The 107,097-nt window shown below is 40.2% G+C and carries 108 protein-coding genes, 1 tRNA gene and 1 other RNA gene; 64 read left to right on the top strand and 46 right to left on the bottom strand.

Annotated elements, in window-relative coordinates; all coding sequences use genetic code 11:
- Nucleotides 1-48 precede the first annotated feature (48 nt).
- Nucleotides 49-124 (top strand) — tRNA-Gly (locus CWB65_RS08890).
- Nucleotides 125-346: 222 nt separating this feature from the next.
- Here the strand turns inward: CWB65_RS08890 and CWB65_RS08885 are convergent.
- From CWB65_RS08885 to CWB65_RS08875, 3 genes are all read right to left on the bottom strand, one after another.
- Nucleotides 347-775: a secondary thiamine-phosphate synthase enzyme YjbQ gene (locus CWB65_RS08885; protein WP_008130265.1), complete on the bottom strand. Its 429-nt coding sequence runs from the start codon at nucleotides 773-775 to the stop codon at nucleotides 347-349.
- On the bottom strand, nucleotides 772-1,239 hold the full coding sequence (locus CWB65_RS08880; RefSeq protein ID WP_006792077.1) for a chemotaxis protein CheX: 468 nt from the start codon (nucleotides 1,237-1,239) through the stop codon (nucleotides 772-774). Before CWB65_RS08880 ends, CWB65_RS08885 begins: the two co-directional genes overlap by 4 nt.
- Nucleotides 1,240-1,312: 73 nt before the next feature.
- A complete protein-coding gene (locus CWB65_RS08875) occupies nucleotides 1,313-1,750 on the bottom strand; it encodes a transcriptional repressor (RefSeq protein WP_033019044.1) in 438 nt (145 codons plus the stop codon).
- Nucleotides 1,751-1,844: 94 nt separating this feature from the next.
- On the opposite strand from CWB65_RS08875, the gene CWB65_RS08870 reads away from it, so the two are divergent.
- The 8 genes from CWB65_RS08870 (at nucleotide 1,845) to CWB65_RS08835 (ending at nucleotide 7,365) form a co-directional block, all read left to right on the top strand.
- Entirely contained in the window at nucleotides 1,845-2,465 is a 621-nt protein-coding gene (locus CWB65_RS08870) for a MarC family protein (protein ID WP_006792079.1), read from the top strand.
- A gap of 93 nt (nucleotides 2,466-2,558) precedes the next feature.
- A complete protein-coding gene (gene dusA / locus CWB65_RS08865) occupies nucleotides 2,559-3,533 on the top strand; it encodes a tRNA dihydrouridine(20/20a) synthase DusA (protein WP_008130270.1) in 975 nt (324 codons plus the stop codon).
- A 241-nt stretch (nucleotides 3,534-3,774) separates the two neighbouring features.
- Nucleotides 3,775-4,455, top strand: coding sequence for a PspA/IM30 family protein (locus CWB65_RS08860; RefSeq protein WP_008130271.1), 681 nt, complete (start codon nucleotides 3,775-3,777; stop codon nucleotides 4,453-4,455).
- 8 nt (nucleotides 4,456-4,463) lie between these two features.
- Complete coding sequence (locus CWB65_RS08855) at nucleotides 4,464-4,679, top strand: PspC domain-containing protein (protein WP_008130273.1); 216 nt, start codon at nucleotides 4,464-4,466, stop codon at nucleotides 4,677-4,679.
- Between the two features lies 1 nt (nucleotide 4,680).
- Nucleotides 4,681-5,007, top strand: coding sequence for a hypothetical protein (locus CWB65_RS08850; protein ID WP_008130274.1), 327 nt, complete (start codon nucleotides 4,681-4,683; stop codon nucleotides 5,005-5,007).
- Nucleotides 5,008-5,086: 79 nt separating this feature from the next.
- On the top strand, nucleotides 5,087-5,596 hold the full coding sequence (locus tag CWB65_RS08845) for a copper chaperone PCu(A)C (protein ID WP_082014408.1): 510 nt from the start codon (nucleotides 5,087-5,089) through the stop codon (nucleotides 5,594-5,596).
- Nucleotides 5,597-5,604: 8 nt separating this feature from the next.
- Nucleotides 5,605-6,591: a DUF2333 family protein gene (locus CWB65_RS08840; RefSeq protein WP_006792086.1), complete on the top strand. Its 987-nt coding sequence runs from the start codon at nucleotides 5,605-5,607 to the stop codon at nucleotides 6,589-6,591.
- A gap of 3 nt (nucleotides 6,592-6,594) precedes the next feature.
- A complete protein-coding gene (locus CWB65_RS08835) occupies nucleotides 6,595-7,365 on the top strand; it encodes a TIGR04219 family outer membrane beta-barrel protein (protein ID WP_008130280.1) in 771 nt (256 codons plus the stop codon).
- A 33-nt stretch (nucleotides 7,366-7,398) separates the two neighbouring features.
- On the opposite strand, the gene CWB65_RS08830 is transcribed toward CWB65_RS08835, so the two are convergent.
- Together CWB65_RS08830 and CWB65_RS08825 are read right to left on the bottom strand one after the other, a co-directional pair.
- Nucleotides 7,399-8,286, bottom strand: a complete 888-nt coding sequence (locus CWB65_RS08830; RefSeq protein ID WP_138740427.1) for a TIGR03899 family protein — start codon at nucleotides 8,284-8,286, stop codon at nucleotides 7,399-7,401.
- Nucleotides 8,255-8,836: an SRPBCC family protein gene (locus CWB65_RS08825; RefSeq protein WP_039036365.1), complete on the bottom strand. Its 582-nt coding sequence runs from the start codon at nucleotides 8,834-8,836 to the stop codon at nucleotides 8,255-8,257. The genes CWB65_RS08830 and CWB65_RS08825 overlap by 32 nt, the downstream gene beginning before the upstream one ends.
- Nucleotides 8,837-8,988: 152 nt before the next feature.
- Here CWB65_RS08825 and CWB65_RS08820 point away from each other — a divergent pair, with 152 nt between their 5' ends.
- Together CWB65_RS08820 and CWB65_RS08815 are read left to right on the top strand one after the other, a co-directional pair.
- Entirely contained in the window at nucleotides 8,989-11,184 is a 2,196-nt protein-coding gene (locus tag CWB65_RS08820) for a bifunctional diguanylate cyclase/phosphodiesterase (protein WP_058428334.1), read from the top strand.
- 107 nt (nucleotides 11,185-11,291) lie between these two features.
- Nucleotides 11,292-13,478, top strand: a complete 2,187-nt coding sequence (locus CWB65_RS08815) for a YgiQ family radical SAM protein (protein WP_039036367.1) — start codon at nucleotides 11,292-11,294, stop codon at nucleotides 13,476-13,478.
- Between the two features lie 69 nt (nucleotides 13,479-13,547).
- On the opposite strand, the gene mgtE is transcribed toward CWB65_RS08815, so the two are convergent.
- The 12 genes from mgtE to CWB65_RS08755 all read right to left on the bottom strand — a co-directional run bounded on the left by mgtE (nucleotide 13,548) and on the right by CWB65_RS08755 (nucleotide 22,830).
- The gene (gene mgtE, locus CWB65_RS08810; protein WP_006792092.1) at nucleotides 13,548-14,906 is read right to left on the bottom strand and encodes a magnesium transporter; all 1,359 of its coding nucleotides are present in this window, start codon (nucleotides 14,904-14,906) and stop codon (nucleotides 13,548-13,550) included.
- A gap of 108 nt (nucleotides 14,907-15,014) precedes the next feature.
- Nucleotides 15,015-15,287, bottom strand: coding sequence for an HPr family phosphocarrier protein (locus tag CWB65_RS08805; protein WP_006792093.1), 273 nt, complete (start codon nucleotides 15,285-15,287; stop codon nucleotides 15,015-15,017).
- Nucleotides 15,288-15,330: 43 nt separating this feature from the next.
- Nucleotides 15,331-16,176, bottom strand: a complete 846-nt coding sequence (gene rapZ, locus CWB65_RS08800; RefSeq protein ID WP_006792094.1) for an RNase adapter RapZ — start codon at nucleotides 16,174-16,176, stop codon at nucleotides 15,331-15,333.
- Nucleotides 16,177-16,195: 19 nt separating this feature from the next.
- Nucleotides 16,196-16,648 (bottom strand): PTS IIA-like nitrogen regulatory protein PtsN, encoded by a 453-nt coding sequence (gene ptsN / locus CWB65_RS08795; protein ID WP_006792095.1) that lies wholly within the window; start codon nucleotides 16,646-16,648, stop codon nucleotides 16,196-16,198.
- Between the two features lie 4 nt (nucleotides 16,649-16,652).
- Nucleotides 16,653-16,940, bottom strand: coding sequence for a ribosome hibernation promoting factor (gene hpf, locus CWB65_RS08790; RefSeq protein ID WP_006792096.1), 288 nt, complete (start codon nucleotides 16,938-16,940; stop codon nucleotides 16,653-16,655).
- A gap of 26 nt (nucleotides 16,941-16,966) precedes the next feature.
- Complete coding sequence (locus CWB65_RS08785) at nucleotides 16,967-18,466, bottom strand: RNA polymerase factor sigma-54 (RefSeq protein WP_006792097.1); 1,500 nt, start codon at nucleotides 18,464-18,466, stop codon at nucleotides 16,967-16,969.
- A gap of 69 nt (nucleotides 18,467-18,535) precedes the next feature.
- The gene (gene lptB / locus CWB65_RS08780) at nucleotides 18,536-19,261 is read right to left on the bottom strand and encodes an LPS export ABC transporter ATP-binding protein (protein ID WP_006792098.1); all 726 of its coding nucleotides are present in this window, start codon (nucleotides 19,259-19,261) and stop codon (nucleotides 18,536-18,538) included.
- Nucleotides 19,258-19,794: a lipopolysaccharide transport periplasmic protein LptA gene (gene lptA / locus CWB65_RS08775; RefSeq protein WP_008130303.1), complete on the bottom strand. Its 537-nt coding sequence runs from the start codon at nucleotides 19,792-19,794 to the stop codon at nucleotides 19,258-19,260. Before lptA ends, lptB begins: the two co-directional genes overlap by 4 nt.
- On the bottom strand, nucleotides 19,784-20,338 hold the full coding sequence (lptC, locus tag CWB65_RS08770) for an LPS export ABC transporter periplasmic protein LptC (RefSeq protein WP_008130304.1): 555 nt from the start codon (nucleotides 20,336-20,338) through the stop codon (nucleotides 19,784-19,786). The genes lptA and lptC overlap by 11 nt, the downstream gene beginning before the upstream one ends.
- On the bottom strand, nucleotides 20,335-20,886 hold the full coding sequence (gene kdsC / locus CWB65_RS08765; RefSeq protein ID WP_008130305.1) for a 3-deoxy-manno-octulosonate-8-phosphatase KdsC: 552 nt from the start codon (nucleotides 20,884-20,886) through the stop codon (nucleotides 20,335-20,337). Before kdsC ends, lptC begins: the two co-directional genes overlap by 4 nt.
- The gene (locus CWB65_RS08760) at nucleotides 20,887-21,858 is read right to left on the bottom strand and encodes a KpsF/GutQ family sugar-phosphate isomerase (RefSeq protein WP_006792102.1); all 972 of its coding nucleotides are present in this window, start codon (nucleotides 21,856-21,858) and stop codon (nucleotides 20,887-20,889) included.
- Nucleotides 21,859-21,861: 3 nt separating this feature from the next.
- Entirely contained in the window at nucleotides 21,862-22,830 is a 969-nt protein-coding gene (locus CWB65_RS08755; protein ID WP_033019047.1) for a calcium/sodium antiporter, read from the bottom strand.
- Between the two features lie 381 nt (nucleotides 22,831-23,211).
- Here CWB65_RS08755 and CWB65_RS08750 point away from each other — a divergent pair, with 381 nt between their 5' ends.
- Genes CWB65_RS08750 through murA form a run of 7 tightly spaced genes read left to right on the top strand, consistent with a single transcriptional unit; the run spans nucleotide 23,212 to nucleotide 27,877 of the window.
- Complete coding sequence (locus CWB65_RS08750; RefSeq protein ID WP_074210176.1) at nucleotides 23,212-24,027, top strand: ATP-binding cassette domain-containing protein; 816 nt, start codon at nucleotides 23,212-23,214, stop codon at nucleotides 24,025-24,027.
- Nucleotides 24,027-24,806, top strand: a complete 780-nt coding sequence (gene mlaE / locus CWB65_RS08745) for a lipid asymmetry maintenance ABC transporter permease subunit MlaE (RefSeq protein ID WP_006792105.1) — start codon at nucleotides 24,027-24,029, stop codon at nucleotides 24,804-24,806. Before CWB65_RS08750 ends, mlaE begins: the two co-directional genes overlap by 1 nt.
- Before the next feature lie 14 nt (nucleotides 24,807-24,820).
- On the top strand, nucleotides 24,821-25,369 hold the full coding sequence (gene mlaD / locus CWB65_RS08740) for an outer membrane lipid asymmetry maintenance protein MlaD (protein WP_008130311.1): 549 nt from the start codon (nucleotides 24,821-24,823) through the stop codon (nucleotides 25,367-25,369).
- A 5-nt stretch (nucleotides 25,370-25,374) separates the two neighbouring features.
- Nucleotides 25,375-26,055 carry an MlaC/ttg2D family ABC transporter substrate-binding protein gene (locus CWB65_RS08735; protein WP_008130312.1) on the top strand — a complete coding sequence of 227 codons (681 nt, stop codon included), beginning with the start codon at nucleotides 25,375-25,377 and terminating at the stop codon, nucleotides 26,053-26,055.
- A complete protein-coding gene (locus tag CWB65_RS08730) occupies nucleotides 26,048-26,341 on the top strand; it encodes an STAS domain-containing protein (protein WP_006792108.1) in 294 nt (97 codons plus the stop codon). Before CWB65_RS08735 ends, CWB65_RS08730 begins: the two co-directional genes overlap by 8 nt.
- 5 nt (nucleotides 26,342-26,346) lie before the next feature.
- Nucleotides 26,347-26,604, top strand: a complete 258-nt coding sequence (locus tag CWB65_RS08725; RefSeq protein ID WP_006792109.1) for a BolA family protein — start codon at nucleotides 26,347-26,349, stop codon at nucleotides 26,602-26,604.
- Nucleotides 26,605-26,617: 13 nt separating this feature from the next.
- Complete coding sequence (gene murA, locus CWB65_RS08720; protein ID WP_008130314.1) at nucleotides 26,618-27,877, top strand: UDP-N-acetylglucosamine 1-carboxyvinyltransferase; 1,260 nt, start codon at nucleotides 26,618-26,620, stop codon at nucleotides 27,875-27,877.
- A 45-nt stretch (nucleotides 27,878-27,922) separates the two neighbouring features.
- Here murA and CWB65_RS08715 read toward each other — a convergent pair whose 3' ends face one another.
- The 3 genes from CWB65_RS08715 to CWB65_RS08705 form a co-directional block, all read right to left on the bottom strand.
- The gene (locus CWB65_RS08715) at nucleotides 27,923-29,005 is read right to left on the bottom strand and encodes a trypsin-like peptidase domain-containing protein (RefSeq protein ID WP_010555666.1); all 1,083 of its coding nucleotides are present in this window, start codon (nucleotides 29,003-29,005) and stop codon (nucleotides 27,923-27,925) included.
- A 101-nt stretch (nucleotides 29,006-29,106) separates the two neighbouring features.
- Nucleotides 29,107-30,459: a Do family serine endopeptidase gene (locus tag CWB65_RS08710; protein ID WP_008130320.1), complete on the bottom strand. Its 1,353-nt coding sequence runs from the start codon at nucleotides 30,457-30,459 to the stop codon at nucleotides 29,107-29,109.
- A gap of 132 nt (nucleotides 30,460-30,591) precedes the next feature.
- Complete coding sequence (locus CWB65_RS08705) at nucleotides 30,592-31,035, bottom strand: Z-ring associated ZapG family protein (RefSeq protein ID WP_008130322.1); 444 nt, start codon at nucleotides 31,033-31,035, stop codon at nucleotides 30,592-30,594.
- A 132-nt stretch (nucleotides 31,036-31,167) separates the two neighbouring features.
- On the opposite strand from CWB65_RS08705, the gene zapE reads away from it, so the two are divergent.
- The 8 genes from zapE to CWB65_RS08665 all read left to right on the top strand — a co-directional run bounded on the left by zapE (nucleotide 31,168) and on the right by CWB65_RS08665 (nucleotide 37,670).
- Nucleotides 31,168-32,256, top strand: coding sequence for a cell division protein ZapE (gene zapE, locus CWB65_RS08700; RefSeq protein WP_008130324.1), 1,089 nt, complete (start codon nucleotides 31,168-31,170; stop codon nucleotides 32,254-32,256).
- A 270-nt stretch (nucleotides 32,257-32,526) separates the two neighbouring features.
- Nucleotides 32,527-32,955, top strand: coding sequence for a 50S ribosomal protein L13 (gene rplM, locus CWB65_RS08695; protein ID WP_002957960.1), 429 nt, complete (start codon nucleotides 32,527-32,529; stop codon nucleotides 32,953-32,955).
- Nucleotides 32,956-32,963: 8 nt separating this feature from the next.
- A complete protein-coding gene (gene rpsI, locus CWB65_RS08690) occupies nucleotides 32,964-33,356 on the top strand; it encodes a 30S ribosomal protein S9 (protein ID WP_086007041.1) in 393 nt (130 codons plus the stop codon).
- 578 nt (nucleotides 33,357-33,934) lie between these two features.
- On the top strand, nucleotides 33,935-34,525 hold the full coding sequence (gene petA, locus CWB65_RS08685) for a ubiquinol-cytochrome c reductase iron-sulfur subunit (protein WP_006792117.1): 591 nt from the start codon (nucleotides 33,935-33,937) through the stop codon (nucleotides 34,523-34,525).
- Nucleotides 34,525-35,790: a cytochrome b gene (locus tag CWB65_RS08680; RefSeq protein WP_006792118.1), complete on the top strand. Its 1,266-nt coding sequence runs from the start codon at nucleotides 34,525-34,527 to the stop codon at nucleotides 35,788-35,790. Before petA ends, CWB65_RS08680 begins: the two co-directional genes overlap by 1 nt.
- Nucleotides 35,787-36,530, top strand: a complete 744-nt coding sequence (locus CWB65_RS08675) for a cytochrome c1 (protein ID WP_006792119.1) — start codon at nucleotides 35,787-35,789, stop codon at nucleotides 36,528-36,530. The genes CWB65_RS08680 and CWB65_RS08675 overlap by 4 nt, the downstream gene beginning before the upstream one ends.
- Nucleotides 36,531-36,609: 79 nt before the next feature.
- Nucleotides 36,610-37,236: a stringent starvation protein SspA gene (gene sspA / locus CWB65_RS08670; RefSeq protein WP_006792120.1), complete on the top strand. Its 627-nt coding sequence runs from the start codon at nucleotides 36,610-36,612 to the stop codon at nucleotides 37,234-37,236.
- Nucleotides 37,236-37,670 (top strand): ClpXP protease specificity-enhancing factor, encoded by a 435-nt coding sequence (locus tag CWB65_RS08665; RefSeq protein WP_138740426.1) that lies wholly within the window; start codon nucleotides 37,236-37,238, stop codon nucleotides 37,668-37,670. Before sspA ends, CWB65_RS08665 begins: the two co-directional genes overlap by 1 nt.
- A 61-nt stretch (nucleotides 37,671-37,731) precedes the next feature.
- On the opposite strand, the gene dolP is transcribed toward CWB65_RS08665, so the two are convergent.
- Genes dolP through CWB65_RS08645 form a run of 4 tightly spaced genes read right to left on the bottom strand, consistent with a single transcriptional unit; the run spans nucleotide 37,732 to nucleotide 41,171 of the window.
- Nucleotides 37,732-38,301 (bottom strand): division/outer membrane stress-associated lipid-binding lipoprotein, encoded by a 570-nt coding sequence (dolP, locus tag CWB65_RS08660; protein WP_008130334.1) that lies wholly within the window; start codon nucleotides 38,299-38,301, stop codon nucleotides 37,732-37,734.
- A complete protein-coding gene (locus tag CWB65_RS08655) occupies nucleotides 38,294-38,887 on the bottom strand; it encodes an SIS domain-containing protein (RefSeq protein ID WP_006792123.1) in 594 nt (197 codons plus the stop codon). The genes dolP and CWB65_RS08655 overlap by 8 nt, the downstream gene beginning before the upstream one ends.
- A gap of 25 nt (nucleotides 38,888-38,912) precedes the next feature.
- On the bottom strand, nucleotides 38,913-39,284 hold the full coding sequence (locus CWB65_RS08650) for a YraN family protein (protein ID WP_006792124.1): 372 nt from the start codon (nucleotides 39,282-39,284) through the stop codon (nucleotides 38,913-38,915).
- A 9-nt stretch (nucleotides 39,285-39,293) separates the two neighbouring features.
- Nucleotides 39,294-41,171 carry a penicillin-binding protein activator gene (locus CWB65_RS08645; protein WP_138740425.1) on the bottom strand — a complete coding sequence of 626 codons (1,878 nt, stop codon included), beginning with the start codon at nucleotides 41,169-41,171 and terminating at the stop codon, nucleotides 39,294-39,296.
- 61 nt (nucleotides 41,172-41,232) lie between these two features.
- On the opposite strand from CWB65_RS08645, the gene rsmI reads away from it, so the two are divergent.
- Both rsmI and rnpB read left to right on the top strand, forming a co-directional pair.
- On the top strand, nucleotides 41,233-42,090 hold the full coding sequence (gene rsmI / locus CWB65_RS08640) for a 16S rRNA (cytidine(1402)-2'-O)-methyltransferase (RefSeq protein WP_039036376.1): 858 nt from the start codon (nucleotides 41,233-41,235) through the stop codon (nucleotides 42,088-42,090).
- 41 nt (nucleotides 42,091-42,131) lie between these two features.
- An RNA gene (rnpB, locus tag CWB65_RS08635) (RNase P RNA component class A) lies at nucleotides 42,132-42,495 on the top strand.
- Nucleotides 42,496-42,553: 58 nt separating this feature from the next.
- Here rnpB and CWB65_RS08630 read toward each other — a convergent pair.
- Complete coding sequence (locus CWB65_RS08630) at nucleotides 42,554-43,570, bottom strand: mechanosensitive ion channel family protein (RefSeq protein ID WP_502704840.1); 1,017 nt, start codon at nucleotides 43,568-43,570, stop codon at nucleotides 42,554-42,556.
- A 176-nt stretch (nucleotides 43,571-43,746) separates the two neighbouring features.
- On the opposite strand from CWB65_RS08630, the gene CWB65_RS08625 reads away from it, so the two are divergent.
- Nucleotides 43,747-44,700 (top strand): YihY/virulence factor BrkB family protein, encoded by a 954-nt coding sequence (locus CWB65_RS08625; protein ID WP_039036377.1) that lies wholly within the window; start codon nucleotides 43,747-43,749, stop codon nucleotides 44,698-44,700.
- Nucleotides 44,701-44,707: 7 nt separating this feature from the next.
- Here the strand turns inward: CWB65_RS08625 and CWB65_RS08620 are convergent, their stop codons facing one another.
- A complete protein-coding gene (locus tag CWB65_RS08620) occupies nucleotides 44,708-45,592 on the bottom strand; it encodes a LysR family transcriptional regulator (protein WP_058429143.1) in 885 nt (294 codons plus the stop codon).
- A 129-nt stretch (nucleotides 45,593-45,721) separates the two neighbouring features.
- The gene (locus CWB65_RS08615) at nucleotides 45,722-48,733 is read right to left on the bottom strand and encodes a bifunctional diguanylate cyclase/phosphodiesterase (RefSeq protein ID WP_138740423.1); all 3,012 of its coding nucleotides are present in this window, start codon (nucleotides 48,731-48,733) and stop codon (nucleotides 45,722-45,724) included.
- 275 nt (nucleotides 48,734-49,008) lie between these two features.
- On the opposite strand from CWB65_RS08615, the gene CWB65_RS08610 reads away from it, so the two are divergent.
- The gene (locus tag CWB65_RS08610) at nucleotides 49,009-49,854 is read left to right on the top strand and encodes a pirin family protein (protein ID WP_008126783.1); all 846 of its coding nucleotides are present in this window, start codon (nucleotides 49,009-49,011) and stop codon (nucleotides 49,852-49,854) included.
- Between the two features lie 17 nt (nucleotides 49,855-49,871).
- Nucleotides 49,872-50,843: a glutathione S-transferase family protein gene (locus tag CWB65_RS08605; RefSeq protein ID WP_138740422.1), complete on the top strand. Its 972-nt coding sequence runs from the start codon at nucleotides 49,872-49,874 to the stop codon at nucleotides 50,841-50,843.
- An 8-nt stretch (nucleotides 50,844-50,851) separates the two neighbouring features.
- Here CWB65_RS08605 and CWB65_RS08600 read toward each other — a convergent pair whose 3' ends face one another.
- The 3 genes from CWB65_RS08600 to CWB65_RS08590 are packed head-to-tail and all read right to left on the bottom strand — an operon-like array spanning nucleotide 50,852 to nucleotide 51,896.
- Nucleotides 50,852-51,094, bottom strand: a complete 243-nt coding sequence (locus CWB65_RS08600; RefSeq protein ID WP_138740421.1) for a hypothetical protein — start codon at nucleotides 51,092-51,094, stop codon at nucleotides 50,852-50,854.
- Between the two features lies 1 nt (nucleotide 51,095).
- Complete coding sequence (locus CWB65_RS08595) at nucleotides 51,096-51,551, bottom strand: threonine/serine exporter family protein (RefSeq protein ID WP_138740420.1); 456 nt, start codon at nucleotides 51,549-51,551, stop codon at nucleotides 51,096-51,098.
- 6 nt (nucleotides 51,552-51,557) lie between these two features.
- A complete protein-coding gene (locus CWB65_RS08590; protein WP_138740419.1) occupies nucleotides 51,558-51,896 on the bottom strand; it encodes a DUF883 domain-containing protein in 339 nt (112 codons plus the stop codon).
- A 498-nt stretch (nucleotides 51,897-52,394) separates the two neighbouring features.
- On the opposite strand from CWB65_RS08590, the gene mraZ reads away from it, so the two are divergent.
- From mraZ to lpxC, 16 genes are all read left to right on the top strand, one after another.
- Nucleotides 52,395-52,853, top strand: coding sequence for a division/cell wall cluster transcriptional repressor MraZ (gene mraZ / locus CWB65_RS08585; RefSeq protein ID WP_006792136.1), 459 nt, complete (start codon nucleotides 52,395-52,397; stop codon nucleotides 52,851-52,853).
- 28 nt (nucleotides 52,854-52,881) lie between these two features.
- Nucleotides 52,882-53,820: a 16S rRNA (cytosine(1402)-N(4))-methyltransferase RsmH gene (rsmH, locus tag CWB65_RS08580; protein ID WP_138740418.1), complete on the top strand. Its 939-nt coding sequence runs from the start codon at nucleotides 52,882-52,884 to the stop codon at nucleotides 53,818-53,820.
- Nucleotides 53,817-54,146 (top strand): cell division protein FtsL, encoded by a 330-nt coding sequence (gene ftsL, locus CWB65_RS08575; RefSeq protein WP_006792138.1) that lies wholly within the window; start codon nucleotides 53,817-53,819, stop codon nucleotides 54,144-54,146. The genes rsmH and ftsL overlap by 4 nt, the downstream gene beginning before the upstream one ends.
- Nucleotides 54,143-55,960, top strand: a complete 1,818-nt coding sequence (locus tag CWB65_RS08570; protein WP_008126791.1) for a peptidoglycan glycosyltransferase FtsI — start codon at nucleotides 54,143-54,145, stop codon at nucleotides 55,958-55,960. Before ftsL ends, CWB65_RS08570 begins: the two co-directional genes overlap by 4 nt.
- Nucleotides 55,953-57,431: a UDP-N-acetylmuramoyl-L-alanyl-D-glutamate--2,6-diaminopimelate ligase gene (gene murE, locus CWB65_RS08565; RefSeq protein WP_008126792.1), complete on the top strand. Its 1,479-nt coding sequence runs from the start codon at nucleotides 55,953-55,955 to the stop codon at nucleotides 57,429-57,431. Before CWB65_RS08570 ends, murE begins: the two co-directional genes overlap by 8 nt.
- Entirely contained in the window at nucleotides 57,428-58,810 is a 1,383-nt protein-coding gene (locus tag CWB65_RS08560; protein WP_138740417.1) for a UDP-N-acetylmuramoyl-tripeptide--D-alanyl-D-alanine ligase, read from the top strand. Before murE ends, CWB65_RS08560 begins: the two co-directional genes overlap by 4 nt.
- Entirely contained in the window at nucleotides 58,810-59,892 is a 1,083-nt protein-coding gene (gene mraY / locus CWB65_RS08555; RefSeq protein WP_006792142.1) for a phospho-N-acetylmuramoyl-pentapeptide-transferase, read from the top strand. Before CWB65_RS08560 ends, mraY begins: the two co-directional genes overlap by 1 nt.
- Nucleotides 59,893-61,227 (top strand): UDP-N-acetylmuramoyl-L-alanine--D-glutamate ligase, encoded by a 1,335-nt coding sequence (murD, locus tag CWB65_RS08550; RefSeq protein WP_138740416.1) that lies wholly within the window; start codon nucleotides 59,893-59,895, stop codon nucleotides 61,225-61,227.
- Entirely contained in the window at nucleotides 61,224-62,399 is a 1,176-nt protein-coding gene (gene ftsW, locus CWB65_RS08545; RefSeq protein ID WP_138740415.1) for a cell division protein FtsW, read from the top strand. The genes murD and ftsW overlap by 4 nt, the downstream gene beginning before the upstream one ends.
- Complete coding sequence (murG, locus tag CWB65_RS08540) at nucleotides 62,396-63,472, top strand: undecaprenyldiphospho-muramoylpentapeptide beta-N-acetylglucosaminyltransferase (RefSeq protein WP_138740414.1); 1,077 nt, start codon at nucleotides 62,396-62,398, stop codon at nucleotides 63,470-63,472. Before ftsW ends, murG begins: the two co-directional genes overlap by 4 nt.
- Nucleotides 63,473-64,924, top strand: a complete 1,452-nt coding sequence (gene murC / locus CWB65_RS08535) for a UDP-N-acetylmuramate--L-alanine ligase (RefSeq protein WP_138740413.1) — start codon at nucleotides 63,473-63,475, stop codon at nucleotides 64,922-64,924.
- Nucleotides 64,921-65,841 carry a D-alanine--D-alanine ligase gene (locus CWB65_RS08530; RefSeq protein WP_010555686.1) on the top strand — a complete coding sequence of 307 codons (921 nt, stop codon included), beginning with the start codon at nucleotides 64,921-64,923 and terminating at the stop codon, nucleotides 65,839-65,841. The genes murC and CWB65_RS08530 overlap by 4 nt, the downstream gene beginning before the upstream one ends.
- A gap of 1 nt (nucleotide 65,842) precedes the next feature.
- Nucleotides 65,843-66,622, top strand: coding sequence for a cell division protein FtsQ/DivIB (locus tag CWB65_RS08525; RefSeq protein WP_006792148.1), 780 nt, complete (start codon nucleotides 65,843-65,845; stop codon nucleotides 66,620-66,622).
- Nucleotides 66,619-67,851, top strand: coding sequence for a cell division protein FtsA (gene ftsA, locus CWB65_RS08520; protein WP_010555687.1), 1,233 nt, complete (start codon nucleotides 66,619-66,621; stop codon nucleotides 67,849-67,851). The genes CWB65_RS08525 and ftsA overlap by 4 nt, the downstream gene beginning before the upstream one ends.
- A 21-nt stretch (nucleotides 67,852-67,872) precedes the next feature.
- On the top strand, nucleotides 67,873-69,117 hold the full coding sequence (gene ftsZ / locus CWB65_RS08515) for a cell division protein FtsZ (protein WP_138740412.1): 1,245 nt from the start codon (nucleotides 67,873-67,875) through the stop codon (nucleotides 69,115-69,117).
- A gap of 103 nt (nucleotides 69,118-69,220) precedes the next feature.
- Entirely contained in the window at nucleotides 69,221-70,132 is a 912-nt protein-coding gene (gene lpxC / locus CWB65_RS08510; RefSeq protein ID WP_008126813.1) for a UDP-3-O-acyl-N-acetylglucosamine deacetylase, read from the top strand.
- A 106-nt stretch (nucleotides 70,133-70,238) separates the two neighbouring features.
- Here lpxC and yjjG read toward each other — a convergent pair whose 3' ends face one another.
- The 3 genes from yjjG to CWB65_RS08495 all read right to left on the bottom strand — a co-directional run bounded on the left by yjjG (nucleotide 70,239) and on the right by CWB65_RS08495 (nucleotide 72,443).
- Complete coding sequence (gene yjjG, locus CWB65_RS08505) at nucleotides 70,239-70,913, bottom strand: pyrimidine 5'-nucleotidase (protein WP_138740411.1); 675 nt, start codon at nucleotides 70,911-70,913, stop codon at nucleotides 70,239-70,241.
- Between the two features lie 15 nt (nucleotides 70,914-70,928).
- Entirely contained in the window at nucleotides 70,929-71,468 is a 540-nt protein-coding gene (gene yjjX / locus CWB65_RS08500; RefSeq protein ID WP_138740410.1) for an inosine/xanthosine triphosphatase, read from the bottom strand.
- Nucleotides 71,469-71,543: 75 nt separating this feature from the next.
- The gene (locus tag CWB65_RS08495; RefSeq protein ID WP_138740409.1) at nucleotides 71,544-72,443 is read right to left on the bottom strand and encodes a phosphoribulokinase; all 900 of its coding nucleotides are present in this window, start codon (nucleotides 72,441-72,443) and stop codon (nucleotides 71,544-71,546) included.
- Nucleotides 72,444-72,600: 157 nt separating this feature from the next.
- On the opposite strand from CWB65_RS08495, the gene CWB65_RS08490 reads away from it, so the two are divergent.
- Nucleotides 72,601-73,476, top strand: coding sequence for a TolB-like translocation protein (locus CWB65_RS08490; protein ID WP_138740408.1), 876 nt, complete (start codon nucleotides 72,601-72,603; stop codon nucleotides 73,474-73,476).
- A 61-nt stretch (nucleotides 73,477-73,537) separates the two neighbouring features.
- Complete coding sequence (locus CWB65_RS08485) at nucleotides 73,538-73,903, top strand: hypothetical protein (protein ID WP_006794078.1); 366 nt, start codon at nucleotides 73,538-73,540, stop codon at nucleotides 73,901-73,903.
- 118 nt (nucleotides 73,904-74,021) lie between these two features.
- Here CWB65_RS08485 and CWB65_RS08480 read toward each other — a convergent pair whose 3' ends face one another.
- From CWB65_RS08480 to CWB65_RS08455, 6 genes are all read right to left on the bottom strand, one after another.
- Nucleotides 74,022-76,595, bottom strand: coding sequence for a M1 family metallopeptidase (locus tag CWB65_RS08480; RefSeq protein ID WP_058433123.1), 2,574 nt, complete (start codon nucleotides 76,593-76,595; stop codon nucleotides 74,022-74,024).
- Between the two features lie 123 nt (nucleotides 76,596-76,718).
- Nucleotides 76,719-77,399 carry a site-specific integrase gene (locus CWB65_RS08475; RefSeq protein WP_033019772.1) on the bottom strand — a complete coding sequence of 227 codons (681 nt, stop codon included), beginning with the start codon at nucleotides 77,397-77,399 and terminating at the stop codon, nucleotides 76,719-76,721.
- Between the two features lie 97 nt (nucleotides 77,400-77,496).
- Nucleotides 77,497-77,847, bottom strand: coding sequence for a DUF2750 domain-containing protein (locus tag CWB65_RS08470; RefSeq protein ID WP_006794081.1), 351 nt, complete (start codon nucleotides 77,845-77,847; stop codon nucleotides 77,497-77,499).
- 17 nt (nucleotides 77,848-77,864) lie between these two features.
- Complete coding sequence (locus CWB65_RS08465) at nucleotides 77,865-78,443, bottom strand: glutathione S-transferase family protein (RefSeq protein ID WP_138740407.1); 579 nt, start codon at nucleotides 78,441-78,443, stop codon at nucleotides 77,865-77,867.
- 64 nt (nucleotides 78,444-78,507) lie between these two features.
- The gene (locus tag CWB65_RS08460; protein ID WP_006794083.1) at nucleotides 78,508-78,789 is read right to left on the bottom strand and encodes a peptidylprolyl isomerase; all 282 of its coding nucleotides are present in this window, start codon (nucleotides 78,787-78,789) and stop codon (nucleotides 78,508-78,510) included.
- Nucleotides 78,790-78,873: 84 nt separating this feature from the next.
- A complete protein-coding gene (locus tag CWB65_RS08455; protein ID WP_006794084.1) occupies nucleotides 78,874-79,449 on the bottom strand; it encodes a glutathione peroxidase in 576 nt (191 codons plus the stop codon).
- Between the two features lie 81 nt (nucleotides 79,450-79,530).
- On the opposite strand from CWB65_RS08455, the gene CWB65_RS08450 reads away from it, so the two are divergent.
- From CWB65_RS08450 to CWB65_RS08440, 3 genes are all read left to right on the top strand, one after another.
- Nucleotides 79,531-80,019, top strand: a complete 489-nt coding sequence (locus CWB65_RS08450; protein ID WP_033024928.1) for a GNAT family N-acetyltransferase — start codon at nucleotides 79,531-79,533, stop codon at nucleotides 80,017-80,019.
- A 118-nt stretch (nucleotides 80,020-80,137) separates the two neighbouring features.
- A complete protein-coding gene (locus CWB65_RS08445) occupies nucleotides 80,138-82,111 on the top strand; it encodes an ATP-binding protein (protein WP_010555694.1) in 1,974 nt (657 codons plus the stop codon).
- 70 nt (nucleotides 82,112-82,181) lie between these two features.
- Nucleotides 82,182-83,315, top strand: a complete 1,134-nt coding sequence (locus CWB65_RS08440) for a response regulator (RefSeq protein ID WP_138740406.1) — start codon at nucleotides 82,182-82,184, stop codon at nucleotides 83,313-83,315.
- Nucleotides 83,316-83,439: 124 nt separating this feature from the next.
- Here CWB65_RS08440 and queG read toward each other — a convergent pair whose 3' ends face one another.
- The 4 genes from queG to CWB65_RS08420 all read right to left on the bottom strand — a co-directional run bounded on the left by queG (nucleotide 83,440) and on the right by CWB65_RS08420 (nucleotide 87,525).
- Complete coding sequence (gene queG / locus CWB65_RS08435) at nucleotides 83,440-84,570, bottom strand: tRNA epoxyqueuosine(34) reductase QueG (RefSeq protein ID WP_138740405.1); 1,131 nt, start codon at nucleotides 84,568-84,570, stop codon at nucleotides 83,440-83,442.
- Between the two features lie 111 nt (nucleotides 84,571-84,681).
- Nucleotides 84,682-85,899, bottom strand: a complete 1,218-nt coding sequence (locus CWB65_RS08430) for a methyl-accepting chemotaxis protein (RefSeq protein ID WP_138740404.1) — start codon at nucleotides 85,897-85,899, stop codon at nucleotides 84,682-84,684.
- Nucleotides 85,900-85,957: 58 nt separating this feature from the next.
- Nucleotides 85,958-86,662, bottom strand: coding sequence for a glycerophosphodiester phosphodiesterase (locus CWB65_RS08425; RefSeq protein WP_138740403.1), 705 nt, complete (start codon nucleotides 86,660-86,662; stop codon nucleotides 85,958-85,960).
- Nucleotides 86,659-87,525: a DMT family transporter gene (locus CWB65_RS08420; protein ID WP_138740402.1), complete on the bottom strand. Its 867-nt coding sequence runs from the start codon at nucleotides 87,523-87,525 to the stop codon at nucleotides 86,659-86,661. Before CWB65_RS08420 ends, CWB65_RS08425 begins: the two co-directional genes overlap by 4 nt.
- Nucleotides 87,526-87,682: 157 nt before the next feature.
- On the opposite strand from CWB65_RS08420, the gene CWB65_RS19865 reads away from it, so the two are divergent.
- From CWB65_RS19865 to rlmB, 6 genes are all read left to right on the top strand, one after another.
- On the top strand, nucleotides 87,683-87,853 hold the full coding sequence (locus CWB65_RS19865; RefSeq protein WP_006794092.1) for a hypothetical protein: 171 nt from the start codon (nucleotides 87,683-87,685) through the stop codon (nucleotides 87,851-87,853).
- Nucleotides 87,850-88,953: a sensor histidine kinase gene (locus tag CWB65_RS08415; RefSeq protein ID WP_138740401.1), complete on the top strand. Its 1,104-nt coding sequence runs from the start codon at nucleotides 87,850-87,852 to the stop codon at nucleotides 88,951-88,953. Before CWB65_RS19865 ends, CWB65_RS08415 begins: the two co-directional genes overlap by 4 nt.
- Complete coding sequence (locus CWB65_RS08410; RefSeq protein WP_058428366.1) at nucleotides 88,950-89,564, top strand: response regulator transcription factor; 615 nt, start codon at nucleotides 88,950-88,952, stop codon at nucleotides 89,562-89,564. Before CWB65_RS08415 ends, CWB65_RS08410 begins: the two co-directional genes overlap by 4 nt.
- A 114-nt stretch (nucleotides 89,565-89,678) precedes the next feature.
- Nucleotides 89,679-90,416 (top strand): enoyl-CoA hydratase/isomerase family protein, encoded by a 738-nt coding sequence (locus CWB65_RS08405; RefSeq protein WP_039036399.1) that lies wholly within the window; start codon nucleotides 89,679-89,681, stop codon nucleotides 90,414-90,416.
- 199 nt (nucleotides 90,417-90,615) lie between these two features.
- Nucleotides 90,616-93,057 carry a ribonuclease R gene (rnr, locus tag CWB65_RS08400; RefSeq protein WP_138740400.1) on the top strand — a complete coding sequence of 814 codons (2,442 nt, stop codon included), beginning with the start codon at nucleotides 90,616-90,618 and terminating at the stop codon, nucleotides 93,055-93,057.
- Between the two features lie 5 nt (nucleotides 93,058-93,062).
- Nucleotides 93,063-93,806 carry a 23S rRNA (guanosine(2251)-2'-O)-methyltransferase RlmB gene (rlmB, locus tag CWB65_RS08395; RefSeq protein ID WP_006794097.1) on the top strand — a complete coding sequence of 248 codons (744 nt, stop codon included), beginning with the start codon at nucleotides 93,063-93,065 and terminating at the stop codon, nucleotides 93,804-93,806.
- A 131-nt stretch (nucleotides 93,807-93,937) separates the two neighbouring features.
- On the opposite strand, the gene CWB65_RS08390 is transcribed toward rlmB, so the two are convergent.
- Nucleotides 93,938-96,094 carry a TonB-dependent receptor family protein gene (locus CWB65_RS08390; RefSeq protein ID WP_008127664.1) on the bottom strand — a complete coding sequence of 719 codons (2,157 nt, stop codon included), beginning with the start codon at nucleotides 96,092-96,094 and terminating at the stop codon, nucleotides 93,938-93,940.
- Between the two features lie 197 nt (nucleotides 96,095-96,291).
- Nucleotides 96,292-97,137 (bottom strand): LysR family transcriptional regulator, encoded by an 846-nt coding sequence (locus CWB65_RS08385; protein ID WP_008127667.1) that lies wholly within the window; start codon nucleotides 97,135-97,137, stop codon nucleotides 96,292-96,294.
- A gap of 126 nt (nucleotides 97,138-97,263) precedes the next feature.
- On the opposite strand from CWB65_RS08385, the gene CWB65_RS08380 reads away from it, so the two are divergent.
- From CWB65_RS08380 to CWB65_RS08355, 6 genes are all read left to right on the top strand, one after another.
- Nucleotides 97,264-97,863 (top strand): hypothetical protein, encoded by a 600-nt coding sequence (locus CWB65_RS08380; protein WP_006794100.1) that lies wholly within the window; start codon nucleotides 97,264-97,266, stop codon nucleotides 97,861-97,863.
- Nucleotides 97,864-97,956: 93 nt separating this feature from the next.
- A complete protein-coding gene (gene gcvT, locus CWB65_RS08375; RefSeq protein WP_006794101.1) occupies nucleotides 97,957-99,039 on the top strand; it encodes a glycine cleavage system aminomethyltransferase GcvT in 1,083 nt (360 codons plus the stop codon).
- 205 nt (nucleotides 99,040-99,244) lie between these two features.
- The gene (gene gcvH / locus CWB65_RS08370) at nucleotides 99,245-99,634 is read left to right on the top strand and encodes a glycine cleavage system protein GcvH (RefSeq protein ID WP_008127672.1); all 390 of its coding nucleotides are present in this window, start codon (nucleotides 99,245-99,247) and stop codon (nucleotides 99,632-99,634) included.
- A 155-nt stretch (nucleotides 99,635-99,789) separates the two neighbouring features.
- Entirely contained in the window at nucleotides 99,790-102,681 is a 2,892-nt protein-coding gene (gene gcvP, locus CWB65_RS08365) for an aminomethyl-transferring glycine dehydrogenase (RefSeq protein WP_008127674.1), read from the top strand.
- Nucleotides 102,682-103,564: 883 nt separating this feature from the next.
- A complete protein-coding gene (locus CWB65_RS08360) occupies nucleotides 103,565-104,275 on the top strand; it encodes a hypothetical protein (RefSeq protein ID WP_138740399.1) in 711 nt (236 codons plus the stop codon).
- Nucleotides 104,269-106,545 (top strand): DEAD/DEAH box helicase, encoded by a 2,277-nt coding sequence (locus CWB65_RS08355; RefSeq protein ID WP_138740398.1) that lies wholly within the window; start codon nucleotides 104,269-104,271, stop codon nucleotides 106,543-106,545. The genes CWB65_RS08360 and CWB65_RS08355 overlap by 7 nt, the downstream gene beginning before the upstream one ends.
- A gap of 139 nt (nucleotides 106,546-106,684) precedes the next feature.
- On the opposite strand, the gene CWB65_RS20170 is transcribed toward CWB65_RS08355, so the two are convergent.
- Nucleotides 106,685-106,816: a hypothetical protein gene (locus CWB65_RS20170; protein ID WP_283240435.1), complete on the bottom strand. Its 132-nt coding sequence runs from the start codon at nucleotides 106,814-106,816 to the stop codon at nucleotides 106,685-106,687.
- Nucleotides 106,817-107,097: the final 281 nt, after the last annotated feature.

Genomic DNA, 107,097 nt, shown 5'->3' with positions numbered 1-107,097 from the left:
TGGGTGTCGTTTTTGTTCTGATGTTATTTGTCGTTATCATTTAGAAATGCGGTACTAGCTCAGTTGGTAGAGCGCGACCTTGCCAAGGTCGAGGTCACGAGTTCGAGCCTCGTGTACCGCTCCAATATTTTTATCCCTTCAAAATATCTACATTAAAAAGCATAATTCAAACCGTTATTACCTAATTTTTCCTATTTATAATATTCAGCATTCAGGCTTTGATTATTTGACGTTATCACTTTTGCGCAGAGCCAGCTTTTCATTAATAAAGCGATATTTTATCCTGAGGTCGTATAGTTGAAGCAAGAGGGGGATACTTTTTGACTGAGAAGTTTTGAAATTTCAGTTAAAGCAGTTCACCTTGAATAGTTGCTATAATGCGCCTTGCGCCACCAACATCTCGGTGCTCTCCTAAATAAATACCCTGCCAAGTTCCTAAAGCTAAGTATCCATTTGAAATTGGAATACTTAACTCACAACCAAGTGTGCTGGTTTTTATGTGGGCAGGCATATCGTCGTCGCCTTCATAATCATGACGATAATAGGGCTGTCGCTCAGGTACAAATTTATTGAAGTGACTTTCCATATCCATACGCACAGTAGGATCGGCATTTTCGTTAATCGTTAGACTTGCTGATGTGTGTTGAATAAATAAATGCAGTAAGCCTACTTTGTAGTGGGTAATTTCGGGGAGTTGGTTTAAAACGTCATCATCAATTAAGTGAAAACCCCGAGAACGAGGTTTCAGTGAAATTGTTTTTTGTTGCCAACTCATAGTGTATCGAAACTAACTTCTATATTGGCTGTGCCAGCGTCGCTACTAAATGGCATTATGATTTTTTTGCCTTGGCTTTTATGTGTTATTGTATGGCCCGCACCTGAAACAACAATAGGTGTAGCCATATCAAAATCAAACCCTTTTTCGCCTAACAGGTTTTTTGCACCACCGGTTACCATATTAGTGATTTCACCCACCATGTCTGTGACTTCTTCATTAATAGTGTCTGGGCGCTCGCCAAGCATACGTTCCATAATTGTAAGAGCTAGACTTTCGTCAAATGTGATTGAGAACGACCCACGCGTTTGCGGGCCAACCATACCAATTAAACCAGATACATCGCCACAGGCGACTTCATCAGTTTTAATGCGCGGTTTACCAGGTTTCAACTGTGTTTGTGCCATGGTGCTTAACACGTTGATTAATGATGATAAAAAAGGATTGATAAACTCTACATTCATACTGAATACTCTTAAATTTGTGCTATTGAATGGCTACAACTTACTAGTATAGCCATAAAGAATTATTTTGTTTTTATAAAGCTCTGCAAGACTCACATTTACCATGAGCTTCAATTGTTTGCCCTGATACTACAAACCCACTTTCTGCCGCTAAGTTGTTTAGCTCATGAGAGATAACGGTAGAGTGAAGTTCTTTAACATATCCGCAGTTATCGCAAATTAGCAATTGTACAGGATGAATATGATCAAAATGATGACACAACATAAATGCGTTGGTGCTTTCAATTTTATGAATAAATCCTAGTTCGGCTAAAAAGTCTAATGCACGATAAATAGTGGCTGGCTTGGCACCAGACTCAGTAATTTTGAGTTGTTCTAGTAGATCATAGGCACCTACACCACCTTGTGCACTGGCTAATAAGCGAAATACTTTTTCACGGATAGGCGTAAAACGAGCGCCACGGTTGTCACATACTTGCTTAGCTTTACTAACTAGTGATTCTATATTCATCATTCTCTTATCCTTACGCTACCATGATATACTAACATACTGTGTTGTAGTTGCAGTGTTTTTATTAGGCGCTTTTTATTTAGGAAACCCCGAAATGAACGAATTATTAGCCATTTTTATCTTCTTTTTTGCGGTGATAGACCCAATAGGAACTGTACCTGTATTTATTGCAGTGACCCGAGGAGAAGATGATAAATTTAAGCGCAAAGTCATCTTTAAGGCCGTTGGGGTATCGGCTGTTGTGCTGCTATTTTTTGTTGTAGCTGGTGAGCTTTTATTAAATGCGATTGAAATTCCATTGTCGGCTTTTCAGATAGCGGGCGGCATAGTACTACTGCTTTTTGCACTGTCGATGATTTTTGGTGAAAGCAAACCCGAAACAGAAATAAAAAGCGTACGTGACAGCACTGAAACAGCCATCTTTCCATTGGCTATTCCTTCAATCGCGAGCCCAGGCGCTATGTTAGGTGCTGTGCTTATGACACGTAATGAAGAGTTTACTTGGATTGAGCAACTAATGACGTCCTCGATGATGCTTGCTGTTTTGGCTTTGGTACTCATATTACTTTTACTTGCAACACATGTGCATAAAGTTATTGGCGATAGTGGCGCGAGTATTATAAGTAGAATAATGGGACTTATTTTAAGCTCTGTTGCAGTAACTAATATTTTAAATGGTATAGCGCATTACTTTGGTTTGCAGGTATATAGCTAATATTGCTGCTAGTCGGGGTTTTGTGTAAAATGCGCCTCCTTTAAACGCCTTGCTTTTATACCCACTTGGGTTTTACATTTGGATGAATATATTTTGGATAAACCAACTTTAAACAGACGCTTTTCTGTCGCCCCAATGCTTGATTGGACTGACCGTCATTGTCGTACTTTTCATCGTAAAATGACAAAGCACACAGTGCTATACACAGAAATGATCACCACGGGCGCTATTTTGTTTGGCCGAGGCGACTACTTGCATTTTAACCAGCATGAGGGACCTGTTGCATTGCAATTGGGTGGTTCTGATCCTGAGGCATTGGCAAAATGTGCGAAGCTTGCCGGGGAGCGTGGTTATGATGAAATTAATCTAAATGTAGGCTGCCCGTCAGATCGGGTTCAAAATGGTCGCTTTGGTGCGTGTTTAATGGCCGAACCCGAATTGGTTGCTCAGTGCGTTGCCGCAATGAAAAATGAAGTTAGTATTCCGGTGACTGTTAAAACGCGCATTGGTATAGACGAGCAAGATTCGTATGAGTTTTTATGTGCGTTAATTGAAGCAAGTTATAAAGTAGGCTGTGATGACTTTATTATCCATGCGCGCAAAGCATGGCTAAATGGTCTAAGCCCTAAAGAAAACCGTGAAGTCCCGCCACTTGATTACCCGCGTGTATATCAACTTAAGAAAGATTATCCGCAACTCGATTTAAGTATTAATGGCGGCGTGAAAACGATTGAGCAAAGCCTTGAGCATCTTCAATACATTGACGGGGTTATGGTTGGGCGCGAGGCCTACAGTAATCCGTTTATGCTTAACGAGGTTGATGAAAAAATTTACGGCGATACAGCTAACACGCAAACCCGTCATGATGTTGTACGCTCAATGTATGATTATATTGAAGAAGAAATGCGATTAGGCGCTAATTTTTGGCATGTTGCACGTCATATGCTAGGTATTTTTCAGGGACAACCTGGTGCGCGTGGCTTTAGACGTCACCTTTCAGAGAATGGCCATGGTAAGCAGGCTGATTTATCTGTAATGGATAAAGCACTTAGCTTTGTCCCCGAGTAATTTTTTTCAAACGTAACATATAAAGCCACTTATACAGTGGCTTTTTTTGATCCTAAAAATTAGTCAAAAACATAATTTATTGGCCAATTATACTTAGCGCTATTCAGTGTGTGGTCATTTTAATCTTATCTTTTTTATTTCAACTCTTTGATAATAAGATTCTTTTATTAATATAAAGTGACTTGGCATAACTCTTGGAATCTACTTGTTGTAATCAATTAAAAATCAACAGGAGAATACAATGGGAATAGTTAATCGCGTAAACGATGTTATTCAATCAAATATAGTGGCAATGCTTGATAAAGCTGAAGATCCTCAAAAGCTTGTTAACTTAATGCTTAACGATATGCAGGATGCATTAAACGAATGCCGAAGCACAGCCGCTGCGCTTTTATGTGAAGAAAAAGCAATTAACCGCCAACTTTATACTAAAAAAGCAGAGCTTGCGACATGGCAATCTAAAGCTGAGTTAGCAATTGAAAAAGGTCGCGATGACCTTGCAAAGTCAGCACTCATTTCTAAACAAGCTGTAAGCGAAAGCATTGAAAAGAAGCAAGCTCAACGTGAGACTTTACAAGAGTCTTTATTAAAAACCAGATCTGACTGTGAACGCCTTCAACAAAAAATAGCAGAGGCAAAAACAAAGCAAGCTCAACTAGCGCAGCGCCATGATGTAGTCGTTGCCAGGTCGCATATAAATACTCAGTTAAATAGCGATAAAGTAGCTCATGCACTCTCTCGTTTTGAGCAAATAGAGCAACGTGTTGAGGGAATTGAAGCACAAGTCGAGGCGTATGAGTTAACTGATAAGGCTAATTCGACGGCAACTCAAATCGAGTCACTTGTTAAAAACGAAAAAATTGAAACAGAGCTGGCTAGTTTAAAAGCACGCTTAAATGTTAGTTCTAAACAAAGCGCCTAGGGGGAATTATGAGTCGATTTAATCATCAGCGTGGTTGGTTTAAAGACACGCTAAATAAAAAGATATCTGGCGTATGTAGTGGCTTAGCTTACCGATTAGATTTTCCGGTGTGGGCAACACGTTTGGTTACTATTTTACTGTTTTTAAGTTTTCCGTTTGTAGTTGCGCTTAGTTATTTTATTGCGCATTGCTGTTTAGAAGAAAAGCATATTAAGGAATTTTAAAATGAAAGCTATAGCTGTTTGTATACTCATTTATTTGGTGTTTTTTACTAACTCATTCTCATTTTTAAACTTTGACACGTGGCAGTTTCCATTGTGGATTGCAGATATGAGCTGGGTTGGTGTTGAATTAGTGAGTGTACTTATAGCCATTGTAGCCGTTGCCGCAATTGCTGCGTTAGTGACTTTAGGTTTGATTGGTGCAGCAGCAGTGGCTGTTATTGGTACTGTTTTGGCTTTGCTATTTGGCTCAGTGATGATTGCATGGCCATTATTATTTATTGCCGTATTGTGCTGGTTAGTGGCTGATAACAAAAAAGTGGTTTCTTAATCCTTAATTTAACTCACTATTCCCCGTTAACTATGTTAAATTTAACGTGTGATATTACGTTTTTACAAGGATTAAAATGATGACAAAATTGTGTTTATCTTTTGTGTCTGCATTGGCTTTTAGTTTTTTTTCGTCATCTTTGGCTGCGCACTCTGGCCATAACCATTCAGCCGATACCGCACAACTTGAAGTAAGTAACGCGCAAGTTAGAGAGTTCTTACCTGGCGGTAAGGCAAGTGCCGCCTACTTAACTATTTCCAATCATAGTGGTACAAATGCAATATTAACAAAGGCCAGTATTGACGGACTAGCACGTGTTGAAATACATGAGCATGCACATGTTGATGGTATGATGAAAATGCAAAAGGTCGAATCGGTCATTGTGAAAGCGCATGAAAGTGTCGATTTTCAGCCTGGAGGCTATCATTTAATGGTATTTGAGCCACAAGAGCCTTTAAAAGCAGGGCAAGAACGCAAACTAACGCTATATTTTAGTGATGGTAATCGTTTATTTACAAATATTGAAGTGGTTACGCTAGAGTCGCAAATAAATAAAGCTAAGTCGTCAGCACAACATTCTCATCATTAGGAGTTTACATGTCGCAACACAAAGGAAAAATAGCAGGCATTATAGCTATACTGCTTATTATATTTTACGCCATTGCCGTTTACTGGAGTACTGAGCCTTCACGTTTTGATGTGGTTGAAAGTGCAAAAGAGCAAGCGCAACTTCGAAATGAAACAATGGTGACGGGTTACATTACTACATCAACACTTATCACTGTTGCAAATACGCTGCTTGATAAGCCGGGCGGGTATTTATCAAACGACGTTATACCACCTAGCATTATTATGGATGATATGCCTGCTTGGGAATATGGCGCACTTGAAATGGTTCGTGATTTATCACTTTCTATGAGAAAAGATTTTAGCCGCTCTCAATCGCAATCAACTGAACACGAAGCGCTTAAAAAAGCACAACCTCAATTTAATATAAGTTCTGAAGCTTGGGCGTGGCCAAGTGCTGAGGGCGAGTACCAAAAAGGGATTGATTACTTAATTGTTTACCGTACGCAAATGGCTCATCAGCATGAGCGCGATAGTCAGTTTTATGCCCGGGCTGATAACTTACGTAGTTGGTTAAAAGAAGCTGAAAAACGTTTAGGCAGTCTAAGTCAGCGTTTAAGTGCAAGTGTTGGACAAGATAAAGTTAACACTGACTTAGCTGGTAATTCTTCAAATAAGCAAGCAACGCTTGCTCCATTGCAGCAGCAGGTAAGAACACCATGGCTTGATATAGATGATGTGTTTTATGAGTCTCGTGGTGCAACGTGGGCGTTACTGCATTTTTTACAAGCTGTAGAGTATGACTTTAACGATGTACTTGAAAAGAAAAACGCACGCGTTAGCTTACAGCAAATCATTCGTGAACTTGAGGCCACGCAAGAAACTGTATGGAGCCCACTAATTTTAAACGGAAATGGTTTTGGCTATGTTGCTAATCATTCTCTTGTTATGGCAAATTATATTTCTAGAGCCAACGCGGCTTTAATCGAACTTAGCGAACTATTAGCGCAAGGATAAAAAATGAAAAAGTATTGTTTAGCAGCTGCCTTATCTATGGCATGTTTAGCACCTGCAGCTCAGGCTGATACCCTATTAGGTTTATATGTAGGTGTTGATGGTTGGCAGTCGGATAATGAAGGTCAGCTTTCTTACAAAGCAAATGCACCTCAAGATTTTAACTTTGAAGATGAAACATACATAAGCTATTACGCCGCGCTTGAGCATCCGGTGCCATTAGTACCTAATCTTAAATTAAAGTATACAGAACTTGAGCTAAATGGTTCTACTGTACTAAATGATACGTTTAGCTTTAATGGTTCAGACTACGTAGTGGGTACAACCGTTAATTCTGTAAGCGATTTAACGCATGTAGATTACATTTTGTATTACGAAATATTTGATAATGACCTGATTTCTATTGATTTAGGTCTAAACGCAAAGCAGTTTGACGGTGACATCATTGTTAATGGTACAACGCAAGATGGCGGCGCAAATTTTACTGAAACGGTTGAGTTTTCTGGTTTTGTGCCACTTGCATACGCGCGTGCAGAAGCAGGCTTACCACTTACAGGTTTAAGTGTGTTTTTTGAAGGCAGCCTTTTGGCAATTGACGATAGTAAAGTGCAAGATTATCAAGTAGGTGTTGCTTGGGAACTTGTAGATAACTTAGCTGTAGATATTGCTGTTAAAGCAGGTTACCGATCAATGGTATTAGAGCTTGACGATATTGATGATATTACTACTGATATTGACGCATCGGGTCCGTTTGCAGGTATTCAGGTTCATTTTTAATTAGTGCCTTCTAATTAAACAAAGCGTGGCGTCCTATTTTGTAGTATGCCACGCTAAATCAAACTCTCCCTCTAGTGCCGTGTTTACCAGCTGCTTATATACTTTATTTACAGGAAATCGTATGAGTTTAGATAGTTCATCGCCGGTTTGTGTGAATTTGTAATAGCTTAACACCAAATCACTATTTTTTGCTTTAAGCGTCACCTTTTGAGATAAAAACGACAAAGTGAGTTCTTGGCCAGCTTTAAGCACCGCAGATTCGATTTCTTTTCTGTAAAGCAAATTCAAATCCATTAAAGTTAAAATATCAGGAAAGCCTATTCCTGTTTTACCTAAATTTAATGACACTTTATTTCCCTTACGAAGTAGGTCAAATAAAGACGGTTTTTTATAAAAGCCAAGTAAAATAAAGTGGCTATCGTCTTTTTCATTATAACCTGACAAAGACACGCATTTTTGCAAAGAGTCGGCTTCGCGCTGAGTCATGTGTTTTAGTGTTTGTAAGCTTTTAATTGAAAAAGTCCCCGGGCTTAATGTTTCACCGGTTAAAATTTTTGCCCACAATGCTTGCATAGAGCTATTTGAGGTGTCCTCACATAAAGCAATAAAGTGTTCAACCCAATCTGCATCAGGGTGTTTATTGCTAGCTACATCGGGGCAAAACTCCATTGCTTTGGTTAAGATAGCTTCTATATTTTGTTGGCGCTTAATAGCCAGTAAATCGTGTCTTTGCTTTGCGCGAGTCAGCAAAGGGTGTTCGCTATTTATATGGTACTGCGGTTTTACTTGCCCTTTTGTATTGTAACTTTGTTCTGATGATGGCGAAGTGTCGTTGTTGGGCACCTTAGTCACAGGGTAGCCAAGTAACGATTCTATTATATTAGCTAGATTAATCCGTGCTTGTGCTGTTTTTACTGTCATGGCTATTTGCTACGCTTTGTATATCGCTTAATTGTGCTACGGTTTTTAAATTATTTAACCCAAGCTCTAGAGTGTTATTTAAAATATACTCATATACGAGTGCCATATAGCCTGAAATGAGAAGAGTCGTTGATTGTCCCTCAATATAACAGGTCACGATATTGGCATTTGCCTGCGGTGAAAATGTGAGTGTGCCTTCAATAATGTGTTCATTATTTAGCAATATGTTGAACGACATTTCATCATCACTTAGGGAGGTTATAGTCATTTCACCATATCCCCATTTTCCTATCCATGATTGATGAGCGCCTACACCAGCACCAGGTTCATTAACAATAAACTCAATGGTGGGGTCTACTTGCTGCCAAGGTGACCATGTGTGCCATTGGTTAAAGTCGGCAACAAGTGTTTTTATTGTACTGGTATTGGCATTAATTTCTACGTGTTTACTTACACGATAATCTTGTGGCAGCAGTAATCCGACTACGACTATTATAAGTAGTAAAACTAATACATATTTGAACAGTACTTTTAATAATTTAATAACCATACCTTTGGTAGTTTTTTTAACTATATATGTAACAACTTTTTGTTAATCGACTATAGTATGAATTAGATCATAAGCCAAAAACTAAATTTATAGCTTTTTAAACATTACGTTAGAATATTTAAGCATTAAGCAGTACCAGAAAAAGGGTAAATATGTCGTCTGAACAAAATGATTTTCTATTTTTAGACCCACAGCAAGACGACGAAATAGTTGTTGAGCCATCTCGATATTGGGATATTTTAATTGTAGACGACGACGAAGAAATTCATACGGTTACAAAGCTCGCATTATCTGGACTAGAGTATGGTGGTGCTAGGCTTAGGTTTCATCACGCATATTCTGGCGCTGAGGCCAAAAATATACTTACTCAGCCCAATGATATATCTGTTATTTTTTTAGACGTTATTATGGAAACTGACGATGCCGGCTTTCAGGTGGTTAAACATGTCAGAGACACTCTTAATAACAAACGCGTTCGCATTATTTTACGTACGGGCCAAGCCGCTAATATCCCCGAAGAAAAAGTTATTCGTGAATACGATATAAACGATTACAAAACTAAAACAGAGCTGACACGCTCAAAACTTGTGACAACGCTTATTGCTGCTATTCGTTCTTACGAACAGATATGCCTACTTGAGTATCAAGCGCAAGCGATGAATACTATTTTATCTGCCTCTAAATACATTTTGGGGCAAACAGATGTAAAAGTATTGTGCAATAAAGCACTTGAATTTATGGGGGTTATTTTAGGTTGTAAATCTAACGGATTAATTTGTACCAAGCTTGATGGTGAAAATTTTATTCAGGTTCTGGGCGGGTGTGAAAAGTACGAAGAATATTTTGGTGAAAAATTAGTTAATGTTAACCAAACTGCGTTATCTCAGGTTGAGGCCTGTTTTGGACAACTCACTCATCAATATACAGATAACAGCATCACCTTTATTTTAAAAAGTAAGCACCGCAAAGCTGCTTTATATATTGAGAGTGGTGGAGCACCGACAGATATTCAACTGCAGTTTGCTGAAATATTTTTAACTAATATTAGTATTGCGCTCGATAATATACGGTTGTTTGTAAAGCTAAGAGATGCAGCTTATAAAGACCTACTCACTGGTATTTCAAATAGAACTGATTTTATTGAGCGCATAGATGATTTTCAAAACGTCAGTGAAAACAAATATGTGTTTGTTTTGTTAGACGTTATTAACTTCTCAGATATAAATGATGGCTTAGGGCAAGATGTAGGTAATAAGCTACTTATTGCTATTGTTGAGCGTTTGAGAGCAATTGTCCCCACAGCTCAATTACTCTCTCGTGTAGGTGCTGATGTATTTGGTTTTTTAATCCCAAAAAGTGAATTTGTTTTAACTGATTTTAATGAAAAGTTAAGTCCGTCGTTTTCTGCTGCGGAACATGTGTTACCCATCGATTTTAGAATTGGCTTATGCCAACAGCAAGACTTTCAAGGCTCTGGTTTAGAAACATTAAAAGTGGCTTATATTGCTTTAAATCATGCTAAAAAAATAAAGCACAAGGAAGGTGTTTATTACAGTATTGATATGCAAGAAAAAATGGAGTGGCGATTAGGTTTAATTAGACAGCTGCGCCATGATTTTGCCAGAGGGAAGCTCGAAGTATGGTACCAACCGCAGTTATCGTTTGATGATTTGTCATTAATTGGTTGCGAAGCTCTTTTACGCTGGCCGTTGGAAAATGGCACCTACATTTCACCCGCAGTGTTCATACCTTTAGCTGAAGACGCTGGACTCATCGTTGATATAGGGCAGTGGGTGTTAGAGCAAGCGTGCCAACAGCAAAAGCGATTAGAAAATGAAGGAACTGAAATATGTATTGCTGTTAACGTGTCGGTTCCGCAATTTAAAGTTAAAGGGTATGCGCAAACAGTAAAAAATACCTTACTAAAATACGGTGTGGACCCAAAAAACATTGAGCTTGAAGTCACTGAAAGCGTAGTAATGGATGAATTAGACACGGTTATTAACACTCTGAGGGAGCTCAAGGCGTTGGGTATTGAAGTTGCTATTGATGACTTTGGCACAGGGTTTTCTTCATTAAGTTATATACAAAGCCTTCCTATCGATAGACTAAAGATTGATAGGTCGTTTATTAAAGATCTTAATAATGGTGATACCGGTGCCGTTGCTGGATTAGTAATATCGTTAGGTGCAAAGTTAGGTTTAAAAACAATAGCAGAGGGTGTTGAAACGCAGGAACAAGCTAAGTTTTTAAAAGACTTAGGATGCGATGAAGTACAAGGGTTTATGTATGCTAAACCTATGCCTGAAAACAAGTTATTAGAGTTCATTAGTAAACGAAAAACATAGATAGTTATAGGCTTAGTGTTAAAGGTATTTCATACGTTGTAATGTTGTATATATAAACAAGTCTATGATGTATAATTTGCGCCTTTTGTTATTCTACGGTCACATTTATGAGCACACTCAAAGCTAAGCGCGCCTTATTCTCTTACCCCAAGTATTGGGCTGAGTGTTACGGCACTGCACCATTTTTACCTACATCACGCGAAGAGATGGATGCACTTGGCTGGGATAGCTGCGACATAATAATAATTAGTGGTGATGCGTATGTTGACCACCCAAGCTTTGGGATGGCAGTAATCGGACGTGTGCTCGAAGCGCAAGGTTTTAGAGTAGGTATTATTGCTCAGCCCAAATGGGATACAAAAGACGCATTTATGGAGCTTGGCAGGCCAAACCTATTTTTTGGTGTAACTGCTGGTAACATGGACTCAATGATTAACCGTTACACAGCTGAAAAGCGTATGCGCCACGATGATGCTTATACACCAGACAACGTAGGTGGTAAACGCCCGGATCGAGCGGTGATGATTTACTCTCAGAAGTGTCGTGAAGCATACAAAGGTATTCCTATTGTTATTGGCGGTATTGAGGCCAGCCTTCGCAGGATAGCCCATTATGATTATTGGCAAGAAAAAGTGCGCCGTAGCATTTTGTTTGACTCAAAAGCCGATATATTGATTTACGGAAATGCTGAGCGCCCATTAGTAGAAGTTGCCCACCGTATTGCCGGTGGTGAAACGATGGATACGATTCAAGACATTCGTGGTACCGCTGTGATTCGTAAAGAACCTTTGCCGGGCTGGCGGGGGAGTGATTCAACAGCTATTGATAAAATAGGTAAAATAGACCCCATTCCAAACCCTTACGGAGCCGATGATGTTGGCTGTAGCAAGTCTGAGTTTAAACAAGCAGGTATTGATTTAAAAGCAGAAGCTGCAAAGCCTATTACCGTGCAGCCAGCGCGTCCTAAGCCATGGGAAAAAACGTATGTTAAACTTCCAGCGTACGAGCAAGTAAGTGTTAACAAACCTTTATACGCGCATGCCTCAAGGATATTACACCAAGAAACTAACCCTGGTTGTGCAAGAGCTTTGTTCCAGCGTCATGGCGATCGCTCTATTTGGGTGAATCCACCGGCTTATCCTTTAGAAACACATGAAATGGATGCGGTATTTGGATTACCTTATCAACGAATTCCTCATCCACGTTATGGCGACGCTAAAATACCTGCTTACGACATGATAAAAACGTCGGTGAATATTATGCGTGGCTGTTTTGGTGGGTGTTCATTCTGTTCGATTACAGAGCACGAAGGGCGTATTATTCAAAGCCGATCGCAAGAGTCCATTATTGAAGAAATTGAACAGATCAGAGATAAAGTGCCCGGTTTTACTGGCGTTATTTCCGATTTAGGTGGGCCAACGGCCAACATGTACAAATTACGTTGTACAAGCAAAAAAGCAGAAAGTACCTGCCGACGCTTATCGTGCGTATACCCTGATATTTGTAAGCATATGGACACGGATCACACGCCTACAATCGACTTATACAAAAAAGCACGTGATGTAAAAGGCATTAAAAAAGTTCTTATCGCTTCGGGCGTTCGCTATGACCTTGCTGTACGCGATCCTCGCTATGTTAAAGAGCTGGTGACACATCATGTGGGCGGGTATCTAAAAATAGCGCCAGAGCATACTGAAGACGGTCCATTATCAAAAATGATGAAGCCAGGCATGGGTGCTTACGATCAATTTAAAGAATTATTTGATAAGTACTCGAAAGAAGCGGGTAAAAAGCAGTATTTAATTCCGTATTTTATTTCTGCGCACCCAGGAACTAAAGACGAAGATATGGTAAACATGGCTTTATGGCTTAAGTCTAACGACTTTAAGTTGGATCAAGTGCAAAACTTTTATCCATCCCCAATGGCCAATGCGACCACTATTTACCATACAGAGATGAACTCACTGCGTAATATCAAGAATAATAGTGAAGTAGTGCCAGTGCCAAAAGGAGCACGCCAGCGCAGATTACACAAAGCTATTTTGCGCTACCATGATGCATCGGGCTGGCCAATGATACGTGAAGCACTTCGCAAAATGGGTAAAGCCAACTTAATTGGCAAAGGGCCAAACTGTTTAGTGCCAGAAGAAGGCCGCGATGAAAAAGCGGGTAAAACCGTTAATAAAGGCCGTAAAGGGGCTCGCCCAGCGCTTACACGTCATACGGGATTTAGCCAATTTAAAAAGGCTAATACAAAACCTAAAGTGGGTGGAAATAGGCACAAAGCCAGATAGTTATTACCGAGACAATAAAAACGCGCAGCTATAAATTAACTGCGCGTTTTTTTATAACAGCTTTTAAATTTATATTAACAGCCAAGTGGCGGTGCCTAAAAAGGCAAAAATACCCACAATATCTGTCACTGTTGTTAGCACTACACTGCCTGCAAGTGCAGGGTCTATATTCATTTTTTTAAGTAAAATTGGAATACTTGCACCAGCAACCCCAGCCACAACTAAGTTCATAAACATGGCAAAAGCGAGTACGCCGCCGAGCATAAAATCCCACTGCCAAAGTGCAATGACACCCGCTATCAACAATGACCACAAAATGCCATTGAGTGCTCCAATAGCGAGTTCTTTCATCATTAAAAAGCGTTGGTTGGTTTGATTTATATGACCAACAGCTATACCACGAATAACAAGTGTGAGTGATTGACTGCCAGCAACACCGCCCATAGAAGGAACAATGCCATTAAGCACTGCTAATATGGGTAAAATATCGAGTGTGCTTTCAAAAAAACTGGCTACAAAGGCGGCCGCAAGCGCAGTTAATAAGTTAACTCCTAACCATACTGAGCGTTTTTTAGAGCTTTTTAAGACAGGAGCAAAGGTATCTTCTTCATCATCAAGGCCCGCCAAACTCAGTAAACTATGTTCGGCGTCTTCACGAATTACGTCAACAATATCATCGATCGTGACACGACCAAGTAGCTGATCGTTGTCATCAACAACTGGGGCCGAGATCCAATTATGGCGCTCAAACAGTTGTGCGACTTCACTTTCATCCATTGAAATTGGAATTGACTCACATTCTTCATCCATTAAATCGCGAACAATTTTTTCTGGTGGATTAGTTAGCAATGTACTCAGCGATAAAGCACCAATAAAGCAGTTATGTTTATCAACCACATACAGGTCATCAGTGCCTTCAGGTAACTCTCCGCGAAGTCGAATGTAACGTAGTACGACATCAATGGTCACATCTGGGCGAATAGTTACTGTATCGGTGTTCATAAGTGCGCCGGCAGAACGCTCTTGATAAGATAGCGCTTGTGTTGCGCGTTCTCTATCTTGGGTGTCCATGGCGCTAACAACGTCTTGGTAAACGGTGTCAGGCAAACTACGTAATACTTCACCTAGGTCATCGTGACCCATGTCTTCAGTGGCAGCAGCAATGTGCTCAGGCTCCATTTGGGCAATAATACCCAGGCGCACGTCTTCTGATAATTCTTCGAGTACATCACCTTGAACATCAGGATCAACTAACTGCCATAGCAAGCGACGAATTTTGTGTGGAGATGATTCTAATAATAACGCAGTATCACATGGCGCTGTTTTTGCGAGCATGCGCCTAACTTGAACAAACTGACCACTATTAAGTGACTTGGTCACTTGTTTTAGTTGTTGTAGTGGGTAGTCTTGTTCAAAAGCTTCGGGCATTGGCGTCCTTTATTTATACTGTAACTGTTACCTAGTGGGTGGGGGAGTACGACCTAGCAGCCAGTTATTTTGATTATAGTTATTTTATTTAAATGTTAAAAATTAACGTTACTCTTGTTCGTTAAATCGTTGCGAAATAAGTTCTCCAATGGCATTTAAAGCTTGCTCTGCATCAGGCCCTTCACATACCACTTTAACTTCTTTACCTTGGCTACTTTCAAGTAGCATTAGTGCTAATACACTGTCACCAGCAGCTTCTTTATCATCTTGAAATAAGGTGATTGAAGCATCAAATTTTACAGCGAGTTGGGCTAATACAGTCGCGGCTCTGGCATGCAGTCCTAATTTATTTTGTATTAAAAAAGTGTCTTCTATACGCATACATTACTCTATCAAAGCTGAACAGGTTATTAGTTTTGTAAAATTACTTTTCTTGTTCTCTGTGACGTATTTTTACATTGGGATGCGTAACTGCAAAGCTTTCGCCAATTGTTTGCGCTAAATATACAGAGCGATGTTGCCCGCCAGTACAGCCAATCGCAATAGTTAAATAGCTTCTGTTATTTCGCTCTAGGTGTGGTAGCCATGTTTGTACAAAGGTTTGTATTTGCCATGTAAATTTTTGAACTATGCTGTGGCTAGCCAAATAATCTTTTACTGGTTGGTCTAGGCCGTTGAGTGGTTTTAGTTCAGGCTCCCAGTGCGGGTTAGGTAAAAAACGTGCATCAAATACGTAATCTGCCTCTTTAGGAATGCCATGTTTAAAACCAAATGATTCAAATGTAACAATCAGCTGCTTGTCTTTTTTACCTAGTATTTTTTCGCGAATTGATTCAGCAAGTTGATGAACGCTTAGCTCACTGGTATCGATCATGTAATCGGCGCGCGTAATTAGCACATCGAGAAGTTCTTTTTCTTTTTTTATGGCTAAATCAAGCGGAAGTGAATCTATTGATAAAGGGTGTAAGCGCCTAGTTTCAGAAAAGCGCTTAATAAGGGTTTGATCTTCACTGTCTAAGTAGAACAGCGTTGGTTTTGTAAAACCCGGTAAGTATTCGATGATGTGATTAAATTCATCTTGCTCTTTTGGTAAATTTCGCACATCTATACTAACGGCAATTTTATCGTAGTTATCAGAAACGCTTCTTACCAAAGAAGGTAATAAATTTACTGGAATGTTATCTACGCAATAATAACCTAGATCTTCAACAACGCGCAAAGCAACCGACTTACCAGAACCAGAACGGCCACTTATGATAATCAACTCCATTAATCACCCTTTAAATTTGTTACGATTGGTCAACAATAATTTGATACAACTCAGCATCCGATTTAGCACAGCGAAGCTGCTTACAAAATTCTTTATTTTTTAGTTTATCAGCTATCGTTGCTAGCGTCTTTAAATGCTGTTGGTTATCGCCTTCAGGTACGATGAGTGCAACAAAAATATCAACAGGGCGGTTGTCTATAGCATCAAAATTAATCGGTGTTTCACTAACTAACACCAATGCTAAAGGTTCTTGTGCGCCGCTCATTCGGCCATGTGGAATAGCAATACCTCTTCCTATCCCTGTGCTGCCTAGTTTTTCGCGGGTTAATAAAGCGCCCAAAATATCCTGTTGAGATAAATACGGTAATTTATCGTGAGCCAGCTCGCTAATAAACTCTAAAATTCTTTTTTTACTATTAAAAAGGACCGCAGCTTTACTGCAGTCCTGGCATATAAGTGAACTTAATTTCATCATATTAGTGTCGAGCAAGCTTCTCTTTGTGTTTAATTACTTGACGGTCAAGCTTGTCAATCAATGAATCAATAGCTGCATACATATCTTGATGTTCAGTGGATGCGAATAATTCAGCACCACTTACATGAATAGTTGCTTCTGCTTTTTGATTTAATTTTTCTATATCAAGAATGACATGAACATTATTAATATGATCAGAGTGCCTTTCTAGCTTCGCAAATTTGGTATTTATATAGTCTCTTAATGAATCAGTTAGTTCTACATGACGACCAGTTAAATTTAGTTGCATAAGCATTACCCTCTTTGTTTAGCGTCTTAGATCAGGCTCTTTCGCTGATTTGACGGTGGAATAGCCAGAGATTCGCGATATTTTGCGATTGTACGTCTCGCTACTTTAATTCCTTGCTCAGCCAATATATCCGCAATTTTGCTATCACTCAATGGTTTTGCTGAGTTTTCTGCTGCGATTAATTTTTTAATAAGTGCACGTATTGCCGTAGATGAACATTCTCCACCATTTTCGGTACTAACGTGGCTTGAGAAAAAGTATTTAAGCTCAAATATTCCACGCGGTGTGTGCATATACTTTTGCGTAGTTACGCGCGAAATTGTTGATTCGTGCATTTCTACCATTTCGGCAACATCATTTAAAACCATCGGTTTCATGGCTTCTGGCCCGTGTTCAAAAAAGCCCTGTTGTTGTTTAACAATACAGTTAGTTACTTTTAAAAGTGTATCATTTCTACTTTCTAAGCTTTTTATAAACCATTTAGCTTCTTGTAAATGTGAGCGAATAAATTGACTATCGCCGCTTGATTTAACTGTACGCGACATCGCTGCATATTGGCTGTTTACACGAATTTTTGGCATGCTGTCTGGGTTTAACTCTACAATCCAGCGGCCTTTAATTTTTTTAACTGACACATCAGGTATTACATACTCAGACTCTTCTCGTACTATTGTGTCTGCAGGCTTAGGGTTGAGCGTATGAATAAGTGTCATTACTTCTTTAAGCTCATCTTCTTTGAGCTTCGTTTTTTTCATTAATGTACGGTAGTCACGAGCAGCTAACAAATCAATGTGCTCGGTTAAAATCATTTTTGTTTCATCAATAAAAGGCGTGCCTTTATCAAATTGATTTAACTGAATACACAAACACTCTTGTAAGCTACGTGCCGCAATACCCACTGGGTCAAATAGCTGAATGCGCTTTAATACCGCTTCTATTTCGTCAAGTTCAACCTCAACGTCATCGTCGTTATCTTGATTAAAGCTCTCTAAAATCTCTTCGCAACTGAGTGTCAGTATGCCTGAATCATCCACCGCTTCTACAATAGCAATAGCGATGGCTTCATCTGTAGGGCTAAATGGCGTTAATTGTAATTGCCACATTAAGTATTCGTGAAGCGTTTCAGTTGATGCGCCCTGATATATAGACTCATCTTCAGGCATTGGGCCTGAAGATGATGCAGGGGCTGCACTCATATACTCATCCCAGCTAACATCCATTGCCATGTCGTCACTTACGGTATCTTTAGCAAGCGCTTCACCACTGTCTTGTTCATACTCGCTAGGGGCTTCATCGGCAGATACGGTTACTGTAACTTCATCGTTATCTGCTTTTTGCTCATTTTTGCCCGCAAGATCATCGGCATAGTCTTGCTCCTCAACCTCAAGTAATGGGTTGCTGTCGAGCGCTTCTTGTATTTCTTGCTGAAGATCCAATGTGCTTAATTGCAGCAAGCGAATAGCTTGTTGCAACTGAGGTGTCATTGTAAGTTGCTGGCCCATGCGCAGCTGTAGTGATTGCCTCATGTATCTCTAACAATCCTTTTAAGTTGTTATAGTTAATACTAGCAGATGCTTATAAATAAGGCGTAAATGTTACAGCCTAAATTGCTCGCCTAAATATACATCGCGTACAGTTTTATCATTTAATACGTGTTCAGGGGTACCAGAAGCAATCAGTTCCCCATGAGAAACAATGTAGGCTTTTTCGCAAACATCAAGGGTTTCTCTTACATTGTGGTCTGTTATTAATACGCCAATCCCACGGTTTTTCAGGTGTTCAATAATTTTTTTAATATCTAATACTGAGATAGGGTCAACACCGGCAAATGGTTCGTCTAACAAAATAAACTTTGGATCTGCGGCTAAAGCACGTGCAATCTCCACTCGGCGACGTTCTCCGCCCGATAATGCCATGCCTTTGCTGTCGCGAATGTGTTGAATGCTAAATTCATCTAATAGATTATTCAATGTATCTTCTCTGGCTTGTTTAGTGAGCTCCTTTCGAGTTTCTAAAATAGCCATTAAGTTTTGATACACTGTTAATTTTCTAAATATAGACGACTCTTGTGGTAAGTAGCCAATGCCTAATCTAGCACGACTGTGCATAGGTAAAAGCGTAATATCGTTATCATCGATAGATATTTTGCCTTTGTCGCTAGGGACTAAGCCTACAATCATGTAAAAGGTTGTTGTTTTACCTGCGCCGTTTGGCCCAAGCAAGCCTACAATACTGCCAGCTTTAACTTCTAAGCCCACATTTTTTACAACTTCACGGCCTTTGTAGCTTTTGGCTAGTAGCTCTGCTTTTAATGTGCTCATGGTTGGCCTTTGTCATTTTTTTTAGGCTCCACAGGCACTAAGATAGTGTGTACACGGTCAGTTGAGCTTTCATCTTTTTCGGCGCTAATAAGCTGCTGTTCTATATCGTAGGTAATGCTTTTAGCATTCATTTTTTGCCCAGCTTGAGATATCTCTGCATCTCCAATTAATGTTAAAAAACGCGTTGAAACATCGTATCTAACTTCATTAGCGCTGGCGCTCATTATTGTGCCGTCGGCTTGTTTTTCTTCAAAATATGCAGGCGTACCTGTGGCAATTAACAATTGCTTGTTGTCGCCTAGCTCATCGCGCTTGTGAACCTCAAGGCGGTCTGCGGTAATTTTTCTGTCGCCATGAATAATTTCAACATTTTTTTCAAAGATACCTACGTTTTCTTTTAGTTGACCCTCTTGTTTATCCGCACTAATCGAAATTTGATTTGCAGAAATTGGCGCTGTTGTTTCAGCGGCATTAGTACCTAATGCAAGTAAAAATGTTGGAATAATAAAGAGTGTTGATAGTTTATTGGTCATAATAAATAGTTCGCGTATGGTTAATTAATTTTATCACTTCGGTTTTTAAATCGGCTTCTAAGCCTTTACCGGTGATTTTTAAATTGGGCCCTGTAACAATGACAGGCTGCTCTGATTGCATCGTTAGTAATTTTATATCTACCTGAATGTTATCAGCATTAATTTTATCTATCATTGCGTTATCAGTTAAATTACTAGCAACAACGTTACCTTCTAATATTAGTTGTCTGCCTTCGTATAATGTTGCTTCATTAGCGTTAATTCGCCATGTTTGTTTGTCGTTGTATAGCGTAAAAATAGGTTTATCAAAAAAGGTAAACCCTAATTCTTGATATAGCTCCATTCGCGCTGCCGTTACTTTATGGCTGATTTTCCCATTTTCGTCATACGCTGTTTGTTTTAGCTCTATGGCTGTGTAATCGGGCTTTGCAATTATGTCTGCTTCGGTTTGTTGTGGTAAATTTACTTGTGTGAAATAAGGGTACCAAAGCCAAACCATACAGCTGATGAATAAAACGCTTAATATTATGCGCGCTGCATTCATGAACTAGTCCCTTTTGTGGTCAAAGGTTTGTTATTTTCAAGCATTAGCAGGTCGGTTAGTTCTCTCACTGCACCAAAGCCACCTGGCATTTGTGTTGTATAATGTGCTAAACGTTTTATTAGCGGATGTGCGTCATTTACTGCAACAGCAAACCCTACTAACTCCATCACTGGCATGTCTGGGCCATCATCGCCAATGTAGGCAATTTGCTCATCATTTAAATTGAGCTTTGTTTTTAGTTCTTCGTAAGCGAGTAATTTATTTTCTTGGCCTTGGTATATATGTTGTACTGTTAAGCTTGTCATACGCTGTTGTACTATTTTTGAGTGGCGTCCTGTAATTACCGCAACTTCAAAGCCACTATTAATTAGCGCTTTAATGCCAAAGCCATCTTTTGTATTAAATGCTTTGAGCTCTTCGCCTTGGTTACCCAAATAAATGCGACCATCAGAAAACACACCATCAATATCACAAATAAGTAGCTTTACTTTTTTTGCACGTGCTTTTGCGTCTTCACTCAATGGTTGATAGAGCTCTTCAAATTGCATTTATAATACTCCTGCTTTTAGTAAGTCTTGCATATTTAATGCACCAATAGGGTGGTTTTGCTCATTAACGATGATTAAACCATTAATACGCTTTTGCTCCATAATATTAAGTGCTTCAGCGGCCAAAATATCTTGCGTTGCCGTTGTGCAGGACTTGGTCATTACAACATCTATTTGTGTTGTATGTATATCAATTCGTTGTTCTAAAATACGACGTAAATCACCGTCGGTAAAGAGCCCTACAAGTTGTTGCTGAGAATCAACTATGGCTGTCATGCCTAAGCCTTTTGCCGACATTTCTATCAGTGCATCTTTTATAGTTTGAGTAACGTTAATAATAGGTGTGTTTTTACCGCTATGCATGACATCTTTTAGGGTCAGCAGTAAACGTTTACCTAAACTGCCGCCGGGGTGAGATAGCGCAAAGTCATCAGCTGTAAAACCGCGAGCTTCTAACAGTGCAACCGCCATGGCATCGCCCATTGCAAGTGTTGCTGTTGTGCTTGCTGTAGGGGCTAAGCCTAACGAACAGGCTTCTTTTTGTACTTTTATGCAAATATGTACGTTTGCAAGCGTTGCCATTGTTGAGCTAGCGTTGCCTGTCATGGCTATCATTTTTGCGCCGAGGCGTTTCAAAACGGGAATTATATTGAGGACTTCGCTTGTTTCACCAGAATTAGAAATTAGCATAACCACATCATTTTTAGTGATCATACCTAAGTCGCCATGACTTGCCTCACCGGGGTGTACAAAAAATGCAGGGCTGCCAGTACTTGCTAACGTCGCCGCTATTTTATTGCCAATATGACCCGATTTTCCCATGCCTATAACAATAGTTCGGCCTTGGCAGTCGTATATTAACTGACATGCTTGATGAAAATTTTCATCCACATATTGTGCAATATCACTCAATGCTTGGCGCTCTATGTCTAATACACGTAGGCCTTGTTCAATAAAATTTAGCGTTGCCATTACTTACCCTACTTGACTGAAAATATACCCTTGGTAGCCTAAAAAAGCGATTAATAATAAGCCGCCCTCTACTCTATTGATGCGCTGAGCACCTCTAAAGTTCAATGACATGATAATAAGTGCGACCGTGGCACCAATCATAATAAGTATGTCGCGGTTAGCAACAGACGGGTCTATAACAGAAGGGTTAATAATGCCTGCGAAAGGCAGCACGGCAAGAATATTAAAAATATTAGAGCCAACAATATTACCCAGTGCTAAGTCATCTTCATTTTTAAGAACCCCCGCAATTGAAGCTGCAAGCTCTGGCAAGCTAGTACCTATTGCAATAATTGTTAAGCCAATGACTAAATCGCTTAGGCCAAAATATTTTGCAATATCGACCGCTGAATCTATTAAAAAATGTGCACTGACAGGAAGTAAGACCATACCAATAACTAACCAAATTACTGCTTTTTTTGTTGGTACGTCATTGGGTACTTCATCACATGCTTCTGATACAAATGGGTCTGTTTGATTTTTAGCACGTAGCGAAACAATAATCAGCCCGCCAATAAAGACGACAAAACCAATTAATAAGGCAACGCCTTCAGCAAGCGAAAAGTAGTTATCTGAAAAAATATACCAAGTAGCTAGAGATACAATAAGCACTAACGGGATTTCACGTTTTAATGTACTTGAAGAAACGCTAAGAGGCCTAAATAAAGCAGTAATACCTAATACCAGTAAAATATTTGTGATATTTGAGCCAATTGCGTTACCTACCGCTGTGTCTGTTTTTCCAGCCAATGCAGCAGAGGCTGATACCATCATTTCAGGTGCTGATGAGCCCATGGCAACAACAGTTAAACCAACAATTAAGGTTGGTACGCCAAAGTTTTTAGCCAGTGCGGCCGCACCATAAACAAACCTGTCAGCACTCCAAACTAGGGCTGCAAAACCAAGAATCAAAATAACAAACGAGGTAACCATTGTATTAAGCCAGTTATTCAAAATAGGAATGGCGCGAATAGTAACAAATGCCACGATGAAAGTATAAATAAAAGAGTAAGGTCAACTACGTAGACTAATTCATTTTACTAAATTAATTAGTCGGGGCTGTTAGGCTTTCAGTATTAAAGTTTTGCTGATGTATGGGGAATAACTACACCACTAGGTACTAACTTGCCAAAATTCTAAATGGGTTGCTGAAAATTTAACCTTAATAGGTAACAGACCCTAGTTTAAGTGTTGGTTAAGTGAAGATGAGTGAGTCTAAATGTGTGTTTTAAACGTACATTACAAAATCTTACGAATTGTTTTTTCCATATTGGATCAAAAAGATTTAAAATAGGGGCACTAGTGAACATTTTTATGGAGAGCGACTTGTCGCAATCAATAGTAGAAGTCAAGGATGTTAGCTTTTCCAGGGGCGATAGGGTCATATATAAAAATATGAGCTTTAGTGTGCCTAAAGGCAAAATCACTGCGATTATGGGGCCAAGCGGTATTGGTAAAACCACGATGTTGCGTTTAATTGGTGGCCAATTAAAACCTGATTCGGGTGATATTTTATTTGAAGGTGGCAGTATTCCTTCTATGACGCGTTCAGAATTATACGAAGCGCGTACAAAAATGAGCATGCTATTTCAAAGTGGTGCCTTGTTTACCGACATGTCTGTGTTTGACAATATTGCTTTTCCGATTCGTGAGCACACAAAACTAAGTGAAGATCTTATTCGTTTAGTGGTGTTAATGAAGCTGCAGGCTGTGGGTTTACGCGGAGCTAAAGATTTAATGCCCTCAGAGTTATCAGGTGGGATGGCAAGGCGTGCTGCTCTTGCTCGCGCAATAGCGCTCGATCCAGAGCTCATCATGTATGACGAACCGTTTGCTGGCCAAGATCCTATCTCAATGGGCGTGCTTGTAAAGTTAATTAAATCGCTCAATCAAGTATTAGGTTTATCGTCTTTAATTGTGACCCATGATGTAACTGAAGTAATGAGTATTGCCGATCACGTTATTATTATTGCCGATCAGGGCGTGATAGGCTCAGGTACGCCAGATGAAATGCGCAATCATGAATCTGAGCTAGTTCAGCAATTTTTAAAAGGTTTGTCTGATGGTCCTGTGCCATTTCATTTCCCCGCGCAAGCCTATGCAGATGAGTTGCTTGGAGAAAAAGCCTAATGTTGGATTTGTTTCAAAAGTTAGGGCATAAAACTCTGGGTCGCTTTGCTGCCCTTGGTCGCTCAGCTTACATGTTGTTCAGTGCACTCGCGCATGTTCCTAATTTTAAAAAAGGCACTCCGCTGCTTGTTCGCCAGCTTTATATGGTGGGTTCGCAGTCGCTGCTTATAATTATGGTATCGGGCTTGTTTATCGGTATGGTACTCGCATTGCAAGGCTACACCGTATTAGTAGGGTATGGTGCTGAAGATAGCTTAGGGCCACTTGTAGCACTGAGTTTATTACGTGAGCTAGGCCCTGTTGTTACTGCGCTATTATTTGCTGGGCGTGCAGGCAGTGCACTTACCGCAGAAATAGGCCTAATGAAAGCCACCGAACAATTATCATCATTAGAGATGATGGCAATTGATCCACTTAAACGTATTATCGCACCTCGCTTTTGGGCTGGTTTTATTAGCATGCCTTTACTTGCAATTATATTCTCTGCCGTTGCAATTATAGGGGCTCATTTAGTTGGGGTTGATTGGTTAGGTGTAGATACCGGTAGCTTTTGGTCAATTATGCAATCGCAAGTGTCGTTTCAGGCTGATGTACTAAACGGCATAATTAAAAGCTTTGTATTTGCAATAGTGGTTACTTGGATTGCACTTTACAAAGGCTATGACTGTGTTCCAACGTCGGAAGGGATCAGCAAAGCAACTACCGAGACAGTTGTACACTCGTCATTGGCCGTTTTAGGTTTCGACTTTATTTTGACAGCGGTAATGTTTACCAGCTAATTAGGGTATAAATAATGAATTCACGGAAATTAGAAATTTTAGTTGGCTTTTTTGTAGCGCTTGGCATTTTAGCTTTTGCTATGTTAGCGCTTAAAGTAGCGAATGCAGGTATTAGTGGCTCAGGCGAAACCTATTCACTCAATGCAAAGTTTGAAAATATTGGCTCATTAAAAGCACGAGCCCCCATCAAAGTAGGTGGTGTGGTAATTGGTCGCGTTGAGTCAATTTATGTTCATCCAAAAGAGTTTTTACCTGTGGTTGATATGACTATTGATGCGCAATACTTATGTCGTTTTTCAGATACAAGCTCTATATCCATACTTACATCGGGTATTTTAGGCGAGCAATACTTAGGTTTAAATCCTGTTATTGCCTCCAGTTCAGCTGAACAGCGCTGTTTAGGTGAAACAGTAACCAACAATGAACAAGATACAGCAATTGATGATTTATTTGGCGTAGAAAGTAAGGCGTTAGGTAATGGGGATTCAATTATTGATACTAAGTCTGCCATTGTGTTAGAAGAATTAATTGGGCAGTTTTTATTCAACCAAGGTAGTGAGTAATTATTATGTTGAAAAAGTATTTAGCTATTATAACGCTTAGCGCATTGAGCCTAATGCAAACGGTGAGTGCTGCAGAAGTAAAGTTAGACGATCCAAATAAAATGGTGCGCAAGGTTTCAGAGTATACATTTGACCGAATCAAAAAAGATCAACCATTGATTGTTAAAGATCAAGAGTATCTTCGCGTTATCGTTGAAGAAGAGTTGATGCCCTATATTGATTATAAATACGCAGCACTGCGTGTATTAGGAAGTGAAGTATCTAAAGTGCGCGCAATCACAGATGATGCTGAAAAAGCACAAGCAATTAAAGATATTCAGCGCTTTATTGACGTGTTTAGAGAGTATTTAGTTGCTACGTATGCAGGTGTATTTACCCAATATACTAACCAACACGTTGAATTTGGTGCACCGCAACCATTTAAAGGCCAGGATGTGGTTGTAGTAAAAACAAAGATTATCGAAGATGGTAAGCCAGATATCCGCATTGATTTTAAAGTTCGTGAAGATCGTAGTGGTCAGTGGCGTGCATACGACATGATTGCTGAAGGGATAAGCTTGTTAGATGCTAAGCAAAGTGAGCTACAAGGTATTTTGCGTCAGCAAGGTATTGATAAGGTAAGTGACCTTTTAGAGCAAAAAAGTAAGCTTCCAGTTCAATTTAGAGGCAGTAGCTCGAATGACTAAATTGGCGATAAGCCAAATTGATGATCAACAGTTTCGAGCGAGCGGCGAGCTCTCTCGAAATTCAATTGGCGATGAACAACTTCTGAACAAGCAGCTACAAACTAAGCATAAAACCATCTATTTTGACCTAAGTGGGGTGTCAAGGGTTGACACAGCCGGCTTAGCTTGGTTAATTCACTCTTTTGCAGAATTAAAGCAGCAAGGTATTCGCCTTGAATTGCAAAATCCACCTGAGCAATTGCAAAATTTAATGCAATTGGGTCAAGTTACAACCCTATTTGAGTGAGAGTTATGGAAACTAGCCAAGTCGAAACATTATTACGCGAAGAACTTCAATTAGCAGAAGTTCATGTAAAAGCCAATGGAAGCCATTATGAAGTTGTTGCCGTGGGTGAGTGCTTCGACGGTTTAAGCCGAGTTAAAAAGCAACAGCTAGTATATGGTCCACTAATGAATACTATTTCAGACGGTACTATTCATGCAGTTTCTATTCGTGCTTTTACACCGACTGAGTGGAAACGCGAACAAAAATTTATTTTACCGCAATAAATAGGGCCTCCTAATGGATCAATTTGTAATTCAAGGTGGCACTTCACTTGCTGGTGAGGTGACTATTTCTGGTGCTAAAAACGCAGCACTGCCTATTTTATTTGCCTCACTTTTGGCCGACGGTAAAAGTACATTTACCAATGTGCCACGCTTACGCGATATTGTAACTACAGAAGCTTTGCTAAAAACATTAGGTGCAGATGTAAATTGGCAGAGTGATACCCTCGTCATTGATGGTGCAACTGTTGATAAAACGTTGGCCCCATACGATTTAGTAAAGCAAATGCGCGCGTCTGTATTAGCATTAGGGCCTTTAGTTGCTCGCTTTGGTGAGGCACAAGTTTCATTGCCAGGCGGCTGTGCTATTGGTGCTCGCCCTGTTGATATTCATATTCAAGGCATGGAACGTTTAGGTGCGCAAATTAGCGTCGAAAATGGTTACATCAATGCAAAAGTGGATGGTCGCCTTAAAGGCGCTGAGATCTTTATGGAGATGGTCAGTGTAGGCGCAACCGAGAACTTGTTGATGGCAGCAGCGTTGGCCGATGGTAAAACAGTACTTGAAAACGCAGCCCGTGAACCTGAAATTACCGATTTAGCAAATTGCTTGATTGCAATGGGTGCTAAAATTACGGGCGCAGGGACGAGCCGTATTGAAATTGAAGGCGTAGAACGCTTATCCGGTTGTGAACATAAAATTTTACCGGATCGTATTGAAACAGGTACGTTCTTAGTTGCTGCAGCAATGGCTGGCGGTGAAGTATTGTGTAAAAACACAGACTTTCATTCACTTGAACCGGTTATTGAAAAACTGCGCGCGACAAATGCCTTACTTGAAGTGAAAGACGATTCTATTTATCTGGATATGCGTGGTCGTGAGCTTAAAGCGGTGAATGTTAAAACCGCCCCGCATCCAGGGTTCCCAACCGATATGCAAGCTCAGTTTACTGCACTTAATGTAGTGGCTAACGGCAGCGCGACAATTACAGAAACTATTTTTGAGAACCGTTTCATGCATGTGCCTGAGTTACAGCGCATGGGTGCAAACATTCGCTTAGAAGGCAACACAGCAATATGTGGTGAGACTAAAAGTCTTTCTGGCGCTCAAGTTATGGCTACGGATTTACGAGCATCAGCAAGCTTAATCCTTACAGGGATTGTAGCGCAAGGTGAAACAGTTGTTGATCGTATTTATCACGTTGATAGAGGGTATCAGCGTATTGAGGATAAACTCAGCGCGCTAGGCGCTAACATAAAGCGTAAAGCAAGCTAACACGTTTAAATGCTGGTCGGTGTGATTACACCGACCTTTCTTTATTTAGAGTTTGGTTTCAAGCTCAGCCACAGTAACCATTATTTTTTCGATTTTCCCATCTCTATACAATTCAAACTCTATTTCTTTACCTGGTTCAGTATTGCCAATTTTTTCGAGTACCTTTTGTGGATTAGCCACTGAAAGCCCCGCAATTTTTATTACAATATCTTGTTCTTCAATGCCTGCTTGCCACGCAGGCCCTAATGGATCTAAATTTGTAATACGCATGCCGCTCACAGGGGTTAAGTTGTCATTAACCTCTTTGCCTGTACTGTCTACGGCTGTGCCTTCAAACCCTAAGTAACCACGCACTACACGGCCATGACGAATTAGCTTAGCCATTACTTCCTTAGCTAGGGTGTAGGGGACAGCAAAAAAGATGCCTTGAATGTTTAAGTTTTCGCGGGTTTTAAATTGCGCTGAAGTAATACCTACTAAATCACCATTTGAATTAACGAGTGCACCACCGGAATTTCCTACATTAATTGCTGCATCCATTTGCAGTAGGTTATTAAACGGGCTATCGGTGATTTTTTGTTTACCTGTGGCACTAATAATCCCTTGTGTAATGGTTTGCCCTAAGTTGAGTGGGTTGCCAATAGCTAATACAACATCTCCCACGCTAGTCGTATAGTCATCGTTTACGGGTATAACAGGAAGGTGTTCTGCATTTATTTTAAGTAGTGCTAGATCTGTAATTGTATCAAAGCCTATAAGCTGCACATCAAAAAAACGTCGGCCGTCAGTTAAAATCACCATAATGACATCAGCATTATTAACAACATGATAATTAGTAAGTATATAGCCATCTGGCGACATAATAACGCCTGAGCCTAACTCCTGAACGGTGTTTTTTCTTTTGTAGCGGGGCTCCTTTGAAATACTTTCAGAAAAAATAGTAACGACAGACGGGGCTGCGCGCTTTACTGCATCAGAAAAGCTTAAGTGGCTTGCACTCATTGCACTGGGGATAGGAACATTAGGCAGCAGCGCTGCTCTCATATTTGGGCTGAAAAAAACCACTAAAAAAGCAATACTGAGACCTGCAAATAGAGGAGGGAGGACAAATTTAATGAATTTCAGCACAAGTTTCTTATTATTAAAGGAGCAATCCCTTTATGATGGCACAAAAAAAATAACAGCGGCAAGTGCCGCTGTTATTTTTATTACACATATACTGCGATTAATTACTGAATTAGGATAAATATAGACTCACGTCCACGTTTAACGCCTAGTACAATATTACCTTTAGTATTTTCGATGATTTTATTCATATCGCGAATAGTCTCAACACGTTGGCGGTTCACTTGGACTATCATGTCACCTTCTTCTAGGCCTACCCGTGCAGAAGGAGAGCGAGGATCGACAGAGGTAATTTCAATCCCCTTTGCGTTATTTTTCTGAACATTTTCTAATTCAGCCCCTTGAAATGCGGGATGCAGTTCTTCGCCAACCGCTTTAACACCAGATGCACCGTCGAGTGTGACTTTGAGCGTTTTTATTTTTCCATCTCGGTAAATACTGAGCTTTATTTCTCTGCCTTCACCTAATGTAGCAATTTTACTGCGCAGTTCATGGAAGCCGCTTATATCGCTGCCATTAATGCTTACAATAACATCCCCGGCTTTTATGCCTGCTTTACTAGCAGCAGTATCATCCATTACCTGCATTACATAAGCACCTTGTTTAACATCAAGCTGTTGTGCTTTGGCTAAGCCCGCATCAAGTGGACGACCCGATATGCCTAGCGAGCCACGGCGTACTTCACCATGCTCAATAATCTGATCAACCAAGTTTTTCATCATGTTAGAAGGAATAGCAAAACCAATTCCAACGTTACCACCAGATGCACCTAAAATAGCGGTGTTAATGCCAATTAGTTCTCCATTTAAATTCACTAAAGCACCGCCAGAATTACCTTGGTTAATTGCGGCGTCTGTTTGAATGAAATCTTCGTAACCTTCAATGTTTAAACCACTGCGTCCAAGGGCACTAACAATGCCTGAGGTGACGGTGTGGCTTAAGCCAAACGGGTTGCCTATAGCAACTGCAAAATCACCGACTCGTAATTGGTCTGAGTTAGCAAGTTTGATTTCTGTCAGGTCATCAGCGTCTATTTGTAGTAGTGCAATGTCAGACTCTTTATCTGTACCAATTTTAGTAGCTTCAAATTCACGTCCATCTTCGAGTGTAACGATCATTTTTTCAGCATCTTGGATCACGTGATTATTAGTAACCACATAACCTTCATCTGCATCGATAATCACACCTGAACCCAAACCACTAAATTGGCGCTTTTGGCTGCGAGGTTGTTGCTGGCCAAAAAAGAACTCAAGTGGATCGGCGCGGCGGCGAACCTCTTTAGAGCCCGAAACCTGAATACTCACAACACCAGGGGAGATTTGTTCAAGCATAGGTGCAAGAGTCGGTAGCTGTTGCCCATTAACTGCTATTGGTAACTTTGCGTAAGACGCTACCGGGCTCATTAATAAGCTTGTAGATAAAATAGCAGCACTGATAAGTGATAATTTCATTTTCATAGTCAAGGTTTACTCCACTTAGGAAAAACAAAAATTAAAAAAGGCTGCATAAGCAGCCTTTTTTTAGTTTGTTAGTAAGATAAAACAACAAAGCTGTTATATCTAAAGACTATGGGGTCAAAAAAAAGTTCATCAAGATGCTTTAGAGCGGTCCTGTACTTTATTTTCACCAGCAAATAAACCAGACTCACCTGACACAAAGTCTGCCGGTTGCGCCTCTGCTGAAGAGCGATCAGAACGACGCTCTTTTAAAGATGCTTGTAATTGCTCTGTTGTTTCTTTTGAAAAGTAAGGGGCTGCTGGTTCTTTATTTCTATCTTCTAACAGTAATTGATTAGTTTCTTCTACATGACTCAAGAGCTGGTTGTAGTTATCTTTCATTTTATTCACAAGCTTGCTGGTGCTTGCTAAATGGTCAGCTACGTCTTGGCGGTATTGCTCAAGTTCGCTTTGCGCTTGTTCCGCTTGCTCTTTTAACTCATCTTGTTTGAACTGTTTTTTAGTAACAAATGCACCAATAAAAAATGCTATAACCGCAACAATAACGATTAAACCTACCCATATAACTGTGCCCATAAACTACCCCTTTGGGAAAATAACGAAAGAATGCTGATTCATTTATAAATCATATTAAGTGTAATATACCCCGAGTTATGATGCGTGTTAATATGCTTTACAAATTAAACTGCGTTTTGACTGAAAATACATATGACTCCTTGGCAAACATATCAACAAGATTTAAAACGAGATGACTTTGTACACGACGCAGCACAAGAAAATGCTGTGCGCCACTTGCAACGTTTATATGATGACCTCACGCAAACAAAACCAAAATCAACAGGTTTTTTCGCTAATTTATTTGGTAAAAACGAACCAGAACCTATAAAAGGCCTGTATTTTTGGGGCGGAGTTGGACGTGGAAAAACGTATTTAGTTGATACTTTTTACGAGGCTTTGCCAAGTGATCGAAAAATGCGCGTGCATTTTCATCGTTTCATGCACCGTGTGCATGACGAATTAAAAAAACTAAATAACACGGCCAATCCACTGGAAAAAGTAGCGGATATATTTAAATCAGAAACCGACATCATTTGTTTTGATGAATTTTTTGTGCAAGACATAACGGATGCCATGTTACTGGGTGGTTTAATGGAAGCGCTTTTTGCTCGTGGAATTGTTTTAGTCGCTACCTCTAATATTGTACCTGACGATTTATATAGAAATGGCCTACAGCGGGCTCGTTTTATGCCTGCCATTGAACTGGTAAAACTCAATACTGAAATAGTGAATGTAGATTCGGGTATTGACTATCGACTGAGAACCTTAGAACAAGCTGAAATTTTTCACAGCCCGCTTGATGAACAAGCTGATAAAAATCTATTTGAATATTTTGATAAGTTGTCTGCTGAACCGGGTCAACTCGATCACCCTATAGAAATAGAAGGGCGCTTAATAAAAACGCGCAAAGTAGCTCAAAGTGTCGTGCTATTCGAATTTAGTGAATTGTGTGAGACTGCACGTAGCCAAGTTGATTACATGGAAATTAGCCGTTTATATAACACGGTAATTATTTCTAATGTAAAACAGCTTGGCCAAAGTAATGACGATGCAGCAAGGCGCTTTATTGCTCTAGTAGATGAATTTTACGAACGCCACGTGACGCTAATTATTTCAGCAGAAAAACCGATTACCGAACTTTACACCCAAGGTAACTTAAATTTTGAATTTAAACGCTGCATAAGCCGTTTACAAGAAATGCAGTCGTTAGAGTATTTAGCAAGAGAACATTTAGCTTAATAAAAATTAGAATGCCGGTCGTTGCGCGCTTCCAACTCTTATTTGTAAATAGCGATAATTTTCTTGTGGGAAAAACAACCGATCGGTAGCAATGTGATTTAAGTGCTGGTATACTCCCGCGTCTGCCACGTTGCGTTCTATGCCTTCATATAGTTTAGCCACTAATGAGCGGCGCAAAAGTCTAAAACTCGAAGGGGTTATAGCAAACTTAGAGCAGTAGTTAATATTAACTACTTGTGGTTTTAATTGAAAAACATTGGATTTTTATAAATGAAAACGTTTGTTGCTAAACCAGAAACAGTAAAACGTGACTGGTACGTAGTTGACGCTGAAGGTAAAACTTTAGGTCGCATCGCTACTGAAATCGCTCATCGCCTACGCGGTAAGCACAAAGCTGAATACACTCCACACGTAGATACTGGTGATTACATCATCGTTATCAACGCTGAGAAAGTTACTGTAACTGGTAACAAATTCAAAGATAAAGTGTACTACGCTCACTCTGGTTTTCCAGGTGGCCTTAAGTCTACTACTTTTGATAAACTTCAAGCTGCAAAGCCTGAAATGATCATCGAAAAAGCAGTTAAAGGCATGTTGCCACGTGGTCCTTTAGGCCGCGCTATGTACCGTAAACTTAAAGTTTACGCAGGTACTGAGCATAACCATGCTGCACAACAGCCTCAGGTTCTAGACATTTAAGGAGCACTATCATGGCAAATCAATACTACGGTACAGGTCGTCGTAAAAGTTCAAGTGCTCGCGTATTCTTACGCCCAGGCACTGGTAACATCGTAATCAACAAGCGCTCTTTAGAAGAGTACTTTGGTCGCGAAACAGCACGCATGGTTGTTCATCAAGCTCTTGAGCTTGTTGATATGACTGAAAAATTTGACCTTTTCATCACCGTTTCTGGTGGTGGTACAACTGGTCAAGCTGGTGCTATCCGTCACGGTATCACTCGTGCACTTATGGAGTTTGACGAGTCACTACGTCCACAACTTCGTAAAGCAGGTTTCGTTACTCGTGATGCACGTAAAGTTGAACGTAAGAAAGTGGGTCTTAAGAAAGCGCGTAAGCGTCCACAGTTCTCAAAACGTTAATCTATACGTTATCAAGAATTCAAAAACCCAGCTTATGCTGGGTTTTTTGTTATTGGCGATAAATTTCTTCTGATTCATTTGAGCTTTAAAAAATTGTTAGCCTAAGCTGTAATTGCAAATTACTGTTTATGATGATCACACAGTGCAATAACGGCGTATTAATTGAACGAAAGGAAGTAAATAGCCAGATAGGTGCAAAAAAGTTAAATAATTATCGTAATTAGTTTAAATCCATCAGTTAATTGATGGAATTTTTTGCTACAATTGGCGTGGAAGTAAAACGATCAAGTTTTATAACACTATGTGTAGTCTTAAAACTTCCGCTTAGTGGAGTTGATCTTGGTCACTACATCGTTTTTACAGAAGTGATATTATTACTTTTCGGCTCGTGCTCGAACTAGCTTAATCAAACCATTGGTGAAATTAATATTTTTCAAGACCTGAGTTGTTAATAACCTTGTTTTAAACAAGGGTTTTAATTATGATCATTTCTATTTTAAAAATTTCGAATAATTAACCTGCTGTAACTGATGTTCTCAATATAGCAAGTGTTGAGAATCGTAAGTGGAGATAAGTGGATGAGCAATGCGCCTGTAGACAATGGCCGACGTCGCTTTTTAACCATAGCTACCTCTGTTGTTGGTGGTGTTGGTGCGGCTGGGGCTGCTGTTCCTTTTATTGCGTCTTGGAATCCAAGTGAGCGAGCTAAATCTGCGGGTGCGCCTGTAGAAGTAGATATAAGCAAACTTGAGCCAGGACAATTAATACGTGTCGAGTGGCGTGGTAAACCTGTATGGGTTGTATCACGAACCCCAAAAATGCTTGAGCAAATGAAAGAACACGAAGGTCAACTTCGTGATCCGCAATCGCAAGAGCCACAACAATTAGAATCATCAACAAATGACTACCGTTCATTACGTCCAGAGATTTTTGTCGCTGTAGGTATTTGTACGCATTTAGGATGTTCACCTAGCTTTTTACAAGGTGGCTTTGGTGAAAAAGTGGAAGGGACTGATGATGGTTTTTATTGTCCATGTCACGGTTCTAAATTTGATATGGCTGGCCGTGTTTTTCAATCGGTTCCAGCACCATTAAACTTAGAAATTCCACCATATACTTTTCTTGATGAAACCACTATTTTAGTGGGCGAAGAACAAGGGGTGGCCTAATGTTTGGTAAGATTATTGGTTGGATTGACGACAGAATCCCAATGACACGTGTTTGGAACATGCATATTGCACAGTATCCAGCACCTAAAAACTTTAACTTTTGGTACTTCTTTGGCTCATTAGCAATGTTAGTACTAGTTAACCAAATACTGACCGGTATTTGGCTAACAATGAACTACGTACCGTCTGCTGAAGGTGCATTTGCATCAATAGAATATATCATGCGTGATGTAGATTATGGCTGGTTACTGCGCTATCTGCATTCAACCGGTGCATCAGCATTCTTCATTGTTGTATACCTGCATATGTTCCGTGGCATGATCTACGGTTCTTACCAAAAACCACGTGAGTTACTGTGGTTGTTTGGTATGTTTATTTTCTTAGCCCTAATGGCTGAAGCATTCATGGGTTACTTATTACCATGGGGCCAAATGTCGTTCTGGGGTGCACAGGTAATCATTTCATTATTCGGGGCTATTCCTGTTATTGGTGATGACCTTACACTTTGGATCCGTGGTGACTACGTAATTTCTGGTGCAACGCTTAACCGCTTCTTTGCATTACACGTAATTGCACTGCCATTGGTTATTGTTATCTTAGTATTTTTACACATTGTCGCACTACACGAAGTGGGTTCTAATAACCCAGATGGTATTGATAACAAACGTAAAAAAGGCACGGTTCCTGAAGAAGATAAGCCTAAATTTAAGTTCCATGAATACTACACTGATAAAAAAGACATTATTGATGCGATTCCGTTCCACCCTTATTACACAGTAAAAGATATTGTGGGCGTGGTAGGTTTCTTAATCTTGTTCTGCTGGGTTGTGTTCTTTATGCCTGCTATGGGTGGTTTCTTTTTAGAGGCTCCAAACTTTGAAGCGGCAAACCCACTTAAGACACCGGAACATATATTCCCTGTTTGGTACTTCACGCCATTCTACGCAATCTTGCGCGCAATCCCTGATAAATTAATGGGTGTTGCAGCAATGGGTGCGTCAATTGTAGTACTTGCGTTATTACCTTGGATTGACCGTGGTTCAGTTCGCTCTGTTCGTTACCGTTGTGGTTTCCACAAATGGAACATTGCAGGCTTTGTTGTTACTTTTGTTCTTTTAGGTTGGGTTGGTGCTACACCGCAAACTGACTTTAAAACAATTGTTTCGCAAGTTTGTACTGTGACTTACTTTATGTTCTTCGTACTGTTATTTGTTTACAGTAAGAATGAAAAAACTAAGCCATTGCCTGAGAGGTTAACGAAATGATGAAAAAACTAATAATTGGTTTATTCGCTTTATCAGTAAATATGTTACCTGCAATGGCGGCAGGCCCGTCAGTTCCACTAATGGACGCGGGTAACGATATATCTGATCAGCCATCTTTGCAGCGCGGCGCTAAGTTGTTCATGAACTACTGTCTTGGTTGTCACCAAATGCAGTATCAGCGTTATGAACGTACTTTCCGTGATATTGGTATTCCAACGGAAGTTGGCCAAGAGCAGCTTATTTTTGATGGTTCAAAAGTAGGTAGCCATATTAAGAACTCAATGGCTAAAGATGATGCAGCAAAATGGTTTGGTGCGGCTCCGCCGGATTTAACTAATGTTGCACGTGTACGTGGAAGTGACTGGATTTACACGTACTTGAAATCATTTTATAAAGATGAGTCTCGTCCGTTTGGTGTAAATAATACGTTATTTCCATCAGTAGGTATGCCACATGTTCTACAAGAACTTCAGGGTGTTCCTACTCCTATAACTGAAGAAGTAACTGTTGACGGTGTAACAACTGTACATATCACAGGTACTGAAACAGATGGCTCAGGCGAGATGAGTGTAGATGAGTATGACCAAGCTGTTCGTGATTTAACGAATTTCCTAGAGTACGTAGGTGAACCTACTCGACTTGAATCGGAAGCGCTAGGTATTAAGGTAATTGGGTTCTTAGTTATCCTGTTTATCTTGGCATTTATGCTTAAGAAAGAATACTGGAGAGATGTTCATTAATCTTGAACATATTTAAAGGTAATTTTGCAATAGGGGCTTAAGCCCCTATTGCTGTTTTAGTTATTTAATGGAGGTAGGCATGGCCGTAGCTGCCAATAAGCGCCCTGTAATGACCCTTTTCTCTGGGGCTAACTGTATGTATAGCCATCAAGTACGTATTGTACTTGCAGAAAAAGGTGTAAGTGTAGATATTCATTTGGCTGAAAAGGATAATCTGCCAGAAGCACTTCACGAAATTAACCCTTACGGTACAGTGCCAACACTGATTGACCGTGAGCTTGGTTTATATCAGGCAAATATCATCATGGAATACCTTGATGAACGTTTCCCTCATCCTCCACTAATGCCTGTTTACCCGGTAATGCGTGGTCGTAGCCGTTTAATGATGCACCGCATTGATACTGATTGGTACAGCTTAGCTGCTAAAATCAGCAATAACACATCAGATGCAGCACAAGCTCGTAAAGAGTTAACCGAGGCATTACTTGCAGTAGCTCCTATCTTTAGCGAAGCTCCTTACTTTATGAGTGAAGAGTTTAGCTTAGTAGATTGTTACTTAGCACCACTACTATGGCGTTTACCTGAGTTTGGTATTGAGCTTAATGGTGCAGGCTCTAAAGAGATGAAAGAGTACATGATCCGTTTATTCGAACGTGAATCATTCCAAGCCTCTTTAACTGAAGCTGAGCGTGAGATCCGTTTATAATGACGCCTAATCGTCCTTATTTATTACGTGCTTTTTTTGATTGGATAGTCGATAACGAATGTACGCCACATATTGTGGTGGACGCTGGTTTTGCGAATGTGCAAGTGCCTACACAATTTGTGCAAGATGGACAAATAGTGCTTAACATTAGCCCATCAGCAGTAACACAGTTTTCGTTAGACCTAACCCAACTTAGTTTTAACGCGCGTTTTGGCGGTCAGCCAATGCAAGTTTATGTACCTTTAGGTGCTGTGCTTGCAATTTACGCCCGTGAGAATGGCGAAGGTACAGTCTTTACTGCAGACGAGTTTGTAGAGGACGAAGACGAGTTTGATACAGGGCTAGAAAGTGTTGATTCATCTGAGTATATAGATGAAACACTGCCAGAAAAACCTGAAAAGAAAAAAGGCTCACATTTACGTGTTATAAAATAATATGTAGATTACAAAAAAACCGCTTAAAAGCGGTTTTTTTATCGCTGTAATTTAGTGGCTTTTAATTAATATATTCAAATACCTTTACTACTCGCTCAACGCCCGACACATTACGTGCAATATCAACTGCACGATTAGCTTCATCTTGAGACACCAAGCCCATCAAATACACCTCAGCGTTTTCTGTAACCACTTTAATGTTATTGCTACTAATATCTTTAGCTGCTAGTAACTGTGCTTTTACCTTTGAGGTAAGCCACGAATCATGAGTTTGAGTTGTTATACCAATATTTGAACCAATACGAAGTTGGTTATGAATTTTACGAATGCCGGCAATCGCTTCTACGGTTATTTGTGCTTCGTTTTTCATTTCCTGATTAGCAACTTGACCAACAAGCAAAACAATACCATTGACACTTATAGCGTTAACTCGAGCAGACTTTTCTAGGCGTTCAACTTCACTAATAGCAATGCTAGCTTTAATTTCTATATTGTTATCATCGATTTGAGAGCCTATAGTGCGACGATCGTTTGCAGCGGTTACTGCACTGGCAGTGCCGGCTACAACAGCTGCAGCACAGCCTTGTAATAATACAACGGTACCTAAAATAATAAGGGAGCGTTTAAACATAATTTTCATCCTGCGGGAAAAGCGTTAAATCTATAAGTTCACTTAAACAATGTAAGTTAGTTAAATGCGACTCTATAATACGGCTTGGACGTTTAGACGGTGTTCTTATTTCAACATCATTAGGGCCAAGTAAACCTACTAATTCACCGCCATCGTCACCGACCATAACAATGACCTTCATATCGCGTGTAAGTGCAGCTTCAACGGCTGAAATTACCTGCTTTTCATTGCCATTAATTGCTAATACCAATAGTAAGTCACCTTGTTGAGCGAATGCACGGATTTGACGGGCAAATGTATCGTGATCATCACTGTGATTGTTCTGCCCAAGATTTATATTTTCTTGTGACAAAGCAATAGCAGGCAAGCAAGGACGCTCTGTTTCGTAGTGATTGACCAATATACCCGCTATATGTTGCGCAAGCATATGACAGTTAGCTGTCCCGCAACAAATTAACTTATTACCGTTAATAAGGCTTTGTGCAATTGTGAACGCGGCCGATTCAAGCGCACTGGGAAGGACCTCTCCAGCGGCTATTTGAACTTGAATACTTTCTGTGAAAATTTCTTTTATTGTGTCTTGCATAGCCTACCAATTCTTTTTAGTATTTTTAAAATACGTTTTTAAGCCAATTATATGTAGGAGATGATTCTCCGGTTATGGCTACATAGTCAATTCTTAATGCCTGATTTGTTAAGTTTTTAGCTGCTAAGTAATGATGAATACTACGTTTAAGCCGTGCTTGTTTTTGGGCGCTGAGCGCATAATTAGCACCACCTCGAGCATTGTTTTTGCGAAACTTCACTTCTACAAAAACAAGGGTGTTACCCTCTTTCATAATAATATCGAGCTCACCAAAGGGGCAGTAATAATTACGTTCTATAGGTTTTAAACCTTGCGCTACTAGGTATTTTTGCGCTTGTAGTTCGTAGTACTGACCTTTTTCACGACTATTTTGCCACAGCTCTTTAAACCACGACATGCCGCCCCCTTAATTTATCGTTTTTACACCGCTAGCCGACTGCATAAATAAGGGCACAGGGCGTTGTGTTTTTAACTGCACAGACTTAATTTGGCGATTAGTATATTGTGCCCAATCAAGTACGCGTTGTAGGTGCCCATTACTATTAACCGATAACTTACCGCTCAAACCGCTAAATTGATTGCCAGGCATTAAGCTCAACTGCCTAATATCGTTAATAACGAGTACTGCATCGTATGCCATGGCGAATAAGCGCTGGCTAATATCGGCTTGCTCGGGCCAAAGCAAATTATACTGCTCACGTAAGTTATGTTGTGTGATTTGTGAATTAAGCATCCAAGGTAATTCTGTGAAATACAGGCCGTCTAAATCGCCTTTGTCGGTTGAGTCAATTTGCTTACTGTGACTTTTTGAGCTCGCATACAGCGGAATTCGCTCTGAGAATGTACTCACATTTACATCAAGGTAGGGCTTAATTAAGCGTGTTTCTATTGCATCACCTAAAATATAAATTACATCAATATCACTGCGTGAGCGTGTTTCACTTTCAACTTCTTGCTTAAATAAGGCTTTTATTGTTTTTATACGCTCTTTAGATTGATCAACTTCTAATAAGCTACTAATCGTTTTTGGCATGTCTTGATTGTTTTCATAAAAACCAATTTGAGGTTTAGTCTCGCTGTAGCGTTGCCATTGCTGATTAAAAAAATCAACTAAGCGCTGGCCATTCGTATTTTCTGGAGCGAGTAGCATGGGTTTTTGGTATCCCATAGCTAGAAAATGCTCTAAAGCTTGTTCAACTTCGTGCTCTGGGTTTAGGGCAAAATAGTAGTGTTGGAGCGAAATAGTGTCTCCATCGAATGTATTTAAATGCAACGTAGGAATATTGATAAGCGTTTCAGCTGCCGTAAGCTTATCTATGTTCGCTTTAAGTAGTGGCCCAACTACAAAGTCAGGGTTAATTTGGTCAAGTTTTGCTGCAATGTCTGCAGTACTTAAATTTTCATCAATAAAAATAGCTTCATTAATATTTTGTTTATCTAATGCGGCTAAAGCTCCTACTTTTAAAGCATCACCTAGGCGTTCGTTAGGACCTGATTGAGGGAATAACAAAACTAAGCGGTCAATGTTCAAAGGTGCTAATTCAACAAAGTTTTCATCTTGTTTAGGTAACACGGCTCCAGCAGGGTGCCCCACGTAACGGCGTCGCCAATTATTTATTGCTTGATCTAACTCTACACCGCTACCTGCATATACTTGATGGTATAAAGCAAGATTTACCCAGCCTTGTTGAATAACAGAGCCACGGTTAAAACGCTCCAGCGCATAAGAAGAAAGCTGTTTTAGGTTATCCCATAATTGTTGGTCGAGTTGTGGTATATCAATATTATTTTTTGTAGATGTTTCTGATGCTCTAAAAAAATAGGGAGCCGCTTTTTTAGGGAAATTTTGTGAGGCGTAAATACTGGCTGTTAAAAACTGATGCCATGCAAAGTGTTCAGGTTGTATCAGTTGACCATCTAACGATTGTAAAATAATCAAAGACTGGTCATTTTTATTTTGTTGCTTTTGCGCGTATGCAATATAAAGGCGATTTTGAGTTTGATCGACACTCGCTGTTAACTCTAGGTCGCTACCAATTTGCTCTAATAATGGCCAGTTCTTCTCAGAAATAGCAGCATCACGTGCGCTATACAATAATTGTATTTTATCTGCACCTTCGCGATTTACGGCCAATTGATAGATAGATTGAGCATTAGTCGCTTGATTTTTTAGCGCATTAGCACTGCTGCTGAAGTTATCGCTTTTTTTAATTGGTTTTTCGGTTGTGCTACACGCCGATAACCCTGACAATATAATTAATAGACCAACTAGTTTAAGTCGCACAATGATTTCCCAATACGTTAACGCGATTTGCTTATATTACTGACTGACGCAGGAGACCTCAATGTTAAATGAGGAGAATTCACATAAAATTGGCACTCTTTACGTTGTTGCCACCCCAATTGGCAATTATGACGACTTAAGTCAGCGTGCTATCGCGACATTATCGCAGGTTGACTTAATCGCTGCTGAAGACACTCGCCATACAGGTAAGCTCCTTAGCCATTTTGGTATTAAGGCAAAAACATTTGCATTACATGATCACAACGAAAAACAAAAAGCACAGCAAATTATCGATCAGCTTAATCAAGGATTAAATATTGCTTTAGTATCGGATGCAGGCACGCCACTCATTAGTGACCCTGGATATGCGGTTGTAAACTTATGTCGTGAGCAAGGGGCAAGCGTAACCCCAGTACCAGGTGCGTGCGCTGCTATAACCGCGGTGTGTTGTTCAGGGCTGCCTACCGATCGTTTTCAGTTTATTGGCTTTACGCCCGCTAAAAGTAAGGCTCGCCAAGATTTTTTTATCGATGCGGTTAACTCAAGTATTACCAGTATAATGTATGAAAGTACGCACCGTATTATGGCAAGTCTAGACGATTTAGAAACTGCACTTGGCAGTGAACAGCAGGTCGTATTTGCCAAAGAGCTAACTAAAACGTTCGAAACTTTTTTTAATGGCTCAGTGAGTGAGCTAAAGCAGTTTTTAACAGATGATCCCACTAAGCAACGCGGCGAAATAGTTCTCATGCTGCCGGGCAAACCTAAGGTGGTAGACGACATTCCACCAGAGGCTCGTAAAATGTTGGCTCTACTTGAAAAAGAAATGCCAATGAAAAAAGCGTGCGGTGTTGTAGCTGAGTACTTTGGCATGAAAAAAAATGCACTATACAAAACAATTATTGAAGAAAAAGAGTAAATATTACTGCGCTTGGCTTTAGCGTCATGTATACTGCGCGCCGAGTCAGCCAAGATAATCGCTGCCTGTGACGAAAATGATCAGGGGGAGGAAAGTCCGGGCTCCACAGGGCAGAGTGCCAGCTAACGGCTGGGGGGCGTGAGCCCACGACAAGTGCAGCAGAGAGAAGACCGCCAACTTAGGTTGGTAAGGGTGAAAGGGTGCGGTAAGAGCGCACCGGGCCGCTAGTAATAGTCGGTTGCAAGGTAAACTCCACTCGGAGCAAGACCAAATAGGGTTCCTTATGGCGTGGCCCACGTTGGAACCGGGTAGGTTGCTTGAGCCATAGAGCGATTTATGGCCTAGACGAATGATTATCACTTTCTTCGGAAAGGACAAAACCCGGCTTATAGGCTGACTCACTCATTCAATAAAAAGCCCGCAGTTAACGCTGCGGGCTTTTTTGCATCTAAATTTTATTAACTTAAATAATATTCTTTCCTTGTTCAGGATCCCTTGACTGCTCTGCCTGTTCGCGTATTTCGTCAGTATCACTGCTTACATCGTTAAGTGTTTCGGTTTGCTCGTGGGTTTCCGGTGGTTTCTTTTCATTTAAACGCTCTTTTACTGCTGAGCTTGAAAATTCCTTGCCAGAGGCATTTAATAAAATTCGTTCTCTAGCATCATCCGGCATACTTATATTTTGCTCAGTAAATTCATTAACTAGTTCACGCATAAGCTGAGAGCTTACTTTAAGTGGACTATGCTGCTCGCTATTAACCCAAAAATATAAAATAAAGTTTATTGTTGATGAGCCTAAATTTTTTATAAGTACTTGTGCTGGGGGATCGCTTAATACGGCCGTTTGTTTGTTTGCTATATTTAGAGCAAGCGTTTGCGCGCTGCGTATGTCGTTATCGTAACCTATACCTATTTCCACTTTACCGCGCATTTTGGGATTAGCAGTTAAATTTTTGATGGTATTTTTATACACCGTAGCATTAGGAATTTGAATGTGATTACCATCGTAATCAACAAGCGTTGTGGCACGGGCCGTTACTTTTTTTATAACGCCTAAACGTCCATCTACTTCAATTACGTCGTCTATTTTAAACGGGCGTTGCACACTTAAGAGTAAGCTTGCGATAAAGTTCTCAGCAATGTCTCTAAAAGCAAAGCCTAATATTAAGCCTATTAAACCGGTCCCACTCATTATGGCTACCGCAAATTCAGTAAGCCCTGCTAAACGTAAAAACAGATATAGGCCTAATAAAATGACTAAAGTGCTAATTCCGCGCCTTACAACCAGCAAAACTAGCTTACTATCGGTTACTAAATTGATAGGTTTTATGAGCATGCGTGAAAGAGGGCCTGCTGTAAAATAGCTGATAGTGAGTAAGAGTAAACCTAACAACAAGGTGGGTAATATTTGCGCTGTAGCGTGAACTAATTGCATGCTTTGGTCATAAAAAAATTGCCACGAGAACACATTTCCTTCCATTACGGGGTTCAATGAGGGGGTACTGGCAGCTGATGGTACGTCTGATGCTATTGTAGGCATTGGGTTTCTTCCGTGTTTAGTTACTTTTACTTTAACAGCAAGTTTAATACCAAACACTTTTTTTAAGTTGGCAGTTATTTTGCTTCATTAAAGTACTAATTATAGTGAGATTAAGTATGAAAAAGCCAAAAAGAGGTCAACATGCAGAGCAACCAGCACATATTCCCATGAAGGGCTGGTGGGATATTGCTAAGCGTATTTTTGCGCGCATGAGCAAAGACAATTTATCTTTGGTTTCTGCCGGAGTGGCATTTTATGCGTTACTTGCTATTTTCCCAGCTATTGCTGCTTTGGTTTCTATATACGCTTATTTTGCTTCACCTGCAGAGATCAGTGAGCACCTAAGGCAGTTTACAACCTTAATACCAAATAGTTCGCGTGAACTGATTTTATCGCAAATTTCAGAGCTCACGCAAAGCTCTCAGGCGCGGCTAACTTTAGGGGCGTTAGGCACGTTATTACTCACTATTTGGAGTAGCTCTAAGGGAAGCCAAGCATTAATTACAGCCTGCAACATAAGTTATCATGAATATGAAAAACGTTCTTTCTTGAGGGCGCAGTTTGTTCGTTTTATGTTTTCGGTAGGTGCTATTTTAGTCGCTATTTTTGCGCTGTTGATTATAGGTATTTTGCCTATAGTACTAAATTTAGTAGGTCTCAAAGACAGTATTGATTTGTTAATTAAGGTCGTGTCGTGGCCAATACTAGCCCTTACGTTTAACTTTGCATTGGTGCTTTTATACCGTTACGCACCGCATAGAAAAGCGGCTAAATGGCGTTGGATAACGCTCGGCTCTGCTATTGCAACCGTATTTTGGATTATAGCATCTATTGGCTTTTCATTTTATGTATCGCGCTTTTCAAGTTATAACGAAACTTATGGATCCTTGGGTGGGGTGGTCATCATGCTAATGTGGTTATATATAAGCGCGTACATCGTCACCATGGGAGCCGTTATTAACGCAGAAACAGAGCAGCAAACGGCAAAAGACAGCACAATTGGACCAGAGAAAGAGCTAGGTGAACGCGGCGCGTATGTTGCTGATCACCTGGGTATCAAAAACGATTAATCAATCGTTACTCTGCTGCAATTATTGCTGTAAGTTGATCTTTAAATTCTTGTGCTGCAGGGCCTAATCTATCAACATCGTTACACATTAAATATAAGTTAAGAGGACGCGTAATGCCTTGCTCAAGGTTTAGTACCTTGAGTGTATGATCATTAATGAGATGAGTGACTTGATCAAACGGAAGCCACGCGTAACCTAGATTTTGGCTCACCATATCAATTGAATTACGTAAGTGGCTAACGGTCCAGCGCATATCTGCGCCCAACCAACCTTCGTCTTGGTTAGTGTGTGTTGCAGAATCGCGCACTACAATTTGTCGATGTTGTTTTAAATCTCGAAAGCTTAATTGTTCTTCATATTTGTTAAGTGGGTGATTTTTATGCGCTACGGCAATAAACTCAACATCTGTCAATTTGCTACAACTAATGCCATAAATAGGAACTGATGAAATAGCTAAATCAACCACCGCATTGTTAAGTAATTCATTGGCGCCGGTTAGCACGCTTTCGATCAAATCGATTTTTAGTAATGGATAAAGCTCACTTGTTTTAGCAAGTGCTTGATACAAAATGGGCTGAGGGAATACTTCATCAACTGCTATTTTTAATGTACTTTCCACTCCTTCACTTAGTGTATTTGCAACAGATTCTATTTTATTCGCTTCTTCAATTAAAAACTCTGCACGGCGTAATATAAGTTTTCCACTTTCCGTTAAAAACGCTTTACGGCCTTTCACCTCAAGTAGTTTTATTTGCAAAGCGGCTTCGAGTTTTTGCACTGCATGATGAACCGTTGACTGGCTTTTAAATACCGCGGCACTGGCGCCAGCAAAACCACCATGTTCTACCACGGCTTTAAACATCCGCCATTGATCTAATGTGGGTTTTGCCATTTGAAATCCTGTTAGAAATTTATTTGCTTCTTGGACTTGACCGTATAGACGCATTTTTAATTGCATAACAGAAATAGATTAATTTATGTTTTAACCCAGCCCTAACAAAACTTACTAATCTCGGTAAATTTACTTTGAAAGAATCACTTTTTTCTCAGCAATAAGATCCATAAAATCGCTTTTATTTAAAGGCTTGGAAAATAAGTAACCTTGCCCATAATCACAACCAGCCTCAGTTAGTAGCTGGTATTGTAAGGGTGTTTCAATGCCTTCTGCTATTACTTTTAAACCAAGCTGGTGAGCCATTACAATTATTGCTTCACACAACGATAGTTCTTGGCTATCAGCTTGAATATTATCAACAAAGCGTTTATCAATCTTTAAGTAGTCAGTATCCATTTCCTGTAAGTAGGCAAGCGATGAGTAGCCTGTACCAAAATCGTCAAGCGCCAGTTGCATCCCTGATTTCACAATTTGTTTGAGGCGCTTTTGCGTCAGTTCCTCAGGGTTAACCATTAAGCCTTCTGTTATTTCAGCAACAATAGAAGAGGGGGAAATTTTAGCGGCATCAAGCATGGCATACCAATCATCAATACCACTATTAGCAGTAGATAATTGTACAGGGGAGACGTTTACACTTATTTGAAAATCGTCATCAGTAAATTCTTTTATATCGGTGAGTGTTTCTATTGCTTGGGAAAATACAAATTGGCCAATGGCATTAATTTGCCTTGTTTCTTCAGCAAGAGGAATAAACGCAATAGGGCTTATTAACCCTTTTTGTGGATGTTGCCAGCGTATTAAGCCTTCAGCCTTGTGTATATGTAAACCGTTTAGCGACACTATAGGCTGATAAAATAATTCGAACTGGTTATATTCTATTGCACAGCGTAAGTCTTTGAGTAATAACATACGAGCTTGTGCTTGCTCTCTCATATCACGAGAGAAAAATTCAAAGCCATTACGGCCATTATTTTTAGCCTTATACATTGCCTGATCGGCTGCTTTTAATAGCTGCTCGGTGTTTTCACCATCTTCGGGCGCACAGGCTATACCCATGCTGGCACTTATAAATACTTCTTCATTTTCAACATGTAGCGCAGACGATAAGCTTTGTAAAATATTGCTAGCAATTTGGTTTATATGCCGAGTACTTTTAATACGATTAAAAACAATAACAAATTCATCACCACCAATGCGGGCAACAAATTCTGCATTTTTAGCTGAATTAACAATGCGCTGCGACACCACTTTTAATAGGTTGTCTCCATAGTGGTGGCCTAAAGTATCGTTAATATCTTTAAAATGATCAATATCTAAAAGCATCACTACAAAGCTTTCATTATTAGCATTAGAAAACTGTTTATTTAGCCGTATTTTAAGCTCTAATCGATTTGGTAAATCGGTCAAATGATCGAAGTGAGCTTGTCGCCAAATGGTTTTATTTGCTTGTATTTTTTCAGTTAAATCAGTAAAGATAGCTATTCGGCGTGCAGGTTTGTTATTTTCATCGTAAACAGTGTCTATATTTAGCCACTCAGTAAATAGTACCCCATTTTTTTTACGGTTTATAATTTCGCCTTGCCAGCGACCAGTGGCATTTATTGATGCCCAAATTTTTTCATAAAACTCTTTTGAGTGTTCACCTGAAGAAAGTATGCGGGTAGAGTGGCCAATCACTTCGTCTTTAGAATATTGTGTTGTTTCACAAAAGGCAGGGTTTACATCAAAAATAATACCGTTGGCATCTGTAATTGCCATGCTTTCGCTACTGTTACCATAAACAAGAGACGCTAAGTGAAGCGAGTCTTCATTTACTTTGCGTTGGCTGATATCACGAAGTACAAGTATTAGCTCATCACTTTTTTCAAGATGATTTATGTTCGCCTCAAAATAGTGATCCGCCACACCTGTACTGATTTTAAAATCAAAGGTGATGACGTCTTCGCGGTTGGATGCTTCACTCAAAATTTGTTCAGTGATATCTTTTGGTAATATGTCTAATAAGTTTTCAGGCAGTTTACTGCTTGCGGCAAATAGCGGGATAATGGTGCCGCTAACGTTAAGTATAGTACCCGTATTGTTGAATCTAAGGTACATATCGGGGAGAGCATTTAGTAACCCTGTCAACTCGTCGTGTTTGTTTTTTAAATCGGCTTCTGTTTGCAAACGTGTTTCAGCCATGGCTTCAAAGCGCGTATACAAAGCTGATAATTCAGGACTATTAGGTTTTATTTTATGAGCGGGCATATTGCCTTGTGCTAATAGGTCGGTTGCTTGGGAGAGTTTTTCAATAGGGTAAAAAATACTTTTTTTAATTAAATGGTGGCCAATAAAAGCAATAATTAAAATAGCGCTAAAAAATAAAATAATAGTTTCTAAAAAGTGTTTATTTGCTCGATCAATATATTTATCAGTGGGCGATGTGATGTAAATTTCTAAATTATTGTTATTAATGTCATTATAAATAGTTGCTCGGTGAAAGATTTGATTGACGTTGTTATCGTCTTTAAACATAGCTAATGAGCTATCGCCATGTAAAAAGTGTTTGTTGTTAATTTTTTCCCCTAAAGGTAGCAATGAGTTTGGGTAACTCGCCAGTACAAGGCCATTAGAATCAGCAATAACAGCGTTCGAACCAATTGGGAATTCGGCTTTGTCTAAAGCTGCACTCCACCAGTCAAGTGCAATCACTGTAACAACAACGCCCTTTAATTGCTCTTGCTTATCAATAATAGGGTGAGCAAAGTTAACACTGGGTGCTTGAATGCTTCTGTCGTATTGAAAATACCCAATTGAAAAGCTTTTATTTGCTATGGCATTTTTAAAGTATTGCCTATCACTAATAGACACATTTTTTACTATGCCATTGGTTACACAAATTAAGTTTCCTTTGTCATCAACTACACCAATATTGGCAACGTTTGTGTAGAGCTCTTGTAATTGGTAAAAATAGCCAGGGCACGTACCCGGAAGGTTGGGTTCTGTAGCAATTGTGTTTGCTAAAAACCGAGTGAGTTGCTCAGTCTCTCCAATCATTGCTGTTTGTTGGTGGGTTAAATGCTTAGCAATATTAACGACTTTTTCTTCGCTTTTTTCAATCGCAGCCTCACGTTCTGCCCAAAGGGCTAAAAATGTCACAAGAATGCCCGGGATACTAATAATGATTAGTAACCTATAAAATTGACTTTTGAGCGATGAAGTTAAAATACTCTGTCCCTTTTTTGAGTAAATTCAATGGTGATTGTAGTCAATAAAATATAAAAAAACCATATTTTATAAGTTGTTATGAAAAAATATTTCACTATCAAATGATTCTAAAAAAACGAATGGTTAGCGCGATATAAAGACATGGTTGTTTGGTTTTATCAGTGCTTTAATAAGTATAGATAACATTTCAGATAGTGATTTAAAAAATGAATATAGCAAAAATATTAACGTCCTATGCAACTCAAGATGGTGACGGTGTCAATATAAGCCGTATCCCTGGATTCGATGGTAAATACCTAGACCCGTTTTTAATGATCGATGAGCTCAAGTCAGATAACGAGGCTGATTATATGGGCGGTTTTCCTGCGCATCCGCACCGAGGTATGGAAACGTTTACTTATATTATTAAAGGAGGGTTTGAACATAAAGATCAAATGGGTAATAAAAAAGCGATCAGAGCAGGCGATGTGCAATGGATGAGTACAGGCAAAGGAGTGATTCATAGCGAAATGCCTCTGCCTGATGCCAAAGACGGACTCCATGGTTTTCAAATTTGGATCAATATGCCAAGCAAAGAAAAAATGCGCGATCCCATTTATCAAGATACAACGCAAAGCCCAGCTCCAACCTTTAAAAATGAAAGTGGTGTTACATTAACTGCCCTTGCTGGTTCATGGCAATTTGAGGCAGTTGAATTAACATCAAGTATTCAAAAGCTCTCTGCAAATGCCGCTTTAGCCGATGTAACTTTACCTGCTGGTAAGCAGCTAAAGCTTGATCCTTTAAAACAACAAAATGTGATGCTTTACATACATTCGGGATCCCTTATCACGCCAGATAATCAAACATTCAAGGCGGGTAAGTTACTAATTTTAGAGCCAGGTAGCGATATTGATATAGCAACGCAACATGGTGCAGGTGTATTAATTTTAGCGGGTGATCCGCTCAAGCAACCCATTGCACACATGGGGCCATTTGTTATGACAACACAAGCCGAAATACAGCAAGCCGTTCGTGATTACCAAAATGGTCAATTTGGCACACTTATTTAATTTTTGAGGAGCAAATAATGGGATTACTTGTTAATGGTCAATGGCAAGATAAATGGTATGACACAGATTCAAGCGACGGAAAGTTTGAGCGTGAGGCAGCGCAATTACGAAATTGGATAACGTCAGACGGTAGCGCAGGTGAAACTGGCGAAGGGGGGTTTAAAGCTGAGGCTGGGCGTTATCATTTATATGTTTCGTTAGCGTGCCCTTGGGCACACCGCACACTTATTTTTCGTACATTAAAAAAGCTTGATGAACTTATTTCTGTATCGGTTGTAAGCCCCGACATGTTGGCTAATGGCTGGGAGTTTGATCAAAATAACCACAGCACGGGTGATGCCTTGTTTGCTAGTGATTACTTACACCAAGTTTATACTAAAAATAATTCTAATTACTCAGGACGAGTAACTGTTCCTGTCTTGTGGGACAAAAAACAAAACAAGATAGTTAGTAATGAATCTGCCGATATAATACGCATGTTTAATAGTACGTTTAATGAAATAACAGGTAATAAAGACGATTACTACCCTGAATCACTTCGTAGTGAAATCGATGAACTTAATGCGTTAGTTTATCCAAATATTAATAACGGTGTTTACCGAGCTGGATTTGCAACAACAACGCACGCGTACGAACAAGCATTCGACGATGTGTTTACAGCTCTAGACAAAGTTGAAAAAATACTGAGTAAAAAACGCTACCTTGCGGGTGACAAAATTACGGAAGCAGATTGGCGCTTATTTACAACGTTAATTAGGTTTGATTGTGTGTATGTAGGGCATTTTAAATGCAATTTGCGCACAATTGAGAGTTACCCTTCGTTGAGTGGATACTTAAGGGATTTGTACCAAGTTGAGGGAGTTGCAAATACGGTTGATTTCTATCATATCAAGCGGCATTACTATTTTAGCCACACTATGATTAATCCCACCCAGATTGTACCAAAAGGGCCAGAAATAAATTATTTGCAAGCACATGGCAGGGCATAGTTAACCAGCTAACCAATTAACCTTAGTAGCCAGCCATATTTTCTTATAAGGCTGGTTTCACTTTTACCAGACTGAACGGCAACGCCAGCTATAAATGCGCTGCTTAAGCCTACTTTACTGGCTGCAAAACGCTTTAATCGATATACAAACGCGGCTTGGTGCTGTCGCTTAAGCTCGCTTTGTAAATCCATTTGTTTAGTCAGTGCTTTTACGTTTGCATCAGGGTTTTTAATCAATATATCAACTAACATATTAATGTCCTTGTAAGTTTAATAATTGCTTTATGCTTTTAAGGGTTTTGCTAAAACCTATTTTGTTGCTTAAGTACGCAACGCTTTTCCATAGCCAAAACAAACATGCGACCTGTAATAGTGTAACGGTTGCAATACTTACCCACACAGAACCAAATAGGTCGTATATCGCATAACCTGCCGCACCTAATACGCCCGCCCACAACAAAACCAAACCACTGGCAAAACAGCCTAAAAATATAGAGATCAATGCAAGCGATCTTAACGATAAGCGCCATTCAGCCTTTGCAAGCTTGTGGGTGAGCTTTCCTTGAGTGTGATAATCATCCTTGAGCTGCTTTGAATACGTTAAGAGTTTTGCAATATGATCTTGCCAATCATCCTTTTGGTACTGTTGATCAGTCGTTTGGTTTTGCGCTGTACCATCCTTGGTTGTGCTCGAGTGGAAATTTTCCATCAGGTTTTACTTACGACGGAACAATGACGTAATTAACATACCCGCTGCAAATGCAATTCCTGCTGTAGCTAAAGGATTTTCAGATGCGAAGGCACGTGTTTTAGCTGTGCACTCACTTAGCTTTTCGCGAGCAATTAATTGCTTTTCGCTCAGTGCCTCAGCAGAACTAGATGCTCCTTTTCTCACGCTACTTTCAGCTGTTGCTGCTTTTGTAGACAGTGCATCAACAGCATCGTGAGCAGCTGATGTTGCTTTTTCTGTCAGTGGGGCATCAGTCGTTTGTGCTTTAGTGTCAGACTTAATATCTGTAGTCGTATTTTCTTTAGTCGTCGTAGCAGTAGCCATAATCAATCCTTAATGAGTAAAAGTATTTAAGTAGTGCATTAACTGAAGCAACAATTAAACCAGACTGTGATATTTATATAACCAATTGATTTTATAAGTTATAATGTTTTTTTGTTGAGTCGTTTTTAACATATAATAAAAACGAAGCAGTAACTCTTACCACCGATCTAAGTAAATATTACAAAGTGAGTAAAACCCGCTAAAAAATTGTAATTATTCACTGTTTATTCAGTAATCAAACCATGTAAACAAAAAGTTATTAAAATGGATAAAAATATTTTTTTGTTTGTATCTCCACTTTTTCCCACGTAATTCAACCGCTTCGCCTGAACCCTTATTTTTTCTAGCTTAGAGACTCGTTAAAGGAGGTCAGCTTACTTGACAAAAAGGCTTGTCAAGCCCTAAACTGGAGCACTGTGGTAAAAAGTGGTTTTTAGTGGATCAAACTGGATCAGCATAGATTAATAGCTGATTAAAATAATTTAAAGCAGGCTAATTATGTTCCGTGGCGCGAGTTCACTGAGTTTGGATGATAAAGGACGTTTTGCGGTGCCGACCAAGTACCGAGAATCGCTGCTATCTGAAGATCAGGGAACAGTGATTTGTACCGTCGCATTAAATGAGCCCTGCTTGTGGTTGTATCCATTGGCTGAATGGCAAGAAATAGAAAGTCGCTTAGCTAAAATTTCCAATATGAATCCACGTGCCCGTCGAATGCAACGCATGTTGTTAGGCAATGCGACAGAGTATCAACTTGATAAAAATGGTCGGATTTTGTTAGCGCCGTCGTTACGTGCGCATGCAGACCTTGGTAAAAAAATAATGCTAGTTGGGTTAATGAATAAATTTGAAATCTGGGATGAAGCGCGTTGGAACGAACAAATGCGCCAAGACACTGAGCTTGAGAGGCTAGGTGATTTTGAGCCTAATTCAGATTTAGATAACTTTACACTTTAACGGCACAAAAAAAGGCAAACAATAGCTAATGACAGCGCAATTTGAACACGTATCTGTTTTGATGGACGAAACCATTGATGCCCTAGCAATTAAGCCAGACGGCATATATATGGATGGCACATTTGGACGAGGCGGTCATTCAGGTCAAATACTTGCTCGTTTAGGCGACGCAGGACGCTTACAGGCAATAGACCAAGATCCACAGGCTATAAAGTCGGCTGAAAAATTTGCCGATGACTCCCGATTTGCTATAGCACACACTCGATTTTCAAAACTCTACGATGTAGCTGAGCAAAACGATCTCATTGGTAAAGTGGATGGCATTTTATTAGATATTGGTGTGTCATCTCCACAACTAGATGATGCTGAGCGTGGTTTTAGTTTTATGAAAGATGGCCCGCTTGATATGCGCATGGATCCAACAAGCGGCCGAAGTGCTGCTCAGTGGTTGGCAGAAGCTGAGTTAGATGATATCACCCACGTCATTAAAAAGTTGGGTGAAGAAAAGTTCGGTAAGCGTATTGCACATAAAATTTTAGAAACTCGCGAGCACACACCCATTACAACAACTAAGCAGCTTGCTGATTTAGTTGATGAAGCCGTACCAGTGAAAGATAAGTTTAAACACCCCGCAACACGTACTTTTCAGGCTATTCGTATTTATATAAACAGCGAACTTGAAGAAATACAAACGGCGCTACAATCGGCCGTAAAAGTATTAAAGCCGGGCGGTCGTTTAGTCGTCATTTCTTTTCATTCACTTGAAGATCGCATAGTAAAACAATTTATTAGAAAACAGAGTAAGGGAGAAGCATTACCCAGAGGTCTGCCTTTAACCGATGCACAAATAAATCAAAACCTGACGTTAAAAGCAGTGGGTAAAGCTATTAAACCAAGCACTGAAGAAGTTGCGCGAAATTCGCGTTCACGAAGCTCTGTACTTAGGATTGCTCAGAGGTTGGGATGAATACAAAAGCAAATCATCGTCAACCTCCCAATTTATTTTTCGAAATAATTAAAGGCCTTGGTGCTAATAAGCTCACCTTGGCCTTGTTGGTTACGATATTTGTTTCTGGCTTTAGCGTAGTGCAAGTCACGCATTTAGCGCGCGGGCAATTAATTGAACAAGATAAACTACTGCAGGAACGAGATGAGCTTGATTTAGAGTGGCGGTACTTACTAGTTGAGGAGGAGTTTTACTCTCAGCATGCGCGTATTGAAGAAGTGGCAACCTCGCAATTAAAAATGAAAAGACCGACGAGTCAGGATGAACAGGTAATTATAGTAAAATGAGAAATCGAGGCAAAAAACCAGTTAACAACTTAATCACATGGCGCTTTATGCTGGTGTGTTCGGTTGTGTTTTTGGTGTTTGTGACGCTAGTGTCTCGTGCCGCCTATTTACAAGTAATTGAACCTGATAAAGCACGTTCGGAAAGTGACAAACGTACAGTACGCGTCGAAAAACTTCATGTGCAACGTGGAATGATCTTTGACCGCAATGGCAAAGAGCTCGCGGTCAGCGTACCCGTTGTGAGTGTGTATGCTGACCCTAAGGCTTTACATAAATCGCTGGTATCTAAAGTTGTTAGGCAAGCGCGAAAAAATGGTGAAGACAAACAAGCGTTGTTAGATAATGCAGTAGAGCTAAACAAACGCACCACACAGTATTACAAAAACGATTTACGTTGGCGCGAATTAGCTGATGTATTACGTATTGATCAGGCAAAAATTAATTCCCGACTTTTAAATGATCCGAGTCGTCGTTTTGTTTATTTAAAACGCCAAGTAACCCCTGCAGTAGCCGATTATATTGGTGGCTTGCGTCTTCCAGGTATTCATTTATTGGATGAGTCTAAGCGTTACTATCCGGCTGGCGAAGTGACCGCGCATATTATTGGTTTTACCAACATCGATGGTAAAGGCATTGAAGGCATTGAAAAGCTCTATGAAAACGCTTTAACCGGTGAAGAAGGTCGTCGAACTATAAGAAAAGACGCCCAAGGCCGTGAAGTGCAAGTGCTAGATGAACGAGAACGTGTAGAGCCCGAAAGTATTCAACTAAGTATTGATCAACGTATTCAGGCTATTGCTTATAAAGCTGTAAAGTCAGCGGTTTTATCTTATAAGGCTACATCGGGTTCAGCCATGGTGGTTGATGTTAAAACCGGTGAAGTATTAGCAATGGTTAATAGCCCGTCTTTTAATCCAAATAATCTAACCGATGCGGCTCCCCATAAACGCAGAAATCGCGCTATTACTGATTTGTTCGAACCGGGTTCAACCGTTAAGCCACTGGCCATTTTAGCTGGGCTAGACTACGGCGCAATTCAAGCCGATGAACAAATTGACACCTACCCAGGCTGGATGCGTTTAGGGGGAAGTTTAGTCCAAGATACGCGTAACCATGGTGAAATGTCACTACGAGAAATACTAAAATATTCGTCAAATATGGGGGTAACTAAGGTTACTCAGTTGGTTCCAAAAGACTACCTGGTGGGGTTATTCCAAAAGGTCGGATTCGGATCTGACTCTGGCACGGGTATGGTAGGTGAAAGCAGTGGTTTATTTTACCCAAATCGTCGTTGGTCTGATCACGAAATTGCTGCATTGTCATTTGGTTACAATATTGCTGTTAGTACTGCGCAAATGGCTCGCTTCTATGCCATGTTAGGTGCGGGAGGTGTCAACAGACCGCTCACTGTACTAAAGCAAGATTCTATCCCAGAAGGGGATCGCGTTTTTCAACAGCAAGATGTTGAAGCGGTAGTAAACATGATGGAAAGCGTATTTGAAAGTGGTGGTACTGCACATAACGTTAAAGTTGATGGTTACCGTGCAGCGGGTAAAACGGGTACTTCTAAAAAAGCCGCAGTAGGTGGTTACGGTGATGAATATGTTGGTTATTTTGCAGGTGTTGCACCAGCAAGTAATCCACGTTTAGCTGTGGTAGTAATGATCAATGAACCTGGCGGTGATGTGTACTATGGAGGTGCCACTGCAGGCCCTGCATTTGCAGAAATCGTTTCTAACGCATTAAGAATATTAAACGTCGCACCCGACAAGGAAGAAGTTGCGTACGTAAAAGGTAAAAAGAACGATGCGTGATTTAAAAAGCATTTTAAAATACATAGAAATAGATGCACCATCGCAGCTTGTAAATCATTTGCGATTAGATAGCCGAGACGTCAACCCAGGCGATGTATTTGTAGCAATAAAGGGCCATGAGCTAGATGGCGGGCAGTTTATAGCTAAAGCAATTGAAAAGGGCGCTGTCGCAGTTATTGCCGACAGACTGTGCGAGTTTGATGTTGCATTTGAGCCACTTTATTTAGTGTCTGAACTTGATAAAAAGTTGGCTGAACTTGCTAGTCGTTTTTACGATAAACCCAGCCATAATCTTGATTTAATTGGTGTAACCGGTACAAACGGTAAATCGACTACCACGGCTATGATTGCTCATTTAGCGCAGTATTGTAATACGCAGTCAGCAATTATTGGTACGCTTGGTTTTGGCCATCCAGATAATTTAACGCCGCTCATAAACACCACGCCTTCAGCAGTCGATTTACAACATATATTGAGCGATTTACATCAAGCAGATAAAAAGCTGGTGGCAATGGAAGTGTCGTCGCACGGACTTGTGCAGCACCGTGTTGCACAGTGCCAGTTTAAAGCTGCTGTATTTACTAACCTTTCTCGCGATCACTTAGATTACCACGGTGATATGGCGAGTTATGGTGATGCAAAACTCATGCTATTTCGTGATTTTGACCCACAGCTTGTTGTACTAAACCAAGATGACAACCAAGTAGGGCTGTGGCTCGAAAAATACGATTTTAATAATTTAATTTGCTACGGACGAAAAAATTTAGCGCCTAAAAATGCACAGTATGTGTACTTTTCAGATGTTGATTATTCGGCTGAAGGTATTTCGGCGCAATTATCTACAAGCTGGGGTGATATTAAGGTAAAATCGCCGCTGTTTGGTGAATTTAATCTTTATAACTTAACGGCTGCTTTAGCCACGTTATTGGGTTTAGGTTATCCCCTTGAGCAACTTATTGCAGGTTGCCAACAACTTCAGCCAGTAGCAGGACGAATGCAAGCATTTAGTGTTGCGGGTAAACCAACTTGCGTAGTTGATTATGCGCATACGCCAGAAGCATTAGCTTTAGCACTACAAGCATTGCAAAAACATGTGCCAGGTGGCGTGAGTTGTGTATTTGGCTGTGGTGGTGACAGGGACAAGGGGAAGCGCGTATTAATGGCTCAAGCTGCTGAAAAAAATGCTAACAAAGTGATTATTACCAGCGATAACCCACGCTCAGAAGATCCAAATGTGATTATTGCAGAGGTAGCTTCAGGTTTAGCTGCACCTCAAAGCGCCCATTTAGAAGCTGATAGAGCGTCAGCAATTAGTTATGCAATTAATAATGCAGCTTCTAATGAAGTGGTGTTAATTGCGGGAAAAGGCCACGAAGATTATCAAATTATAGGCGATGAACGTATCGACTTTTGCGATCGCCAGTTTGTACAAGAACAATTAATAAAAACAGATAGAGGGACTCAAGCATGATCCCGATGGATTTTGATTGGTTAGCCAATGTGTTAACAACCGATTATCAGGGTGATAATCAGCAAGTGCTCAACATAAATACAGATACTCGCACAGTATGCGAAGGTGAAGTGTTTTTAGCACTTAAAGGGCCAAATTTTGATGGTCATAAATTTATAGCTGAGGCAAAACAAAAAGGCGCGATAGGCGTTATTGTCGATCATAAAGTCGATGTTGATATTGCCCAGTTTATAGTGAATGACACGCGTATAGCATTAGGCGCTATTGGTACAGCGGTTATGGCGCAAGTAGCACCTAAAACAATCGCTATTACGGGCAGTGTGGGTAAAACCACCGTAAAAGAAATGTGCGCGGCTATTTTATCTGTGCATGGCGATGTGCTGGCAACCAAAGGTAATTTTAATAACGATATTGGCGTACCGCTAACGTTGTTGCGTTTAGAGCCACAACACCGTTTTGCAGTAATAGAGCTGGGTGCAAATCATTTAGGTGAAATTGCATACACAACGGCAATGGCTAAACCTGATGTAGCGGTAGTGTGTAATGTAGCACCAGCCCACTTAGAAGGTTTTGGTAGCTTGATGGGCGTGGCCAAAGCAAAAGGCGAAATTTTTGATGGCCTTAAAGAAAATGGCGTAGCCATAATTAATTGCGACAGTGAGTTTAGTCAATATTGGCTAGATAAACTTGAAGGGCGCAATATAAAGCGCTTTTCAACCTCTGAAAAACTCGATATTTGGGCTGAAGATATAAGCTTAGACGCTAATGCACGTGCAAGCTTTACGTTATGTACAAAACAAAAAAAAGTACCTGTGACTCTCGCATTACCGGGTAAACATAACATTAGCAATGCACTTATTGCAGCTGCACTAACAAGCGAGCTTGATGTCACTTTAGATGATATTGCTCATGCATTGGCGACGATGGGTGATGTAAAAGGGCGCGTAAACTTAATAGAAGTGTCTGACATGCTCACAGTGGTTGATGATACTTACAATGCCAATGTTAAATCGGTTAAGGCTGCCATTGACTTACTGAGTGATATGCAAGGGCATCGTATTTTAGCGCTGGGGGATATGGGTGAGCTTGGTGAAGACGCACGTAAATACCATCAAGAAGTTGGCGAATATGCGCTTGAAAAAGGCATTGATGAGTTATTTACGCTAGGTGTGTTGAGTAAGTGTGCAAGCGATGTATTTGCGCTTGCGAATCGTCACTTCTCAAACCGTGAGCAGATGCAGCAACAAATTCAAGCCACAATTAATCAAGTAAATAAAAAAACGACCATTGTCGTGAAAGGATCACGCAGTTCTCGCATGGAATTATTAGTAACCGATTTAGTTAATGGCCAGCAACAAGCCATCAATGGAGTATCATAATGTTAGTTTGGCTGGCTGAGTATTTAACACAGTATTTTAGTGGTTTTAATGTTTTTTCGTATTTAACACTGCGCGCTATTTTGGGGATTTTAACTGCGCTCATTATGTCTCTGTATTTAGGGCCAAAGCTAATTCGTGGTTTGCAAAAAATGCAAATTGGGCAAACAGTACGCGATGATGGCCCACAATCACACTTATCAAAATCGGGTACGCCAACTATGGGTGGCCTGCTTATTTTAGCGGCAATTTTTACAAGTACCTTATTGTGGGCCGATCTCTCCAATAAGTATGTGTGGGCAACGTTATTTGTAATTGGCTCACTGGGAATTGTCGGCTTTATCGATGATTACCGAAAAGTTATCCGTAAAGATCCAAAAGGGCTTATAGCGAAATGGAAGTACTTTTGGCAGTCAGTAATTGCACTTGTGGTTGCAACTGCATTGTACTTTACAAGTACGCAAGCTGCAGAAACGTCTTTAGTTGTGCCGTTTTTTAAAGATGTTTTACCGCAGTTAGGCTTGTTTTACATTGTTATTACCTATTTTGCATTGGTTGGAACATCAAATGCTGTAAACCTGACTGATGGTCTAGATGGTCTCGCTATTGTACCGACTATTTTAGTTGCGGCGGCACTTGCCATCATTGCTTACTTAACCGGTAATATTAATTTTTCTGCTTATTTACATATTCCTCATTTGCCATTAGCCAGTGAGCTTGTGGTTGTATGTACTGCCATTGTTGGTGCTGGGCTTGGGTTTTTATGGTTTAACACCTACCCGGCGCAAGTATTCATGGGTGATGTAGGCTCATTAGCATTAGGTGGAGCGCTGGGGATTATTGCAGTGCTGGTTCGTCAAGAACTTCTACTGATTATCATGGGCGGTGTCTTTGTAATGGAGGCGTTGTCGGTGATTTTACAAGTGGGCTCGTATAAGTTACGAGGGCAACGAATTTTTAGAATGGCGCCTATTCACCATCATTACGAATTAAAAGGTTGGCCAGAGCCGCGCGTTATTGTGCGTTTTTGGATTATATCTATTGTGTTGGTTCTCGCAGGTCTTGCGACATTAAAGATAAGATAAATGCAATATTTAAACGAGATAAAGAATAAACAAATAACAGTGCTCGGACTCGGTGTAACCGGTCTGGGCATTGTGCGTTTTTTACTATCTCACGGTTTAACGCCAAAGGTTGTCGACAGCCGAGCAAATCCCCCAGGGATTGAATGGCTGAGCAGTCATGCTCCTAGTTTAAATACACACTTTGGCAGCTTAGATGCTGCTGGGCTTAATGGCAGTGATATGATTATTGTAAGCCCTGGGTTAAGCCTTAAAACGCCTGCCATTGCGAGTGCTATTAATTCGGGTGTTGAAGTCATAGGTGATGTTGAGCTATTTGCGCGCATTAATACTAAACCTGTAGTGGCAGTGACTGGCTCAAATGGTAAATCAACCGTAGTGACTTTAGCCTATGACGTGTTAAAAGCGGCTGGCTTTAATGTGGCACTTGGCGGCAATATTGGTACCGCAGTACTTGATTTACTCAATGACGACTTTGATGTTTATGTGCTTGAGCTTTCGAGCTTTCAATTAGATACCACAACAAGCTTAAAATCGGTGAGTGCCACGGTGTTAAATGTATCTGAAGATCATTTAGATCGTTACGATAGCTACCAAGCATATATAGACTCAAAGCTATCTATTTACAACGGTACACAATGTCTTGTTGTAAATGAAGATGACAAACAAACGCATCCGTCCAGTAGCAGTGCTACGGCTAAAATTGGTTTTGGTACTCAACAGGGTAAATATTGTTTAGGGCAGCATAACTGCAGTACGTATTTTTTCGCTAACAATGAAGCGTTTTTACCTGTTGATACACTTGCTGTTGTAGGTAAGCACAATTATTTAAATACGCTTGCGGTTATGGCGTTACTAAGCCCCTTTAATATTAGTAAAGAGGCTTATAAAAAGGCACTAAATGAGTTTAGCGGATTGGCTCATCGCTGCCAATTTGTTACTCAGCAACATGGCGTTAAATACTTTAACGATTCAAAGGCAACAAACGTAGGCGCTACCATAGCAGCCATAGACAGTTTGGCCACAGAAACTCAAAACTTAATTGTGATAGCGGGAGGCGATGCAAAAGGCGCTGATTTAAACCCGCTTAAACCTTACTTACAAAAGCATGTAAAAGCGCTGATCTGTTTTGGTAAAGATGCCAAAAAGCTAGTGGCTCTGAGCAGCAAAAGCCATTTAACAAATAACATGAGTGAGGCGGTTAATTTAGCTAAGCAGCTTAGTTCGCCGGGTAATGTAGTTTTATTAGCGCCGGCATGTGCAAGCATTGATATGTATAACAACTATATGCAACGTGGTGATGACTTTGTTAAATGTGTTTTGGCGGATAACATATGATTGCGCTTGCACAAATAAAAGACATATTAACACCAAAACCTTCGCCGCAGCTTTATGATGTGCCTTTGCTTTATTCAATGCTAATGCTAATTGGTGTTGGCTTTATTATGGTGATGAGTGCGTCTATGCCCACGGCAGAGCGCCTTTTTGATAACTCACATCATATTGCTATTCGTCACGGGATGTTTTTGGCCGTTGCGTTTGTTCTTTTTTGGATCACGGTTTGTGTGCCAATGGATTGGTGGAAACGCTCAAATGCATATTTATTGATACTGGGCATGGTATTGCTCATTGCTGTATTAATTATTGGCCGCGAGGTTAATGGTGCCAAGCGTTGGATCCCAATTGGACCTATTGGTTTTCAGGTGGCTGAAGCCGCTAAATTGTACTTTTTTAGTTACATAGCGGGTTACTTGGTCCGAAAGCGTGAAGAAGTACAAGAGAACATTAAAGGTTTTGCAAAGCCTATTGCAGTGTTTGCTGTGTATGCATTGCTTATTTTGTTGCAGCCTGATTTAGGCACCGTAGTTGTTATGTTTGTAACAACAGTTGGCTTATTGTTTTTAGCGGGCGCAAAACTATGGCAGTTTTTTGTCCTTATTTTAACCGGGATTGGCTTGGTTGTTTTGTTGATTATTGTTGAGCCTTATCGTATGGCGCGTGTTGTTGGCTTTTTAGACCCTTGGGACGACCCATTCGGAAAAGGGTACCAGCTCGTTCAATCGTTAATGGCATACAGCCAAGGTGGATGGTTTGGCCAAGGGTTAGGTAATAGCGTGCAAAAGTTGCAATACCTTCCTGAAGCACACAATGATTTTATTTTTGCGGTTATTGGCGAAGAGCTTGGTTTAGTTGGCGTGGTAAGCATTTTAATGGTGCTCGCCACTTTAGTATTTAGAGCACTATTAATTGGCCAGCAAGCCTTAAAGTGCGGTAAAGAATACGAAGGCTACTTTGCCTTTGCAATAGGTATTTGGTTTGCGTTTCAAACCATGGTGAATGTAGGGGCAAGTGCGGGAATTTTACCGACTAAAGGTCTTACATTACCGTTTATTTCTTATGGTGGTTCTAGTTTGATGATTATGACCATAGCAACTGGAATATTATTACGCGTTGACTTTGAAACTAAAATGGCAACCAAGCAAGCGACCTCAGGCGGAGGTAAACGATGAGTAAAAAGTGTGTTGTAGTCGCTGGTGGAACTGGCGGGCATATATTTCCAGGTATTGCAGTTGCTGATTACTTAAAAGCACAGGGGTGGCAAGTTACTTGGATTGGCACACCCGATAGAATGGAAGCAAGCGTTGTTCCTAAGCACAATATAGAAATTGATTTTATTAATGTAAAAGGCGTGCGTGGCAACGGATTAAAACGCCTTGTTAAAGCGCCATTCATGGTCATTAATGCAATATTGCAAGCGCGTAAGGTATTGAAAAATCAACGTCCAGATGTTGTTCTTGCTATGGGAGGATACGTAACTGGACCAACAGGTATTGCTGCAAAAAGTTTAGGTATTCCGTTAGTTATTCATGAACAGAATGCGGTTGCTGGTATGAGTAACCGATGGCTTTCACGATTTGCTAATCGCGTTTTAGCGGCTTTTCCAAGCGCTTTTGATGCAGGACAAGCCGAACTTGTCGGCAATCCAGTTCGTCAAAGTGTAATAGACATAGCAACGCGTGACGTTTCAACACCGGTTAATATGTTGGTTGTGGGAGGGTCGTTAGGGGCTCAGGTACTAAACCAAACACTTCCAAGTGCATTTAAAGCGCTTAACAAAACCAGTGCAATAAATGTATGGCACCAGACAGGTAAAGGACATTTAAACAGCGTTGAGCAAGCATACAAAACGCACATGTTTGAAAGCGATAATGTAAAAGTTGCGGAATTTATTGATGACATGGATGCAGCGTATGCTTGGGCTGATATTGTTATCTGCCGAGCTGGTGCGCTAACGGTAAGTGAAATTGCAGCTGCGGGAAAAATGGCTGTATTTGTGCCGTTTCCTCATGCAGTTGACGACCATCAAACGGCTAACGCCCAATATTTGGTTGAGGCAGATGGAGCGTTACTCATGCAGCAAAGTGCATTTAATGAGCAATCGATTGTTGTGCTATTAACCCCTTACTTAGTAAACCCTAGTTTAATTAATAAAATGGCTAATAACGCAAAAAAACAAGCCATTTTAGATGCCACAGCAAGCGTAGCCGCGCACTGTGAGCAAGTATCAAATAAGAGAGCGTAAGTGAAAGAAGCATCAGTACAAAACAAAAGTATACGACCTGCAATGCGTCGAATAGAAACCATCCACTTTATTGGTATTGGTGGGGCGGGTATGGGCGGTATTGCCGAAGTGCTCGCTTTTGAAGGTTACCGTATTACAGGGTCTGATATTGCGCATAGTGCGATGACAGATCGCTTGATTAAAGCGGGTGCAGAGGTATTCATTGGTCATCACGAAAACAACGTAAAAGATGCCAATGTGGTGGTAGTTTCAAGTGCTATTGACGAAACTAACCCTGAAATAATTGCCGCAAAAGCTGCAAGAATTCCTGTTGTGCGTCGTGCTGAAATGCTAGCTGAATTAATGCGTTTCCGCCATGGTATAGCCATTGCAGGTACACATGGTAAAACCACAACAACAAGTTTAATTGCCAGCATTTATGCACAAGCTGGGCTCGATCCAACCTTCATTATTGGTGGTTTATTAAATAGTGCAGGCAGTAACGCTAAAGTGGGTAAAAGCGATTTTTTAATTGCAGAAGCTGATGAGAGTGATGCGTCGTTTTTACACTTACAACCTATGGTATCGGTGATCACTAATATTGAAGAAGATCACATGGATACATACGGTGGCAGCCTTGAAAAAATGAAAGACACTTATGTCGATTTTATACATAACCTGCCATTTTATGGTCTGGCTGTTGTATGTATCGACTCTGAGGTAGCCGCCGAACTAATTCCTCGTTTTGGGCGTCCTATTATTACATATGGCGAGTCGTCAACGGCTGATTATCGTATGAGTGATTTTAGCCAGTCAGCTAATACGTGTACGTTTACGGTAACCAATAAACAAGGTGAGTGTTTAACGGCAACCCTAAATATGCCAGGCAAACATAACGCATTGAATGCAACAGCAGCGATTGCAGTAGCAAAAGATCAAAATATTGCTAACCAAGCAATTTTAGAAGCATTACAAAAGTTTGAAGGTATTGGCCGTCGTTTTCAACACTACGGCGAATTTGAAAACGAACGCGGCAATATAATGTTAGTGGATGATTACGGTCATCACCCTTCAGAGGTTGCAGCAACTATTGCGGCAGTACGCGAGGGGTGGCCCGATAAACGCTTAGTAATGATTTATCAGCCGCATCGTTATAGTCGTACTCGTGATTTATATGAAGACTTTGTAAAAGTACTTGCCGATGTAGATCAGCTCTTATTATTAGATGTTTATGGCGCAGGCGAAGAGCCTATAGTGGGCGCTGATAGTAAAAGTTTATGCCGAAGCCTTCGTCAACGTGGCAAAGAGCCATTGCATGTAGCATCAAGTAAAGAGCTTGCGGGTGTATTAGCAGATAACTTGCAAAATAATGACTTAGTATTGACCCAAGGTGCGGGTAATATAGGTCAGTTAGTAAAAACGTTAGCAGCAACAGGCATGTCGATAGAAAAATTAAAACAAGGTGAAGTATGACCCAAGTAAATGCACAATTTGGTAAAGTAGCGGTAATGCTTGGTGGTAACTCAGCAGAGCGTGAAGTGTCATTAAAGTCGGGTCAGGCTGTTTTTAATGCATTACAAAATTGCGGTGTAGATGCGATTGCATTCGATCCTCAAAACCGGTCGTTGTGGGAACTCAAAGAGTTAAATGTAGATCGTGTTTTTATCGCACTGCACGGCCGAGGTGGTGAGGACGGAACTGTTCAAGGTGCGTTAGAGTTTATGAACTTACCTTACACCGGCAGTAACGTACTTGGGTCAGCGCTGGCAATGGATAAAATTCGTTGTAAGCACTTGTTTAAATCAGCTGGCTTAAGCACCGCGCCTTATGCCGTTGTAGATGCTAAAAAAGGTTTTGATGCACACGCTATCATGGCTGAATTTAAAAAAGTGATGGTTAAGCCTTCTCATGAAGGGTCGAGCATTGGTATGGCACAAGCAACTACTGCGCAAGAACTTGAAGATGCATTAATCAATGCATTTAAGTTTGATAGCCAAGTGTTGGTTGAGCAGTGGATAACGGGCCGTGAATTTACAGTGACTGTTTTAGGTGATGAAGTACAGCCCGTAATTGAAATGACAACGCCAAATGGCTTTTACGATTATCAGGCAAAGTATCAATCAAATACTACGCAGTATCATTGCCCAGCCAATTTATCGGCGCACGATACGCAGCAATTACAGGCTATGTCGTTAGAGGCGTTTGACTTAGTTGGCGCAAGCGGTTGGGGCCGCGTAGATGCAATGCAAGATGAGCAAGGCAACTTTTATTTATTAGAGGTTAATACTGTACCCGGAATGACAGAAAAATCATTAGTGCCTATGGCAGCTAAAGCAAATGGGGCAAGTTTTGAGCAATTAGTTGTTCGCATTTTGGAGCAAACGCTTTAATATGCATCCCCTTTTAGAAAAAGCTCATAAAATCAAACAGAACCTAAATTGGTCGCTGATTTTTGGCGTGAGCTTTTTTTTAGTTGTTATTATTGGCTTAGTGCAAATTACAACGGGTGTATCTGATTGGTTAGTAAAAAATAAAGATGCACAAATAAAGCACTTAACGGTGCAAGGGCATCCTAAATACACAGATGAAACCGCAATAATAACAGCAATAAAAAAAGCGGATTTAAGTAGTTTTTTTGAGCTTGATGTAAAACATGTACAACAGCTAGTGCAAAATCTACCTTGGGTGGCCACTGTATCGGTGCGAAAACAATGGCCTGATACGATTCAGGTTTACGTTGTTGAACACGAGGCGGTTGCGCATTGGAATAGTGACTTGTTGATTAATAACAACGGTGAGGCTTTTCAAGCTCGCAGCGATAAGTTAAGTAAAGATTTACCTCAGTTATTCGGCCCAGAAGGGAGCGAACAAGAAGCATGGATTGCTTTTAAGCAGTTTGACGAAATGCTTAAAGTAAACGCGTTAACGCTTAAAAGTTTAGCGTTATCAGAGCGTTTTTCTTGGCAGCTTTGGCTTGATAGCGGGGTGCGCTTAAATTTAGGGCGTAGGGATAAAGCCAAGCGTGTTCAACGTTTTATAGACGTTTACCCACGTATGGAATATCCAGAAAAAGCACAGATAGATGCAGTCGATTTACGGTATGATACCGGCCTTGCAGTGAGCTTTAAGCCAGTGCAAGAAGAACAATTACAAAATAAGAGTAAGGCATGACTAAGTCAGCAGAAAGAAACCTCGTGATTGGATTAGACGTTGGTACCTCGAAAGTGGTAGCCACGGTAGGTGAAATCACCGCAGATAACAAGCTCAGCATTGTTGGTGTGGGCAGCCAGGTATCCCATGGTATGGATAAAGGTGGCGTTAACGATTTAAACTTAGTGTCTGAGTCGATTCGCCGCGCTATAGACGAAGCCGAATTAATGGCAGATTGTCGAATTAGTTCGGTGTACTTGGGGATTTCTGGTAAACATATTCAATGCCAGAACGAAAGCGGTGTTGTTGCTATTAATAATACTGAAGTAACAGACGAAGATATTGAAAATGTGATTCACATTGCGCGTTCTGTGCCTATTTCAGCTGAACGTAAAATGCTGCATGCACTACCGCAAGAGTACAGCATAGACATGCAAGAAGGAATTAAAAACCCACTAGGCATGAGCGGTGTGCGTATGGAGGCACGTGCTCACATTATTACCTGCTCTAACGACATGGCTAAAAACATAGAGAAATGTGTTGAGCGTTGCGGCCTTGAAGTCGACCAATTGATATTTACAGCATTGGCTTCTTGTTATTCAGTTCTTACAGATGATGAAAAAGAGCTTGGAGTCGCTGTACTCGATATTGGTGGTGGTACAATGGACATCACTATTTATATCAACGGTGCGCTGCGCCATTCAGCAGTAATCCCTGTGGCGGGTAATCAGGTAACGGGTGATATTGCAAAAATATTTCGTACACCTATATCGCATGCAGAGTCACTCAAAGTACAATACGCATGTGCAAGCAGCCAATTGGCAAGCAGTGAAGACACTATTGAAGTACCAAGTGTAGGCGGGCGCCCTGCAAGATTAATGTCACGTCATACATTATCAGAGGTGGTAGAGCCTCGTTTCAGAGAATTATTTGAACTTGCGATGGAAGAAATTCGTCGTTCAGGTTTAGAGGACCAAATTGCGGCAGGTCTCGTTATAACAGGCGGAACTGCCAAAATGACTGGTGCAATGGAAGTGGCGGAAGACATTTTTCAAATGCCAGTAAGAATAGGTAAACCAATCGGGATGGTTGGTTTAACAGACTACGTAGATGATCCTTCGTACGCAACCGCTGTTGGTTTGTTACAATACGGGCGCACCATGCAATCGATGAATGCACAAAAGTCGAAAGCAGAGGATAACAATAATTGGTGGAACCGCATTACTAAATGGTTTCAAGGCGAGTTTTAAGACTCAAGTCGGAGAGTGAACATGTTTGATATAATGGAACAACACAGCGAAGAAGCTGTAATAAAAGTAATTGGCGTGGGCGGCGGCGGCGGTAACGCTGTTGAGCACATGGTAAAACAGCAAATCGAAGGCGTGCGCTTTATTGCCGCTAATACAGATGCGCAAGCATTACGAAATTCGGCTGCTGATGTAACAGTTCAATTAGGCACACAAATAACCTCTGGGTTAGGTGCGGGTGCAAACCCTGAAGTAGGCCGCGAATCGGCTGAAGAAGATGCAGAGACTATTCGTGCAAGCCTTGAAGGTGCCGACATGGTATTTATCGCAGCTGGCATGGGCGGCGGTACAGGTACAGGGGCTGCGCCTGTGGTTGCTAAAATTGCTAAAGAGCTGGGTATTTTAACTGTTGCGGTAGTGACGCGTCCTTTCGACTTTGAAGGTAAGAAGCGTGCAGCGGCAGCTGAACAAGGTATCAGCGAGTTGTCAGAAATTGTAGACTCGCTTATTACAATTCCGAACAATAAATTACTTAAAGTTTTAGGCAAAGGCACTACACTTCTAGATGCATTTGCTAAAGCTAATGACGTATTATTTGGTGCGGTACAAGGTATTGCAGAACTCATTACGCGATCTGGTTTAATTAACGTGGATTTCGCTGACGTACGAACTGTTATGTCTGCTATGGGTACTGCTATGATGGGTACTGCATCTGCGTCGGGTCCTGATCGTGCACAAGAAGCCGCAGAAGCTGCTATTTCAAGCCCATTATTGGAAGACGTTGATTTAACAGGTGCCAAAGGTATCTTAGTTAATATCACCGCGGGTATGGATATTGCGATTGAAGAATTCGAAATTGTCGGTAACCACGTTAAAGCACTTGCCTCTGAGAACGCAACGGTTGTTGTGGGTGCGGTAATTGATCCTGAAATGAGCGACGAGTTACGTGTAACTGTAGTTGCAACGGGGTTAGGCGGCGATCGTCGTCCACAGTTTGGTATTGTTGATAACGGTTTTAAAAAGGCTTCGGGTTCTGATGTTGCAAACACGTCTAACCAAGCAAGCAGCATGTATGTGCCTAGCTTTGCGAGCCAAGATAGCACCGATGAAAGTGCAGCTAAAGCACAAACTGAAAGCACAGAAAAAGCGAGTTCAGCAAGTTCTAGCAATACAGCAAGCTCGTCGTCGCAAACGAGTAAAAAAGCGGATAAATCAGAGGGTGGTGATTACTTTGACATCCCTGCATTTTTACGCAAACAAGCAGACTAATAAAAAACGTTATTTTGCTGGTAAATTGAGCGAATATTGTAAGGCGCGCGTATATATGATACTATCCGCCGTCTAACTGTAATAAATTTAAGTGAGCGAACCTATGATTAAACAGCGTACGATTGCAGAAGTAGTCAAAGCCATAGGAATTGGACTTCATAAAGGTGAGAAGGTCACAATAACTCTCCGACCTGCGAGCGCAAATACTGGGATTGTATTTCGTCGTGTCGACCTTGATCCGGTTGTTGAATTTGAAACAACACCTGAAGCCGTTGGCGATACGCAGTTGTGTACCTGTTTAATTAACAAAGATGGCGTTCGTTTATCAACTACTGAGCACCTAATTGCTGCGGTTGCAGCAATGGGGATTGATAACCTAATTGTAGAATTAGACAGCTCAGAAGTGCCAATTATGGATGGTAGTGCATTACCATTTATTTATTTATTACAAAAAGGCGGCATTGAAGAGCAAAATGCAGCTAAACGCTTTATTCGTATTAAAGAAAAAGTACGTATTGAAGAAGGTGACAAATGGGCCGAAGTAGAACCGTACGACGGTTTTCACATCGACTTTGAAATTGCTTTTGATCACCCGGCTATTAACGAAAGTCGTCAGCGTGTTGGTTTAGACATCACCGCTCAAAGCTTTACTGAAGAAATTAGCCGTGCTCGTACCTTTGGTTTTATGAAAGACATTGAATACATGCATGCTAATAACCTTGCTCTAGGTGGCAGCATGGACAGCGCAGTAGTACTTGACGAGTTTAAAGTACTAAACCCAAATGGTTTGCGCTACAGCGATGAGTTCGTTAAGCACAAAATACTAGACTGTGTTGGTGACATGTTTATGACAGGCCATAACATTTTAGGTAAGGTGACTGCGTTTAAGTCGGGTCACGATTTAAACAATAAGTTGCTTCGTAAAGTAATGGCAACCGAGTCAGCGTGGGAGTGGGCAACATTTGAAACGCCTGTAACGATGCCTGCACCCGGTCTTGAGTTAGCAACAGCCTAACCAAGTATTTTAAAGTACACACTTAAAACAGTTACAAAAAATGACGCTTATTAGCGTCATTTTTTTTGCTATGTATCTATTCTTTTAAAATAGTAAGTTTTAAAAATTAAATACCTAAAATGGCTTGTAGTTGTTCTAATTTGGTTATTGTGTAAGTGGGGGTTATTCCTTCTGGTAATTGTTCACCAGGGTGTTGCAACCAACATGTATCTATACCTGCATTATTACCGCCAAGTATGTCACTTGATGCGGTATCACCCACCATTAATATTTGACCCTTATTTGGGTTACCCATCAGTTCGAACGTATGTTCAAAAATAGCTTTGTTAGGTTTTGCTATACCTACAAGCTCAGAAATAACTAACCATTCAAACATATCTTTTAAACCCGTATGCTCTAAACGTACTGTTTGCAGGCGAGCAAAGCCATTAGTAATGATGCCTAACCTAGCATGAGGCTTTAATTTATTAAGCAACTCAACAGCACCTGGTAATGGCTCACAAATTTGCGCCATTGCATCTAAAAATGCATCGTTTAACTCTTTAGCGGATACATTTAATTTTGCTGACCATTCGTTAAAGCGGGTTACCTGTAAGTAATCAGCGCTAATAACGCCATTTTGATAATCAACCCACAGTTGTTTATTGGTTTTTTGATAGTGAATGTAATCGTCTTTAGTAAAGTTAACGCCGTATTTTTTAAACATACGGGTCATACCGGCTAATATATCAAACCTAAATAAAGTTTCGTCTGCATCAAACAACACGTAGCTGTATTTCATTCAATTTCCTGTATTTTATTTGCGATAAAGGTCGCTATGTAAAAAGGGTGCCATGGCCAAAGTTAGTGCTTGGGTATAGGTACTTTCGCGTGTTGCATGGTTATTTGTAAGCAGGCCAATGGCGCCGCCTTTTTGTTTTATATTTGTGGTGTTAAATGCTTTATCCATTACATCGCCAAGCTCTTCGCCATTAAGTAATGCTTTAAAAAGTATATTGGGTAATGGAAGGTTACTGCTTCGCCCTACAACCTGTTCTGTGGTGTTATCAATAACAACATAGGCAAAGGTCGCTGCACCATAGCTAAATTGCTCTGCACCGCCTTCCATTGCCACGTAGTAATCGGCTTGATGGTGCTTTTTACAATAGTTAACACGGTTTTGCGCGCCAATACGTGTTTCATCTTCACCAATAGGTTGATCTGGCACGTTTGAAGGAGCGTTAACACCTAGGCAATCAATGGTGTTATTTGGAAAGTACATAGTAAAAATATGCTTTGCTGCATTTATTTTTACTGGATTTTTAGATCCAACTATAACTTTTAACAATGATGACATGCTGATCTCGTATTGAGTAAAATCAGCAGTGTACGTGACTTCTGTTAAACAAAAAAGAGCACCAGAGCGATAATACTAAATAGGTAAATCAAGCGGAGCAAGGTTCTCTAGTGCGCGCTTTTTCATAATAATATCTTTTATCAGCGGTGTTAATACAAGCTCCATTGCAAGGCCCATTTTACCGCCCGGTACTACCAGCGTATTAATACGCGACATAAAGCTACCTTCAATCATTCTCAGATAATAAGGAAAATCAACATCTTCAATGCCTCTAAAGCGGATCACAACAAAGCTTTCATCAAGTGATGGAATGTCTTTTGCGCTAAATGGGTTTGATGTATCAACGGTAGGCACACGCTGAAAGTTAATATGCGTTCGTGAAAACTGAGGGGTAATATGATTTATGTAATCGTCCATACTACGCACAATTGACCCCATCACGGCTTCGCGAGAGTGGCCACGCTCTGAAGTATCGCGGATTAGCTTTTGTATCCACTCAAGATTAATAATAGGCACCATGCCTATGAGTAAATCAACATGCTTGGCTACATCAACGTCTTGGTCAACAACTCCGCCATGCAAACCTTCGTAGAACAAAATATCTGTATTATGCTCAAGGTCTTGCCAAGGAGTAAATGTGCCTGGCAGTTGGTTATAAGGTACAGCTTCATCAAAGGTGTGCAAGTAGCGGCGCAATTTGCCTTGCCCTGTTTCACCATAATTACTAAATAACGATTCAAGGGCGCCAAAGTCGTTAGCTTCACGGCCAAAATAACTAATATGTTTACTTTCTTGTTGGGCTTCGCGTATTTTTTTGTCCATTTCGGGGCGTGTATAACGATGAAAACTATCACCTTCAATAAATGCTGCCTGAATATTTAGGCTACGAAAAATGTGCTTAATGGCATTGGTCGTGGTGGTTGTACCCGCACCCGATGAACCAGTAATTGCAATGATAGGATTTTTAGCTGACATGTTAATTCTCTTTTTTAGGACCAGGCTATATAACCAGACTAAACTTAACACTTTTTTAAGTCGTTTGGGTATCTTACGTGTTGACTGACTAAGCTCAAGTGACGCCATCAGCAAATAACGTTATCATGAGGTGCTTAAAATTAAAACGAGAGAAAGCATGAAACTTTTAAAACCACTACTTAGCTTCTTTTCATTAAGTGCGTTAGCCGCAGGTTGTGCACACGCTAACATGCCTAAAAGCCAAATATTACTTGCTGATTTAGATACGCCATATGGTGTTCAAGTGACCATAGTAAGCGACAAAACAAGTTACAATAACCAGCCTTACTTAATTAATGACGATTTATACTTTACCCATGAGGTATTAACTAATAACCAAAGCCAAACCGATATTGCACACTACAATTTAACAACACGTGAAATAACTAACTTAACAAATACACCTGTCAGTGAGTATTCGCCAACGTTAATGCCTAATAAAACAAGTTTGTCAGCCATTGTTGTAGAGGCCGACTCAAAACAAAAGTTGTGGCAGTATCCGCTTGATACACAAAGTGCGCCTAGTCGTATTTTTGATTGGATAGAGCCTGTTGGCTACCATGCTTGGGGCATTAAAAACGATTTAGTGATGTTTATTTTAGGTCAGCCGCATACGCTTCAATACACCTCAGTAGACGCTGCTAGAGGTGAAATAGCCGCCAGTGATATTTCTCGTACACTTATTTATAACCACAACGCGGCGATGTTTTTATTTAGTTACACTAAAAATGATGAGCATATTTTAGCGAGCTTTAATCCACAAAATAAACAAGTAGGCGATTTATTAAGGCTACCCACTCAGGTACAAGACTTCATTTTAAAAGATGATAAAACAATTGCTTACGCTATTAAAAATCGTGTTTATCAACGTAAGCTCGATGGCAGTAATGAGATATCGCAATGGCTTGATTTAAGCACTTACTGCGAAACTAATATCACCCGAATGAGTTACAACAATGATAAGCTTGCATTTGTATGCGACGTAACACAATAAAGTAAGACTTCAAACTGCGTATGCGTTAAGGTGATACGCAAATTAACGAATAGGGATAAACATGGCGTACAGTGCAGATGAGTTAACAGAGCAGCTTATAAAACTACAATGCAGAAGTAATTTTAAAATTAAAAACATTGCTGAATACATGTTAGTTAATTCTAAAGAGGCCTTTTACACTCACAGTGAAAGCGGTAAAGGTAAAATAGTGATTCGCCCTGCGTTTGAAGTGTTTAGCGATGACTTTAATGACATAGATGGTGTAACACGTGCACAAGGGTATTTTCATAGTAGTGAAATGACCCGTTTTCCAACTCGTATATATAAAAGCGCTCAACCAATTCATTATGGTGTCGCATTTAAAATAAATTCAGAGCAAGCTGCAAAAGACTTTATTGCTAAGTTGACGATGATCATTGGTAATTAATCTGAACTTTAGTTAAGAAGTTTTTTATCCGTAATTTGAGTTAATTAGTTTCGCCCTAAAATTATAAAGCCGCTGAGTGAATACTCAGCGGCTTTTTTATAGCTTAATCACATAGTGGTTATTTACTGTTTAAGAAGCTATTAACCGAATCAAGCTCGCGTTTTTTTAGTGCAATACAATCAAGCGTACTTTCTTCTAGTTTACTCAATGTACGGCTGTACCCAGGCACTTCTGAAATTTTATCGTTAAAGAAGTTTTGAGTGGTTGCTAAGCTTTTGGCATCACAGCCTACGGTTGTAAAGTACGGTAAATTAGGAATAAAGAACGGCGGTAAACTTGCTGTTACTTTATCGTAATTGTTATAAACCCAATCGATAAATAATGCTTGGCGCTCTTCTGTGTAACTTTGCCCAGATAAAATAGTACGCATATCAGAGGCGGTTACTTCATCAGTTAAGCTGTAAGCCAGAACCGCATTTTGTAATTCAGACTCACCAAAAAAGCCCATAGCAGCTAGCATGTTAGTGCGCACTTGTGGGTCTTTAGTCGTTTTAAATGTTGTCATGAATTGATCAAGCAAGGCTTTATCACCATGAAAAGCAGCGAGTCTTAAATAAACACCTGCTAAGTATGGGTCTACTTTTTGTGGATTAGTTAAATACACTTGCGTTTGTTCTTTGGCTTTATTGATTACGTTTTGGTCTTCGCCATCAAAGCCTAAGCGTGATATAACGGCTGCACGAAGTTGCGACACTGCACCATCTTCGTCAATTTTTGCCTCTAAACCATATTTTTTAGCAGCAGGAGTCACTGCATCGCGGATAAATGCAGGCCATAAGTCTTTATTGCTTTCATCTTTGAACGTACGTTGCTGCGATACTAAGTAGCCCAGTGCAGTATTTGCTACACGAGGGTGGCTGTCACTTACAAATACTTCAAGTGTTTGCATTAACTTGGCGGCAGAGATAACGCCAGCCTTAAGCAGTGCATCGGTGGCCGATAATAGCGCTAAACGTTCGCGGTCAGTCAGCACTGTTGGCGCGTTTTCAATTAATGCGTTAAATTGCGCATCATCCATTACCCAGCGGTAGTAGCCAAGAGCACCTTGGTCAGGGTAAATCCACTCTGGTGCAAAATCTAAATCAAGCGTTTGGCTTTGTTTGTTTAGTAAAACACTGGCTGTTTTAACGTTGTCGCCTGCACCGTATTTAATCGTTACTGGCACATTCCAAAGTTGTGCTGGCGCATCAACACCTGCATTTACAAAGCGGCTTTGTGAAATGGTTACTTTTTTGCCTTGCTGTTTAACACTCACAAGAGGGAAAGAAGACTGCTCGATAAATGATTTTAAAACACTGGCTACATCTTTATTTGATGCTTTACCTAGTGCTTGCCATAAGTCAGCCGCTTCTGCATTTTTATAAGAGAAGTCTTTTAAGTAACGCTGAATCCCTTTTTGGAATGCTTCTTCGCCAATCCAGTTTTCAACCATTGCAAGTACTGAGCTACCTTTACTGTATGCAAGGCCTAAACCGTCCATAATGTCAGCTTCGGTTTTAATTGGCTTACGAATAGGCTTAGTGCTTAAGCGGGCGTCTAATGCCATTACGTTATTTTGTGGTAAGTCTAAATGTGATTCAAACTCAGGATTTAGCTGCTTGGTCATTTTAGCTGCCATCCAGCTTGCAAACGCTTCGTTTAACCACAGGTCATTCCACCACTTCATGGTTACCAAGTTACCGTACCATTGGTGTGCTAGTTCGTGAGCAATAATAGATACGTTACGTTGTTTCTTACTGCGTGTCGCTGCTGCTAAATCAACGAGTAAAATGTCTTCGCGGTAAGTTACTAAGCCTGAGTTTTCCATTGCGCCAAATGGAAATTCAGGCACGGCAACTGAGTCTAGTTTTTTATAAACATAAGGAATACCAAAATACTCTTCTAATGCTGCAAGTACGCGCGGCATATTATCTTTAGCATATTCGGCTAAATGAATTTTACCTTGAGGAGTAATAACACGCCCAGGAATGGGCATCCCTTCAATGTCTATTTCTTCAAACGGGCCAACAGCCATTGCAACTAAATACGATGGAATAGGCGGTGTTTTATCAAAAAAGTGGGTCGTCATATCACCATTTATTGTTGTTTTTAGTTCTGGTGTATTGGCATATACTTTTTGTGAACTTGGAGCCGTTATTGTTAACTGAAAAGGAATTTTATAGCTTGGTTCATCAAAAACGGGGAAGGCACGACGTGCATCACTCATTTCAAATTGGGTAAATAGGTAAGGTGTACCTTGATCCAATGTTTTGTATAACCCCACACTTTGGCGGTTGTAGGGAGCAGAAAAATCAATATTAAGTGTGTATTTACCTGGTTGAATTTTTTCATCACAGCTAAATTTAACTTTACCTGTTTTAAGTATTTCATTACTTAAGTCACAGTTTTCTTTACCTAAAAGTTGCGCCATTTTTACAGCATAATCCACACCGTTTAGCTCAATGTAATGTGTTGGTTTTAATACTTCTAAGGCAATTTCAGTCATCCCTGTGAATGTATCTTTGCTTGGGTCGAGCGTTAGCGATACATTTTGCGAACTTGGTTTTGCGAGTTTTTCGATAACGAATTCGTTAGCGTTTGCTGCATTTATTGCTAGCGCAACACTCACAGTTAAGAGGCTTTTAAGAAACATAGTGATCCCTTGTTTATTGTTAGAAACGCCCAGATTTTATGGGTACAGTTTATCCTACCAGTTTTTGTGAGGCGCGTAATTGATTTAAGAAGTGGCTTTGATGGTAAATAGTAACAAAGTTTGTCAGTGACTTTCGCGTGATAGAAAACGTTGCCAGCTGAGTTGTGTATTTATAATACGTACTTGTTGAATAACCGTATTTAATAAGCTGATTTCATCAAACTGATTATCTGGGTATTCATTAAAACCCATTAAATAATTAAAAGCATCTTTAGAGTTAGCCTGAAGCGCATAAATACGCACTTGTTGTTCAAAGTTAAGGCGTAAGCTACTAATGGCGGTTTTCATACCGAGCTGGTCAACGTTGGGGATATCACATTTTTGCAAATAGCCGGCACGATCGCCTTCACCCGAAAACCAAATACGTACTTTTTCACTGTATCTGCCTGTTTTAGCCGGGAGATCAAACATAAGCCGCTGGTGGTTTTTAGACTTTATAAACTCAACATAATCGCTAAATCCTGCATCGATAAGTGCTTTATGTACAGGGACTAAGCGGGGCTTTATTTTACCGTGAGTATGAAAGCTAAAACATAAAATATCATCAATAATACAAAGATCATCAAGTGTTAAACAGCCAATTTCATCACTGTAAGCACCGCTGTAATAGGCTATTAGTGGCAGCCAAAAGTGCCAATGTTTTGCTTGCTCGCGAGGGAGTCGAACATCACCGTATATATATCCATTATAAATAGTGTGCAGTTCCATGGCTGAAAAAGGGCGGCGACCAAGATGGGTTTTCAACGTAATACCTTGAAAATAGTGAGATGTTTTATTTTATACCCAACTAGCACTAGATGCTAGTCGGGTTATCAGGCTTTAAGGTCCTGTGTGTAAATTATTATTCACTTAATGCACGAGCTAAACCCGTTGGTTCAATCTCTACACATACTTGGTCATCATTCCAATTTATGCCAACTAATGCGTCGTCCTCATTTAAATCTTCAACCCATGCATCTAAAAATTCATCAAGGTTAATTTCTACCGGACTGTAATCTTTCCATTCTTCTTTACACTGCGCTTTAGCCGCTTCTTCACTTTCCCAAAGCAGTAAAACATCAGTGTCGTCAAATTGGTTTGAGTCGCACACTACAAAGCCATTATCTTCTGCGCCCAGTGCCCAAATGACTTCGCTAACACGTACTTTTTCTACGAAGTTAACTAGCTGTGATTCAATTTCAATATCGCTCATGTGTTTACCTTATTAAGTTAGTGACGAGGATTAGTTTCTATTGCTGATTGACGTTCGCTAAATTGTGCATGAAATGCAACAAGTTCACTGTACTGACTAAAGTCAGTTAATTCACGAAAGCTAATCCAATCAAGCAGGCAGTATAAACTGATGTTGAGGTATTCACAGCTTTTAAATTGTTCATCGTTTAAATGATTGTTTAAAAAGCTTAATGTTTGTTCTATTCGCTCATTTTGCAGATTAAAAAATAATGCATCGCTTTGTGTATCTAAACCTGAGCGCTTGCATAATAGCATTTCAACAAGCGAGTCGTTGCAGGCATTAATAGTGGTAAGTAAGTGCTCTTGCGGCCAGTTTAGCTTTGATTTGCCTGTTTTCTCTAATAAGTAGCGTATTATTGAGTTTGAGTCGCTCAATGTTAAATCACCATCAATTAAAATAGGTATTTTACGGGCTGGGTTTTTATTGGCCATTTTAGGGCGGTCTTGAGCTGAAAATATGTCTAAGCTTATAAGCTCTATATTACAGTTGTTTTGCAGAGCCCATATTCTAATTCGACGAACGTAAGGTGAGGGAACAGAACCAATTAATTGCATAATCACTCCAAAAAAAAGCCGCTAAAGCGGCTTTTATTAAACGTTAATAGCAGTAAAGCTCAATTTATTCTGAACGGCTAGTAACTTCAAGTAAATGGTAACCAAATTGCGTTTGTACAGGGCCCTGTACCTGGTTTATTGGGGCAGAAAAAACCACTTTATCAAACTCAGGAACCATCATACCTGGGCCAAACTCACCCAGAGCGCCGCCGTCTTGTCCTGATGGGCAATTAGAATGTACTTTTGCTAATTCAGCAAAGTCTTCGCCTTGTTCAATTTTTGTTTTTAAGTCTAAACATTGTGCTTCGCTGTCTACCAAAATGTGTCGTGCGCTTGCCACTGCCATAAAATCTCCTGATTATAAGTGGTGTTTTTTTAACCTAGTGTATTGCCATACTAGTTAGTTTGTACAAATTGTACCAGTATAAATTTAGATTTTAGACAGGGAATTTTCCACTGCCTTAATCATTTTTTCTGAATCTGGTTTTACTTTGCTGTTAAATCGTAAAATTGTTTTACGATCAGCAGATACTAAATATTTATAAAAGTTCCAATTGGGCGAACTTGTTTGCTCGTTTAAATGCTTGAATATAGGATTTGCATCACTTCCTCTCACTTCGCTGGTGGCGAACATAGGAAAGGTGACCCCATAATTAATAAAACAGACTTTGGCCGTTTCTTTTTCGTTATCTTCTTCTTGAAAAAAGTCATCAGAAGGGAAGCCCAATATTACAAGCCCTTCGTCTTTGTATGTTTTGTGTAGTTTTTCTAAGCTTTCAAACTGAGGGGTGAAGCCACAGTTACTCGCAGTATTAACAATTAACAGAGGTTTGTTTTTGTAGTCGCATAAATTAATGGACTCTTTAGAGCGAAGCTTTCGGATATCAACGTTAGTAAAATCGTCACAGGCTTGGGGATTTACGGCTTCATTATTTGGCTGTGTTTGTGCCATTAAAGTTGAACTAACCAGCAACGCAGTAAACCCTATTATCATTTTTTTAAGCATTATATTACCTAACTATCCGATTGTTTGATTGGCTGATCATACGCTAATATGGAGGAAATTGATCAACCACTTAAATTTACTATGACAACTCGCTTAGCAACTATTGACGACCTTAATGATATTGTCGCCATTTATAACGAAACCATAGAAGGGCGAATGGTAACGGCAGATACCGAAGAAGTAACCGTTGAAGAAAAAAAAGATTGGTTTAATAGTCATACACAAAAACGCCCAATTTATGTGTATTGCGAAAACGATACTGTACTTGCCTGGGTGAGTTATAAATCGTTTTACGGACGCCCTGCTTACGACGGAACCGTAGAAATGAGCATTTACATAACTAAAAATGCACAAGGTAAAGGCTTGGGTAAAAAGTTAATGCAGTTTGCGCAATCGGAGGCTAAAAAGCTTGATATTAACGTGTTACTTGGCTTTATTTTTAGCCATAATTTGCCAAGCGTAAAGTTATTTAAGCACTTTGGTTTTGATGTGTGGGGGGAGTTACCAAACGTTGCCGTTATGGATAATAACTTATACAGCCTAACCATATTTGGTAAGCATTTAGAATAAGTTACGCTTATTTATTGGTCATATTTGTTTACAAATAACGCACAGGAATGTGTGTTATTTTCGTGTTTTTATACTACGCTGGTAACATATTAATTTTATTGGTTGTAAGTGTAGTTTAATGGCTAGAAAAATATTAATCATAGACAGCAGCACCATCATAGCAATGAGAGTAAAAGTACTCTTAGAGCTCATTGGGTGTAATGTTGAGCTGATTCATTTCTCTATGCTTGAGATGTTTACTCACGCCGAAAATTACGATTTAGTTGTTATAGCTCACGGCGTGCCGGTTGCCCCTATTAAGCCGCTAATTGATAAACTATCTCATGGGCGTTTATTATTACTTGCCCCTAAAACCGAAAATACAGAGCAGTTAACCGCATTTGCTGGCCTAAATAAAATAGTACCTGATGCTACGGTTGTTTATCCTTTCTTCTCTAATAAAGAGATCACCTCTCTTTTAGAAAGCTTATTAGAGCTAGACTCTAACCATATGATGCAACTGCCCACTATATTGTTGGTCGATCATATCCAAAATCGCCTTGATAATATGAAGAGCAATTTAATTGGCGCACATATTAAAACCCTTACGGCAAGCAGCTTAAATGACGCACTCACTATTGCAAAAAGTAATAAAATCGATATTTTAATTAGCGATTTTAGCCTCGGTGAAGCGACTGGTCTTCAAATATTTTCAAAATTAAAAGTGTCGCAACCAAATGCACGGTGCTTGCTTTTCACTTCCCGCCCTGACCAAGTTTCAATGATTGAAGCTATTCGCCAAGGTGTTGAAGACGTACTGATTAAACCGCTCAATGAAAATATTTTACTGCAATCAGTGCATAAGCTTTGGCAAACTGAATTATTAAAACGCCGCAATGCCGAGTTAGTTGAGCGCCTTCAAGAAACTGTCGATGCACTAATAGAAAAAGACAGCTTGCTACAAGTTATTTATAAACACACCCCTGACGCTATCATGCTATTTAAACGCAACGGTCAAATTATTGAAGCAAATGACGCTTGCTTAAGACTTTTAGATCTACCGTTTAGCGGGCTTTCTGGTAAATCGTTATTTGATTTTTTAGATAACGATTCGATTGCTGGAATCAAAGAAAAAATTTCAACATTAAACAGCAATCGTCAGTTCAGTTACGATTTACGTCTACCCATTAAAAGCGGTGGCACAGTGCCTTTGTTTGGCTCTTTTAACGAAATAGATCACCATGGTGAGATTGCACTGGCTGTAATTTTCAAAAATGTAACTCACTTAAAACAAAAAGAAGAGCTACTTCAAGAAGCTAAAGGGTTACTAGAAGAAGAGGTCAAAGCCCGTACATCGCAGTTAGAGCATGCTAAAAATGTAGCCGAAGCGGCAAATTTAAGTAAATCAGACTTCTTAGCAAATATGTCACATGAGCTGCGAACCCCCATGCACTCAATTTTAAGTTTTGCACGCTTTGGACTCGATAAGCTAGAAGCTGGCGACTTTGCTAGAGAAAAGTTACTAAAATACTTATCTCGTATCGAGTGTAGTGGCGATAGGCTGCTATCTTTGTTAAATAACCTTCTTGATTTATCAAAGCTTGATGTAGGTAAATTTCCGTTTAACCCGCGCCCTCATAATTTAGAAAGCATTATTAAAACAAGCATTGACGATGTGTCGGGCACGGCGATGGAAAAACAAATTAATATTATTTTTCCTGCGCCAGATTCACCGGTCATTGTGCAATGCGATGAAGAGCAAATAAATCAGTTGTTGCGCAACGTATTAGGCAATGCATTAAAGTTTAGTGAGCCCAAAAGTAACATCACGCTTAAATTAGCATCGGATGGCCAATTTGCTGATATTGAAGTCATTGATAGCGGTATAGGTATTCCTGAAGATGAGCTTGATCATATTTTCACAAAGTTTGTGCAAAGCAGTAAAACAAACAGTGGTGCAGGTGGTACGGGGCTAGGTTTAGCACTTTGCCGAGAATTTGTATCGTTGCATCAAGGTCAAATTAGCGCGTGTAATAATACCAATGGTGGTGCCACAGTACATATAAAATTACCACTTGAAATAAATTTAGACGAACACCTAGTCGATGAATAAAAGTACGCTAAAACAGTAAGTTGTTTATGTTTATACAATTTATTTTTGAATTTAAAAGGATGATTTAGTTATGGCTTTAACAAAAATACTAGCAGTAGATGACGAGCCCTTTAACCTTGAAATAATTGAAGAAATTTTAGAAGACTTAGATTTTGAGTTAAGGCTAGCCAACAGTGGCCCTGAGTGCTTGGATATGGTTGAGGACTATATGCCTCAAGTTATTTTACTTGACGTAAGCATGCCGAAGATGAGTGGTTACGAAGTGTGTAAAACACTTAAATTAAACCCAAATACCGCACATATTATTGTTATGTTTGTATCTGCAAGAGGAACTGTGGAGGAGCGCATGGAAGGCTACTCAGCCGGCGCTGAAGATTACATAGTAAAACCATTTGGGCATGATGAGCTTAGATCTAAATTAAAAAATCTAAACCAAGTATTAGTAGAGAAACAAAGTCTAGAAAAACAAGTAGAAGCGGCAACTTCAACCGCGTTCAATGCTATGGCTAACAGCAGCGAAATGGGGCAAATAGTCAACTACGTAGAAAGCATAGCACTCATAACTAACCCAGACGATTTAGCAAAAGCACTTATTGATTGCCTACAATCTTTTGATTTACAAAGTAATGTAGAATTTAGATACGACTCTATTGTTAAACATTATGCTTTACATGGTGTTTGCTCGCCTATTGTGATCGAGCTATTTGAAATGCTTAAAAACAAAGGCCGTTTGCATGAGTTTTCGCAGCGCTTATTAGTTAACTACGAGCTAATTAGTTTACTCATCTTAAACATGCCAGGACACGATCCTGATAAACACGGCAGAATACGCGATCACGTGTGCTTTATTGTTAGTGTTACAGAGCAGCAGTTACGCGCCATAATAACTAAGAACTTATTAGATGCGCAGCAGGTAAAACTAAACGCAGTAGCAAGTACAGTACACAGTAAATTTCATGGTTTGATAGATTTACTTAATGAAAATCGCTTAAACAACGAACAAGTATTTAAAAAACTTCAGGAAGAGCTTGAGGTTAGAATTCCAACAATGGGTTTAGACGAAGACCAAGAAATTTTTATCTATAAAAAAGTAGATGAAACAATTCAAAATTCTGTAGCCCGCGAGGAGTCTGTTATTCAAGTAAAAGAGGCGTTCGCAGACATTGAAACAGAGCTTTCGATACTGCTAAACCATAGCCAATAATAAACACATAGACTTACTTTTAGGGCTTGTTTGCCATTAATATCAGGTTTATCGCCCTATAATGGCGAATAATCACACTCCAATAGCTCTGATTTGCTTTAGTACTAAATAGGCTTCTATGAATTTATGCATCTCGTGGTAAGCCTTTTTCCACTATCCTAATAAGTCTTTGCGTTTTTCTAAGTGAGGGTTGTTTATTGTTTTGCTGATCCAGTGCCCATTGAATATGCTCTTTTACTAGATCACTACAACCATCAATTTTTTGTTCTAACGCGCTAATAATGTCAGGGTCAAAGTTTGCATTACCTAAACCAACGGCTAAATTACGTAACCAACGTTCATGTCCAATTCGGCGAATTGAGCTGCCTTCGGTATTTTTTAAAAATGTGGTTTCATCCCAACTAAACAGCTCAAGTAAGTCTTTGTCTTTTAACTGCGTACGCGGATGAAAGTCTCGTTCGTCGGTTATTTGTCCATAGCGGTTCCACGGGCAAACTAATTGACAGTCGTCGCAGCCATAAACTCGGTTACCTAATAAAGTTCTGTATTGCTCAGGAATAGGGCCTTGGTGTTCTATTGTTAAGTATGAAATACACTTACGCGCATCAACCACATAAGGTTCTACAATTGCACCTGTAGGACATAAAGTTATGCAGGCTACACACTTACCGCAGCCTTCAAAGGTATTTTCATTATCAACAGGTAAAGGTAAATCAATAAACAATTCACCTAAAAAAAACCACGATCCAGCTTCTTTGTTTATTAGTAATGAATGTTTGCCACGCCAGCCCAGCCCCGCTTTTTCAGCCAATTGGCGCTCTAATACAGGGGCTGAATCAACAAAGGGTCTAAAACCATATTCACCTACTTCTTGTTCTATTTTTTGGCCGAGCTTTTTTAATCGATTACGAATTAATTTATGGTAGTCTCGGCCAAGTGCGTAACGGCTAATATAGGCTTTTTGTTTGTTTTTTAATGTTTTAGCAAAGCCAGCATCGGGGGGCAGGTAGTTCATTTTTACCGATATAACACGTTGTGTGCCGGGAATAAGCTCGTCAGGGCGAGCGCGTTTCATTCCATGTGCCGCCATATAATCCATTGAGCCATGAAACCCGGCGTCAAGCCAACGCTGAAGCTGTTGTTCATGCTTAGTCAAATCTATATCAGTGATCCCTACTTCGCTAAAGCCGAGTTCTTTTCCCCATGCTTTTATTTGCTGGGCTAATTTAGGGTAGTCAGGAGTTAGGTTGCTCACACATATTCACGCATATTAAATAATCGCCCTGTAATTTAGCATAATTACAGGGGTGTGTTGAGATTTACGCATCAATAGGTGTTTAAGCGTAAACCGCGTTTATGATAAAAATTAAAGTACAAAGCGCTTCAATTGCTGCTGTGTTTGTAAGCTTAACTCTTGCGATAATTGGCTGTCGGCAAGAGCGGTGTCTATTTGCTGTTTAGCCTGCTCGCCTAATTCAACAATTTGCTCTACTGATTGATGGGTTAAATTTTGCGTATCCTCTAATAAATGCACTGCACTGGCAATTTGCTGTAATTGCTGTTGATTACTCTCAAATTCATTAAGCATTTTACTAAACCCTTCAGAGGTTGAACAAATTGAACTTTGTGCATTTTTAGAATGGTTAATAAGTTGCTCTGACTCTTTATTTGTTTCACTGACCAAATCATTCATTTGGGTTATAAAATCACTGATTTGGCGAGTAGCTCCACTTACTTTAACCGAGAGGGTACGTACTTCATCAGCAACAACAGCAAAACCACGCCCGGCTTCTCCTGCTCGCGCAGCTTCTATCGCGGCGTTAAGCGCGAGTAAGTTAGTTTGATCAGAAAACTCCTCAACCATTTTTAAAATACTGCGAATATTCTCACTGTTTTCCTTCAAGCCATCAACGGTGCTCGCAAAACTGCCTAACATATCAGTTATTAACTGCACTTTCTCAACCAGAGAGCTCAGATCTTGAGCTGAGAGTTTTACAAAGGCTAAGTGCTCATTATTTACAGTATGAACACTGTCGGTATTGCCCACAATATTTTGCAAGCTTTGTGTTATTTGGTTACTGGCATCAATAATTGTATGACTTAAGGTAATTTGCTGTTCGCTCGAATTTTCCGTACTTTGCATTGACTCAGTTGCGGCTTTATTACTTTGTGCGCTGGCTTCAGCGCTTGTGTAAGTCGTGTTAAGTAATTGGCTTAAGTGGCTTGTAAAATCGTTATATTGCGTACTTAACGTTTTAAATTCGTCGTATGAAAAATGCGGAAGTTTAGCGTTTAAATTGGCATCTTGTTGATTAATTTTAATAAGCGTATCGCACATAGCTTTTACAGGGCGAACAATCAAAAAGCGCATATAAAAAAGCGTAAACGCAAAGCCTGAAATAATAACTAAGGTTAGTAGCCAAAAAAGGCCAAGATTTTGTTGCTCACTTAAGCTGTCATAAAGCCAAAATAAAGTAATAGCCTGAAACAAAAAAACAAAACTCAAGTTACCAACAATTTTACGCGTTAGAGTAAAAAAGAATGTTTGTTCGATATAATTATAAATTTTCATTAAGCCACTCATCTTGCTTAAACCTATGTTTGAACGCTTTTACGCAGGCATTTGCAAGGTATAAGCGACTCTATTTATCAGCTAACGATAGCAAATATGCCTTGGATTGCATGGGAAAGTTAGTAAAAATCCCGTCTAAACCGAAGTCACGCATAAGTGCAATATCTTGTTGTTTATCCACTGTATAAGCGTAAACTTCAAGCCCGCGTTTTTTAGCATCATCTACAAACGCTTTGTTAATAAAATTTTTATCTACATGCACACTAAATGCATTTAAGTCTTGTGCAAACTTTGCATAATTAATTGGAATAGAAGACGTTAAAGCGCCTATTTTTAAGCAGGGTAAACGCTTTTTAAGCCATTGTAATTGATGATGATCAAACGATGATACTAAAATATTAGCACATGAAATGGTTCCCGCACTGATATTACGTTCAAGCTGGTCAGCAAACTTTTCAAGTTCAAAGGTATGCTTAAGTTCTAAATTAAGTAAGGTTTTATTGTTATTCCAATCAAATAACTGTTGTAGCCTTGGTATACATTCGCCATTACCCGCATCAAGTTTTGTAAGGGTTGCTGCATCAAACTCACTAACTTTGCCTTTTCCGTTGGTGGTTCTGTCTAGCCACGAGTCATGTATTAGCATGTAATCATCGGTAGCGCTTTGAATATCTACTTCAATGCCGTCTACACCCATATTTAAGGCTTCTAAAATGGCGCTTTTAGTGTTTTCGGGAAAGTGCCCGCTAGCACCCCTGTGTGCAAAAATTTTCATTGTCGAGCCTTCTTGGTTATTGACCATGTTTCAAAGCATGCAGCGCTTACAATAAGTGCGCCGCCAATCAGGGTCATTAATGTTGGGCGTTCGTGAACAATAATAATAGCCAAAATAGTACCGTACAACGGTTGTAAGCATGAAATTAGCCCTGCCGTTGCGGCTGATAAATGTTTTAGGCTTGCTGCAAATAGCGAGTGCGGTGTAGCGGTAAATATAATGCCAGCGACGGCAATTAATACAAGATCTTGATTACTCACCTCGTACACTGGCACTTCAATAAATGCGCACAGCATTATGCTCGCTACCAAGGTTTGGTAAAACATCGTCTGTGGGCCGCCGTATTGGCTAAAATAGCGTTTGTGAGTAATGTTTCTGACAGAGAAAAACAACGCAGATACCACGCCAGTAATAACACCAAGTGTTACATCGTCACCTAAATCAGCACTTGGTACCAATAAATAAATACCCAAAACAACTACGCCAGCGCTTATTATATCTTTTGCTTGAGGTTTACTTTTATTAAATAAAGGCTCTAAAAACACGGTCATTACTGGGTAGCTAAAAAATGCAAGCATACCAATGGTTATGCCTGCCATTTGCATACCTGCAAAATAAGTCACCCAATGTAGCCCTACTGTAACACCTAAAAATAAAGCAATAAGGTAGTCTTTGGGATTGTTTAACTTAATTTGTTTTTTCCCGAATGAAAGCATTGCCAATATTGCCATACCAGCAATAGCTGTTCGGTAAACTGTAATATCCAGAGCATTTAAACCAATGAGTTTGGCAAAAAGGGCGGTTCCCCCAAAAAGTAACACGGCAATATGTAGGTAAATTAAGCTTTGCTGTTGTGGCTGCATTTAAACATCATCTCCTTTTTTTAATATGTTATCACCGAGGGGGCGTCAATAAGATGAATTTTTTGAAACATGACAAATGTCAGCAAAGTTAATGACACTTCACACTCTTATTATTTTTACGTACTGGCATAGTTATCCTACTTAACAGGAGAGTGCTATGAATAGTTTAGTTTTAATGAGTCTTGATATTAGCGAGTTTTTTGATTCGCTTAATTTTACTATTAATTACATTGATTATTTTATGCTGATAAGCATTTTTGTGGTATCTATATTTATTAATAAAAAGAGTGCTTTAAATAAAAATAATACACCAGAGGTGCTAGCATGAGTTCGCAAAGTAGCTTTTCTCATCAAACGGATAAAACGTTTTGGAAATACGGCCATTTAATTTTTACAGGCTTTTACTTACTGCCATTAATTATTAATTTTGACCAATTTACAAAAAGCCAAATGGGCCTATGTTTAGCTTTTTATATTGCCTTTATTATCTTGTATGTAAAAGCAATTAACTGCGATAACACAAAAATAACCACCTTATTTTTAGCCTTGCTCGCTATTTGTTTTAGCGCCACTTTTTTTACCTCCGGCACACCTACCTTATATGGCTTTGTTGCCTATGTAGCTGGGTATAGTTATAACTTAAAACAGCGGTTTTATGCTGCATTAGCCATTGTGGTGGCGCTTTTTACAAGTTCGTATTTAAGCGATATGGGAAAGCTTCAATACTTTTTGGCTGTGGCCTTAATATTATGTGCCGCCTTATTTAGTTATGGAATTGCAGCAAAAAGAGAACGCGACCATAAAAAGCGCGAGCAAGAAAGTGCAAACCAATTAGAGCAATTAGCTGCTATTGCTGAGCGTGAACGTATAGCGCGTGACCTACACGATATTTTAGGCCACTCACTCTCATCTATTGCATTAAAGGCCGAGCTGGCTAATAAGCTAAACCAAGGTGAGCGCTACGAGCAAGCAAACAACGAAATAGCCCAAGTAGCAGACCTTGCAAGGCAGCTACTTAGCGATGTACGCAGTGCCGTAAGCGACTTAAAAGAGCTTAATTTGGTAAGCCAAGTTGCTCAGTTAAAACAACGGTTATTAGAGCAAGATTTTAATATTACGTTTAACGTTGAGTTATCAGTGCTACCTGCCAAGGTAGAGGGCATTGCTAGTTTAATAATTAAAGAGTCAGTCACTAACTTACTACGCCATAGTTCAACTAAAAACAGCGCTATAACAATTAAGCAAACACCTCAGCAATTACTTATTGAAGTAATAGATAATGCACCCTGTGGCAGGCTCGAGGCAGGCAACGGTTTAAACGGTATAAAAGAACGAGCAGAGCAAATACAAGGTAGTGCAACTTTTACCTGTGGTGAACAATTTACATTAAACGTAGTACTGCCAATTTCATCTGAGGATTTACAATGATCAAAATATTTTTAGTGGAAGATCAGGCGCTAGTGCGTGACGCTGTTAGTGCACTACTTAGCCTAGATTTTAATATTGACGTAATTGGCCAAGCAAGCAACGGGCTAGATGCTCTAAATGCTATTAATGCGCTTGATGAAGATGCAATGCCAGATATTATTTTAACCGATATTGAAATGCCTAAAATGAACGGCATAGAACTTAGTGAAAAAATAGCAATGCAATTTCCGGCTATAAAAATGGTGATCATGACCACATTTTCACGCGCTGGGTATATTAGGCGCTCGTTAAGTGCCGGTGTTAAAGGATTTATATTAAAAGAAGCCCCGAGTGACGAGCTAATCAACGCACTCAAAAAGGTAATGCAAGGGCAAAAAGTGATTGACCCAGAGCTTGCAATTAACGCTCTAGACGACGCCGATCCACTTACCGACAAAGAGCGAAAAGCATTAAAGCTTGCAAGCGATGGACTTAAAACGAGCGAAATAGCCACACAGTTATTTATAAGTGAAGGCACAACGCGTAACTACCTGTCAGACGCAATTGCCAAACTTAATGCAACAAACCGAATCGACGCAGCACGTATAGCTAAACAAAAAGGGTGGTTATAAACACATGTGATTAAGGTTTATAAATTTAACACAAACCCTTACTATGTTAGTCATAACAACAAAAGTAACGAACAACGCTTAAAGTAAGCTTAAAATTCGCAAAAAGAGGGTTAAATGGCAAATTTAATAGATTTAACAGTAAAAAACAGTGTCGCAGTTTTAACAATGAACACCGCAGAAAATCGACACAATCCAGCGTTTTTGGCTGAATTTAATTTACACCTTGATCATATAGAGGCTGATAAAAGCATTCACTCGGTGGTACTTACCTCAGCAAGCGACAAAAGCTGGTCGTTGGGTATTGACCTTGAGTGGATGGCAAACCCAAGCATTTTACCAGCGGCTATTTCTGACTTTATGTTGCAAATAACACAGTTGCTACAACGTATTGTTACGTTTCCTATGCCTATTATTGCAGCCCTCAATGGTCATACTTATGGTAATGGAGCCGTGCTTGCCTGTGCCTGTGATTTTAGATTTATGAAATCAGACAAAGGCTTTTTTTGCTTTCCTGAAGTTGATGTACTGGTGCCTTTTGTACCGTCTATGTTTCCTATTATTAATAAAGCGATACCGCAAACCTTCTTTAATAGGCTAGCAATGACGGGCGAACGGGTGGGGGCACAACAACTGTTTGAGAACAACGTTATAGAAGCTGTATTTTCTAACAGTGACGAACTGCAAGCCGGTGTACTTGAATTTGCAGCGCAGTTTAATAAAAACCGTTGGATTTACGCTCAAAACAAATCGCAAATGAACAAACACATCTTGCAAACTATTAAAGAAGAAGACCCCGCTTTTATCGATAACGTCAGTAAAATGTTATACAAAAATCTTCATAAAACTAAGTAATGGCTTAGTCACTGATGCAGCTTAATCACAATGACACAATTAAGCTGCATAATTAAGGACATATTAAGGCCCTGTACGCTAAGTTTAAAAAGCTAAATAACCGATAGGTGAGCTTTGTTTAAATATTAAGTGCTTTTACCTGTCTCATTTTACGTATATGGGTTAAAATAACCTTCATAACCAACTAACAAGATAGTGAATGTCAAACCAAGATCCAAATCTCAGTCGAGAACAAGAAAAGTACGAAAACCCCGTCCCTAGCCGTGAGTTTATACTTACTCATCTTCAAGAGCGTTCAAAACCAGCTAACTACGCACAATTATGTGAAGAACTAGCCGTTAATGATGAAGAGCGTCAAATTGCATTTAAACGTCGCCTTCGTGCCATGGAGCGTGATGGTCAGTTATATTTTAATAAATTTAAATGTTATGCACTTATTGACGAAGCCGGTTTAACCAAAGGTAAAGTAATAGGCCACAGAGACGGTTTTGGCTTTTTAGAAGTTGAAGGCGAGAGCAAAGATTGGTTTATTGCCAAACATCAAATGAACATGGTGTTACATGGCGACATTGTACTAGCTAAAGGTACAAAACGTGGCTCTGGCTCAAAATGCGATGCCCGTATTATTAAAGTGCTTACCAACGAGCGCGCCCCTATTGTAGGGCGTTATTTTGTTGAGCATGGTGTTGCAGTTGTAGTCGCTGAAGATCCGCGTATTACGCAAGACATCATGATTTTACCAGGCAACGAAAACGGTGCCCGCCACAACCAAATGGTGCAGGTTAAAATCACTCAAAATCCTAGCCGCAATATGAACGCAGTAGGTAAAGTGGTTGATGTACTAGGTGAGCATTTAGCACCAGGTATGGAAATTGAAGTTGCCCTTCGTAATCACGACATTCCGCATGTTTGGCCAGAAGAAGTTGACGCACAAGTCGCCCACTTAGGCGAATTTGTAGAAGATGGAGACAAACAAGGCCGCGTAGATTTACGCGACTTACCGCTTGTTACGATAGATGGCGAAGACGCCCGCGACTTTGACGACGCAGTGTACTGTGAGCCTAAAAAATCAGGCGGTTGGCGTTTATGGGTTGCTATTGCCGATGTGTCGCATTATGTAGGCATGAATACACCACTTAACAAAGAAGCCATTGCACGTGGTAACTCAGTGTATTTTCCTGAGCAAGTTATTCCAATGCTACCAAAAGTACTGTCTAACGGGTTGTGTTCGCTTAACCCTAAAGTAGACCGCCTTTGTATGGTTGCTGAAATGACCGTATCAGCGGCAGGTAAATTGTCGGGTTATAAATTTTACGAAGCGGTGATGAATTCTCACGCCCGTTTAACTTACACTAAAGTAAACGCCATTTTACAAAATGACGAAAAGCTTCGCGAAGAATACGCACCCGTAGTGCCACATTTAACTGATTTACAGCAAATGTACATGGCGCTTAAATCAGCACGCCAAGAGCGTGGTGCTATTGAATTTGAAACACTCGAAACGCGCTTTGTATTTAATGCACACCGTAAAATAGAGTCTATTGTGCCTGTTATCCGCAACGACGCGCACAAACTCATTGAAGAATGTATGATTTTAGCCAATGTGTCAGCGGCTAAATTACTCGAAAAGCACGAGGCCAGTGCACTTTACCGTGTGCATGATGAACCCGACAGCGAAAAGCTTGGTAACTTTACACAGTTTTTAACTGAGTTAGGGATTCAGAGCACATTAGGCGACGAACCAACGCCTAAAGAAATTACACAAATATTAGCTAAATTAGGCGAGCGCCCAGAGGCCGAGCTTATTCAAACTATGCTGCTGCGCTCAATGAAACAAGCTGTTTATCAGCCAGATAACATAGGTCACTTTGGTTTGGCGTTATCGGCTTATGCGCACTTTACATCGCCTATTCGTCGTTACCCAGATTTAGTTGTACACCGTGCAATTAAAGCGGTGCTAAAAGCACAGGGTCAACAAACGTCAGGCGCATACGCGTACACTGACGATGAAGTAGATCAATTAGGCGAGCAATGTTCAACCACTGAGCGCCGTGCAGACGACGCGACTCGCGAAGTAGCCGACTGGCTTAAATGTGAGTTTATGCAAGACCACGTTGGCGATGAGTTTAACGGGGTTATTTCGTCGGTTACAAACTTTGGTTTATTTATACGATTAGACGATTTACAAATTGATGGTTTAATTCATGTTACTAATTTAGGCGACGAGTTTTTTGCACATGATGCTGCAAAACATTGCCTGATTGGTGAACACAGCCACACCGTTTACCGACTTGGCGATAAAGTAACGGTGCAAGTTGCCTCAGTCAGTTTAGACGACCGCCGTATAAACTTAGTACTTAAAGGCGATGTAGCACAAGATAGGTATTCACGCCGTCGTGCACCTAAAGGTAAAGGCCCAGCGAGTGTGCGCTCACAATTAAAAGCAGGCAAAGTACCGGGTAAAAAGTCAGACGACAAGCCAAAAGGTAAAAAAAAGCCAGCCGGTAAAGGCAAAGCTGCTGGTAAGTCGGCGGTTAAAGCCAGCGAAGGCACCGCAAAGAAAAAACCGAAAAAGAAATCGGCTAAAAAGCCTAAAAGACCAGGCAAAAATGCCCGTAAACGTACAAGCCCAGGAGCATAAAATACGTGAGTAATGAATTAATTTTTGGCTTTCACTCTGTTGAAGCAATTTTAGCAAAAGAGCCTGAGCGATTTTTAGAAATTTACGCCCTTAAAGGCCGTGATGATAAACGCTTAACACCGATTATTGATGAAGCACGTAAATTTGGTATTTCAGTACAATTTATGCAGCGTAAAGCACTTGATAACAAGTCGAAAGACGAGCAGCATCAGGGAATTATTGCTAACGTAAAAGCGGCGCCAACGTACAACGAAAAAGATTTAGATGTGATCATTGCGCGTGAAGAAACTCCATTTTTACTCGTACTTGATGGCATAACCGACCCGCATAACTTAGGTGCATGCTTGCGTAGTGCAGATGCCGCTGGCGTACATGCGATCATTGTTCCTAAAGATAAGTCGGCAAAGCTTAACGGTACAGCACGAAAAGTAGCGTGTGGCGCAGCAGAAACAGTGCCCCTTATTCAAGTCACTAACCTCGCACGTACGCTTCGTGAAATTAAAGATGCTGGCGTATGGGTAGTTGGCACAGCAGGCGAAACCGACACGCATGTATTTGATGCAAGCTTAACAGGCCCAATGGCCATAGTTATGGGCGCAGAAGGTGAGGGGATGCGCCGTTTAACGCGTGAGCATTGCGATGTATTGGTTAAAATTCCAATGGCAGGGTCGGTGTCTAGCTTAAACGTATCGGTTGCAACCGGTATTTGTTTATTTGAAGTATTACGCCAACGTAACGCAAATAATTAAATTGCGTTAGTTTAAAGCTAAGCATTAAAAAAGCCGAGATTAAATAATCTCGGCTTTTTTGTATCTACTATTTGCTTAGTATGGTGTGAGTAAAACGGTTTAGTTAACGAGCCGTTTTACTCAGCTACTACTTAAAAGCTGTATGTGTAGCCCATTTGAATACTACGAGGCTTACCTGGCTGAATACCGCCATTAGCACGGTTAGCTATATACGTTTTATCAAACAGGTTATCAACCGTTAAGTATACTTTTTGGTTGTCGTCGATTAAGTATTTAGCAGCTAAATCCCATACTACACGGCTATCAATTGCGTTTAAGCCTGAGTCAGATAGGTCGGCATGAGAATCAGATACGTAACGTATTTGGCTGTTAACAACAAACGATGCAAACTCAGCGCCTAACGATAAAGCAACTTGATTTTCAGGTACGTAAGGCATTGCGTCGCCTTTTTCTACCGAGCCCCAAATTTCTGAATCAAATGTGTTTTTAAACTCAGAGTCAGTGTATGTGTACGTTAATTTAACTGGAAATTGCGCAGCGTCTGTTGCAAAAGTACGACCCGCACTAAATTCAAAGCCCGATACTTCTACTTCACCGTAGTTGTATTGGTCGCCAATATTTTCGTCGCTACAACCCACAGCAGCAGTACAGTTACCGTGCATGTTGTCGTAATCAGAGAAAAACGCAATCACTTCACCGTTAAAGCCATCCATATTAAAGCGAGAGCCAAACTCAAGGTTTACACTTTCTTCTTCTTCTTGGTCAGCATTACCCGGTGCCGCTGGAGCGTAACCTTTTTGAATACCCGCAAGTAACGTCACGTTGTCGTTAAGTGTATAAGTAGCACCTAACGATGGCACTAAAATTTCAGTATCGTTAGAAATATCTTTAGTTAAGCCATTGCTACGAGTTGGATCTGATTTAGACCATTCTTCACGCGTAATGGTAATGTCTTCGTAACGAAGACCTGCATTAATAACTAACGCGTCTAGTGTCCATTCGTCTTGAACAAATAACGTGCTTGCTTTTGCGCTGTCTACACGGTTGCTATCTGAACCAGGTACACCTTGCGATGTAAGTGTCATGCTTAGGTCTTGATTAAGCGTGTATGTGTCTTGCCATTGGAAACGATCCATTTCGTCTTCGTGGTAACGCATACCTACAGTAATGTAGTGATCGCCTGCAGGAATATGTAATTCAGACTGAATGCCTTTTGCTTGGTAATCACGGTTGTTAGCTTTAACACCAATGCCTTCAATACCTTCGCTTGTTGGATTTGCTTCAAAGTCGCTGTATTGCTCAAGCGTGCTTGTTCCTACACTGCTTGCTTTATACCAGTTACGATGAAAATCGTTTAGGTAAGCGGTTGCAAGTAATTCGTAGCCTTCACCAAAACGGTACGCATAGTTTAGTTGGTAAGCGTTGTGGCGAGTGTTCATTTCATCGTTTTGCGATGCAGCGTAACGGCGATTAGGGTTTGCTTTGTAATCTTCGTCAGTTAAGCCCATGTAAGTTTCGTCTGATGTTTCGTCAGAATATTTTACTTTTAGCTCAATATTGTGGGCATCGTTTTTACCAAACGTATGACCAAACTTTAATAGTAAATCAGTTTTTTCAAAGCCCGTATTATCGCTACCAACAGGAAGCTCTTTAAAGCCGTCTGCGCCGTAGGTAAATACTTCAACCAAGCCAGACGTGTTGTTTTTTTCTTTACCAAAGTATGCGTGACCTTTGTAGTAGCCATCGCTACCAAGGGCTGCATCTACCATACCTTTAGAACTATTTGGCTCGGTTGGTAAGCTACGAGAAAGTAAGTTTAAAACGCCACCTGTAGTACGAGGACCGTACTTAACTGAGGCAGCACCTTTTAATACTTCAATTGTTTCCATACGACCCATAGTAGGGAAGTAGTAAGCAGAAGGCGCAGAGTAAGGCGCAGGTGCGACTAATACACCGTCTTCCATTACAGAAATTTTATCGTTACGGCCGGTACCAGTACCGCGCATACCAATGTTAGGGCGAAGGCCATAGCCATCTTCTTCTTGAACGTAAACACCCGGAACAGACGCTAAAACACGCGAAATATCGGTAAACTCAAATTTTTGAAGTTCTTCGTCAGAGATAAAAGTAGCCGAACCAGGAATGTCGTTTATAGCTTGCTGTGAGCCAATAACTGTAATTTGTTCAAAGCGTTGTTCTTTATCGCTGGTGTCTTTAGCCATTGCAGTGGCTGTAAAAGACAAAGCAACCGCAGTTGTAAGAGTAGATACTAAAAACTTAGGGTTCATTTTTGTCCTAATCACGTTGATTATCTAAATTGGCGTAATTTGAACACGTTAACGAATGAGAATCAATATTATTAAGTATAAAACTATTCATTTTTTTAGAACTAAAAACATATATTATGTAACTTAATTAACTTTTTTATATCTTTTGTATTGTTTTGTTATCGTGAAGCTAAGTATAAAGTTGAGTGTGTGTTTTATTAGCCTAAACGCAGGGCAATAAACTCAGCAAGCTTATCTACCGCATTTTCTGACTCCCCTGAACTTTTAACCAAGCTAATACCAATGTTGCCCAGTGCCGGTAAGTGTTTAGTGTGTACTTGGTAATTAAGCTCGCTGGGTACGGTACTTTTTGCCAGTACTGTTATACCAAGCCCTTCTTTTAATGCCGCAATAAGCCCCGTTAAGTCGGCGTTGCTATATACAATACGGTATTTTATGCCGGCATTTTTAAGCGCATCGGTAGCGCGGCGGCGATAAATACATCCCTCTGGCGCGGTTACTAAGGTAACCACTTGGTTTTTTGCTTGGTTTAAATCACCCACCCACACCAATTGGTCTTGCATAAAAATAGGAAATTTACTTGAGGTAAGTTGCTCGTTTAGCGCAAGCACTAGATCAAATTGGTCTTGCCTAGAAGCCGATAGCAAATGCTTACTTAATCGCGATTTAACTTCGAGCGATACTTCTGGGTACAGCGCCACAAAGTCGCCAATAATAGAAGGGAGTATACGCGCAGCAAATTCGCTAGGTATGCCTAAACGTACTTTTCCGGTAATGCTCTCTGACGTGAATTGCTGCAAAATGGCATCGTTGTATTGCATCATTTGTTTTGCCATAGGCAATAATAGTTCGCCGTACTGGTTTAGTACTTGGCGCTGGCCTTGCTTTTTAAATAATTTATAGCCTAATACATCTTCTAAACGCTTTATTTGTAAGCTTACCGCAGGTTGCGAAAGCCCCAAAAAGTCGCCGGCTTTGGCAAATCCGCCTACATCTACAATCATTACAAAGGTGCGTAAACTGTCGGTTGATATATTTTTCATATTTAAAATTACAATTTATGTGGCTACATATATAAGTATTATTTATCAATTGATAAATAATTACAATTTGTTGTTACAGACCCCGCGCAATATAATTTTAAGATTAAAAATACACAGGTGTTTGTTATGACTTTTAACCCAATAATGTTTGCCCGCCACAGCAACGCTAACAGCGCGGTTATAAACGCTTTGCAAGCAAATAACAGCACAGTTGTAATGGATTTTAGCGGCAGCGAAGCTTCTGTATTTTTAAGCAGTATTTTAGGCCACGATTTAACAAAATTAACGGCCAGCGGTTTAGGTTTAAAAGGCACATTAGATGGCGACTTTTATTCTGACTTTAGTTACGCCGTGTATTATTTTAGCGAAACCGCTTTTCGATTTGTATTACCTCACAGCGCAAGCCTGCAATTACAGTCACTTATAAACGAACAACAGCTTCGTTTTGATATTGACTACGTTATTCGTACCGACCTAACTAGCTTTACCTTAAGCGGCGAAAACGCCTTTGATACGCTAGTTGACGCCTTTAAATTAACACCCGGTTTGCGATTATCTGACGCACAACTATGCTACGGTGCGCAAAGCGGTGAGGTATTTATTACCGCGATTGATAACAAAGATGAGCAGCATTTTGTGCTCATAGCTAAAGCGCCAGAGCTACAAAAATGGCAAAGCTATATGCAAACGCAGGGTTTTGCAGTAATGCAAAACCAGGCCGCATAACAAAAACAACCAACAGGTAAACATAATAATGTTTGCCTGTTTTTAATTTAAGCCACGCCCATTAAGGGTTAATTTAAAACGTGAAGGAATGTTATGACTTCTAAAACTGTACTCCATGCTAAGCACCTAGAAGCGGGCGCAAAAATGGTTGATTTTCATGGCTGGGAAATGCCAATCAACTACGGCTCACAAATAGAAGAACATAATGCAGTGCGTAACGATGCAGGCATGTTTGACGTATCACACATGACTATTGTTGATATTGAAGGCGACCAAGCTAAAGCATTTTTACGTAAGCTTGTAGCAAACGACGTGGCTAAATTAACCGTCCCAGGTAAAGCACTTTACACCGGCATGCTTAACGAGCAAGGCGGCGTAATTGACGACCTTATTATTTACTTTTTCAGCGAAACGTTTTACCGCTTAGTGGTTAACTCGGCTACGCGCGAAAAAGACTTAGCGCATTTAGCTAATGTATCGAGCGATTTTGCCGTTACAGTGACTGAGCGCCCAGAGTTTGCAATGATTGCAGTGCAAGGCCCTAACGCACGCGAAAAAACAGGCACGCTTTTAAATGCAGAGCAACAAGCTGCAGTTGAAGGCATGAAGCCGTTTTTTGGTGTTCAAGTGGGTGATTTATTTATTGCTACAACGGGTTATACTGGCGAAGACGGTTACGAAATTGTAGTACCAAACGACCAAGCAGCCGATTTATGGCAACAACTGCTAGACGCAGGTGTTGCGCCAGCTGGTTTAGGTGCACGTGACACGCTACGTTTAGAAGCAGGTATGAACCTTTACGGCCTAGATATGGACGAAAGCGTATCGCCACTTGCAGCTAACATGGCATGGACCATTGCATGGGAACCAGAAGATCGTGACTTTATTGGCCGTGACGTACTGGTTAAACAACGCGCTGAAAAAAGCACCGACAAGCTTGTTGGTTTAGTACTTGAAGAAAAAGGCGTATTGCGTAGCGGTTCAAAAGTAATTGTTGACGGTGGAGAAGGGGTTATTACCTCAGGTACTTTTTCACCTACACTTGGTTTTAGTGTAGCCCTTGCACGTGTACCACGTTCAACAGGCGACACTGCTCAAGTAGAAATGCGCAAAAAATTAGTTAACGTTAAAGTAGTGAAGCCTAGCTTTGTACGTAACGGTAAATCAATAATTTAAAATTTGGTGTTATCACCCAATAATACCAATCATGTTGAGTTATTAATCACTTATAGCGACGGATAAATAGAGTGATAACAAGGCATTAATTTTGATATGTAGTTGTTCTACCTAAGAAATTAATAACGATGTTAGCGCTTTATTTAGACCGCTAGAGTGGCTAGATATTTAAGTTGATTGGTATCATAACCAAAGGAACAAGATAATGAGCAATATCCCTACTGAATTAAAATACGCTTCTTCACACGAGTGGGTTCGCGACGAAGGTGACGGTACCTTTACAGTTGGTATTACAGAACACGCGCAAGAACTACTTGGCGACATGGTGTTTGTTGAATTACCAGAAGTAGGCGACGAAGTAGACGCAGGCGAAGACTGTGCAGTAGCGGAGTCGGTTAAAGCTGCTTCAGACATTTACGCACCAATTGGTGGTGAAGTGATTGCTATTAATGAAGAGCTAGAAGACGCACCTGAAACAGTAAACAACGACGCGTACGGCGAAGGTTGGTTATTCCGTCTTAAAGCATCTGATGTGTCTGAGCTAGACAACCTATTAGACGCTGAAGGCTACTCGCACACTATCGACGAAGAGTAATCACTTTTTGTCTAAAGCCCCGCATGTTGAGTAAACAATCGGGGCTTTTATGATTTTACAGCTTATTACCCATACCCAGTAAGTTGCCAAATCATCATATATTTTAATCAATACTAGTTACCCATTAGTATTTAGGATCATAGGAATCTGGACACATGTCAAACGCCAAATCTCTTGAACAGTTAGAGCAAAAGCAAGATTTTATTCGCCGCCATATTGGGCCAAGCCCAGCGCAAGTAAGCGATATGCTAAGCGCTCTTGAAGTATCGAGTGTACAAGAGCTGATCGATCAAACTGTACCGGCTAACATTCGCCTAGAGCAACCGCTAAGCATTGGCGAAAGCCGTACTGAAGTTGAAACACTAAACTACTTAAAATCAGTAGCAAGCAAAAATAAAGTTTTCAAATCGTACATTGGCCAAGGCTACCACCCAACACATGTACCGCACGTAATTTTACGTAACGTACTTGAAAACCCGGGTTGGTATACAGCGTACACGCCGTATCAGCCAGAGATTGCACAAGGGCGTTTAGAATCATTACTAAACTTCCAGACTATGACCCTAGATTTAACCGGCCTTGATTTAGCAAGCGCGTCGTTACTTGACGAATCAACCGCTGCAGCCGAGGCAATGGGCCTTGCAAAACGCGTATCTAAAGCTAAAAAAGCCAATGCCTTTTTTATTGCCGACGACGTACACACACAAACTATCGACGTAGTAAGCACCCGTGCTGAGCAGTTTGGTTTTGAAATCATTATTGGTAAAGCGGCCGATGCCGTTAACCACGACATTTTTGGTGCATTATTCCAATACCCATCTACATCGGGCGAAATAGTTGACGTAACCGACCTAATTGCTGGCGTTCAAAGTAAAAAAGCCATTGCCTGTGTTGCTGCCGACATTATGAGTTTATTACTATTAAAAGCACCGGGTAAACTAGGCGCAGACGTAGTATTAGGTTCGGCTCAGCGTTTTGGTGTACCTATGGGTTACGGTGGTCCACATGCTGCATTTTTTGCAACACGTGACGCATACAAACGTTCATTACCAGGGCGTATTATTGGTGTATCTAAAGACCGTTTAGGTAACGACGCACTGCGTATGGCAATGCAAACGCGCGAACAACATATTCGCCGCGACAAAGCCAACTCAAACATTTGTACAGCGCAGGTATTACTTGCCAACATGGCGGCGTTTTATGCGGTGTACCATGGCCCACAAGGCTTAAAAACTATTGCGCAACGTATACACCGCTTTGCTGATATTTTAGCTGCAGGCCTAAAAACCAAAGGCATCACCCTTAAGCACAGCACGTGGTTTGATACGTTAACAATTGTTGGCGACAATAAAGATGACGTAATAGCACGTGCTCTTGCCAAAGGCGTTAACTTTGCTACAAACCACGACGGCGAATACTCAATTTCGGTTTCAGAAACCACAACCCGTGCAGACGTTGCCGAGCTATTTGATATTGTACTAGGTGAAGGCCATGGCGTAAGCGTAGACAGTATTGCAGCCGATATTGAAGCAAACGGTAGCGACTCTATTCCAGCGAGTCTAGTACGTGATGACGAAGTATTAACGCATCCAAACTTTAATAGCTACCACAGCGAAACAGACATGCTTCGCTACATTAAGCGCCTTGAAAACAAAGATTTAGCGCTTAACCACTCAATGATCTCGTTAGGTTCATGCACCATGAAACTAAACGCGACCGCTGAGATGATCCCAGTTACATGGCCTGAGTTTGCAAACCTTCACCCATTCTGCCCGCTAGACCAAGCAGAAGGTTATCAAATAATGATTAACGAGCTACACGACTGGCTAGTTAACATTACGGGTTACGATGCGGTTTCACTTCAGCCAAACTCGGGTGCACAAGGTGAATACGCAGGCTTAATTGCCATTCGTAAATACCACGAGTCACGAGGGGATGCACACCGTAACGTATGTTTAATTCCAAGCTCAGCACACGGTACTAACCCAGCGTCGGCACAAATGGCGAGCATGAAAATTGTTGTGGTTAACTGTGATAAAAACGGCAACATCGACATGGAAGACTTAAAAGCGAAAGCTGAAGACGTGTCTGAAAACCTGTCGTGTGCCATGATCACATACCCATCTACCCACGGTGTTTACGAAGAAACCATTCGTGAACTATGCGACATTATTCATGAGCACGGCGGCCAAGTTTACATGGACGGCGCAAACATGAACGCGCAAGTGGGTGTAACAAGCCCGGGCTTTATTGGCTCAGACGTATCGCACTTAAACTTGCACAAAACGTTTTGTATTCCACACGGTGGCGGCGGCCCAGGTGTAGGCCCAATTGGTGTTAAATCGCACCTTGCGCCATTTATGCCAAACCACAGCGTAATTAACGTACCAGGTACAAACATTAACAACGGTGCCGTATCCGCAGCGCCTTACGGCTCAGCCGCTATTTTACCTATTTCATGGGCGTACATTGCCATGATGGGGTCAGAGGGCTTAAAACAAGCCACTGAAATGGCGATTGTGAACGCTAACTACTTAACGCACGAGTTAAGCCAGCACTTCCCAATTTTATACCGTGGCCGTAACAATCGCGTTGCGCACGAATGTATTGTTGACTTACGCCCATTAAAAGAAGCGTCAGGCATTACTGAAATGGACGTAGCTAAGCGCTTGCAAGATTACGGCTTCCACTCACCCACTATGTCGTTCCCAGTTGCGGGCACGCTAATGATTGAGCCAACTGAGTCTGAGTCAAAAGGCGAGATAGACCGCTTTATCGAAGCAATGGTGTCAATCAAAGGCGAAATTGATAAAGTAATCTCTGGCGAATGGTCAATCGAAAACAACCCACTTGTGTTTGCACCGCATACACAAGCTGACGTACTTGGCAACGAATGGGACCGCGCGTACGACCGTTTTTACGCTGCATTCCCAGTGCCTTCGGTAGCTAAAGACAAGTTCTGGCCAACGGTTACACGTATAGACGATGTATACGGCGACCGTAACTTAGTATGTTCATGCCCAGCGGTAGAGACTTATCGCGACTAAGAGTAGAGACTAATTTTTTGAACTTTAATGGGTAGTAAGTTCCATTATAGTTTGGGAATTTATCAAAATTATAAAAGCCGTTGCAGCAATGCAACGGTTTTTTTGTGTGTGTTTAAGCATTGTAGACGCACAGCTTGCTGGCGTGTTGGGCGCAGCCCAAAAGGTGTTTAATTGTTGTTGGCGCATATTCGTTTGCTTTTGGATCATTGAGGGATTAGAAACCTTATTCAAGGTTTTGTCGCGCTGGCGACGGCAGCCAAAGAGGGGCTGCCGCTGGTCCCTCTCTGGACACTCTCAGCGCACCCGAGCATCACGCTTAATCCTTCAAATCACAATTGATGTGAACGTAAACGCCATGAAAGCACATCCATGTGCAAGCATAGCTTTCATTTCATCCATGAAATGCATTACTCATCAATTGCTTATTTTCAGGGCGTGATGACGGGGGAAGGGTGTTAAACGTGAGATTGATGATTAATAATTGGTCTAGGTAAAAAGTAAAACTTGATCCTTCGAATTATTACAAAACTATATTTTTCAATTGAATAGGGGTTGTACATTGAAAATTACAGTAAATATAGGTTATTGTATGTACAGTTAGGGAAACGCTGGCTACTCATGAAAGTTGGCATTCAAGGATGAAGAAAAGTAGATAAACTGATCAAGCAATTTATTTATATTCATATTCCACTTTTTTCATGCTTTGTAACGTAACCCTTTTCCCAAAAAATCCAACCAGTTAGTTTTATAATAGCTGTCTTAATTATTTAATTCTTAAATCAATAGTATATTTAGACAAAATAACAGGCACTACTGAAAAAAGGATTTTTGGGCGGTTGTTGCTTAAATTCTGAAGCAACTTTTTATACAGATTGGTTAGGTGATGCATTTGGACAAAATTGATAAAGAATGGGGATGTACTCATTCTCGTTACCACGATGGCAGTAACGTTAAAGCATGTATTGTGGCTATTTCCGATTTAGACAAGATCTCTGAAAAACTAACTTCGGCAGTGCTTGATTCTTCATGGATGCTTGATCTAGATAAAGGTACCAGAAGGACTTATGAGCATACAGCAAGAGAGACCGCTAATGCTTTGGTGGAGATCTTTAAGAAGTTTTCTGATGACCATCAATTAGGTGCTGAGTTTGGCGAAGTTATGGTTTCTATCAGTTCAGCGCGTTCATTATCAGTTATCTTTGATCATATAGAACTACCTATCGCCGAGATATGGAAACCTCAGATCAAACAAAATGAAGGTTTTGATTTCCACACTGAGTGTACAAAACAGCTAATAAACTTTGGTGAGGCAAAATTTTCTGGGAGTGTAAATCCCCATGGTAAAGCAATACCACAAGCAGAAGGCTTCATTAATGAAGAAAAACATTTTAGGGATCGGGCACATTTAGTCAATTTAGCGTCCCAAAAATCTATAGAGAATTTGGATGATGACAAGTTTGGTGCCATAGCTGCATTTTCTATAAACTCAAAGAATCACGATTCAATAATGGATAATGCAATAAAAAGCATTCAGGAGTCTGGACTGTTTGAAAAAGTTCAATGTGCTTACGTTATTGGAGTTGTTGTATGTTAGATATTAGAAGCATTAAGGCAGATGCTTGCCCGAAAGTTAGTGTTAGCTTATTAATAGAAACACTTCATAAAGATGGGCCTGTGGATCGTGAAGTCATACAGGCGTTAACCTATTACAAACTATTTCACTATGAAGTTTTTAAAAGCTTTGAACCTAAGGTGCTGTCAGTTCTTGGATTATTTTATAAAGATGAGAACCCAACAGACTTATATTCTTTTTTATTAGCAGGGATTGGAAGAGAAAACAAAAAAAGATTTGGTGAATGGCTTACCCCAGTCCAAGCGAGTGTGCGATTAGCGGTAGAAGAAAACCAATACACCTCAATATCAGCGCCAACCAGTGCAGGTAAGTCTTTTTCTCTAAGGGATTATATTTTTGAGCAAGAAGAAGATAGCGTAATCGTTGTTCCATCTCGAGCACTTATTGCTGAGTATATGGCGACCTTAAGGGAGCGTTTTAGAGACAATAAGCAGGTTATGATCTCATCCTTTGTTGATTGTGTGTTTACAAGCAGAAAGTTGAGACGAATTTTCGTTCTTACCCCTGAGCGAGCTAGAGAAATTTTTGCACATAAAGACAAATTGAGTATATCGTTATTCTTTTTTGATGAGGCTCAAGTATCAGAAGAGGCTGAAAGAGGGGTCATTTTTGATGTTCTAGTTAGGCGAGTTAAGGTTGCCTATCCAGAAGCAAAACTAGTATTTGCGCATCCTTTTGTAGATAACCCTGACGCCCAAATGAAGAAGCATGCGTTAGACGAGAATCAGGCATACTCTCGGTCATACCCTCATAATACAGTTGGTAAAGCATTTGTATTTGGTCACAGTAATAAGAAAGACTACTATTTCTCGCCGTATAAAGAGCAAGGTCACCATGTGAAAAGTAGTATTCAACTAAATGAAAAGTTTGAGAAAGTAGCATTCGACGGTAGCCATACAGTACTAGTTTTTGTTTCCAAAGCATCTTTATATCGGGGAGACTTTATCGACGACTTTCAGAAGTATGTCGACCGATTTGGCTTAATTGAAGATGAATCCGCAATATCTATAATTCAAGAGGTTGAATTGTTGATTGGAGCAAATGAACAAGACCACCGTTCTAATCTTGTTAGTTTGCTAAGAAAAGGGGTTGTCATTCATCATGGTTCTGTACCTCTTGAAGTACGATTCCTGATTGAAGAATTTATCAGGCTGGGTCATGCAAAGATTTGCTTTGCTACTAGTACATTAGCCCAAGGGATCAACATGCCATTCGATGTTGTTTGGTTGGACAATATGAGAATGCAAGGTGGTGATGAAGAAGACAAAGCACTAGCATTCAAAAATTTAATAGGACGTAGTGGACGACTTTCTAAGAGGGCAGTGTTTGATTTTGGTTATGTATATACAAAGAATCCTATATTACTTTCATCGCGTTTAAATACATCATTTACTTTATCTGAAGAGTCGCTTCTCGAACAAGATATAGAAGGTTTGGATGATGAAAGAGAGCTAATTTCTTCAATAATCGAAGGTACATTTGATGAGGAGATGAATCTTCCTTTAACTAAAGTGGAAAGGCTTTCAACGAGAGAAACTCAGGAGCTAATGGAGTCAGTTCTATATTTTATGTATGAAGATGGATTTGGAGCAAAGCTGTTTGGCAGGGAGAATAGAGAAAATAGGCTAGTTACAAAAGACTGTCTAAGGGCTATTTATGAAATCTCGCTAGGTAGAGCTTTACTTTCTGGAGAGAAGAACGTCTTTGATACTGCAATCGAAATATTTTTTCATTTGATTCAGGGACGCAGCTTTAAGGAAATCGTAGGAATAAGGTATAGCTACATTTCAAATAGAGGCAAAAATCAAAACTTGGATGCCAACTTCACTCAGCCTGCGAATAAACTACCAGATAGTGGGCTATTTAATGAATATCCACTGTTTAAAAATACAAAATCTAAGGACGTGAGTTACGATGCAGTCGTATTTGATACCTACGATTATTTGGATACGGTAATCTCATTTTCTTTATCAGACGTGCTTATCGGAGCTTTTAGTATTTATTATAATCATACTAAAGTTAGCAAGGCGTTAAAGATGGTAGAACTATTAAAGTACGGTACTAACGATACTGTTCATACATTGTTGCTACGGTATGGATTCCCTCCAGAAGAGATTAAAGAAATATCAATGTATGTAAAATCTATCTCTGAAGAGAATATCTTGTTTAAGCCAGATGTTATTGGTTCCCCAAATAATGTAAGGGAACTTGTAGACTGGTATCTGCCATAAGTTAAAGTAGCCATGTAGTGGTCAACTAATTTTGGCCACAGTTTTAGAATCTTGATATCTAACCTCAAAACAAAGGGGTCAAATCTTGACTTCAGACATTAAAAATAGATAAATCAGAATAGGCTTCATTATAATTATCTTAAATTTTAATTGCCTCAGTGGGGGTGGTTGCTAACCCACTAAAATATTTCATTATTAATGTCCCTTGGCTGTTTTTTTCAATGACTAAATAGTTATTTGAATTAGGGTAGTAAAAACTATTTTTAGACATGGGAATTAGCTTTATTTTATTTCCACCTGAGCACCAAAGGGGTCAAGTCTTGACTTCAGACATCAAAGCACCAAAGGGGTCAAATCTTGACTTCATACATCAAAGGTCTAGATTTATAGTTTACTGCTTATGGAGTGAATTGCTATGTCTAGGCCGTTGCGAATAGAGTATGAGAATGCGTTTTATCATGTGATGAATCGTGGAAGAGGGCACGAAAATACCTTTTTGAGCGATGACGACTTTAAGTATTTTTTATACTGCATTGAGCAAGCAAGCCTTCG

The organism is Pseudoalteromonas sp. S554, from assembly GCF_005930865.1.
Taxonomy (GTDB): domain Bacteria; phylum Pseudomonadota; class Gammaproteobacteria; order Enterobacterales; family Alteromonadaceae; genus Pseudoalteromonas; species Pseudoalteromonas marina.
Note: the sequence above shows the minus strand (reverse complement) of the source record. Positions and strands in the feature narration are given on the sequence as shown.

Bases quoted from the DNA above. Each gene is read 5' to 3' on its own strand.
- CWB65_RS08665 (WP_138740426.1), top strand. From the start codon at position 37,236: ATGACGCCTAATCGTCCTTATTTATTACGTGCTTTTTTTGATTGGATA.
- mlaD (WP_008130311.1), top strand. From the start codon at position 24,821: ATGAATTCACGGAAATTAGAAATTTTAGTTGGCTTTTTTGTAGCGCTT.
- zapE (WP_008130324.1), top strand. From the start codon at position 31,168: ATGACTCCTTGGCAAACATATCAACAAGATTTAAAACGAGATGACTTT.
- CWB65_RS08460 (WP_006794083.1), bottom strand. From the start codon at position 78,789: ATGGCAGTGGCAAGCGCACGACACATTTTGGTAGACAGCGAAGCACAA.
- CWB65_RS08445 (WP_010555694.1), top strand. From the start codon at position 80,138: ATGGCTAGAAAAATATTAATCATAGACAGCAGCACCATCATAGCAATG.
- CWB65_RS08815 (WP_039036367.1), top strand. From the start codon at position 11,292: ATGAGCACACTCAAAGCTAAGCGCGCCTTATTCTCTTACCCCAAGTAT.
- mraY (WP_006792142.1), top strand. From the start codon at position 58,810: ATGTTAGTTTGGCTGGCTGAGTATTTAACACAGTATTTTAGTGGTTTT.
- ftsZ (WP_138740412.1), top strand. From the start codon at position 67,873: ATGTTTGATATAATGGAACAACACAGCGAAGAAGCTGTAATAAAAGTA.
- CWB65_RS08530 (WP_010555686.1), top strand. From the start codon at position 64,921: ATGACCCAAGTAAATGCACAATTTGGTAAAGTAGCGGTAATGCTTGGT.
- CWB65_RS08455 (WP_006794084.1), bottom strand. From the start codon at position 79,449: ATGCTTAAAAAAATGATAATAGGGTTTACTGCGTTGCTGGTTAGTTCA.
- rplM (WP_002957960.1), top strand. From the start codon at position 32,527: ATGAAAACGTTTGTTGCTAAACCAGAAACAGTAAAACGTGACTGGTAC.
- ftsL (WP_006792138.1), top strand. From the start codon at position 53,817: ATGAATACAAAAGCAAATCATCGTCAACCTCCCAATTTATTTTTCGAA.
- hpf (WP_006792096.1), bottom strand. From the start codon at position 16,940: ATGCAACTAAATTTAACTGGTCGTCATGTAGAACTAACTGATTCATTA.
- CWB65_RS08380 (WP_006794100.1), top strand. From the start codon at position 97,264: ATGACTTTTAACCCAATAATGTTTGCCCGCCACAGCAACGCTAACAGC.
- murE (WP_008126792.1), top strand. From the start codon at position 55,953: ATGCGTGATTTAAAAAGCATTTTAAAATACATAGAAATAGATGCACCA.
- lpxC (WP_008126813.1), top strand. From the start codon at position 69,221: ATGATTAAACAGCGTACGATTGCAGAAGTAGTCAAAGCCATAGGAATT.
- rsmI (WP_039036376.1), top strand. From the start codon at position 41,233: ATGTTAAATGAGGAGAATTCACATAAAATTGGCACTCTTTACGTTGTT.
- yjjX (WP_138740410.1), bottom strand. From the start codon at position 71,468: ATGTCATCATTGTTAAAAGTTATAGTTGGATCTAAAAATCCAGTAAAA.
- gcvP (WP_008127674.1), top strand. From the start codon at position 99,790: ATGTCAAACGCCAAATCTCTTGAACAGTTAGAGCAAAAGCAAGATTTT.
- CWB65_RS08600 (WP_138740421.1), bottom strand. From the start codon at position 51,094: ATGTTAGTTGATATATTGATTAAAAACCCTGATGCAAACGTAAAAGCA.
- CWB65_RS08880 (WP_006792077.1), bottom strand. From the start codon at position 1,239: ATGAATGTAGAGTTTATCAATCCTTTTTTATCATCATTAATCAACGTG.
- CWB65_RS08595 (WP_138740420.1), bottom strand. From the start codon at position 51,551: ATGGAAAATTTCCACTCGAGCACAACCAAGGATGGTACAGCGCAAAAC.
- CWB65_RS08760 (WP_006792102.1), bottom strand. From the start codon at position 21,858: ATGGCAACGCTAAATTTTATTGAACAAGGCCTACGTGTATTAGACATA.
- ftsA (WP_010555687.1), top strand. From the start codon at position 66,619: ATGACTAAGTCAGCAGAAAGAAACCTCGTGATTGGATTAGACGTTGGT.
- CWB65_RS08710 (WP_008130320.1), bottom strand. From the start codon at position 30,459: ATGAAAATGAAATTATCACTTATCAGTGCTGCTATTTTATCTACAAGC.
- CWB65_RS08805 (WP_006792093.1), bottom strand. From the start codon at position 15,287: ATGCGTATAGAAGACACTTTTTTAATACAAAATAAATTAGGACTGCAT.
- CWB65_RS08450 (WP_033024928.1), top strand. From the start codon at position 79,531: ATGACAACTCGCTTAGCAACTATTGACGACCTTAATGATATTGTCGCC.
- CWB65_RS08470 (WP_006794081.1), bottom strand. From the start codon at position 77,847: ATGAGCGATATTGAAATTGAATCACAGCTAGTTAACTTCGTAGAAAAA.
- CWB65_RS08480 (WP_058433123.1), bottom strand. From the start codon at position 76,595: ATGTTTCTTAAAAGCCTCTTAACTGTGAGTGTTGCGCTAGCAATAAAT.
- CWB65_RS08675 (WP_006792119.1), top strand. From the start codon at position 35,787: ATGATGAAAAAACTAATAATTGGTTTATTCGCTTTATCAGTAAATATG.
- CWB65_RS08835 (WP_008130280.1), top strand. From the start codon at position 6,595: ATGAAAAAGTATTGTTTAGCAGCTGCCTTATCTATGGCATGTTTAGCA.
- CWB65_RS08385 (WP_008127667.1), bottom strand. From the start codon at position 97,137: ATGAAAAATATATCAACCGACAGTTTACGCACCTTTGTAATGATTGTA.
- CWB65_RS08440 (WP_138740406.1), top strand. From the start codon at position 82,182: ATGGCTTTAACAAAAATACTAGCAGTAGATGACGAGCCCTTTAACCTT.
- CWB65_RS08875 (WP_033019044.1), bottom strand. From the start codon at position 1,750: ATGAATATAGAATCACTAGTTAGTAAAGCTAAGCAAGTATGTGACAAC.
- CWB65_RS08655 (WP_006792123.1), bottom strand. From the start codon at position 38,887: ATGCAAGACACAATAAAAGAAATTTTCACAGAAAGTATTCAAGTTCAA.
- CWB65_RS08490 (WP_138740408.1), top strand. From the start codon at position 72,601: ATGAAACTTTTAAAACCACTACTTAGCTTCTTTTCATTAAGTGCGTTA.
- mraZ (WP_006792136.1), top strand. From the start codon at position 52,395: ATGTTCCGTGGCGCGAGTTCACTGAGTTTGGATGATAAAGGACGTTTT.
- CWB65_RS19865 (WP_006794092.1), top strand. From the start codon at position 87,683: ATGAATAGTTTAGTTTTAATGAGTCTTGATATTAGCGAGTTTTTTGAT.
- CWB65_RS08705 (WP_008130322.1), bottom strand. From the start codon at position 31,035: ATGGGCACAGTTATATGGGTAGGTTTAATCGTTATTGTTGCGGTTATA.
- rapZ (WP_006792094.1), bottom strand. From the start codon at position 16,176: ATGGAGTTGATTATCATAAGTGGCCGTTCTGGTTCTGGTAAGTCGGTT.
- rnr (WP_138740400.1), top strand. From the start codon at position 90,616: ATGTCAAACCAAGATCCAAATCTCAGTCGAGAACAAGAAAAGTACGAA.
- CWB65_RS08620 (WP_058429143.1), bottom strand. From the start codon at position 45,592: ATGGCAAAACCCACATTAGATCAATGGCGGATGTTTAAAGCCGTGGTA.
- CWB65_RS08560 (WP_138740417.1), top strand. From the start codon at position 57,428: ATGATCCCGATGGATTTTGATTGGTTAGCCAATGTGTTAACAACCGAT.
- mgtE (WP_006792092.1), bottom strand. From the start codon at position 14,906: ATGCCCGAAGCTTTTGAACAAGACTACCCACTACAACAACTAAAACAA.
- CWB65_RS08430 (WP_138740404.1), bottom strand. From the start codon at position 85,899: ATGAGTGGCTTAATGAAAATTTATAATTATATCGAACAAACATTCTTT.
- mlaE (WP_006792105.1), top strand. From the start codon at position 24,027: ATGTTGGATTTGTTTCAAAAGTTAGGGCATAAAACTCTGGGTCGCTTT.
- murA (WP_008130314.1), top strand. From the start codon at position 26,618: ATGGATCAATTTGTAATTCAAGGTGGCACTTCACTTGCTGGTGAGGTG.
- CWB65_RS08425 (WP_138740403.1), bottom strand. From the start codon at position 86,662: ATGAAAATTTTTGCACACAGGGGTGCTAGCGGGCACTTTCCCGAAAAC.
- CWB65_RS08405 (WP_039036399.1), top strand. From the start codon at position 89,679: ATGGCAAATTTAATAGATTTAACAGTAAAAAACAGTGTCGCAGTTTTA.
- CWB65_RS08495 (WP_138740409.1), bottom strand. From the start codon at position 72,443: ATGTCAGCTAAAAATCCTATCATTGCAATTACTGGTTCATCGGGTGCG.
- CWB65_RS08785 (WP_006792097.1), bottom strand. From the start codon at position 18,466: ATGAGGCAATCACTACAGCTGCGCATGGGCCAGCAACTTACAATGACA.
- CWB65_RS08870 (WP_006792079.1), top strand. From the start codon at position 1,845: ATGAACGAATTATTAGCCATTTTTATCTTCTTTTTTGCGGTGATAGAC.
- CWB65_RS08845 (WP_082014408.1), top strand. From the start codon at position 5,087: ATGACAAAATTGTGTTTATCTTTTGTGTCTGCATTGGCTTTTAGTTTT.
- dolP (WP_008130334.1), bottom strand. From the start codon at position 38,301: ATGTTTAAACGCTCCCTTATTATTTTAGGTACCGTTGTATTATTACAA.
- CWB65_RS08725 (WP_006792109.1), top strand. From the start codon at position 26,347: ATGGAAACTAGCCAAGTCGAAACATTATTACGCGAAGAACTTCAATTA.
- ptsN (WP_006792095.1), bottom strand. From the start codon at position 16,648: ATGAAATTAAGTTCACTTATATGCCAGGACTGCAGTAAAGCTGCGGTC.
- CWB65_RS08465 (WP_138740407.1), bottom strand. From the start codon at position 78,443: ATGCAATTAATTGGTTCTGTTCCCTCACCTTACGTTCGTCGAATTAGA.
- rsmH (WP_138740418.1), top strand. From the start codon at position 52,882: ATGACAGCGCAATTTGAACACGTATCTGTTTTGATGGACGAAACCATT.
- murD (WP_138740416.1), top strand. From the start codon at position 59,893: ATGCAATATTTAAACGAGATAAAGAATAAACAAATAACAGTGCTCGGA.
- lptC (WP_008130304.1), bottom strand. From the start codon at position 20,338: ATGAATGCAGCGCGCATAATATTAAGCGTTTTATTCATCAGCTGTATG.
- CWB65_RS08590 (WP_138740419.1), bottom strand. From the start codon at position 51,896: ATGGCTACTGCTACGACGACTAAAGAAAATACGACTACAGATATTAAG.
- CWB65_RS08825 (WP_039036365.1), bottom strand. From the start codon at position 8,836: ATGGTTATTAAATTATTAAAAGTACTGTTCAAATATGTATTAGTTTTA.
- lptA (WP_008130303.1), bottom strand. From the start codon at position 19,794: ATGACCAATAAACTATCAACACTCTTTATTATTCCAACATTTTTACTT.
- gcvT (WP_006794101.1), top strand. From the start codon at position 97,957: ATGACTTCTAAAACTGTACTCCATGCTAAGCACCTAGAAGCGGGCGCA.
- CWB65_RS08570 (WP_008126791.1), top strand. From the start codon at position 54,143: ATGAGAAATCGAGGCAAAAAACCAGTTAACAACTTAATCACATGGCGC.
- CWB65_RS08610 (WP_008126783.1), top strand. From the start codon at position 49,009: ATGAATATAGCAAAAATATTAACGTCCTATGCAACTCAAGATGGTGAC.
- yjjG (WP_138740411.1), bottom strand. From the start codon at position 70,913: ATGAAATACAGCTACGTGTTGTTTGATGCAGACGAAACTTTATTTAGG.
- CWB65_RS08680 (WP_006792118.1), top strand. From the start codon at position 34,525: ATGTTTGGTAAGATTATTGGTTGGATTGACGACAGAATCCCAATGACA.
- sspA (WP_006792120.1), top strand. From the start codon at position 36,610: ATGGCCGTAGCTGCCAATAAGCGCCCTGTAATGACCCTTTTCTCTGGG.
- CWB65_RS08360 (WP_138740399.1), top strand. From the start codon at position 103,565: ATGCATTTGGACAAAATTGATAAAGAATGGGGATGTACTCATTCTCGT.
- CWB65_RS08750 (WP_074210176.1), top strand. From the start codon at position 23,212: ATGGAGAGCGACTTGTCGCAATCAATAGTAGAAGTCAAGGATGTTAGC.
- CWB65_RS08410 (WP_058428366.1), top strand. From the start codon at position 88,950: ATGATCAAAATATTTTTAGTGGAAGATCAGGCGCTAGTGCGTGACGCT.
- murG (WP_138740414.1), top strand. From the start codon at position 62,396: ATGAGTAAAAAGTGTGTTGTAGTCGCTGGTGGAACTGGCGGGCATATA.
- CWB65_RS08860 (WP_008130271.1), top strand. From the start codon at position 3,775: ATGGGAATAGTTAATCGCGTAAACGATGTTATTCAATCAAATATAGTG.
- CWB65_RS08820 (WP_058428334.1), top strand. From the start codon at position 8,989: ATGTCGTCTGAACAAAATGATTTTCTATTTTTAGACCCACAGCAAGAC.
- CWB65_RS08605 (WP_138740422.1), top strand. From the start codon at position 49,872: ATGGGATTACTTGTTAATGGTCAATGGCAAGATAAATGGTATGACACA.
- CWB65_RS08755 (WP_033019047.1), bottom strand. From the start codon at position 22,830: ATGGTTACCTCGTTTGTTATTTTGATTCTTGGTTTTGCAGCCCTAGTT.
- CWB65_RS08355 (WP_138740398.1), top strand. From the start codon at position 104,269: ATGTTAGATATTAGAAGCATTAAGGCAGATGCTTGCCCGAAAGTTAGT.
- CWB65_RS08525 (WP_006792148.1), top strand. From the start codon at position 65,843: ATGCATCCCCTTTTAGAAAAAGCTCATAAAATCAAACAGAACCTAAAT.
- kdsC (WP_008130305.1), bottom strand. From the start codon at position 20,886: ATGCAATTTGAAGAGCTCTATCAACCATTGAGTGAAGACGCAAAAGCA.
- CWB65_RS08850 (WP_008130274.1), top strand. From the start codon at position 4,681: ATGAAAGCTATAGCTGTTTGTATACTCATTTATTTGGTGTTTTTTACT.
- CWB65_RS08885 (WP_008130265.1), bottom strand. From the start codon at position 775: ATGAGTTGGCAACAAAAAACAATTTCACTGAAACCTCGTTCTCGGGGT.
- CWB65_RS08485 (WP_006794078.1), top strand. From the start codon at position 73,538: ATGGCGTACAGTGCAGATGAGTTAACAGAGCAGCTTATAAAACTACAA.
- CWB65_RS08730 (WP_006792108.1), top strand. From the start codon at position 26,048: ATGACTAAATTGGCGATAAGCCAAATTGATGATCAACAGTTTCGAGCG.
- lptB (WP_006792098.1), bottom strand. From the start codon at position 19,261: ATGAGCACATTAAAAGCAGAGCTACTAGCCAAAAGCTACAAAGGCCGT.
- petA (WP_006792117.1), top strand. From the start codon at position 33,935: ATGAGCAATGCGCCTGTAGACAATGGCCGACGTCGCTTTTTAACCATA.
- gcvH (WP_008127672.1), top strand. From the start codon at position 99,245: ATGAGCAATATCCCTACTGAATTAAAATACGCTTCTTCACACGAGTGG.
- CWB65_RS08855 (WP_008130273.1), top strand. From the start codon at position 4,464: ATGAGTCGATTTAATCATCAGCGTGGTTGGTTTAAAGACACGCTAAAT.
- CWB65_RS08630 (WP_502704840.1), bottom strand. From the start codon at position 43,570: ATGGAAGGAAATGTGTTCTCGTGGCAATTTTTTTATGACCAAAGCATG.
- CWB65_RS08650 (WP_006792124.1), bottom strand. From the start codon at position 39,284: ATGTCGTGGTTTAAAGAGCTGTGGCAAAATAGTCGTGAAAAAGGTCAG.
- CWB65_RS08415 (WP_138740401.1), top strand. From the start codon at position 87,850: ATGAGTTCGCAAAGTAGCTTTTCTCATCAAACGGATAAAACGTTTTGG.
- CWB65_RS08625 (WP_039036377.1), top strand. From the start codon at position 43,747: ATGAAAAAGCCAAAAAGAGGTCAACATGCAGAGCAACCAGCACATATT.
- CWB65_RS08840 (WP_006792086.1), top strand. From the start codon at position 5,605: ATGTCGCAACACAAAGGAAAAATAGCAGGCATTATAGCTATACTGCTT.
- CWB65_RS20170 (WP_283240435.1), bottom strand. From the start codon at position 106,816: ATGTCTAAAAATAGTTTTTACTACCCTAATTCAAATAACTATTTAGTC.
- CWB65_RS08390 (WP_008127664.1), bottom strand. From the start codon at position 96,094: ATGAACCCTAAGTTTTTAGTATCTACTCTTACAACTGCGGTTGCTTTG.
- CWB65_RS08420 (WP_138740402.1), bottom strand. From the start codon at position 87,525: ATGCAGCCACAACAGCAAAGCTTAATTTACCTACATATTGCCGTGTTA.
- ftsW (WP_138740415.1), top strand. From the start codon at position 61,224: ATGATTGCGCTTGCACAAATAAAAGACATATTAACACCAAAACCTTCG.
- CWB65_RS08830 (WP_138740427.1), bottom strand. From the start codon at position 8,286: ATGACAGTAAAAACAGCACAAGCACGGATTAATCTAGCTAATATAATA.
- CWB65_RS08735 (WP_008130312.1), top strand. From the start codon at position 25,375: ATGTTGAAAAAGTATTTAGCTATTATAACGCTTAGCGCATTGAGCCTA.